Origin of the sequence: Micromonospora sp. NPDC047527 (genome assembly GCF_040643015.1) — a bacterium.
Taxonomy (GTDB): Bacteria; Actinomycetota; Actinomycetes; order Mycobacteriales; family Micromonosporaceae; genus Micromonospora.
Genome location: NZ_JBEYTK010000004.1, coordinates 284967 through 399464, shown reverse-complemented (window position 1 = coordinate 399464; position 114498 = coordinate 284967). Strand labels below are relative to the sequence as shown.

Here is a 114498-nt window from a genome sequence, read left to right as displayed (position 1 = left end):
CGTACGCGGACTGATGTTCAACCTCTCGGCGAGCAGGCCGCCCGGCCAGTCACGCCGTGCCTGAAGGAGAGAGAGCAGCGCCAGCAGTCTCGCCGAGGTGGTGGGCATGAACCAGATTCTTCCCCAAGTAGCGGCCACAACCTGACCGCTACCCCTGCCACTGTCTGTCCCGCGCCGGGGCAACAGCCGCGGATCATCCGTAACACGAGGAGCAGCAATGAGCATCACCACCGTCGCGCACATCAACCTTCGGGGCAACGCGCGGGCCGCTCTCGAGTTCTACCGGTCCGTGTTCGGCGGGGACCTGGTCGCGGTGACCTACGCCGAGGCCCACAACGTGCAGAACCCGGACGAGGCCGACCAGATCATGTGGGGCCAGGTCACCTCCCCCGAGGGCTTCCAGATCATGGCGTACGACGTGCCGGCGGCGCGGCCGTGGAGCCAGGGTGAGAGCCCGTTCTTCGTCTCGGTCCGGGGCAGGGACGCCGACGAGATCACCGGCTACTGGAAGAAGCTCAGCGAGGGCTCGACCGTCGTGGTGGACCTCGCACCGGCCGGCTGGGCACCCCTCTACGGCATGCTCACCGACCCGTTCGGCATCACGTGGGTGCTCGACGTCGCTGTCGAGTACAACCCCGCCTGACGAGATCGAGCAGTCCACCGCCGACCCGGGCGGGTCGGCGGTGGACTGTCGTCGCTCAGTGCACCTCGACGGGCACCAGCTTCGAGGGCACCTCCGGAGCCGAGCCAGCGTCCGGGTCGTCGGCACCCGAGCGACGCTCGCGGCGCTTGAGCCACTGATCGATCAGCAGGTTCAGGACCAGTCCCACGGCACCCCAGATGGCGATGACCAGCAGGTTCTGCCCGACGCCGACACCGTCGAAGTAGCGCAGCGAGCGGGCGATGTCGACCGCCGCCGGCAGCGGCAGCATGTCCTGGAGGGGGCGGAACACTTCGGGGACCATGTAGACCGACAGGCCACCGCCGGAGGCGGGCACGCCGGCCATCATCAGCACCACCATCATCGGGATGATCCCGGCCAGGCCGACGGTGCGGGTGAGCACTCCGGTGGCCAGGGCGACCGAGAAGATGGTCAGGGCGCCGTACGCGATCATCTCCAGGGCGTTGCCACTGATCGCGCCGATGAGGACGTCGAAGAGGAACCACAGCCAGACGGACATGCCGATCGCCCAGCCGCCCAGGAGCGGCAGGAACTGCGGCAGGCGGCGCACGTGCGGGGCACCGCCGCGCAGGACGGCCAGGAACAGGAAGCCGGCCATGATCCAGGACATGCCGACGTACATGCTGTTGCTGCCGCCGGTGTCGTTCTCGCTCAAGGGCTGCACGTCGGTCAGCGTGAGCGGAAGCTCCTGGGCGGCGGCGATCGGCTCGAAGATCGCGCGGATCGTGGACTGCTGGCTCGGGTTGGCCGCGGAGGCCGAGTACAGCGTCGCCGGGGCGTCCGGTGCCGACGGCAGGACGAAGGCGGCGACCACGTCGCGGGCGCGAATCTGCTCGGTGGCCTCCTCAGCGGTGTTCGCGACGGTGACGTCGAGGATGCCGTCGAGCTGGGTGTTGAGGCCGTCGGCGGTCTGCTGGGCCACCTCGGGCAGCGCGGCGACCACGACGACCGGGATGTCGTGCGGCTGCGGCTTGTGCATGGAGAAGCCCATGGCGCCCACGACGGCCACGAGGATGGCCAGCGGGAAGGCGGCCGCGGCGACGTACCGGAACCGCTTGGAGCGCGGCGGGCCGCCGGCGAGGGCGGGAGCCTTGGCGTCGGGGTCGGAGATCGGCGGGACGCCGGGGATGACGTCCCCGGTCGCGCTGCGCTCCTTGAGCAGGCAGAGCGCGAGGGCAGCGATGATCCACACGCCCAGGACGATCAGGTGGCCACCCAGGCCGGTGCCGTCGAAGTAGAGGACCGAGCGCAGCGCCTCGCCGGCCGCCGGGAGCGGGAGCACGCCGTGCAGGAACTGGAAGAACCCGGGCATGTTGTGCACGGACAGCGCCAGGTTCGACGCGGGCATGCCGAACACGACCCAGAGCAGCATGCCGGGGAGCACCGCGAGGGGCCCGACCAGCTTGGAGAACAGCAACTGGGCCATGCCGACGGCTGCGGTGGCGAGCATGCCGACGCCGAGGAAGGTGAGGTAGTGGCCCTCGACGGCCCCCACGATGGGCCCGAGGATGAGCCAGATGATCGAGCTGGTGGCCGCGGACCAGCCGGCCAGCACGGGCAGGAACCGCCGCAGCCGCAGCAGGTGGGGAGTGCCCATCACCATCATGCTCAGCGGCACGTAGCCGGCCAGCATCATGCCCATGGCGGCGAACAGGACCACGATGCCGGCGCGGTCACCGTCGGGTAGCGGTGCCACGTCCTCGGTGGTGGCCTGCCAGTTGTTCTCGACGGTCACGGGCGCGAGCAACTGCTGGACGGTGGCGCCCTGCGAGGCGCCGGCCGCCGAGGCGGTGAGGATGGTCGCGCTGGTGCTGCCCTCGGAGGGCAGGATGAGCGCGCCGGCGGCTTCCTGGTCGTGCAGCAGGTCGACCGCGTCGTCCCGGGTGGCCACGAGCGTGGCCTCGGTGGTGTCACCCGGAGCGGCGTTGAGCCCGTCGACGATCGCCTGCGCCGTCGCGCCGCTGCCGACGACCGCGACCGGCATGTCCCGGGGGTGCGGTGAGTGCATGGTCGCCATGTAGGTCGCGAACATCATCGTGACCATGAGGAACGGCATCACGAACAGGGCAACCATTCGGATGATCTGTTCCTTGCGGTCCGCGCCGGGCGGGCGGCCGTCGATCACGTCGGCAGCCTCGATCACGGCTTCGGTATCCATGCATGCTCCAGACCATGTTTGTACGCCAGGTGACTTACAAACTGTAGGTGGCGGATGCCGAGAGTGGGAATCCAGCTAGGTTGACCTCAGTCACACATCTCGGCGGACACACGAGGGGGCCAGGTCATGAGGCGGTCCGGGGCGGCACGCACCGCGCTGCTGGACGCGGCCGAGCGGCTGTTCGCCGAATCAGGCGTCGCGGAGATCTCCGACCGGAGGGTGGCCGAGGCAGCCGGGAACACCAACCACTCGGCGGTGCGCTACTACTTCGGCGGGCGCGAAGGGCTGCTGAAGGCGCTTCTGGCCCGCCACGTGCACGACGTGACGCAACAACGCGCCGGGATGCCACCACCCGACGACTCCGTCCTCGGCGACATACGCGGTCTCGTGGCGCCCAGCATGCGGGTCCTCGACCAGCTACCGCGCCCGAGCTGGCGGGCCCGGTTCCTCGACCACGTACTCCACAACCCCGCCACTGAGCCGATCATGCGGGAAGCCCAGGACATCACGCCACAGGCACTGCAACTGCGCGCGTCACTCGCCGCGCGGCTGCGGCACCTCGACCCGGACGTGGTCGCCGGCCGGGCGCGACTGATCACCCGCATCGTCAGCACCGCGACCGCAGAGGTCGAGGCACGCGCCGAACGTGACGGCGAAGACCCCCGATGGCCCGAGGTCGGCGACTTCCTCGTCGACGCCATCACCGGCATGCTCACCGCCCCCATCAGCCGACCAGGCCGAGCCGAGACCTGATCTCGCGGGCTCAGCCGCCGACGTACGCCGCGAGGTGCTCGCCGGTGAGCGTCGAGCGGGCGGCGACGAGATCGGCCGGGGTGCCCTCGAAGACGATCCGGCCGCCGTCGTGACCGGCACCCGGACCCAGGTCGATGATCCAGTCGGCGTGCGCCATGACGGCCTGGTGGTGCTCGACGACGATCACCGACTTGCCGGAGTCGACGAGCCGGTCCAACAGGCCGAGCAACTGCTCGACGTCGGCGAGGTGCAGGCCGGTGGTCGGCTCGTCGAGGACGTAGACGCCGCCCTTCTCGGCCATCCGCGTGGCCAGCTTGAGCCGCTGCCGCTCGCCGCCGGACAGGGTGGTGAGCGGCTGGCCGAGGCTCAGGTAACCGAGGCCGACGTCGGCGAGCCGGTCGAGGATGGCGTGCGCGGCCGGCGTACGCGCCTCGCCGTCGGCGAAGAACCGCTCCGCCTCGGTCACCGACATGGCGAGCACCTCGCTGATGTCGCGGCCACCGAACCGGTATTCCAGGACCGAAGCCTGGAAACGCCTGCCCTCGCACTCCTCGCAGGTGGCCGCCACACCGGCCATCATTCCCAGGTCGGTGTAGATGACGCCGGCGCCGTTGCAGCCGGGGCAGGCGCCCTCGGAGTTGGCGCTGAACAGTGCCGGCTTCACACCGTTGGCCTTCGCGAACGCCTTGCGGATCGGCTCCAGCAGCCCGGTGTACGTCGCCGGGTTGCTCCGACGCGACCCGCGGATCGCGCTCTGGTCGACCGACACCACGCCCTCCCGGTCGGACACCGAGCCGTGGATCAACGAGCTCTTACCCGACCCGGCCACCCCGGTCACCACCACCAGCACGCCCAGCGGAATGTCGACGTCGACGTCCCGCAGGTTGTGGGTGCTCGCGCCCCGCACCTCCAGCACGCCCGACGGCGTCCGTACCGATGTCTTCACGCTGGCCCGGTCGTCCAGGTGCCGGCCGGTGAGGGTGTCGCTGGCCCGCAGCCCGTCCACGGTGCCCTCGAACACCACCTCGCCACCGGCGGTGCCGGCCCCGGGGCCGAGATCGACGACGTGGTCGGCGATGGCGATCGCCTCCGGCTTGTGCTCCACGACCAGCACGGTGTTGCCCTTGTCGCGCAGCCGCAGCAGCAGGTTGTTCATCCGCGCGATGTCGTGCGGGTGCAGCCCGATGGTCGGCTCGTCGAAGACGTAGGTGACGTCGGTGAGCGACGAGCCGAGGTGGCGGATCATCTTGGTGCGCTGCGCCTCGCCACCGGAGAGGGTGCCCGACGGCCGGTCGAGGGACAGGTAGCCCAACCCGATCTCCTCGAACGAGTCGAGGAGGTGTTGCAGCCCGGCGAGCAGCGGCGCCACCGAGGGCTCCGCGATGCCTCGGACCCAGTCGGCCAGGTCGCTGATCTGCATCGCGCAGACGTCGGCGATGTTCCTACCGTTGATCATGGAGGACCGGGCCTCCGCGCTGAGCCGGGTGCCGGCACACTCCGGGCAGGTCGTGAACGTCACGGCCCGCTCCACGAAGGCGCGGATGTGCGGTTGCAGCGTGTCGATGTCCTTGGCCAGGAACGACTTCTGGATCTGCGGGATCAGGCCGACGTACGTCAGGTTGATGCCCTCGATCTTGATCTTGGTTGGCTCCTTGTGGAGCAGGTCCTGCAACTCTTTCTTGGTGAATGTGCTGATCGGCTTGTCCGGGTCGAAGAAGCCGCAACCACGGAAGATCCGCCCATACCAGCCCTCCATGCTGTAGCCGGGGATCGTCACGGCACCCTCGTTGAGCGACTTGCTGTCGTCGTAGAGCGCGGACAGGTCGAAGTCCGTGACGGAGCCCATGCCCTCGCAGCGCGGGCACATGCCGCCGAGCCGGTTGAAGGTCGCCTTCTCGGTCTTCGTCTTGCCGGCGCCACGCTCGACCGTGATCGCGCCGGTCGCCCGGACCGACGGGACGTTGAAGGAGAACGCGTTCGGCGAGCCGATGTGCGGTTGCCCGAGCCGGCTGAAGAGGATGCGCAGCATCGCGTTGGCGTCCGTGGCGGTGCCGACGGTGGATCGGGCGTTGGCGCCCATCCGCTCCTGGTCGACGATGATCGCCGTCGTCAGCCCGTCCAGGACGTCGACCTCGGGCCGGGTCAGCGTCGGCATGAAGCCCTGCAGGAAGGCGCTGTACGTTTCGTTGATCATGCGCTGCGACTCGGCGGCGATGGTGCCGAACACGAGCGAGCTCTTGCCCGAACCGGAGACGCCGGTGAACACCGTCAACCGACGCTTCGGCAGCTCGACCGTGACGTCCTTGAGGTTGTTGACGCGAGCGCCCTGCACCCGGATCAGGTCGTGGCGGTCGGCGGCATGCGGCGCGGACGAGTCCGTGGCCTTGCTCATCGTGTCTCCATCTGTCGGGCGGGCGCTGCGCCTCCGGGTGGCGCCGGTCGGGTCGCGCTCGACGGGTCACCCACGCCGCGTCGACCCGTGACGGTCACGTTAGGCGCGGTCGCGTGACCTGCGCTTCTCGATTTCTGATCGGTCTGGTCACCTGTTTGGCCGTGCAGGATGGCATGCCGTCGGTCGCGTCCGCCGCTTCCCGGCGGTAGGTGCTGGGCGGCACGCCGACAAGCTCGGTGAAGCGGGTGCTGAAGGTGCCGAGCGACGAGCAGCCGACCGCGAAACAGACATCGGTGACGCTGAGGTCACCCCGGCGCAGCAGGGCCATCGCGCGTTCGATGCGGCGGGTCATGAGATAGCTGTACGGAGATTCGCCGTAGGCGAGCCGGAACTCCCGACTGAGATGCCCAGCTGACATGTGGACACCCCGGGCGAGCGCCTCGACGTCCAGCGGCTGCGCGTATTCCCGGTCGATCCGGTCGCGGACACGGCGCAGCCGCGCGAGATCGCTCAGGCGCTGGGCTGCGGCGGGTCTGCTGCTCACCCGGAAAATCGTGCCACATGGCACCGACAAACCTGGATCGCCGACCCGCCCGGCACCGCGGATCGCGGCAACGCCCCAGCGGGCAGGCGGGCCGAGCCGAGCGGGTAGGGCAGAGCCGGGCGGGTAGGGCAGAGCCGGGCGGGTACGGGCAGAGCCGGGCGGGTACGGGCAGAGCCGAGCAGGCCGCGCCGCGCTGGGCAGCGCCCCGTCGAGGCGTACCGTCAGGCGGTTTCGCGGCGGGCGCGGGCCCGGCGCTTGCCCTCGTGCATGGCCTGCACGCGGGCCACCGGGATGGTGCGCCCCTCGGCCACCAGGTCGGCGGGCAGCGCCTGCGGCGCCGGCATCAGCGCGGCCCACGGGTCGGCGGCGGCGACCAGCGGCGGCACGGTCCGGATGGTGAAGTCGGCCGGGGCCACCTCGGTCAGGTCGGCCCAGTCGACCGGGAAGGAGACCGGCATCCCCGGACGCAGCCGAGGGCTGTACGCGGCCACGACCGTCGCCCCGCCGGCCCGGGTGGCGTCCACGAAGACCTTGCCGCCCCGGTCCTCCTTGATGTACGCCGTGGTGGCGAGCGCCGGGTCCAGCCGTTCGGCACGGGCGGCGAGCGCGCGGGTGGCGGCGGCCAACTCCTCCGCCGTGGGCTCATCGGCCACCGGGACGAAGACGTGCACACCCTTGGCGCCGCTGGTCTTGACCGCCCCCGTCAGACCGGCGTCGGCGAGCGCCTGGCGGACCAGCAGGGCCGCGCCGACCGCCGCGCGGAACCCGTCGCCCTCGGGTGGGTCCAGGTCGAGCACCAGGTGGGTCGGGCGGCCCAGGTCGGTCGCGGTGGCAAGCGTCGGGTGGTACTCGACCGCCCGCTGGTTGGCGAACCAGAGGAGGGTCCGTCGGTCGTCGCAGAGGGCGTACGAGATCTCCCGCTGCGACGCCTCGGCCCAGACCGGCACCCGGCGGACCCAGTCCGGGGTGTACTTCGGCAGGTTCTTCTGCATGAACGGCGGCTGCCCCGGGCGGACCCGGATCACCGACAGAGGCCGGTCGCGCAGTTGCTTCAGGATCGGCTCCCGGACCGCGTCGAGGTAGTCGACCAGGTCCCGCTTGGTCGCGTCGGCGCGGTCGGACAGCGGCTGGTCCAGGTTGGTCAGGGCCACGCCGTCCCGGGTCTCGTCAGCCTCGGTCACCCGATCACCCTCCCGGCCGGGGAGCTGTCGGTCAACCGGACGCGGCGCTTCGGCGCGGGTCGGTTCCGGCGATCCGCGCGGGGCAGGGTGGCAAGCGCGACCAGCAGCGCGGTGACCACCAGGGCGGCGGCCGCCGCGAACGCGGTCCGGTAGCCGCCGGCCAGCGCGGCCACCTCGTCCCAGCCGGCGGTCCGCAGGCCGTCGGCGCGTGCGGCGGCCAGGGTGCTCAGCGCGGCCAGGCCGACCGCGCCGCCGATCTGCTGGGTGGTGTTGGCCAGCCCGGACGCGAGCCCGGCGTCCGTGTCGGTCGCGCCGGCCATGGCCAGGGTGGTGACCGCCGGCAGGGTCAGGCCGCCGGCCACCCCGAAGACCACCATCGCGGGGAGTACGTCGGTGAGGTAGCCGCCGTCGGCGGGCAGCCGGGCGAGCAGCAGGAAGCCGACGGTCGCCAGGCCGAGCCCGACCAGCAGCACGGTCCGGGCGCCCCAGCGGGCGATCAGCCGACCGGCCAGGCCGAGCGAGATCACGGCGATCACCACCGGGGTGGGCAGGAAGGCCCAGCCCGTGGCTGCCGCGTCCAGCCCGAGGACCAGTTGCAGCTCCACGGCGAGCAGGAACTGGAAACCGAAGTACGCGGCGACCATGAGGAACTGCACGGTGTTCGCCGCGACCAGGCCCGGTATGCGCAGCACCCGGCCCGGCAGCAGCGGGGTCGCCGTCGTGCGCTGGCGGACGGCGAACCCGCCGAGCAGCAGTGCCGCGAGCGCCGCCGCGCCGAGGGTCCGAGGGCTGGTCCAGCCGTGCTCACCGGTGCCCACGATGCCCAGCACAGCGGCCATCAGTCCGGAGGTGGCGAGCAGGGTACCGGGTACGTCGAGGCCCGCCCGCAGGCCGATCCCCCGTTCGGCGGCAAGGGTGCGGACGGTGGCGACCAGGATGAGCACGCCGATCGGAAGGTTGACCAGGAAGATCGACCGCCAGCCGGCCAGTTCGGTGAGCAAACCGCCAGCCACCGTCCCGATCGAGGCGCCGGCCGCGCCAGTGAAGCTGAAGACCGCGATGGCGCGAGCCCGCTCGGCTGGCCCGGGATAGAGCCGGACGATCATGCCGAGGCTGACCGCCATGGCGAGCGCGCCGCCGACGCCCTGACCGAACCGCGCGGCGACGAGCAGGGCTGGTCCGGTCGCCACGGCACAGCCCAGCGAGGCCAGGGTGAACAGCGTGACGCCGGCCAGGAAGACGCGCCGCCGGCCGAGCAGGTCGCCGAGTCGGCCGGCGAGCAGCAGCAGCCCGCCGAACGCGACCAGGTAGGCGTTGACCACCCAGGCCAGGCCGGGGGCGGTGAAGCCCAGGTCGCGCTGGACGGCGGGCAGCGCGACCGCCACCACACTGCCATCCAAGATGATCATCAGGCTGCCGGCGCAGAGCACGAGCAGCGCCGGCCAGCGGGACGGGACGACCCGGTCCATGGAACCCTCCTAGGTGCACGCTTTGTTACCGACGCCATCGTCTGTGACCATGAGTCGGAGCGGAAGGAGGCACTGTGATGTCCCAGAGGAACAGCGATGTGTCCGCGCTGGTCGAGGCGGAGCTGACCTGCGCCGCCGGCGACGTGCCGTTCACCCCGGGGCAGGCCCGGGCGTGCACCGTCCGCGAGGTGCTCGACCGGGTCGGCGGCAAGTGGAGCATCAGCATCCTGGTGGCCGCCTCCAACGGACCGGTGCGCTTCACCGAGTTGGAGCGGCACATCGAGGGGATCAGCCGCCGGATGCTCACGCTGACGCTGCGCAACCTGGAACGCGACGGTCTGCTGCACCGCCGGGTCTATCCGACCGTGCCGCCCAAGGTCGAGTACACGGCGACCCCGATGGCGATGGAGCTGTACGAGTCGCTCGTCGCCCTGACCAACTGGGCCGAGCGGCACCGCCGGGCCATCGCCGAGGCGCGGACCAGGTACGACCGGGAGCACGCCGGGTAAACCCGGTCCGGGTGTGGGGAACGCCACCACAGATCTCTGACCGATCGGTCAGGTCTGACCGATCGGTCAGGCATGCTGGTCTGCGGAGGTGGATCAGTGATGGCGAGAGCAGTGTCCGAGACGCACGGCGAGATCCTCGCCGCGGCGGCGCGACAGTTCGCGGTGACCGGCTACCGGGGCACCTCCCTGCAGGACATCGCCCGCGAGGTCGGCTGCTCCAAGGCCACCGTGCTCTACCACTTCGCCAACAAGGAAGCCCTGCTCGCCGAGCTGATGGCACCGGCCATCTCGGTGCTGCGGGACCTCGACGAGCAGCTCGCCGGCCACACCGGCGCCGACGGCCAGGCAGCCGCGGCAGCCGGCTTCGTCGACCTCGCCGTCCGGTTCCGGCGGGAGATCGCGCTCCTGCGCGGCGAATTCGCGGAGCTGCTCTGCCAACCGGCCTTCGCCCACATCCAGCAGATCTCCGAACGCCTGCGAGACGCCCTGGCCGGGCACTCCGATCTGCCAGCCGCCCGCATCACCGCGTTCGTGCTGCTGGCCGGCATCCCCGAGGCGTGTGCCGAGTTCGTCGACGTACCCGACGACGAACTGCGCGTCGCCCTGCTCACCCTCGTCCGACGCGGAATCACGCCCGTCGATGCAACTCTGCCCCAACCATCCACGACCGAGGACAAGGACTCCTGATGGCCACCCTGCTCTACCGGCTCGGCCGGGGCGCGCTGCGCCGGCGACGGCTCGTCGTCGCGCTCTGGCTCGTCGTACTCGTCGCCGCCGGTCTGGCCGCGGCGACCCTGCGCGGCCCGACGGCGAGCAACTTCACCATGCCCAGCACCGAGAGCCAGCGCGCCCTCGACCTGCTCGCCGAACAGTTCCCGGTAGCCAGCGGCACCACCGGCACCATCGCCGTCAAGGCACCGGCGGACGGCCAACTGGCCAGCGCCGAGGGCCAGACCGTGCTGCGGGAGCTGGTCCGGGAGGCCTCCGCGCTGCCCGGCGTGGTCGGCGCGGTCGACCCGCTCCAGGTCGGCGCGGTCTCGCCCGACGGCCGGTACGCGCTGGTCCAGGTCCAGTTCGCGAACGGCTTCGACGGGGTGACCGACGAGCAGCGCACCGCGTACGAGGAGGTCGGTGCCGCCGCCGAGGCGAAGGGTTGGCAGGTCGCACCGGGCGGCGAGGTGCTGGGTGGTGAGCCGGAAGTCGGCTCCACCGAGGCGCTCGGCGTACTGGTGGCCGCGATCGTTCTGGTCATCACGTTCGGCTCGCTGGTCGCCGCCGGGATGACCCTGCTCAACGCCCTGATCGGCGTGGGCGTCGGCATGGCCGGCCTGTTCGCGCTGAGCGGTGTCATCGAGCTGACCAGCACCGCGCCGATCCTGGCGCTGATGCTCGGTCTCGCGGTCGGCATCGACTACTCGCTGTTCATCACCTCCCGGCACCGACAGAACCTGATCGACGGCCTCTCCCCGGAGGAGGCGGTCGGCCGGGCCGTGGGCACCGCCGGCTCCGCCGTGGTCTTCGCGGGCGCCACCGTGGTGATCGCCCTGGCCGGGCTGGCGGTGGTGAACATCCCGTTCCTCACCGTGATGGGTCTCGCCGCAGCCGGCACCGTCACCGTCGCGGTGCTCGTCGCGATCACCCTCCAGCCCGCGCTGCTCGGCTTCGCCGGCCGCCGGGTGCTCCCCCGCCGGCTGCGCTCGGCTACCGCTGCCGCGCCCGGCCCGGACCTCGACGACCACCAGCCCGCGGCCGCGACCGCGCCGACCGAGGACCGGTCCGCCTTCGGCTTCCGCTGGGCACGCCTGGTGACCCGGTTCCGGGTACCGGTCATCCTGCTCAGCCTGCTCGGCCTGGGGCTGCTCGCGCTGCCCACGCCGGACATGCGGCTGGCCCTGCCGGACCCGTCGACGGCGGCCGTCGGTTCGCCCGAACGGGTGTCCAGCGACCTGACCACCGAGGGCTTCGGGCCGGGCTTCACCGGCCGGCTCGCGGTGGTGGTCGCCGGTGACACGCCGCAGGCCACCTCTGCCGCCGTGCCGCAGGTCACCGCCCTCATCCAGGGCACCGAGAACGTCCTCGCGGTGGCGCCGCCGCAGGTCAGCCCGGACGGCCGGACCGCGCTGCTCGGGGTGGTGCCCAAGACCGGCCCGACCGACGAGGCCACCGAAACCGTGGTGAACGACATCCGCGACGCGGTGCGCGGGATCCCCGACGCCGAGGTGCTGCTCACCGGCGTCACCGCCGTCGGCATCGACGTCTCCGAGAAGCTCTCCGACGCGCTGCCGGTCTACCTGCTGCTGGTGGTCGGGCTCTCGATCCTGCTGCTGATGCTGGTGTTCCGCTCGCTGCTGGTGCCGATCAAGGCCGCGCTGGGCTTCCTGCTCACCGTCGCCGCCACGTTCGGCATCACGGTGGCGGTCTTCCAGCAGGGGCACCTCGCCAGCCTGGTCGGCCTGGACAGTCCCGCCCCGCTGATCAGCTTCCTGCCGATCCTGCTCATCGGCATCCTGTTCGGCCTCGCCATGGACTACGAGGTCTTCCTGGTGTCCCGCATGCGGGAGGACTACGTGCACGGCGAGACCGCCGGGCAGGCCACGATCAGCGGCATGGGGCACGGTGCCCGGGTGGTCACCGCCGCCGCCCTGATCATGATCTCCGTGTTCGGTGGCTTCGTCTTCCTCGAGGACCCGGTGATCAAGTCGATGGGCTTCGCGCTCGCCATCGGTGTGGCCATCGACGCCTTCGTGGTCCGCATGACCATCGTCCCCGCGGTGATGTCGCTGCTCGGCGACCGGGCGTGGTGGCTGCCGCGCTGGCTGAACCGCGCCCTGCCCAACGTCGACATCGAGGGCGAGGGCCTGCGCACCGAACTGCCAGACCACGTCCCAACCCGGGTCTAACCCCGCCCCTGTCGATCATGGAGTTGTGGTGCCTGATGTGCCCCGATCCGGGCCCTTCGTCCCGCACCACAACTCCATGATCGACGCCAGCCTTGATCACACCCCGGCTGGGTAGGTTTCCATCTCTCCTGGGACGGCGGGAACGGCCAGCGGGTGCAGGGCGGTGGTCTCGTCGCACCAGATGAAGGCGTCGTAGCGTTCACCGAGCCGCGTCGGCACGTAGTTGCCCCAGGACTCGAAGGACGGGTCGTAGACCACCCCGATCGCCCGGTGGTCCGCGGTGTCGGTGACCCAGCCCGGCTGGTCACCGCCGAAGACGAGCACCGCCCGCTCCGGCATCAGCTCGTGCAACCGCCGCTCGACCGAGCCCTCCCGCGCCGGCGGCACCACCATCGCCTCCGGCGGCGAGCCCCACCGGGGAGCGGCGATCACCGTGCCCCGGTAGCTGCCGAACCCGATCAACGTCACCGCGTCGTCGCCGTACCGCTCCCGGGCCAACTGACCAATGTTGACCATCCCGTCCGCGGCCATGTCGGTGGCCCGCGCGTCACCGACATGTGTGTTGTGCGCCCAGACGATCCCGCGGGCCTCCGGGCCGTACCGTTGCAGCAGCCGGTCCAGGGTGTCCTGCATGTGGGTGTCGCGGATGTTCCAGGAATCCGGGCCACCGCCCACCATCGCCCGGTAGTAGCGTTCCGCGCCGGCCACCACCTCGGCGTTCTGCCAGGCCGAGAAGCGGTCCGGGCCGTCGGAGAGCGCATGCTCCCGGGTCCGCGCCAGCAGCCGGATCACCTCCTCCTCACACCGGGCGGAGACGAACCGGCTCGCCGCGCCGTAATCCTCGACCCGCTTGCCGTACGGCTCGAAGCACCGGTACGCGTCCTGCGCCGCCTCCAGCGAGGTCGGATCCTCCTCCCCCAGGTAGTCGAAGATCGCCTGCATCGACTCCCAGAGGCTGTACACGTCGAGCCCGTGGAAGCCGGCCCGCTGCTGCTCCGGCCGCTCCAGGTTCCACGCCCGCAACCAACTGCAGAAGCGCGCCACCTCGGCGTTCGCCCACATCCAGGTCGGCCACCGCTCGAACCGTTCCAACGCGTTCTGTGGATCCAGCGCCCCGCCCGGCGCGGCGGTGACCGAGCGGTGCACCCGGTCGCAGTCCGGCCAGTCGCCCTCCACGGCCACGAAGGAGAAGCCACACTCCGCGATCAGCCGGCGGGTGAGCTGCTCGCGCAGCCGGTAGTAGTCGTAACTGCCGTGGGTGGACTCACCGATCATCACCACCCGGGCGTCCCGGACGCGCTCCAGCAACGGGTCGAAGTCGCTCGGCGCGCCGAGCCGCTGAACCAGCATGGCAGCGGCTACCCGGCGACCGCTTCAACAAACCGTCGGCGCGCCGCCCGCCGACACGCCGTCCACCCGGCCGCGCAGACCGGGCCGTCGGTCGCGCCACCCGTGGGCCGCGTGGACCGGGCCGTCGGTCGCGCCGTCCGTGGGCCGCCGCCGGGTGGACGACACCGCCGACCGTCCCGGTGTACGCCCGGAGCGAGCGGGTAGCCGGCCGGCATGACCGTCACCGGGGTGCAGTTGCAGGAGTACCTGGCCGGGCTCGACTACCCGGTCTCCCGCGAGGACCTGGTCCGCTGGGGGCAGGAGAACGGGGCCAGCACCGCCCTGTTGCAGATGTTGCAGGCGTTGCCGGTGGAGCAGTTCGAGTCCCCAGACGAACTGGCCGCCGCGCTGACGACCCTGTCCTGAACCCCCACCGCCCCGCCCTCTGGGCCGCCCACCCCGACCACCCCCGTTGATCATGAAGTTAGTGTCCCGACACGCCGTGCCGGGCGTCGCTAACTTCATGATCAACGGGGTGGGGGTGGGGGCGTTAGGGGAGGGAGATTGTGCGGGAAGTGGTTCGGGCGGCTTCGGCGGCGGAGATGATGTTGACTACCTCGCGGCCGAAGCGGACGTCGCAGCGGTGGTCGCGGGTGCCGGCCTGCACCTGCTCGATGAGCTGGTCGATGGCCACACCGAACGCCGTGGCGGCGTCGTACTCGCCGAGCGGAACGGTCTCGATGCCGTTCTCGCCGTAGAACACGAACTCCCGGGCCATCGCCTCGGTCGGGGCGTCCAGGGAGAGCGAGGCGCTGCTGGTGGCGCCGCCCTCGTGGGTGAGCAACAGGTGCACCATCCCGCTCGGCCCGTCCATGGCGGCGACCTGGGTCACCCGGCCGAGCACCGGCAGGAGGATCGAGAGCGCGTGCGGGGCGATGTCCCAGAGTGCGCCGTGCTCCCGACGCCACAGCGACCCGCCGTACGGGCTGCCCTCCTGAAAGATCGACGCGAACGCGGTGGTCCGACCGTGCTGCCAGCCACCGGCGGCGGCGGTCGCGGCGAGGAACGCGGTGACGTTCGGCTGGAACCGCTGGGTGAAGAAGACGACCGAGGCGACCCCGGACGCGTCGGCGGCGGCGACCACCCGGTCGGCGTCGGCGTCGGTGAGCGCCAGCGGCTTGTCCAGCAGGAGGTGGCGGCCGGCTGTGGCCGCCCGGACCGCGATGTCGGCCTGGATGTCCGGCGGCAGCGCGACGGCGACCGCCTCACACTGCTCGATGAGGGCGTCGATGTCGTTGAACGTCGGCACCCCGTACATCTCGCCCAGGGAGGCGGCCCGCTCCGGGTTACGCCCCCACACCCCGACGAGTTCCGCGTCCGGGTGTGCGTGCAACGCCTTCCCGTGCGTCTCGATCGCCCAGTGACCGGTGCCGAACAAGCCGAACCGCAGCACGTGTACCTCCGCCGTCTTCCCGCACCGCGGCGACGCCACGGGCGTGATCCACGCTAGTCGCCCCACCAGGCACGGCGGCGGCGGGTTGACCAACCGGAGTGTTCACGATGGCGATGCCGGGCAGGCGGAGCCGACGCCGGCCGGGCCGCCCCGGCAGACGACAGCGAGGCAGCATCGAGGGGTACTACGACAGTTAGTAGGCTGTGCCGGTGACCGAGGCAACGACCAGGTGGGGCCGATGACCAGCGCTGCGGCGGCCAACTCGCCGGTGGACGGGCTCCTCGCGACGGTATCTATCGTGCTGTCGCTGCTCGTCGCGGTGTGGGCGCTGGTCATGGCGGTACGTCACCGGCCACCGGACCGGGTGCAGTTCGCCGGCCTGGCTCTCCTGGAACTGGCGCTGCTCGCGTTGGGCGTGCTCGCGCTGGTCGCGATCGGTGGCGGCGACCGCCCCGGTGAGCCGGGCGCGTTCTTCGGCTACCTGGTCACGCTGGTCTGCCTGCCGCCGCTGGCCTGGGTGCTGGCCCGGATGGAGCCGACCCGGTGGGGTTCCGGGATCGTCTGCGCGGTCTGCCTGGTGACCCCGGTGGTGGTGGTCCGGTTGCAGCAGACCTGGGAGGTGCTTGGTGGTTGAGACACAACCGGCGCGTCGTACCACGAACAGCGGGCCGGGTCGCCTGCTGATCGCCGTCTACCTGATCTTCGCTATCGCGGCGACCAGCCGTGCCGGCCTGCAGATCGCCACCAAGTTCGACGAGGCGCCGGTGGCGTACCTGCTCTCCGCGGTGGCCGCGCTCATCTACATCGTGGCCGCGGTGGGGCTGGCCCGCGCCGGGCACGCCGGTCGGCGGGTGGCACTGGCCTGCTGCACGGTGGAGCTGGTCGGGGTCGTCGTGGTCGGCGTCCTGAGCCTGGTCGACAAGGAGCTCTTCCCCGACGAGACGGTGTGGTCGCAGTTCGGCAGCGGGTACGGCTACATCCCGCTGGTGTTGCCGGTGCTCGGCCTGTTCTGGCTCTGGCGGACCCGCCGCGACCCGGCCTGACCAGGCGACGAGGACGCTCCCTGGTGGATGGAGCGCCCCCGTCGGGAGTACGGGTCAGGCCCGCGGGCCACCGGCGACGTAGATGACCTGGCCGGAGACGAAGCCCGCCCCCTCGCTGGTCAGGAACGAGATGGTGTGCGCGACGTCCTCCGGGCGACCCGGACGGCGGACCGGGATCTCGGCGGCGGCGTGCTTCTGGAAGTCCTCGAAGTCGACCTTCATCCGGGCGGCGGTGGCGGCGGTCATGTCGGTGACGATGAAGCCTGGCGCGACCGCGTTGGCGGTCACCCCGAACGGCCCCAGCTCGATGGCGAGCGTCTTGGTGAAGCCCTGCAGGCCGGCCTTGGCGGCGGCGTAGTTGGCCTGGCCCCGGTTGCCCAGCGCGGAGGTGCTGGAGAGGTTGACGATCCGGCCCCACTTCGCCTCGACCATGTGCTTCTGAGCGGCCTGGCTGAACAGGAACGCGCCGCGCAGGTGCACCCCCATGACCGTGTCCCAGTCGGCGTTGGTCATCTTGAACAGCAGGTTGTCGCGGAGTACGCCGGCGTTGTTGACCAGCACGGTGGGCGCGCCCAACTCGGCGGCGATCCGCTCGACGGCCGCTTCGACCTGCGCACGGTCGGACACGTCGGCACCCACGCCGAGGGCGCGGCCGCCCGCGCCTGCGATGGCGTCCACCGTCTCCTTGGTGGCGGCCTCGTCGATGTCGACGACAGCGACGGCCATGCCGTCGGCGGCCAGTCGCCGGGCGGTGGCCGCGCCGATGCCGCGTGCGGCTCCGGTGACGATGGCGACGCGGGACTCCTCCGACATGATTACCTCCCGGTGACGTGGGGTCGATCGAAGGAGCTTAACCTTCCACTGCTAGTTATCAGGATGACCATGGTTTGTTCACGGGCCTGTACGAGATGATCTTCCACACGTAGCCTCGCGATCGCTGTCACCCGTCAGCGAACAGACGACGAGGCAAGGAACGACATCACGTGACGTTCTCGCGTACCCGTGGAGCCTGGCTCGCCGCCGTGATCTCCGCGGCCCTCGCGGCGACCGGTGGCTCACCCGCCCTGGCCGCCGCCCCCGGAGGCCCGGTCGATCCCGGCGCCACCGCCGCCCCCGCGACCAGCCTGCCCACCCCACCCGGCACCCACTCGGTCACCCTGATCACCGGGGACACTGTCACCACCCGCCGGAACGCCAACGGCGGCACCCTCGACGTACGGCGTCCAGACGGCGCCTCGACGCCGGTACGGGTGGTCGAGGCCGGCGACGACCTGTACGTCTACCCACAGTCGGTGCTGCCCTACGTGGCCGCGAACACCCTGGACAAGCGGCTGTTCAACGTCACCCGGTTGATCGCCGACGGCTATGACGACAAGCGGGTGGACCACCTTCCGCTGATCGTGTCGTACGACGCCGGTGCCGCCGGCCTGCGTGCCGGTGCCGTACCCACCGGTGCGACCCGCACCCGTACGTTGAGCAGCATCTCGGGTGTCGCGCTGAGCGAGGATCGCGACAGGGCCGACGAGTTCTGGGCCGCGATCACCGCCACCTCCACCGCGAAGGCGACCGCCGCGACCGGCGGCGAGGGACGCTTCTCCGGCGGGATCGCCAAAATCTGGCTGGACGGGCGGGTACACGCCGACCTTGCCGACACCACAGCGCAGATCGGCGCCCCCGCGGTCTGGGCCGGCGGCAACACCGGCGCGGGCGTACGGGTTGCCGTGCTGGACACCGGCATCGACGAAGCCCACCCGGACCTGACCGACCGGATCAGCGCGTCCGCCGTGTTCGTGCCCGGCGAGGAGATCACCGACCGGGTCGGGCACGGCACCCACGTCGCCTCCACCATCGCCGGCACCGGCGCCGCCTCCGGTGGCCGCGAGAAGGGTGTCGCCCCCGATGCCCGGCTCGCTGTCGGCAAGGTGCTCAGCGACGGCGGCTACGGAATGGACTCCTGGATCCTCGCTGGCATGGAGTGGGCGGCCCGGGAGGCCGATGCCAGCGTCGTCAACATGAGCCTGGGCTCCAGCCAGCCCAGCGACGGAACCGACCCGTTGAGCCAGGCGGTCAACGCGCTCAGTGCGGAGACCGGCGCCCTGTTCGTCATCTCCGCCGGCAACGCGGGCCTGCCGGGCAGTGTGAGTGCCCCGGGCGCGGCGGACGCGGCGTTGACCGTCGGCGCGGTCGACGGTGGCGACCAGCTCGCCTCGTTCTCCAGCCAGGGCCCCCGGCTCAGCGACGAGGCCATCAAGCCCGAACTGACCGCGCCCGGCGTCGGGGTGCTCGCGGCCCGTTCCCAGTACGCGCCCGGCGAGGGCTCGTACCAGACCATGAACGGCACCTCGATGGCCGCGCCGCACGTTGCCGGCGCTGCCGCCCTGCTCGCCGCGAAGCACCCGGACTGGACGGGCCAGCAGCTCAAGGACGCCCTGGTCAGCACGACCAAGGCCACCGCGCAGTACGACGCCTTCCAGGCCGGCAATGGCCGGGTCGACGTCGCCGCCGCGGTCCGCGCCCCGGTCATCGCCACGGGCACCGTCTCCACCAGCGTGGGTTCCGACACCGCGAAGGCGGGCGGCAGCACCCACCCGGTGACGTACACCAACACCACCGGTCAGCCCATCACGCTGGGCCTGTCGGTAGACGCGCCGAACGCGCCGACCGGACTCTTCAGCGTGTCCGCGACGCAGCTGACCGTGCCCGCGAACGGCACCGCCACGGTCACGTTGACCACGAACACCACCCGGGCCAGCGCCGGCAGCCGCTACACCGGTCAGGTCGTCGCCACCGCCGGGCCGGACCGGGCCGTGCTGGCCCGCACCGCCATCGGGGTTGGCACGTTCACCCCGTACCACCACCTTCGCCTGGAGATGACCGACCGGGCCGGCAAGCCCGCCACCGGCGTCATCGAGCTGGGTCAGCCGGGCAGTTACGACATCAACTTCGTCGAGACCGACCCGGACGGCACGGTGCAGCTCTACCTGTCCGAAGGCGTCTACTCAGCGATGAGCTTCCTGAACGTCACCGGCAGTCACGGCCCGAACTCGCTCGGCCTGGCGCTGCTCGGCAACCCCGACATCGACCTGCGCCAGGACACCACGGTTCGGCTGGACGGAAAGGCGGCCCGCCGGGTCGAGTCGACGGTGCCGCAGCAGACCGCCGACACCTTCACCCGGCTGGAGTACTACCGGTCTCAGGGCGAGGGCCGCTGGCGCTCGTTCATCGTCGGCGGCGTGTTCTTCGACAGCTTCTGGGCGCAGCCCACCAGCCGGGACGTGCGACACGGCGACTTCTACCTCGGCGCCCGCTGGCGCAAGGAGCAGCCGGTGCTGGCCGTCGGCACCGCAAAGGTGAACTTCGACGACGTGGTGCGCCAGCAGGGCACCACCCAGTTGCCGAAGGGCAGGTGGACGCTGCCGACGGTCTTCGCCGGCAACGGCGCGGCGAGTGACTACGCCGGGCTGAAGGCCCGTGGCGCGGTGGCCGTGGTCCGGCGCAACTGGGAGGTCAACGACTCCGAGCAGGCTGCCGCGGCGACCGCCGCCGGGGCGAAGATGATGCTGGTGGTCAACGACTTCCCGGGGCGCGAGGTGCGCGACTACTCGATCGACTTCTCTACACCCACCCCGATCGAGGTGGCGATGCTCAGCTCCGACGAGGGCGAGGAGTTGATCCGGCAGATTCAGCGCGGGCCCACGAAGGTCGAGGTGGTCTCGCAGCCGGTCGCCGACTACGTGTACGACCTGGTCCAGGCGTACCACAACCGGATTCCGCGGAGCCTGAGCCGGGCCGAGACTCCGAAGACGCTGGCCCGGATCGACGTCGGCTTCACCGCCCCGACGCCGCAGGCCCGGGGCAGCGAGTTCCGGTACGACTGGCCGTCGTACAACAACTGGGGCATCGGCCAGACCAGCAACCGGCCGCTCGCCGCGGTCCGTACCGACTGGGTGTCCACCGGCGACCTGTACACGTGGGGTCAGGAGGCGTACCTCGACTCCGCGACATACCAGATCGACCCCCGGACCAGCTTCCGCGCCGGCAGCAGGAACAGCGAGCAGTTCTTCGAGCCGATCGAACGCCCGCACCTGAACAACAACTTCAAGCTGCCGACCCGCTCCGGCGACGCTCTCAACCTCGACGTGCCCGGTTGGGGCGGCGCCGACCACGTCGGCATGGCGCTGAACGGCGCCGGGCAGACCAACAAGCTCTACCAAGGCCGGACGTTGCTCGCCGAGAGCACCAGCACGTGGATCAGCGGCACCGCGCCGAGCGCGGCTAATCGGCCGTACCGGTTGATGGTGGGGACCACCCAGGACCCGACCGGCGGCCGGTACTCGACCAGCACCAGCACCGAGTGGACGTTCCAGTCGAAGGCGCCGGCTGCCGGGGTGGAGTCGGCGGTGCTACCGCTGCTCCAGCTCGACTACGGCGTCGACACCGACGCCGCCGGCACCGCGAAGGCCCGCACCAATCTGACCGTTTCCGCCAGCCACCTGCCCGGCGCCACCGGGTGCGGCACCATCCGGCCGGTCACCCTGGAGATCTCGTACGACGACGGCGCGCACTGGCAGAAGCAGTCGCTGGACCGTTCGCAGGACGGTTTGTGGACGACGAAGCTGAGCGCGCCGAAGGGCGCCACGTTCGTGTCGCTGCGGGCCAGCGCCGCGGACAGCTCAGGCAACTCGATCAACCAGACCGTGCTGCGCGCGTTCGGCGTGCGCTGATCGTCCTGCCCTGACCGCGTGACGTCCGGCCGGCACCGACCGGCCGGACGTCACGCGTGATCGGGAAACCGCAGCGCCTCAGAAGCCCCGGTCCCGGCAGAGCCGGATCCACCGGTATCCGTGGCCGGAGACCTTCACCGCGCCGAGCTTGCCCAACTCGCCGTAGCCACGGTCGGAGAGCACGTCGATCGGCATGTCGGCCTCCGGTTCGAGGCTGCTCAGGTCCACCTCGACGTCATCCGTACCGAGGTTGTGGACGAACACCATGGTCCCGGTCGGCCCGTCCGCCCGGTGGGCCAGCACTCCGGCCGGCATCGCGACGTCGATGTGGGTGGTCGAGCCGGAGCCGATCTCCGGCGCCTCGCGCAGCGTCCGGATCATGCGTTCGAACCAGGCGAACAACGACTTCGAGTCGCTGCACTGGGCCGTGACATTGACCTTCTGATAGCCGAACTCACCCTTGTCGATGACCGGGCGGACCAGCTTCTCCGGGTCCGCCGTGGAGAAGCCGGCGTTCGCCGCGTAAGACCACTGCATCGGCGTACGGATCGCCTCCCGGCCGGGCAACGACAGGTCCTCGCCCATCCCGATCTCCTCGCCGTAGCGCAGCACCGGCGTGCCGCGCATCGAGAACTGCAGGGCGTACGCCAGCTCGATGTGCCGCCGATCGTTGTTCAGCATCGGGGCGAGCCGGCGACGGATCCCCCGGTCGTAGATACGCATGTTCTCGTCCGGGCCGAACTGCGCGTACACCTCGTTGCGCTGTTCGGTCGTCAGCCGGGACAGGTCGATCTCGTCGTGGTTGCGCAGGAAGGTGGCCCACTGCCCGCCGACCGGCAGCTTCGGCGTGTCGTGCAACGCGTCGATCAGCGGCTCCGGGTCCTGCCGGGCCAGGGCGAGCACGAGTCGACCGTTCAGCATGAAGTCGAAGAGCATGTGGATCCGGTTGCCGGAGCCGCCGCCGTCGCCGAAGAACGTCGCCAGTTCGTCGGGTTCGACGTTCGCCTCGGCCAGCAGGACGGCGTCGCCGCGTCGCCACTGCACGTGCTGGCGCAGCTCGCTGAGGAACTCGAAGTCCTTTGGCGAGTTCGGGTTGCCCGGCTCGGTCAGCTCGATGATGAACGGCACCGCGTCCATCCGGAAGCCGGCGACACCGAGCTGGAGCCAGAACGACATGATCTTTTTAATTTCCGCGCGGACCTGCGGATTGGCGAGGTTGAGGTCCGGCTGGAACTTGTAGAACCGGTGGTAGAACCACGCCTTTGCGGTCCGGTCGTAACTCCAGGTCTCCTTCTGCTCGCCGGGGAAGACCATGCCCTGGTGCCGGTCGTCCGGCTCGGTGTCGGACCAGACGAACCAGTCGCGGTACGGCGAGTCCGGCGAGGAGCGGGCGGACTGGAACCACGGGTGCTCGTCGGAGGTGTGGTTGACCACCAGGTCGATGATCACGCGGATGCCACGGTTCTGCGCCTGGTGCAGCAGCTCGGCGAAGTCGCCGAGGGTCCCGAAGCGCGGGTCCACGTTGTAGAAGTCGGTGACGTCGTACCCGTCGTCGCGGTTGGGTGACGGGTGGATCGGGTGCAGCCACAGGCAGGTCACGCCCAGCCGGGCCAGGTAGTCCAGCCGGCCGATCAGGCCACGGATGTCTCCGACCCCGTCCCCGTCGGAGTCGGCGTACGTGTCGATGTCGAGGCAGTAAACGACGGCTTCGGAATACCAACGGTCACCCATGCCGTCCAAACATCTCCGGTTGATCATCGCCGCAAACCCGACCGGTATCGTTCCCGTCATGGAGTTCGACCTCGTACCGCCGAGTGAACCGCTGGACTGGGCCCGGGGCGCCTGGCTGCACCCGCCCGTGCGCGTCGAGCACGGCCCGGCCGGGGAACTGGTGGTCGAGCCGGCGGCGGAGAGTGACCTCTGGCGGCGGACCAGCTACGGCTTCGTACACGACGACGCCCCGGCCCTGCTCGCGCCGCTGCCGGTCGGCAGCGCCATGGAGGTGAGCTTCGCCCTCGACCTGCACGAGCAGTTCGACCAGGCCGGCGCGCTGGTGTGGGTGGACGAGCGGACCTGGACCAAGGCCGGCGTCGAGATGAGCGACGGCGACCTGCAACTCGGCGCGGTGGTGACGCGGGAGTTCTCCGACTGGTCGGTGGCACCGGTGCCGCAGTGGGCGGGCCGGGAGGTCACGATCCGGGTCAGTCGGGCCGGCGACGCGCTGACCGTCCGCGCCCGGGTGGACGACGAGCCGTGGCGGCTGGTTCGGCTGACGCCGCTGGACCCGGCGGCGCAGGTCACGGCCGGTCCATTCTGCTGCGCGCCGTCGCGGGCCGGGCTCACCGTGCGGTTCAGCGGCTGGCGGCAGGGGCCGGCCGACACGACGCTGCACCCGGAGGACTAACGGCCGGACGCGGCCGGGTGGTGTGCGTCGCGCGCCGGTGGGTATGAGGATCTGATCCCCGTTGCCGCCACGGAAGGACGACCAATGGCGTACGCCCAGGCTGGCGACCCGTCCCAGTTCACCGGGCTGACCGGCTGGGTGGCCACGGTGATCGAGGGGACGGGTCCGCTCGGCGTGGCCCTGCTGGTGGCCCTGGAGAGCATCATTCCGCCCATCCCCAGCGAGATCGTGCTGGCGATGGCCGGCTTCCTGGCCCACGAGGGCCAGTTCAATGTCTTCCTCGTGGTGCTGGCCGCGACGGTCGGTTCGCTGGTGGGCGCGCTGGTGCTCTACTGGTTGGGCGCGGCACTGGGCGAGGAGCGGCTCAAGCGGTGGCTGGATCACATCCCGCTGGTGGACCGCGACGACCTGGAGAAGGCCGACCGCTGGTTCGAGCGGCACGGCCGGTGGGCGGTGCTGATCGGCCGGGTGGTGCCGGTGGTCCGCAGCCTGGTCTCCGTTCCGGCCGGGGCCAACCGGATGCCGCTGGGCGAGTTCATCCTGCTCACCACGATCGGCAGCGGCGTGTGGAACGGCCTCATCGTCGGCGCCGGCTACCTGCTGGGCAGCCGCTGGCAGGACGTCGAGCGGTACAGCGACTGGTTCAACTACGCCATCGTCGCGGTCTTCGTCGTCATGCTGGCGAGTTGGGTGGTCCGTAAGCTCCGCCGCCGCCGGGAGCGCGACGACCGGCGGTCGGTGACCGCCGGTCGCTGATCCGCGTCCCGTTCAGCCCGGCGGAGCGCCGGGCGGGTTGCGACGACTCAGGGCAGGGTGTCCAGGTGCGGGGCCACCGTGCGGGCGAAGCCGTTGCCGTTGCTGACGTCCCAGTTCACCGACCAGGTCATCGCGCCCCGGATGCCGGGATAGGTGCGCGGCGGCCGGAAGCTGCCGCAGTTGGTGCCCCGGGCCAGGCAGTCCAACGCGGCGTTGACCACGCTGGGCGCGACGATGCCGCCACCGGCCGCACCCGGGCCGGCGGGCAGGCCGAGACCGACCTGGTCGGGGCGCAGCCCGGCCTCCAGTTGGATGCAGGCCAGCGCGACGATGAAGTTCACCGTGCCCTGGGAGTACGCGGCGTTCTGGTCGCAGCCGAGCATCGCCCCAGAGTTGTAGAACTGGGTGTTGACCACGGTGAGGATGTCCTTGATGTCCAGGGCCAGCTTGAAGTAGCCGCCGGCCGGGGACTGCATGTCGATGGTCTGTGGGGCCATCGCGATGATCAGGCTGGCACCGACTTTGGCCCGGAGCGCTCGCAGCGCCTGCGCCATGTACGTCGGGTTGAGCCCGTTCTCCAGGTCGATGTCGATGCCGTCGAAGCCGTAGCGGGCGATCAGCGCGGCGGCGGTGTCAGCGAACACGGTGGCCGACGCCGCGTCGTTGACCGTGACCCGGCCGGCCTCGCCACCGACGGAGAGAATCACGTGCTGACCGCGGCTGCGCAGCGTACGCACGTCGGCGGTGAAGTCCGCATCGGTGTAGCCGCCCAGCGCCGCGGAGAGCCCGGGGTCGACGCCGAAGGTGAGCGCGCCCGGTGTGGCGGTGGCCTCGGCGAAGGCGACCGCGACCAGGTCGTACTGAATCGGGACGTCGCGCAGTCGCAGCTCGACGGCGGGATTGTCGAAGTTGTGCCAGTAGCCGGTGAGCAGGTGCTTCGGCAACCCTCCGGTGGGCGGCGGCGTGGTCGGCGGTGCCGTGGTGGGGGGCGGCGTGGTCGGCGGTGCCGTGGTCGGGGGCGGGGTGGTCGGTGGGGTGCCGCCGCCGCACGGTGCGCCGTTGAGCTGGCAGCCGGTCGGCGAGCCGGAGCCGCTGGCCAGGAAGCCGAAGGAGACCGACGCGCCCGGAGCGATACTGCCGTTCCAGGAACGGTTGGTGAAGGTGTGCCGCTGGCCGGCGGAGGTGAGCAACGCGTCCCAGTAGCTGCCCAGGGTGGTGCCGGACGGCAGGTCGAAGACGAGGCTCCAACCGTTGATGGTCGAGCCGCCGCCGTTGGTGATGGTGTACTTCCCCTCCCAGCCGGCACCCCACTCGGCGGTCTTGACGAAGCTGGCGGTGGCTCCGGCGGCGAACGCGGGCAGCGCGACCCAGGCCGCCCCGAGCGTCGCGGCGAGTGCGGTGACCAGGGACAGAACAAGGGATCTGGCAGGCTTCATGCGGCCCTCCACGCCCGATTGGGCATCCATGGATGTCAACGTAGGCGCTAATTATTAAGACAGTTAACTGTTCCTGTCCAGAGGGCACGGTGTGAGGGCCCCCGCCCGAAGCAGGGGCCCTCACGCTCCTACGCGGCCTGCGGTGCCGTTGCCTGCGGGCGCCGGAGCACCACCTGCTCCAGCGCCGACCAGGCGGTCGTGGTCAACAGGTAGATCACCGCGGCGAGCGGCAGCACCAGCGCCACCAGCACCGTCGCGAACGGCAGCAGGGGCAGCAGCCGGCCGAGCGTGGCGGCGCCCGGCCCCTCGGTGGGCGTACCGGCCACCGTCCCGACCGCCGCCGACGCCCGGCGCGCACGCCGCGACGACCACCAGGCCAGCATCAGCAGCAGGACCAGCAGGACGGCGAAGAGCGGGCCGGCCGCCCCGGTCAACCCGTCGCTGATGTGGTGGCCCAGCGGCACCCCGGCCAGCCGCTCGTCCAGCAGGCCGGTGCCGCCCTCGCTGGTGCTGAAGAGCCGGTACAGGACCAGCAGGAACGGCGCCTGGAGCAGCAGCGGCAGGCAGCCCGCGACCGGGTTGGCGCCGGCCGACCGGTACAGCGCGAACACCTCACCCTGAAGCTTCGCCGGGTCGTTCGCGTACCGCCGCTGAAGGTCGCGGACCTGCGGGGCGAGCGCCGCGCGGCGCCGCTCCCCGCGGACCTGCGCCACGGTCAGCGGTGAGATCAGTAACCGCACGGCGATGGTGAACAGGACGATGGCGGCGGCGGTCGCCATGCCGCCGGCCAGCGGTTCGAGCAGATCGGTTAGCCAGGACAGCGCGGCGCCGGCCGCGCCGACGACGTTGTGCAGTGGTGCGAAGGCGAGCATGGGAAACCCCTCGGTCCGATTCCGGTGGGGTCCTCCCCCGGCGGCGTCCGCCGGGCGAGAGGACCGGTGACGGCGGGATCGGCCGCGTGGCGGTGTGGCGCTACGCGGCCGAGGGGTGCCCGGGTGCGCGAGGGCGGGGTCGCCCGGCGGCGTCCGGGTCGATCTGACGGGGCATCCGGCGGCCACGGGATCGGGCTCGCAGCCCGGCCCAACGGCGTGCGAAGCCCGGCCCACCGGAGGCGCCGGGCACCCGCGCCGCGAGCAGCGCGGTGAGCAGCACCAGTGCGGTCAGCGCGGCGCCCGCCAGCAGGTCGGTCGGGCGTTCCGCGAGCAGGGTGAGCTGGGTGAACGCGGACATCCACGCCACCCAGAGGAACCCCAGCGGTACCGGCACGGGCTCAGCATAGGACCCGGTGTCACACCAGCCGGCCAAACCGCGACGAGCGCTCGCAGGCACGCCGTTTGCCACGTTTCCCGGCGTCGCCACTGCGGGTAACCAACTGACTGACCGACGCGGACCGACCGCGAACGGCTGGAACGGACGGTGGTGTCGCGATGACGGGCCAGGTGACGGAGGCGCCCAGCGGGACGACCGCGGGGACCGAGTTGCTCACCGTGGGTGTCGAGGAGGAGTTCCTGCTCGTCGACCCGCACACCGGGGCCGCGGTACCCGCCGTCGACCTGGTGCTGGAGCAGGTGCCGGCGGAGTTGCGCGGGCAGGTGGAGCGGGAGTTCCAGACCAGCCAGATCGAGATCGGCAGCCCACCCGGCCTGGAGCTGTCCTCGATCCGGCACTCCCTCGGCGTGCTGCGCAACGCGCTCGCCGACGCCGCCGAGCGGGCAGGCGTACGGCTGTTGGCCATCGGCACCGGGCCGGTGGACGGGCCGGTGCCGCCGGTGGTGGACAAGCCGCGCTTCGACCGGATGATCGAACGGTTCCGGCTGCTCGTTCCCGGCCCGGGCAACAACGGCATGCACGTGCACGTGGGCATCCCCGACCCGGAGACCGGTGTGCAGGTGCTCAACCACGTCCGGCCGTGGCTGCCGATGCTGCACGCGATCACCACCAACTCCCCGTTCGCCCGGGGCGAGGACACCGGTTACGCCAGTTGGCGTTCGGTGGAGTGGGAGCGCTGGCCGTCGGTGGCGCCGACGCCCTGGCTGGAGTCGCACGAGCACTACCAGCGGCTGATCCGCCAGTTGATCTCCAGCGGGGTGATGCTCGACGAGGGGATGCTCTACTGGTACGCCCGGCTGTCGGCGAAGTACCCCACCGTGGAGCTGCGGATCGGCGACGTCTGCCCGTCGGTGGACGACGCGGTGCTGGTCGCCGCGCTGGTCCGCGCCCTGGTGGCGACCGCCATGGCCGACGTCGACGCCGGCCGCCCGGCCCTACAGACCGATCATCACCTGCTCGTCGGCGCGCACTGGCGGGCCGCCCACGATGGCCTGGAGGGCCAGGGCGTCGACGTGACCACCGGGGAGCCGCGCCCGGCCTGGGAGCTGCTGGACCGGTTCGTGGAGCGCATGCGGCCGGCGCTGGAGCAGCACGGCGACTGGGACGAGGTGACCGACCTGCTGGGCGGGCTGCGCCGGCACGGCACCGGCGCGGCCCGGCAGCGCGCCGTGTTCGCCCGCACCGGACGGCTCGTCGACGTGGTGCAGGACGTCGCACGGCAGACCCGCGGCTGATCAGCGTGACAGGATGAACCCGTGGCGCAACGTTTGATCGTCATTGGCGGGGACGCCGCCGGCATGTCGGCGGCGTCCCAGGCCCGACGCCGCCGGGACCACACCGACCTGGAGATCGTGGTCTTCGAGCGGGGGCACTTCACGTCCTACTCGGCGTGCGGCATCCCGTACTGGATCAGCGGTCAGGTGCCCGGCCCGGAGCAGCTCATCGCCCGGACCCCGGAGACGTTCCGCTCGAAGTTCGCCATGGACGTGCGGATGCGCCACGAGGTGACCGCCATCGACCTGGAACGCCGCGAGGTGGTCGCACGGGACCTGGAGGGCGGCGGCGAGGTCCGCGAACACTTCGACGAGCTGATGTACGCCGCCGGCGCCGTGCCGGTGAAGCCGCCGTGGGCGCAGACCGACGCGGGTGGCGTGTTCGGCATGCAGACCCTCGACGACGGTGCTGCGCTGCGCGACTGGCTGGACGGTACGCCGCAGCCGCGCCGGGCCGTGGTGGTCGGCGGCGGATACATCGGCGTCGAGATGGCCGAGGCGCTCATCCAGCGCGGCCTCTCCGTCACCCTGGTCGAGGCGTCCGACCAGGCCATGTCGACCGTGGACGGCGACATGGCCGAGCTGGTCGTCGAGGCGATGCGCGGCCTGGGCGTCACGATCCGCACCGGCCTGAAGGTCACCGGCCTGGAGCAGCAGGACGGCCGGGTGTCCGCGGTGGTCACCGCCGAAGGGCCGATTCCGACCGACGTCGTGGTCCTGGGCCTTGGTGTACGCCCGAACGCCGCGCTCGCCGAGGCTGCCGGGCTGCCGATCGGCCCGACCGGCGGGATCCGGGTGGACCGCCGGATGCGGGTGCCGGGGCTGCCCGGAATCTGGGCGGCCGGCGACTGCGTGGAGACACTGCACCGGGTCAGCGGAATGCCCGTGCACGTGCCGCTGGGCACGCACGCCAACAAGCAGGGCCGGGTGGCCGGAATCAACATCGGCGGCGGGTACGCCACCTTCACCGGCGTGATCGGCACGGCGGTGACGAAGGTCTGCGACCTGGAGGTGGGCCGGACCGGCCTGCGTGAACGGGACGCGACCGAGGCCGGCTTCGACTTCATCTCGGTGATCGCCGAGTCGACCAGCCGCGCGGGCTACTATCCCGGCGCCCGACCGATGACCGTCAAGCTGATCGCCGAGCGGCCCAGCGGCCGACTGCTCGGTGCGCAGATCGTCGGCTGGTCCGAGGCGGCCAAACGGATCGACACGCTGGCCGTGGCGCTGTGGAACGGCATGACGGTGGATGACATGACGGCACTGGACCTGGGCTACGCTCCGCCGTACGCGCCGGTCTGGGATCCGGTGTTGATCGCCGCCCGAAAGGCGGTCGACGCGCTCGCCGCCGTCGACCGCTGACCCGCGCCCGCCGTGGAGGACCACCCCGTGACCCAGACCCCGACCCGGCCGACCGCGCGCCGCCGCCCGACGATGGTCGACGTCGCCCGGCACGCCGGGGTCAGCCTGAAGACGGTCTCCCGGGTCGTCAACGACGAGCCGGTGGGTCAGGAGCTGCTCGGGCGGGTGCTGGCCGCCATCACCGAGCTGGGTTTCCGACGCAACGACATCGCCCGCAACCTGCGCTCCCGGCAGCTCAACGCCACCGTCGGGCTGCTCATCGAGGAGATCGCCAACCCGTTCTACGCCACCATCGCCAGCGTCGCCGCCGAGATCGCCGCCGCGCACGGCACCATGTTGATCACCGCCTCGTCCGAGGAGGATCCGGAGCGGGAACGCGCCGTACTCCAGGATTTCACCCAGCGCCGGGTCGACGGGCTGCTGGTGGTGCCCGCCGGCCCCGACCATTCGTTCCTGCGCCGCGAGGTCGAGTTGGGCATGCCGGTGGTCTTCCTGGACCGCCCTCCGCAGGGGCTGCTCGCCGACGCCGTTCTGTTGGACAACCGTGGTGGCGGCCGGGCCGGGGTCGGCGCGCTGCTCGACGAGGGGCACCGGCGGGTGGCTCTCCTGCTCGGCGCGCCCAGCGTGTCCACCATGCGTGAGCGGCTGACCGGCGCACGGGCGGCGCTGGCCGACGCCGGCGTCGAACCGGACGAGTCGCTGATCCGCGACCGGCTGATCGCGCCGGAGGACGCCGCCCGCGCGGTCGCCACGCTGCTCGACCTTCCGGACCCGCCCACCGCGTTCTTCTGCGGCAACAACCGGCTCACCGTCGGCGCGCTTCAGGAACTGCACCGGCGGGGTAACGACGCGGCGCTGGTCGGCTTCGACGACTTCGAGTTGGCCCACCTGATGCCCCGGCCGCTGACCGTCGTCGCCTACGACACCCGCGAGTTGGCCCGGGTCGCCACCGAGCGGCTGTTCCAACGGATCGCCGGCGACGACTCCCCGCCGTCGACGACCGTGCTCCCCACCCGCCTACTGCGCCGCGGCCTGACCCCGCCGACCGCCGCCTGACCGTCCCGCACGGGCCGCCGCACGGGCCGCACGGGCGTTGATCGACTCCAGATCGCCGATGTTGCGGTATCCCCCAAAGGAGACACCGCAACATCACCGACCTCGTGTTGATCAATCGGGAGCACCGCGCCTCACGCCACCACGACGTGCCGCCGCACGGGCCGCACGGGCGTTGATCGACTCCAGATCGCCGATGTTGCGGTCTCCCATCACGGCGATACCGCGATATCGGCGACCTTGTGTTGATCAGGCGGGAGCACCGCGCCTCAGGCCACCGCGACCGCCAACCCGACCGCGCCGACCGCGCCCGAGGACCGGGCCAGCCACAAGACCGGGCCACCCGAGGGCCAGGCCAACCGAAGACCGGGCCGCCCGAAGGCCGGACCGCCGACGGCCAGGCCGACCGAGGACCAGCCGAGGGCCAGGCCGACGCGAGGATCAGGCCGACGCGAAGACCAGGCCGACCCGAAGACCAGGCCGACCCGAAGACCAGGCCGACCCGAAGACCAGGCCGACCCGAAGACCAGGCCGACCCGAAGACCAGGCCACCCGAACACCAGGCCCGCCGAAGACCGGGCCGCCCCGAAGGCCGGGGCGGGCCGGCGCGGGTGGGCTCAGGTCGCGGGGTGGAGCAGTGCCTCGACCTCGGCACGGCGGGGCGGGTCGGCGCCACGGCGGGCGCAGGTCAGCGCGGCCACCGTCGCCGCCTGCCGGAGTACGGCGTTCCATTGCGGCTCGGTCACTGCGGCGAGCCGGTCGGCCGGCCGGTCACCGAGCGCGTCGAGGTCGGCCAGCGCGGCCAGCAGGCCGCCGGTGAACGAGTCGCCGGCACCGACGGTGTCGACCACGACGGTGCGTACCGCTGGTTCCTCGTGCAGTGATCCGTCCGGGGCGAGCAGCCAGGCGCCGTCCCCTCCTCGGGTCACCACCGCGCAGGACACCCCGGCCTCGCGCCATTCGGCCATGACGTCGGCCACCGACCGGTCCGGGTGGAGCCAGGCCAGGTCCTCGTCGCTGGCCTTGACGACGTGGGCGAGGCTCACCTGCCGGCGTACTCTCGCCTGCTCCGCCGCCCGGTCCGTGACGATGCTCGGGCGGAGGTTGAGGTCGATCGAGATGGTGAGCGCGTCCCGCTGGCGTTCGCGGGCAAGCAGATCCTCCAGGACCTGCGCGCCGGGTGCCAGGGCGAGCGCGAGCGACCCGGTGTGCAGGGCGGTCGCCGACGACCCGGTCAGGTCGGGCAGTTCCTGCGGGGTCCACTGCCAGTCGGCCGCTCCGGCCAGCCGGAACTCGTAGCTGGCCTGGCCGGTGGCGTTCAGGGTGGCGACCGCGACGGAGGTGGGCTGCTCGGCGCGGACCGCCCAGCCCAGATCTACCCGGTTGGCGCTCAGGTGCTCGGTGAGCTGCCGGCCGTACTCGTCGGTGCCGATCCTGGCCAGCAGTCGTGCCGGCTGGTCGAGCCGGGCCAGGGTGACCGCGACGTTCGCCGGCGAGCCACCCGGCACCGCCCGCTGCCCGTCGGCGGTGACCACCAGGTCGATGAGGGCTTCGCCCGCCACCACGATCATGCGGTCACCCCGCCCGGGGTGAGCGGGCCGGGGCCGCCGAGCCCGTCGGCGGAACGGGACAACAGCACTGCCTGGTACGCGTGGTAGACGTCCGGCCGGCCGTGCCACACCGTGTCCGAGGGCAGGTTCTGCGTGTCCAGCTCGTGACGCCACCCGGTGCCGTCGATCAGGTTGCGGCGGGCGTACGCCCAGAAGACCTGGTACCAGTCGGCGTAGACGGCGTCCCCGGTGCGCCGGTGCAGGGTGACCGCCGCGCCGATGGCCTCGGCCAGCACCCAGTGCATCCGGGAGCGGACCACCGGCCGGTCGTCCCAGTCGATCGTGTAGACGAAGCCGTCGGCACCGTCGACCGCCCAGCCGCGTCGCACGGAGGCGGCGAACAGGGCACGGGCGTCGGCGAGCAGCCAGCGGGGCGGCTGCGGCAGGACGGCCTCCAGCTCCAGCAGCAGCCGGGCCCACTCCAGCCAGTGCCCGATCGTCGAGCCGTACGGCCGGAACTGGTCGGCGGGCTGGTCCCGGTTGTAGTCGGGTAGCGGCGTCCAGTCGGCGGTGAAGTGTTCGGGCAGCCGCCAGTCGTGTCGGGCGGCCTCGCCGTGCACCAGGTGGGTGGCGATCCGCAGGGCGCGATCGGCCCAGCTCGCGTCGCCGGTGGCGGCGTTCGCGGCGAGGAACGCCTCGACCATGTGCATGCTGCTGTTCGCGCCCCGGTAGTCCTCGGTGACGGTCCAGTCCCGGTTCCACGATTCGCGGACCGCGCCGGCGTCGTCGTCCCAGAACCGGTCCCGCACCACGGCGAGCGCGTCGTTGAGCAGCTCGTCCGCGCCGGGCCGTCCGGCTCGGGCCGCGCCGGACGCGGCGAGCAGCACGAAGGCGTGGTCGTACCCGGCCTTGCGCTCGTTGGTCGGCTCGCCCTGCTGGTCCACGGCAGCGAACCAGCCGCCGTACTCCTCGTCGCGCAGAAGCGTGCGCAGCGCCGCCACGCCGTGGTCGACCAGGGCGGCGGCGTCCGGGTCACCGTTGCGGTGGGCGAGCGCGGCGACGTGGGTCATCCGGCAGGTGATCCACGTGAACAACGGTTCGTCGCGGTCGGGGGTGCGCTCGTCGGTCAGCCACCAGAAACCGCCCTCGGGGCGGAGGGCTCGGCGGGCCGTGTCGAGCAGCGTGCGGGTCTGGTCGGCGAGGAACACGTCGAGGTCGGGCAGGTCTGGTGACCCTGGCGGGGCAGGGGCCGATTCGGCTTCGGATCGGGGCACGTCGGTCATCTCAGCTGCTCACCGCCGGGTAGGGAAGGGGCATACGGCCAGGATCGGCGGACGAACCGGGTTCGCGCCGGAAAACGACCCACGACATCGGGTACGCGAGGGGAGAACATGCATCATTTCCCCCTTTTGTCCGTTGACATCGTTGTCACCGCTCAACCCTGCTCCGGCAGCCGGCGACTGTCAATTCCGGTTACGTCACACCGAACCGCGAGCGACGTCAGCGACGTCCGATCGCACATTTGATTGACACGGAAACTATCTTGATGGATCGTTGCATCGATACGCATCGCTCCGGTCCAGCGCCGAACCGGGCGTCGGTCCCTTCCTCGAACGCCGTCCCGGAAGGACACGCATGCGAACATTCACCCACCGAATCGCCGCAGGTCTCGCCGTCGCCCTGATCACCACGTTGACCGCGACGCTACCGGCAGCGCCCGCAGCCGCTGGCGAGCCCTTCCAGAGCCCCGACAAGGGCCTGGTCTTCTACTCGAGCTACCCGACCGAAGTGGCCGGTAGGCAGGCCGCACCCGACGGCGTCTGCCGTCAGATCCCGGCCGACGCGACCTGGCTGCTCGCCTGGAGCGGCGGCTTCCGCAGCGTCCCCGGCTACCGGACCCCCGACTGCAGCGGCCAGGCATCCGAGCTCAACAACTTCCACAGCTGGCCGAAGGGCCGCTACCTCACCTACAGGGCCAGCTGACCAGGGTTCTCGGTGGTCGTTCGGGGACGACCACCGACGGGCCGGAGCGATAGCCTTCCGTCATGGCGAGCGAACTGGATGAGTTGATCGTCGTCGACGGCGACGCGCTGCGCGCGTGGTTGTCGGTCAACCACGACACGTCGCCCGGTGTCTGGCTCGCCCTGACCAAAAAGGGCGGCACGGTCACGACGCTGACCTGGCAGCACGCGGTCGACGAGGCCCTCTGTTTCGGCTGGATCGACGGGCAGGCCCGTAAGCGGGATCAGGAAACCTCCTGGATCCGGTTGACCCCGCGCACGCGCCGCAGTTCCTGGTCACAACGCAACGTCGCCCACGTGGCCCGGCTGGAGGAGCAGGGGCGAATGCTGCCCCCGGGCCGCGCTGCGGTCGAGGCCGCGAAGGCGGATGGCCGATGGGCGGCCGCCTACGCCCCGCCGTCGGAAGCCGAGGTGCCGCCCGACCTTCTCGCCGCCATCGCCGCCAACCCCGCCGCTCAGGCCATGCTCGACGTCCTCACCAAAACCAACCGGTTCGCCCTCATCCACCGACTCAATGCCGTCAAACGGGCAGAGACCCGCGAGCGGAAGATCGGCGAGTTCGTCGCCATGCTGGCCCGTCACGAGACGATCTACCCGCAGAAGGCCAAGCCTCCGAGCACGCCGTGACGGGTGCGGTGAAGCCCGAGGATGGCCGGATGGATCTGCCCGAGGGGCTTGACTGGGTACGCGGATCATCAGCCGGCCGCGTCTGGCTGGCCACACTCCCGACCTGGCTGGCGGAGTGCGCCGAGCGGTGGTCACTACGGCTCGGACAACCCTTCGAGTACGCGTACGCCTCCCTCGCGGTCCCCGCCGACCTGCCGGACGGCACGGCGGCCGTGCTGAAGCTCCAGTACCCGGACGAGGAGAGCCGCCACGAGGCCGACGCACTGGGTCACTGGGACGGCGACGGCGCGATCCGGCTGCTCGCCCACGACCCGGAACGTCGCGCCCTGCTGGTGGAGCGCTGCCGACCCGGCACCGCCCTGCACGAGCTGCCCATGGATCGGGCGTTGGACGTGACAGTCGACCTCCTGCCTCGATTGTGGCGACCGGCCGGGGAGCCGTTCACCACGCTGGCCGAGGAGGCCGCCGGCTGGATCGACCGGATGCCGGGCAACTGGGAACGGACCGGCCGGCCGTACCAGCGACGGCTGCTCGACGCCGCCCTCGACCTGCTCGGCGGGCTGGTGTCGAGCCAGGGCGAGCAGGTGCTGGTCAACCAGGACCTGCACGCCGGCAACGTACTCGCCGCCGACCGCGAACCCTGGCTGGTGATCGACCCGAAGCCGCTCACCGGCGAGCGGGAGTTCTCGGTGGTGCCGATGGTGCGTGGCCGGGAGTTGGGTCACTCACCGACGGCCGTCCAGCACCGGCTCGACCGGCTCAGCGGCGAGCTGGGGCTGGACCGGGAGCGGGTCCGGGCCTGGACGATCGGCCACACGCTGGCGTGGAGCATCGCCGACGACGCCGTCTTTCCACACCAGATCGAGGTGGTCCACTGGCTGCTCGACGGCACCGGGCGCCCGCAGCACCGCTCGCCGGACGGACCCCGGGCATGATCGCCGCGCGACCCCGGGCATGATCGTGCTCGATCCAGGATTTAGTGGTCTGCCGCGCTCTGGGAGGCCACTACATCCTTGTTCAAGCACGATCAAGCGCGCGGCACGCCGGGGTTCAGCCGGGCTGGCAGGTACGGCACCAGTAGAGGTTGCGACCGGCCAGCTCACCGCGGCTGACCTCGGTGCCGCAGATGTGGCAGGGCGCGCCGGGGCGGCGGTAGACGTACACCTCGCCACCGTGCCGGTCCACCCGGGCCGGCCGGCCCATCGCCTCCGGCAGGTGCGCGTCGCGCACGGTGTCGATCCGGCCGTGCTCGACCGCGAGCCGCATCAGCGCGACCAGGTCGCCCCAGAGCGCGTTCCAGCCGGCGCGGGTCAGTTGCCGGCCCGGCATCGTCGGCGGCAACCCGGCCCGGAACAGCGCCTCGGTCACGAAGATCAACCCAGTGCCGGCCACCACCGACTGGTCCAGCAGCAACGCGGCCAGCGGCGTCGGGCTGCGGGAGATCCGGGCGTACGCCCGCTCGGGGTCGGCATCGGCCCGCAGCGGATCTGGCCCGAGACGGCCTCGCAGCGCGGCGACCTCGGGCGGGGTGAACAGTTCGCAGGCGGTGGGCCCGCGCAGATCCAGCCAGCGCCGGTCGCTGGCCAGTCGCAGCCGCAGCTGGCCGACGGGCTCGGGTGGCTTCCCCGACCCGTCGGTGAACTTCCCGTACAGCCCGAGGTGCACGTGCAGGATCAACTCGCCGGCGTAGTGGTGCAGCAGGTGCTTGCCGTACGCCTCGGTGCCCTCCAGCACGCTGCCGGAGAGCCGGGCGGCGCCCTCAGCGAAGCGGCCCTGCGGGCTGGAAGCGTGCAGCTTGTCCCCGGCGAACAGCTCGGCGTGCCGGGCCGCCAGGCGATGAATCGTGTGTCCCTCTGGCACGAGGGCCAAGGATAGCCAGCCCGCTCGGAGCGGACGCCCGAGCCGCGTCAGCCCCGGCGCTGCACGCCGGTCACGAACGCGGCGCTGTCAGCCCCAGGCGCTGGCCCGCACGCCGGTCACAGACGCCGTGCCATCACCCCCAGGCGCTGGCCCGCACGCCGGTCACGGACGCGGCGTCGTCACCCCCGGACGCCGGCCACGCACGCCGGTCACGAACGCGGCCCAGGCGGCCGGGGCGAAGGCCAGCGCCGGACCGGTCGGGGCCTTGCTGTCCCGTACGCCGACGACGCCGGAAAGGTTGTCGGCCACCTCGACGCAGTTGCCACCGCTCCCGCCGCTGCGGGTGCTCTTGCGCCAGACGGCACCGGCAAGGTCAGTCATGATGCTCCTCGATGATCGAAGTGATCATTTTCTCTGATTCTGCCTCACTCGACGCGAGCGCTTCCAGATCAGACCAGACATGTTCGTAGGCGGCCACCTCCGCGGGCTTGTCCAGGTAGAGCGCCCCGGTGATGTTCTCGACGTAGACGGTGGTCGGCTCGCACGACGCCCTCCCGAACGCCTGAGGGAAGCCCAGCAGGACGAAGGTGCCCGTCTCGCTGGCCAGTGGTGGACCGGCGGCGAGCGGGAGCACCCGCAGGCACACGTTCGGCAGGGCTGCCACGTCGAGCAGGTGCCGCAACTGCCCCGCCATCGCCCGGCGGTCGGGGATCGTGCGCCGGAGCACGGCTTCGCTCAGGACGACCCGCAGGGCGGGTGCGGGGGGCAGCCGACGAACGAGGATGCCCTGCCGTTGCAGCCGGACCTCCACCAACTTCTCCCGGGCCTCACCGCTCATCGTCGGATTCTTCCGGCGGAACAGTTCGGTGGCGTACTCACGGGTTTGCAGAAGTCCAGGAATTAGCTCCGCGTCGTATTGACGCAGCGTGGTGGCGGACGATTCCAGGCCGACGTACAGCGAGAACCACGACGGGACGACATCGCCGTACGAATGCCACCATCCTGTGGCGCGAGTTTCCTTCGCGAGCCCGGCGACGATTTCCTTCATATCTTCCGGTACGCGATAGAGAGAGCACATGGCACGGGCGTCCACCACGCGCACCGGGACCAACCCCTTCTCGATGCGCCACACCTTCTGCCGCGAGCAGTCCAGCGCTTCGGCGGCGGCTTCCAGTGTCACCGAGGCATCCTCGCGAAGCTGCGTGAGCAGCCGCCCGAGCTGCCGCCGAGGGACCGTTGACCCGCTTGTTTCATCCGTCATGCAACATCGCCGTGCCCTTCCTGCAACACCGCATGTTTCGCCCCGCAACCATTTGTCTTCCATTCATCGTGCGTCAATACGGGCTGAGATTAGAACGGCTTGGCGCGTTGCACAAGGTGGCCAGCGTGGAACACGCTGTCACGCGTCGGAGCCTCCCGGGCAGTGGCACCGGAAATAGCGTCGGCAATAGTCCACTGTCGCAGCTGTCCGCGTTAGCGCGGTTGGCCGGGCGACGCCATTCTCCGGAAGGACGACGCGTTGCGGGTGTCGTACAACGAATATCTCTTGGTCACCGCGCTGACCCTCGCGCGTCGGCATCGACCCGTCTGGAGTTGGGCGCGCTGGCGCAGGGTGTGCCGCTGCGGCGCGGAGTTGCCCTGCCGAGCCCGCCACCGCATCCCGATCAGCCGTGGGCACTGGCCGACGTGACCGAGCTGAAGCCCGGCGACCTGCTGCTGATCGGCGAGGGGTGCTCAGTCCAGTTCGCCGGCGACCGGGCGCTACGCCTGCGGTTGGTGAGCGTGGACTCTCGCCCGACGTACCCGGGCTGGGTCTGGTTGACCGGCTACGTGCTCGACGGCAAGGGCCTGGCCGTCGACCGCCGAGAGGTGTACGTGCGGCGGGCCGGAGTGCGGGTGGTCCCCGCCGGGCCGTGATCGACACGGTTTCACAGAACCCGGGCTGTCCCTGCGACCGGGAAACGCCGACTTCCAGGAAACCGAGTCGATCAAGGCCAGCCAGGCCGAGCAGGAGCTGGCCTGGGCCGAGGAAGGCCAGCACAGGCCGGGGAAGAGCCGGACGTACCCGGTATTGGTGTCAGGAAACGCCCAGCGGGGTATTTCACGGCGGTACCGCGTGGGTGCCACCCGTTCCGTCGGCCACCACGCATTAACCAGGAGGTGTGTAGTGGTCAGGATTCCTTCGCTGTCCCGCCGGTCCGAGCCGGCGCAGGACGAGAACCTCGACGGCCGCGTTGACGGCCGCGACACCCCGGCGGTCAACGACCGGGGGAACACGGTGATGACCGGAGGCCGGTCGAATGACGGCGGCGCCGACCGCCCGGTGGTCGCGGACCGGGACGCCGACCAGTCGACGTACCGCAGCGCCGCAGCGCCCACCGAGCAGGAGGGCGAGGCCGAGCGGCGGGCCGCCAAGCGGGCCGCGGTGGCCCGAGCCGCCACCGCCCGCCCGGCAGAGACCGAGCCGCGGCCGGGCACCGATCCGACCACGGCGCGCACCACCGACGGGGACACCGACCTCACCAGCACGACCCGGCGACCCGACACGACGGACCGGGCCGTGACGGACCGGAGCGTGACGGAGCGTCCCGTCGACTCGACCCCCGACCGCACCGAGGCCGAGCCGGCGGTGACGCGCGGCCCCAAGCCTCGGGCCAGCCTGCTCGCCACCCTCGGTCTGATCGTCGCCGTCGCCGGTGCGCTGTTCGTGCTGACCGGCACCCTGGCCGGGTACGGCATCGGGCTCGGCGCGTTCGGCGCGGTGCTCTCGGTGCTCGGCCTGATGGCCACCCGCCGCCGGCACGTCGCCGGCAAGACCGACGCGCTCTTCGGCGTGCTGATCGGGCTCTCCGCCGTGGTGATCGGCGTGCTGGCGATGACCGGTCAGTTCGTCTGGCCGACCACCGACGGCGACTGGGTGCAGCGCTTCCGCGAGTGGCTTGACTCACAGTTTGTCGACCGTTTCTAGCGGGCACTGTTCGGCTCGCCGGCGGTGCGCCGGTGAAAGACCCGGCGGTTCGCCGGCAGCCCGAACATCCGGTGGTTCACCGGCCGGGCGACACTCTTTCAGGGGCGGCGGTTCGCCGCCCCTGAAGTGTGTCCGGGGTCCGGCAGGGTTCGGGCCGGGCGCACGCCTTTGGGGCAGGACGGCCCCCACCAACTCCCCTTTGCTCTGCTTCACCCCACGCAACACCGCGCGTCCGGATAGCGGACGGCGGGTGGTGCGTCAGTTGAAGCAGAGCAAAGGCCGCGCAAAGCCCCCCGCGACCAGCGCCCGACACGCCAATCAGGTGGCCCGAAACACAAACCGGGCTCACCAACCCCCGTGACGCAACGAATCGCAGCCGCAGACCGCTCAAACGCAACGAATGTTCGGTCTGCGCAACTCTCAGTGGTGGATCCTGCCGCTGACGCCGCATAACGTTGAGCAACGGCGCCAGCCCGTGGGCCACGGTGGCCGGGCGCGCCCGACCCCTGGGAGCAGGACAATGACGATGGACGCCACCAGCCAGCACCTGTTGATGTGCCGGCCGACGTACTTCGCCGTCGACTACGCGATCAACCCCTGGATGGACCCGAGCGCTCCGGTCGACGCCGCGCTGGCCGTCCGGCAGTGGGAGCAGCTGCGCCAGATTTACCGCGACCTGGGCCACACCGTCGAGGAGATCACTCCGGTGCCCGGGCTGCCCGACATGGTCTTCGCCGCCAACGGTGGCATCGTGATCGACGGCAAGGCGATGGCCGTGCAGTTCCGCGACCCGCAGCGCGCCGACGAGGCGCCCGCCTACCGGGCCTGGTTCGAGGCCGCCGGCTTCGAGATGCACGACCCGAAGCACGTCAACGAGGGCGAGGGTGACGTCCTGCTGGCCGGCGAGCACCTGCTGGCCGGCACCGGCTTCCGCACCGCCCACGCCGCGCACGCCCAGTTGCAGGAGGTCTTCGGCTACCCGGTCGTCACCATGCAGCTGGTCGACCCGCGCTTCTACCACCTGGACACCGCGCTGACCGTGCTCGACGAGCGGACCGTGGCGTACCTGCCCGAGGCGTTCTCCCCCGGCAGCCAGGCCGTGCTGCGCCGGCTCTTCCCCGACGCGGTGCACGCCGCCATGGCGGACGCCGAGGTGCTGGGGCTCAACGCGGTCAGCGACGGGCGGCACGTGGTGCTGCCCGCGCAGGCCACCGACCTGGCCGCCAAGCTGCGCGACCGGGGCTACGAAACCATCGGTGTCGACCTGTCCGAGCTGCGTAAGGCCGGCGGCGGACCGAAGTGCTGCACGCTGCGACTCCGTCAGGGAAAGGCAAGCAAGTGATCGTGGATGACATCCTGCGGACGCCCGGGGCGGTCCGGGACGCCGAGCGCTGGACAGCGCACAACTACCACCCGCTGCCGGTGGTGATCTCCTCAGCGGAGGGTGCCTGGCTCACCGATGTGGACGGCCGCCGCTACCTGGACTGCCTGGCCGGCTACTCGGCGCTCAACTTCGGCCACCGTCACCCTCGGCTGATCGCCGCCGCGCACGAGCAGCTGGACCGGCTGACGCTGACCAGCCGCGCGTTCATCCACGACCAGTTCGCCGACTTCTGCCGCGAGCTGGCCGAGCTGTGCGGAAAGGACCTCGTGCTGCCAATGAACACCGGCGCCGAGGCGGTGGAGACCGGGATCAAGGTCGCTCGCAAGTGGGGCTACCAGGTCAAGGGCGTGCCCGCCGGGCAGGCCAACATCGTGGTCGCCGAGGGCAACTTCCACGGCCGGACCACCACCATCGTGAGCTTCTCCACCGACGAGGACGCCCGCGCCGACTTCGGGCCGTACACCCCGGGCTTCACCGTCGTGCCCTACGGCGACCTGGCCGCGCTGACCGCCGCGATCGACGAGAACACCGTGGCGGTGCTGCTGGAGCCGATCCAGGGCGAGCAGGGCGTGGTGGTGCCGCCCGAGGGCTACCTGCCGGGCGTACGCCAGGTCTGCACCGAGCGCAACGTGCTCTTCATCGCCGACGAGATCCAGTCGGGCCTGGGGCGTACCGGCGCGACCTTCGCCTGCGACCACGAGGGCGTCGTGCCCGACATGTACCTGCTGGGCAAGGCGCTCGGCGGCGGCATCGTGCCGGTCTCCGCCGTGGCCGCGAACGCCGACGTGCTCGGCGTCCTCAAGCCCGGCCAGCACGGCTCCACCTTCGGCGGCAACCCCCTCGCCTGCGCGGTGGCGATCGAGGTCGTCCGGCTGCTCGCCACCGGCGAGTTCCAGCGCCGCTCGGCCGAGCTGGGCGAGCGCCTGCGCGCCGGCCTGAAAGGGCTGGTCGGCAAGGGCCTGGTCGCGGTCCGCGTGCGCGGCCTGTGGGCCGGTCTGGACATCGACCCGGCGCTGATGAGCGGCCGGGAGGCGTGCGAGCGGCTCGCCGTGCGCGGTGTGCTCGCCAAGGACACCCACGGCTCCACCATCCGGCTCGCCCCGCCGCTGGTGATCACCGAGGAGGAGATCGACCTCGCGGTGGCACAGCTCGCCGCCGTGCTGGCCGGCTGAGTCGGAACGCGACAGGAGGCGGGCGTCGGGGTTCCGGCGCCCGCCTCTGCGCGTCAGGGGCGGGGCGTCAGGGGCGGGGCAGGCGCATCGCCATGGTGGGCGCCTCGGCCATCACCGACGTCGGCGTAAACGGGGCACCGGTGGGCAACTCCTCGGCCCGACCGATCTGCACCCCCGGGTAGAGCTCCACCATGTCGGCCTCACCCAGCACCCTCGACTGCTGCGGGGCCAGGGGGATCCGGTCCGACTCGGCCATCGAGCCGGACGGCCGGATGCCGGAGCCGTTGGTGCTGATGTCGGTGACGATGACCTCGCCGACCCGCAGCTCGAAATGGACGTGACCACGGCTGATCCACCGCCGGGCCTCGTCGTTGAGCCACTGCCCGAGCATGATCCCGCCGTCCTGCTCCGGGGCACGACCGGCCACCACCGGCTGCTCCTCGGTGAGCACGAACCGCCGCCGGACCAGGCCGCCGACGCGCACGGCGAGCACCTCGCTGCGCGGCCGTGGGCCGCCGTCACCGAGGCGTACGCCGTGCCGGGGGCAGGTGGGCACACCGTTGCGCAGCGCGGGCGGTGGCTGCGCCGCCGGGCTGCGGTCCGCCCCTCCGGTCAGGTCGGCGAACGCGCCGCCACCACCGCCACCGCCGAACAGCGCGCAACCCGACTCCGGGCACCGCCACTGCCGGGCCAGCAGCTTCACGCCGGTCGGCGAGCGCTTGCCGGCAACGGGTGTGTGCCCGCCGCCGACGTGCGCGATGAACACCGGCCCACCAGCGCCGGGCACCGGGGCCACCACCCGACCGGGCTGCTCGACCAGCCAGGGGAACCGGCCGCGCAGGCCGTCGAAGCGGACCCGGCTGAGCACGGGCAGCCCGAGCAGGTCGGCGACCTCCAGCATCCGGTCACCGGGGTTGTCGAGCACCTCGACGAGGCCGTCGTCGGCCCAGCGGCGGACAACCATCCGCTCGTTGGAGGTGAGGTCCGCGTCGGAGAGCAGGGCGCGGTGCACCACCGCGTACACCTGGACGCTGTCCTCCTCCAACTCGCGGGAGAGCGCGTCGATGACCATGCCGAGGCGCAGCAGGCTGGCCGGACGGCCGCCGTCGATGTCCTGGTAGCGGATCACCTCGGCCAGGTCGAGCACGGCCCGGGCCAGCGACGGGTCCGTGCAGACCCGACCCTCGATGGCGTCGAGCACCTTGCTGATCTCGAACCTCACGAGGCGCTCCGAATGATCGCGTCCATGCGCCGACCCTACCGGTGCCGGCCGACGGCATCGACCAGCGGTAGCGGGTGTCGATCGGCCCGACACACGAGGTGGGGCGGTGCCACCCGGCACCGCCCCACCTTGTCGACTGCCAGCCCGGACACTCAGCCGCGCAGCGGCCGACCCACCTCGTGCAGGTGACCGAGCGCCTGCCGGTACGACTCGACCAGCCCGGTCTCGGCGTACGAGACGCCCTGCTCGGCGCAGTACGCCCGAACGATCGGCTGCGCCCGGCGCAGGTTGGACCGGGGCATGTTCGGGAACAGGTGGTGCTCGATCTGGTAGTTGAGCCCACCCAACGCGGTGTCCACCAACCGGCTGCCCCGCACGTTGCGGGAGGTCAGCACCTGCTTGCGCAGGAAGTCCAACTCCTCCTCGGCGGTCGGCATCGGCATGCCCTTGTGGTTCGGCGCGAACGCGCAGCCCATGTAGAGGCCCCACAGCCCCTGGTGCACGGCGGCGAAGAGCAGCGCCTTGCCCGGCGACATGACCGCCAGCAGCAACGCCACGTAGCCGGCGGTGTGCGCGACGAGCAGCCCCGCCTCGACCGCGCGGTGCCGCATCGGCGTGGTGTACCGGCCGTCCGAGCCCCGGCCGACGATCGCCCGGATGCTCGCCACGTGCAGGTTCAGCCCCTCCAGGAAGAGCATCGGGAAGAAGAAGTACGCCTGCCGCTGAGCCATCCAACGGCCGAACCCACGGGTCTCCAGCGCCTGCTCGGGCGTCCACACCAGGGCGCCCGCGCCGACGTCCGGGTCCTCGTCCTCGTGGTTCGGGTTGGCGTGGTGCCGGTTGTGCTTGTCGACCCACCAGCCGTAGCTGATCCCCACCGTCATGTTGCCGGCGACCAGCCCCACCAGCTCGCTGGGGCCACGCCGACGGAACATCTGGCGGTGCCCGGCGTCATGACCGAGGAACGCGACCTGGGTCGTGGCCACCGCCATCACCGCCGCGAGCGGCAGCTGCCACCAGGAGTCGCCGACCAGGAACACGGCGACCCAGCCGGCCACGAAGGCACCGAGGGTGAGCACGATCCGGGCGACGTACGAGGAAGGGCGCCGCTCCAGCAGGCCGGCCTGGCTGATCCGTCGGGACAACTGTGCGTAATCACTGCCTCGCCGTCGTACCGGCGGTTCTGCCACCGCTCCGAGCGCCATCGCTGCTCCCCGTTTCCGATCACACCCGTACCGGGGTGGCCCGGGCTCACCTTGAGTCTCCGGCAAATAGTTGCGCTGAGTAACCCTGGCAACCCCCGAGTGGGGGGTAGGGCGAGCCCTACCCCCCACTCCGGCTCGCGCTCAGCCCAGCCGGGCCACCGCGGCGCGCAGCCGGGCCAGGTCGCGACGACGCCGCTCGTAGCTGGCGGCGAGCCCGATCAGCGCCAACCCGCCGGCGCCCAGATAGATCCACCGGGGCAGCAGGTCCCAGCCACGGGCCAGTTCGTGCAGCGCCAGGACCGCCAGCACCACGCCGCCGAGCAGCACCGGGGCCTGCCAGCGGCGGTTGGCTCCGGCCAGCACCGCGCCGAGGGCCACCGCACCGAGCAGCAACCGCCGCCACGGCTGCGGGTCCGACCCGACCACTACCGACACCAGGCTCGGCAGCAGCGCCGCGACCAGCCCCGGGCCGAGCGCCGGCCAACTCGTCAACCCGGGCCGGGTGCGCAACGCCAGCAGGCCCGCGCCGAGGGCGAGCGCCGCCGCCGGCACGGTGTACGCCTCCAGCACGGTCACCCCGCCGGCTGCCAGCAGCACCCACGCCCCGAGCAGCACGCTGCCGGCCGCGACGACGGCGAACAGCCACCGCCGGCCGGCCGACTCGCCCCGGCGCAGCAGCCGCAACGCGACGGCCACACCCCAGAGCACACAGATGGTCGCGAAGTGCCGCGCCGTCTCGACGGCCAGCAGCGCCGCCACCACCGCCACCGCCTGCGCGGCGGCGTCCAACACGGGACTGACCAGGGCACGCGGTGCCGACGGTGGGACAGCGGAAGCCACGGCCACCCCTCCGGGCCGCGGCCGTGCGGTGACCGCAGCGACGGCGAGGACCACTGCGGCCACCGCCAGCAACGGGTACGCCGCCGCCCGCAACGGCAGCCCGCCAGCCAGCGGAGCGGTCACCGCCAGCGCGCACGCCGCCCCGACCGCCGCGAGGCAACCGACGACGCGTACCTCGACCATCCGCGCCCCGACGGCGACGACCACCGCCGCCACGAGAAGCACCCCCTCCGCGGCGAGCGTGCCCGCCCGGTTGGCCAGGAGCCCCACCACCCCGGCCGCGACCAGCACCACCCCCACGGGTACGGCGATCCACGCGAGCGCCGGCCGGGGCGTGGCCAGGGCGGCGAACACCAGCGCGGCCACCCCGGAGAGCAGCATCGCGGCCGGCAGCACCGGCCAGGGCGCGCCCACCGCGACGAGCAGCACCGGCAGCGCGGCTGCGGCGAACGGCAGCGCGGGCAGCCACGTCGGGCGCACCCGTCGACCGACCAGTACGGCGACCATCGTCACCGCGACCAGCGCCAGCCCGGCGGGGAACCGCTCCGGCTCGGCGACGACGGCCGGCACACCGGACCAGCCCCTCCCCCACCTGTCGTACGGCGCGACGAGTGCGGTCACCACCGCCGGCAGCGCGGCCAACACGGCGACCCCCGCCAGCACCACACCCGCCGCCGACAGCACCCCCGAAGGGCCGGCCGCCGACTGCCCCCCGATCGCCGACGGCCCCCCGACCACCGGCCCCGCACCCGACGTCACACCGGCTGCGGCCTGCTCCCCCGAGCCGACCGGGCCCGCACCGGACGTCGACAGGTCCCACCTGGCGACGAGCGCGACGCCCAACGCCGCCAGCGCGGCGTACAGCGTCACGGGCTCGTCCCCCGCCACGACCAGCGGCGCGAGCCCGGACGCGCCCACCGCGATCACGGCGCCGGTCACCGCGTACCCGGTCAGGCTCGTCCGGTGACGACGCACCGCGAGCACCCCGACCAGCGCCACCCCGGCGGCGACCAGCGCGGCGCGGGCCTGCCACCAGGTCGGCGCGCCCGCCGCGAACAACGCCACCACGGCGATGCCGGGCAGCGCGAGCTGCGCGACCAGCAGACCGGCACCCGCCACCCACTGGTACGCACCGACGGCCCGCCGCACCACCAGTGCCACACCGAGCACCGCGATGGCGCCGAGCACCACCAGGAACCCGGCCGGGGCGGCCAGGGCCACCAGCAGCGCGTGCGCGAACAGGACAGCGCCGCCGAGGGCCCAACTGAGCAGGGTGGCCGGGCGGGTGGCCGGGCGGGCCAGCACGGCGAGCAGCAGCACGACCCCGCCCGCCAGGTCCACGGCCACCACCGCCTGCCACGACGCCGTCCAACCGACGGGCACGGCGAGCAGCACCGCGACCGCGCCAGCCGACGCGAGCGGCACCCACACCCCCCGGGGCAGCAGCAGCGCCGCCGCGCCGAACGTCAACGCCACGGCCGGGGCGACCTGCCAGCCCCAGGCCAGGTCCAGCCCCAGCCCGGCCCCGTCCCACGGCGGCAGCGACCGGCCGGCGGCGACGAACGCCAGCGCGACGGTGATCAGCAGCGCCGCCTGCGCCGTAACCGCCGAGACCAGTAGCGACCCGATGCGCGGGCCGGTCCGCCAGCCGGCCGGCAGCAGCCGCACCGCACCGGCCAACCCGAGCGCCACCGCCGCCGCCGCGACCAGCAGCAGCGACGACCGCAGCTCGCCCACCGGACGCAACAGCGCGGCGGCGAGCACCGGCACCAGCAGCCCCGCGGCCACGGCCCGCAGCGCCAGGCCACCGATCAGCTGGGCCGCTCCGAGCGCGGCAAGCGCGACCAGCAGCATCGGCACCCCGGCCAGCAACGACGAGCCGGCCGCCCGCCCGACCAGCAGCGGCACCAGGGCAAAACCGGTGGCACAGACCAGCGCGGCGACGTGACCGATCCCGGCGACGACCTGGCCGACGAGCCGGGCCGACCCCGCCCCGCCGCGCAGCTTGAGCAGCACCGCCAGGTTCAGCGACGCCACCCCGAGCAGGACAAACGTCCAGCCGGCCGCATCGGGACCGGCCCCGGCGGCGAGCAGCGGCAGCACCGGTTGGACGGCCAGCAGGGCCGCGAACCAGGGCCCGGTCAACCCGCTCCACCGGCCGTACCCCACGGCAACCGCCGCGCTGGCCCCCCCGACCAGCGCGGCGTACCGGCTCCCCGGCCAACCGGCCACCCCACCCAGGTTCACCGACCAGGCCGCGTACCCGTCGAGCAGCACGAGCAGCAACCCCACCGCGGCGAACGTCTCCGCCGTGCCACGCAACCCTCGACGGACCGCCACCAGCGGGACGGCCAGGGTGAGCGCGGTGACCGCCGCGAGGATCAGCGCCCGGCCGCCGACCCCCACCGACGCCCAGGCCACCGCCGTGAAGACCACCGCCGCGGTGCCGAGCAGAAGTCCGCCCAGGACGAACAGCAGACCCTGGACCGTCCGGGTCGAGGTCTCGGCCGCACCCGGGGTCGAACCCATCGTGACCACCGGCGCCGGCGCGAAGGGCCGCCCCGGCGCGGGCGCGACCTGCGGCCCTGGCGCGACCTGCGGCGCTTGAGCGACCTGCGGCGCTTGAGCGACCTGCGGCGCTTGAGCGACCTGCGGCCCCGACGCGACCAACCGCGCCGCGCGAACGACCGCCGCCAGCTCGGCCCGCCGCCGCGAGGCGGCCGTCAGCTGTCCGGCCAACTCGGTGTACGTCCGGCGAGCCCGCTCCACCTCCGGCTCCAGCCGGGCGACCTCCCGCCCCAGTCGGACCACCTCGGCCGCGACCGGGTCGGGTGGGCGGCGGCAGCCGGTGCAACCGGCCTTCAGATCAGCCGAGGCACCGCAGGCGGGGCAGGGGTAGCGGGTATCGTCCACGCGGCCATCATCCAGGCAAGATCGAAGGCTGCCCAGAGTGCGCGTACCTAGGGTCTTGTGTGATCGTGCACCCAGGTGGCGTACCCGGGGTCGCCGCTCTCCACCCTGGACACCAGGATCTCCGGCACCTCGTACGGATGGCTGGCCCGGATCTGGTCCACCAGCGCGGTGAGCCGATCCGGTGCGGTCTTGAACTGCACGGACCACTCGGTGCTGGTGTCCACCCCGGAACGCCACCAGTAGGTGCTGTCCACCTGACCACCGACCTGGGCGCAGGCGGCGAGCCGCCCGGCGACGGCCGCGGCCGCCAGCACGTCGGCGACCGAACGCGCATCCACCACCGTCGTCACCACGCAGATCTGGTCCACGACCGAACCCTACGCGGGACCGTCCCGATTGGCCGCGATCCAGGTGTCAATCTGCGCCCACCAGTCATAGAGCCAGTCGATGCGCTGCTGACGGCCGGTCGGCACCTCCTCCGGGGGCACCGACCAGAACCGCATCACGATCCGCTTGTCCATGGGCAGTTCCCGCCACACATCGGCGACGGTGAGCATCCGGTCCAGGCCGGTGTGGGCGACGAAGATGACCCCGGCGTCCGGGGCGGCGTCCAGCGCGGCGAGCATCCCGCCGGGCTGCGGGGCGAGCACGTGGCGCATCCGTTCGGCCCGCAGCGCCATCCGCTCCAGGCCGAGGGAGCGCAGCCGGGCGATGGCGCGCAGCCGCCGCTTGGGAGTGAAATTCCCACCCTCCGGGAAGATCACGAAGGCGTCGTTGTCGTCCAGGCCGGCGGCCAGGTGCCCGACCATGCGGACGGTCTCCTCGCCGCGCTCCGGCGTGGGGGCGATGAACCGGTTGGGCAGGCGGTTGAGCAGCACGTCGATCGCCGGGTCCCACTGGAGGCTGTCCTTGAGCACGATCCGCGGTTCCCGGTCGAACCAGTTGAACAGCCCGTGGATCAGGATGAACGAGTCGCCCGGCCCGGCGTGCCGGCACAGCACCAGCTCGGGCCGGCCGGGCAGCGCGGTGTCCGGATCCGTGCCGACCACGTCGATGCTGAGCCGCAGCGCCCAGCGGGCCTGCCAGAACAGCACCCGCAGGAACCAGCCGGCCAGCACGTAGTGTGCGCGCTGGAAGGCCGGCGAGCGGGTGCGCCAGCCGAACCCGGAGGCGACCCACATGATGAAGAGCGCGAGCAGCGCGGCAGCGTCCCAGACCAGGTAGACGCAGCCGATCCAGAGCAGGCGCAGCGGGCGCAGCCGACCCTTGACCAGCGGAGACGCGGCCGCGGCGAGCAGCGCCCAGACCGGCAGCGTGGTCACCACGGCTATCGCCAGCAGCACCACGGCGGGGGCGATCAACAACCGGCGCAGCCACCTCGGGGGCAGCGGCATCACCGCTCCACGTTGGCGGCGAGGTACCGGCGGGACGCGGTGTACGCGCGGCTGATCCGCCGTCCCACCGCCGCCATGTCCCGGTACGCCCACGGTGTGTCGTCACGGGGATTCAGCCCACCGGTCGGCAGGACGTGCACCTCGACCCCCTCGGGCAGCGCGGCCATCTCCCGGAAGAAGCGGTGCCGGCGGGAAATCTCGAACGCGACCTGCGCGATCTCCCACGGCCGCCGGGGCGGCGTCAACTCCCGCTCGATCCGACCCACCTGCAGGACGAAGATCTGGGTCGCGCCGACGGCCACCGCCTCGCCGATGGGGATGGAGTTGACGATGCCACCATCCACATAGTGCGCCCCGTCGATCTCAGTGGGTGGGAGCAGGCCCGGCACCGAGGCCGACGCCAGCACGGCCCGCACCACCGGGCCGCTGGTGAACCAGTGCTCGGCGGCCCGCTCGATGTGCGCGGCGCAGCAGCGGAACGGCACCCGTAGGTCGGCGAAGGTGGTGTCCACTCCCAACTCGGACTCCAGCAGCCGGCGCAGTGGCCGGGGCGAGTGCAGGTGGGTACGGGCGGCGAAGCGGCGCAGTTGCCGGGCGACCGAGTCGCCGTACACCTCGCTGGCCTCCGGTGACGCCCAGAGCCGGACCAGCCGGTCGGTCACCGCCTCGGTCGGGTCGGCGGCGACCAGCGCGCCGTTCACCGCGCCGATCGAGGTGCCGAGCACGATGTCGGGTTGGATGCCGGCGCGGAACAGGGCGCGCAGCATGCCCACCTCGACCGCGCCGAGCACTCCGCCGCCGCCGAGTACGAACGCCACCGGTCCCCCCGCCATGCCTCTCATCCTGGCACGGGCCCGCCGCCGGCCGGTGGGCCACCGTCGCAGGAAGGATCGGCGCACAGCGGGCACCACGCGCCGACGACTCGTGTGGTCGCCGTTGACAGGCAGGACACATTCGCGCAACCTGATACCGCTCCCACCCCAGAGGGCAGGTGCGATCCGTGAACGCAGCACTGCATCCGGGCCGATTGCTGGCCCGTAGGTACCGGCTCGTCGACCAGATCGGGGCCGGCGGCATGTCAGTCATCTGGCGTGCCCGCGACGAGGTGCTCGATCGGGTCGTGGCGCTCAAGGTGCTCGCGCCGTCGCTGGCCGCGGACGCGCGTTTCCGGGGCATGGTGCGGGAGGAAGCCCGAGCCGCCGCCCAACTGGTGCACCCGCACGTGACGTCGGTCCACGACTACGGCGAGACGGTCGACCCGGACGGGTCCATCACCTCGTTCGTGGTCATGGAGCTGCTCAGCGGCGAGGAGCTGGAGCTGCGGCTGACCGAGGGGCCACTGCCGTGGCCCGAGGCGGTCGCGCTCGGCGCCCAGGTCGCGGACGCGCTGGCCGCCGCGCACCGGCTCGGCATCGTGCACCGGGACATCACCCCGGCCAACGTCATGATGACCGGGGCGGGCGTCAAGGTGCTCGACTTCGGCATCGCCACCCGCATCGGCGCGCCGGACGAGGACGAGGACGGGGAGACCTTCGGCACCCCGGCGTACGTGGCCCCGGAGCGGCTCGACGGCGCACCCGCCCAGCCGGCCACCGACGTCTACTCGCTCGGCGTCCTGCTGCACGAGGCGCTCACCGGCCGGGTGCCGTACCCGGCGGACACCTGGGAGCAGCTCAGCGACGCGCTGGCCAATGGGCTGCCTCCGACACTGGCCGAGCTGCCCGAGCTGCCGCCACCGGTGGCCCGGATCTGCCTGCGCAGTCTCTCCCGGGACCCAGCCGACCGACCGACGGCCCGACAGGTGGCCACTGTGCTGCGCAGCCACCTGTCACCGGCCGATCCGCCGACCGCAGCCGTCCGGGTACCCACCCTGACCATGCCGCCACCACCGACCCTGCCGACCACCGACCCGAGGGCCGGGCAGACGACCGGGCCGACGGCAGTAACCGTCACCGGGCCGACGGCTGGGCAGGTGACCGGGCCGACGGCAGCGACCGCGACCGGCGCGACGGCAGGTTCGGGTGGCGACGAGCCCGGCCCGTCGCGCCGACGCCTGGCGCTGCTGCTGATCCCGGCGGCCCTGGCGGTCGCTCTGACGCTGGTCGGTGTGGCCCTGCTGCCCGATCGGCAACCGGATCACCGGACGCAGCCCTCGACCGGCCCGGTGACGCCCGCGCCGACCGACGCGCCGTCCGATCCGCCGGCCAGCGAGCCGTCCCGGGGGTCACCGTCGGCGCTGCCGGCCACCGGTGGCCCCACCTCGGCACCGGGCACTCTCGTGGAGGCCGCCAACCGGGTCGATGGCCTGATCGAGGCCGGTCTGAGCGCCGGCGAGATCCGCTCCGACATCGCCCTCGACCTGCGCAACGAGCTGCGCAACCTGACCGCCGCGGTCAGCTCCGGCCGGGACGGGCTGGCCCCGCCGGTGGCCCGGCTGCGCGAGAAGGTCACGGTCCGGCTCGGCGAGGGCGGAATCAGCCCGGCGTACGCGCAGCGGCTCGACGCCGCCATCGCCGAGCTGGGCGCGGCCCGGGTCTGATCCCGGCCCGCCGCCACCGGGGTGGGTCAGCGGGCCGCGACCTGGGCCGTCTCGCGGACCTCGGGCCGACCGAGGGCGACGCGCCGGAAAATGTCCTCGTAGCCGTACGCCATCTGCTCCACCGAGAATTTCTCCGCGACGTGCGCCACGCAGTCGGCGGGGTTCAGCTCGATCGACGCCCGCAGCGCGGCGGGCAGCTCGTCGGGCCGCTGGCAGACCAGCCCGGTCAGACCGGGCCGCACCAGTTCGGGCACCGCGCCGCGATCGAGCGCCACCACCGGCGTACCGGTCGCCATGGCCTCCAGCATCACCATGCCGAACGGCTCGTCCCACTGGATCGGCATGATCAGGCAGCGGGCGTCGACAAGCATCCGCAGTGTCTCGGCACGGTCGGCGTTGAGCACGACCGTCACGTCATCGTCGACCAGTGGCGCGACGACCTGATCGTAGTAGCGGCGCTCGGCCGGCTCGTTGCACTTGCCGGCCAGCAGCAGCGGCAGCCCAGCCTCCCGGCAGGCGCGGATGGCGACCTCCGGGCCCTTGTCCGGGCTGAACCGGGCCAGCCACAGCACCGGCCCGGGGCCGGGCTCGGTCTTGCGCGGAAAACCGCGCAGGTCCAGTGCGTTGTGCACGGTGCCGGCCCAGGGCAGGGCCGAGTTCAGCCGGCGTTGGGCGTGCGAGATGGCCACCAGTGCCACGCCCTCGTCGACGTCGCCGAGCACATCGCCGTACTCCCCCACCGGGTTGCCGTGCACGGTCGCGACAGTCGGTACGGCCCGGCGGCCGGCCACCAACGGGCCGATCGTCGTGTGGTCGTGGATCACGTCGAAGTCGGACGCGCTGATCATGCGGTTGACCCGGGCCAGGTGGGCCAGCTCCGGCAGCGACTCGCCGAGCCGCTCGTACTGGACCTCGGCAACGGTGGAGACGAAGCCGTCGGCGTCGGTGCCGTGCTGGTCACCGGCACCGAAGAGAGTCACCGCGTGCCCGTGCGCGGTCAACGCGTCCACCAGGGCGGCGACCACCTGCTCCAGGCCGCCGTAGCCGGGTGGTGGCACGGACAGCCACGGCGGGACCACCATCGCGATGCGCAACGACCGCTGCGGCGGGCGGTCGGCAGGCGGGTGGTTCACGGCCACGAGTCCTCCCCGTTGATCCCCGGTCAGGTGTCGCCGCCGGTCGGCGCGTCCGCGGCGGTTTCCCCATGGCGTCGTCGGTAAACCGGACAAGACGGACGCTCACCCGCCCACCAGGAGCTGAGAGTGGACGACCCGGACCCCCGGTGCGGACCAGGCCACCCGCTCGACCTGATCCCGCTCCCACCAGGAGCGCACCACCCCGGCGAGGACCAGCGTGTCGCCATCCACGTCCACCGTCACCCGATCGGCGCCGAGCGTCCGCGCCAGCGCCCGCTGGACGTCCTGCCGCAGCTCCTCGCCGGCCGGCGACGCCGACGGTCGTACCTCGACGAGGTTCGTGATGCCGCGTACGCCGTCCAGGCGGCGCAGCTCTCCCTCGGCGGCGCGGCGCTGCCACCCGAACTCGACCTCGCCGCGCAGCATCAGCCAGCCGTTGGCCACGGTCACGTCCAGCGCTTCGGCGGGCACGAAGCTGTCCCACTCCAGTGCCCGGGATGCGGCGAGTGCGAGATCGGCGTCGGTACGCCCCGGTGTCCCCGGCAGGCGTACCTCGATGGTGTCGGCCACCGCGCGGACCCCACGGACCCGCTGTGCGCAGCGGATCGCGGCCCAACCACGCGCGGCGCCGTCCACGAACCCGGTCAGGGTCACCACGCCCCGGTCGACGGCCACGCCGATCTCGTTCGGTTGCAGCTGTGGATCCCAGGCCAGCTCGGCCAGGACATCGTGCTGGATCCGCTGGTCGTCGCGAACACCCACCGCCACCGTGCTCATGGCCCCCACCCCCGTACGTCGCCAGCTCGCCTGCCGAACGTGCCGGGCCAACGGGTGACGGCGGTTCACCCGATCCGGGTGAACCGCCGTCCAGGGCGAAAAAAGCGGCGGGTGACGGAGCCAACCCCCTTGGCTCCGCCACCCGCCGCCGGAGGGAGGCAGGTTGGTGTGTCGGTTAGGACGTCTCGGCGAGCGTCACGGTTGCCGACTTCTCGGTGCCGTTGCGCTTGAACTGCACCTCGACCCGGTCGCCGACCTTGCCGGCCTGGACCGCGCCGACCAGGTCGTCGGAGTCGTTGACCGCCTTGTCGCCGAAGCGGGTGACCACGTCGCCGCGCTGGAGGCCGGCCTTGTCGGCGGGGCTGCCAGGGGTGACCGAGGCGACCAACGCACCGCCGCCCTCGGCCTGGTTGACGCCGACGCCGAGCGACGGGTGGCTGACCTTCTCGCCGCGCTGGAGCTTGCCGGCGACGTCCTTGGCCTTGTTGCTCGGGATGGCGAAGCCGACGCCGATGTTGCCGGTGCTCTGACCGGAGGTGGCGATGGCGGTGTTGACGCCGATCACCTCGCCCCGGGTGTTGACCAGCGCGCCACCGGAGTTGCCAGGGTTGATCGGGGCGTCGGTCTGCAGCAGGCCGGAGATGGAGCTGACCGCCTGGCCCTGCTGGCTCGGGTCCTGGGGCTGCTGGTTGTCACCGGCCCGGATGGTGCGGTCCCGGGCGCTGACGATGCCTGCGGTCACCGAGCCCTGCAGGCCGAGCGGGCTGCCCAGCGCGAGCACCTGGTCGCCGACCTGCATGGCGTCGCTGTCGCCGAAGGTGGCCGGCTTGAGGTCGCTCACGCCGTTGGCCTTCACCACTGCCAGGTCGGTCTTCGGGTCGGTGCCGACGATCTTCGCCTGGGCGTTCTTACCGTCGGCGAAGACCACCTGGACCATGTCCCCGGCGGCGGAGGCCACCACGTGGTTGTTGGTGAGCACGTATCCGTCGGCGCTGAGCACCACGCCGGAGCCCTCACCGCTGTTGGTGGCGATGGAGACGACGCTGTCCTGAACGGCGGCGGCGATCTTCGGCAGGTCGGCGCTGTTGAGCACCGGGGCCGCCGTGTAGGTGCGGGTGACGCCGTTGTCGCCGTCGAGGGCGAGCGCGAGCGCCCCACCGGCCACGCCGGAGCCGAGCATGAGGGCGAACACCGCGACACCCGCGCCGACGAACTTGGCGATCCGGCCCGGCCGTGGCCCGGTGCCGGGCGGCGTGACCTGCGGACCCCACGGCGGCACCGGCTGCCCCGGGTGCTGCTGGTGCTGCTGGTGCTGGGCGTGCTGCTGGTAGGCCATGCCCGGCTGGCCCCCGCTGGCCCAGCCGGACTGCTGACCCGCGTACCAGGCTGCGGCGGGGTACTGGCCGGCGGGCTGCTGCGGATAGCCGAGCTGGCCGTGCGCCGGGTGGCCGGAGACCGGGTACGGCGTAGCGGAGGGGGTGGCCGTCGGAGGTTCGTAACCGGTCGGTTGGCCGGCGTACCCGGGGGTGGGGGCCGGCGCGTCGGCAGGGGCGGGGGTCGCGGTGGTGTTCTCCGCGTCGCCGCTGGTCGGGACGGGGGTGGTCGGAGAGTCGGACTGCGCGCGCACGTCGCGTGGCAGCTCGGCGGTGGGGTGCGACGGCTCGGCGTCGGTAGGTGCCGGCCGGCGCTGCGGGTCGGACTCGAACTCGGTCATGGAACTACCTTCTCCCCGGGCACTGCGACCAACCTGGAATCGTCCTGGAAGTTGGCTGAAAGTCACTCCGCCCCGTCGTCGACCTGTGGCACCTGCGGCAGCCGGACCCGGAAGGTGGCCCCGCCGCCCGGCGTCTCGACAACCTCGACCGAGCCGTGGTGAGCGGCTACCAGCGCCGCGACGATGGCCAGGCCAAGGCCGGTGCTGGTGATCCCGTCGGCTCGCCGGGTCCGCGCCGCGTCGGCCCGATAGAACCGCTCGAAGACCCGCTCCGCCTGTTCCGCGGAGAGACCGGGGCCGGTGTCGGCCACCTCCACCACGGCGAGGTTCCCCGGTTCGGCGCGCAGCCGCACGCTCACCTGGGCGTCGGGCGGGGTGTGGGTCAACGCGTTGGTCACCAGATTGCCGATGACCTGACGCAACCGCGCGTCGTCGGCGAAGACGACCAACGGCCCCGAACCGGGCTCGATCTCCAGCTCGATCCGCCGGTCCGGGGCGATCACCCGGGCCGCCTGCACCGCGTCGGAGGCGAGCACCGGCAGCTCCACCGGGGCCAGCGAGAGCGGCCGCTCCTGGTCCAGCCGGGCGAGCAGCAGCAGGTCCTCCACCAGCAACCCCATCCGGGCCGCCTCGTCCTCGATCCGGCGCAGCAGGCCGGCGGTCTGCTCCGGTGCCCGCGCCGCGCCCTGCCGGTACAGCTCGGCGAAGCCACGGATGGTGGTCAACGGCGTACGCAGTTCGTGTGAGGCGTCCGCGACGAACCGCCGCATCCGCTCCTCGGAGCGTCGCGCCCGCGCCTCGGACGCCTGGGCGGCGGCAGCCGCGTCCCGGGCGCTGCTCTCCGCCGAGCGGGCGGCGCTCTCCGACGCGGCTCGGGCGGTGAACGCGGCCTCGATCTGGGTGAGCATCGCGTTCAGCGCACGGGACAACCGTCCCAGTTCGGAGGTGGGACACTCCTGCCCCTCCTCCGGGTCGGGCACCCGGCGGGTCAGATCACCGCCCGCGATGGCGGCGGCGGTCCGTTCGATCTCCACCAGCGGTTTGAGGCTGGTCCGGATGATCGCCGCGCCCACCGAGGCGAGCAGGATCAGCACCGCGCCGCCCACCAGCAGGTCTATCCAGACCAGGCGCTTCACCGCCAGATCGACGTCGGTCAGGTGCTGGCCGATGGCCGCGAGCTGACCGTTGGGCAACTCGGTGTAGAGCATCCGCCAGCGCACGTTGCTGTCCCGAGCCCGGACGGTGAAGGGCTCGCCCTCCAGCTTCTCGAAGCCGGCGGCGTCCGCCGGCCACGGAGGCAGGTCGCCCAGCGTGAAACGCCTGTCGTCGAACTGGTAGCCGAGGACTCCGTCGCCGCTCGGGCTGGTCACCACCACCACGTAGTCGGTCGGGATGCCCAACCGCCCCTGCTGCGCCGCCACCACCGCGCTCTCGATGCTGCGCGCCGAGCCGGTCAGCTCGTTGTCGACCTGGCCCACCAGATAGCTGCGCAGGAAGAACGTGGTCAGCGAGCTGATCACCAGCAGCGCGCAGGCGACGAGCGTCAGCACCGCGGTCACCAGCTTCACCCGCAGCGGTACGCCCCGCAGTCGTCCCTTCGCCTGCTGGACCGCGTTCACGCCGCCGGCTTGCGCAGCACGTACCCCACGCCGCGGAGGGTGTGGATCAACCGGGGCTGAGTTGTGTCGATCTTGCGCCGCAGGTAGGAGATGTAGGACTCGACGATGTTGTCGTCACCACGGAAGTCGTAGTTCCAGACGTGATCGAGGATCTGCGCCTTGGACAGCACCCGGTTGGCGTTGAGCATCAGGTAGCGCAACAGCTTGAACTCGGTCGGCGAGAGCTGCACCCGCTGCCCGGCCCGGTGCACCTCGTGGGTCTCCTCGTCCAGCTCCAGATCGGCGAAGGTGAGCCGCGACGGGGCCTGCTCCCCCGTCGTGGTGCGGCGCAGCACGGCGCGGATCCGGGCGGTCAACTCCTCCAGGCTGAACGGCTTGGTGACGTAGTCGTCGCCGCCCAGGGTGAGGCCACGGATCTTGTCGTCGGTGGCGTCCCGCGCGGTCAGGAAGACCACCGGGGTACGCGTACCGCCCTCACGGAGCATCCGGATGACCTCGAAACCGTCCAGATCCGGCAACATCACGTCGAGCACCACCAGGTCGGGCCGGTGGTCCTTGGCGGCGTTCAGCGCCGCGCTCCCACTTGTCGCGGTGGCCACGTCGAAGCCCGCGAAGCGCAGGCTCGCGGAGAGCAGCTCGAGGATGTTGGGGTCGTCCTCGACAACGAGCAGTCGCGCCTCGGTTTGGGTAGCCGGCATGGGCCCATCATCGGCGACCTCACTGCGCCACCGCTGGACGCTTCCTGAAAAATGCCTGTGAGTAACCGGTCGGCCCACACGCCGGCGGCGGCGCCGCCGTCAGCGCAGCAACCGGCGGAGCCCGTCCAGGGCGCCGTCGAGGAGCCGGGTCGCGGTGCGCAGCTGGGTGTCGCTGAACTGCCGGGCGCGCACCAGCTGGCGCACCTCGCCGGTGAACGCGGCCAGCCGCTTGTCGAACTCGTCGACCAGCGCGTCATGCGGCCCGGCGGTCGAGGCCGGCCCGGGCAGCGGCGCTGACACCTCCCACCGGGTACGCCGAGTCTGTCCGGTGGCCTCACTCAGCTCCCGATCGAGGTCGCGGACCGGGCCGCGTACCTTGCTGCTGATCTCGCCGGCCCGGGTGGAGAGGTCCGCCACCGAGGCCGCGATGTCCGCCTCCAGCACGGTCAGTTCGTCGGCCCGCTGGCGCAGCTCCGCACGACCGGCGTCGGTGATCTCGTACGTCTTCCGGCCACCGGCGGCGGTGTGGCTGACCAGGCCCTCGACCTCCAGCCGTCGGAGGCGGGGGTAGATGGTGCCGGCGCTGGGGGCGTAGAGCCCGAGGAACCGGTCCTCCAGCAGGCGGATCAGCTCGTAGCCGTGCTTCGGGCCGTCGTCGAGGAGCTTGAGCAGGTAGAGCCGGAGCCGTCCGTGGCTGAACACGGCGGTCACGGCAGCTCCTTCTCGTCGGCCTCCACGGTGTGAGCGAGGAGCGCGATGCTCCCGGACGTCGCGAAGGCCCAGAGTTTACCCATCCCGGTGTTTCACGCCGCCAGATCCAGCTCGCTTCCCATGACGGGCGGTTCGACGACCAGCGTCAGGTGGGGTGCCGCGTGTCCTCGGCGGCCCACCGCGCCGTGCGTCGCCGGCAGCAGGTGTACGGCCGACTCTGCGGCCCGGGCCAGCAACCGCCGGTCGGCGTCACGGGCCGGGTGCAGCGCGGCGGCGATCGTCACCGAGACCACCAGTTCCCGCGCCGCGACCACCCGCCCCACCGACCGCAGCAGGGTGTCCGCGCCGAGGAAGGCGGCTGCCGTGGTGGTGGACCCGTTGGCCTCGCACCGGTAGGCGATCCGCAGCGGCACCACCGGGCTGCCCGAGTCGATGGCTGCCTGGAACATCGCCGGCCGGAACCCGCCGCCGGGGCGACATTGCGCCGCACGGTCGCCGGCACACCAGGTCGTACCCTCCGGGAAGACCGCGACCGACCGGCCGGCGCGCAGCGTGTCCGCGAGCCGGCGCACCGTGGTTGGCAGCGCCCGCGGCCGGGACCGGTCCACGAAGACCGTGCCTCCCGCCGCCGCGAGCAGGCCGAGCACCGGCCAGGAGCGAATCTCCCGCTTCGCCACCAGGCGGGTCGGCGCGACCGCCAGCACGGCCAGGATGTCCAGCCACGAGACGTGGTTGGCGACCAGCAGCGCACGCCGCCGGGGCAGCCGACCCTTGATCACCAACCGGACGCCGAACGCCCGCACGGTGGCCCGCGCCCAGCCGCACAGCAACGCCTGCCGTTCACGCGCCGGAAGCACCGGCAGCGCCACCGCCACACCCACCCCGGCCAGCAGCATGCCGGTCGCGGCGACCAGCCGGAGCACCCGGCGGGCGACCGGCACGGTCGGTACCTCACCGGCCGCCGGCAGGCACTGCTCGCCGCAGCCGGACGACGGCCGCCACAGATCGAGCGGTACGGCTGTCACTGCTCCGCCCCGCCCAGGAAGTGCCGCAGGTAGCGCGGGTTCATCCGGTCCAGGGAGAAGAGCACGTAGAAATCCGCGCACCCGAAGTCCGGGTCGTACGACGGCTCGCCACAGATCCACGCGCCGAGCCGCAGGTAACCCCGCAGCAGCGGCGGAACCGCGACGCGACCGGCCGGTCCGGCAGCGGCCGACGGGTCGAGCGCGGCCGGCTCGGCGAACCAGGGCCGCAGCGGCCGGACCCGCAGCGGCGGCGGCGACAGGTGCCGCGCCTGTGCCTGTGCCCACACCTCGGCGACCGTCCGACCGCCGTCGGCTACCGGGACGGAGGCGCAGCCGCCGAGCCAGCGGGAGCCACGCAGGTGCAGGTACCGGGTGATGCCCGCCCACATAAGGTTGATCACCGCGCCCGAGCGGTGGTCCGGGTGCACGCAGGACCGGCCCGCCTCGACGAGGTCGTCACGGAGCGGGTCGAGCGCGGTGAGGTCGAACTCGTCCTCCGCGTACCGCCGGTTGGTGCGCCCGGGCGGCAGCAACCGGTACGTACCGACCACCTCGCCGGTGCTCTCGTGGCGGACGATCAGGTGATCGCAGTGTGCGTCGAAGGGGTCCACGTCCAACCCGGCCCCGCCGGGGCGGAGGGTGGCGCCGAGTTCGGTGGCGAACACCTCGTGGCGCAGGCGTTGCGCGGCCGCGACCTGGGTGTGGTCGTCGGCGATCAGCAGGGTGTATCCGCTGGTCGTCAAAGGTGCGCCAGCGACATGCAGAACGGCCATGGGATCTGTGTAGGTGCCCCGGGTTGCCAACCTCGGTGACCACCGGTGTCGATCGGGTGAACGCCGGCCGGCAGGTGAGCCCCACCACGATCGTGCGAGGCTGCGGGACGGACCGGCGACGCCGCCGGCCATCGCCCCACGGAGGTCGACCATGCGTATCGAGTCCCGCTACAACGGGCCCACCGGCTCCGGCAACGGCGGCTGGAGCGCCGGTGTCTTCGCCGCCGCCGCGGGTGCCGCCGGGCCGGTGGAGGTGACGCTCCGTCGGCCACCACCGCTGGAGACCACGCTGAGCCTGGTCGACGGCGAGGTCCGTGACCCGGCCGGCGAACTGGTCGCCGAGGTCCGCCCGGCCGGCGACGTGGACGCCGTCGTACCCCCGGTCGACCGGGAGACCGCGCTGGCCGCGGCGACCCGCTACCCCGGCCTGGTCGAGCATCCGTTTCCCGGCTGCTACGTCTGCGGCCCGCAGCGGGCGGACGGCCTGCGGATCTTTCCCGGCCGGCTGGCGGACGGTCGGACCGCCGCCCCGTTTCGCGTACCCGAGCAGGTCAGCGGCGCTACAGTCTGGGCGGCGTTGGACTGCCCCGGCGGCTGGACCGTGCTCGCACCCGGCCGCCCGTATCTGCTGGGCCGGATAGCGGCGGTGATCACCGCCCTGCCGGCGCCGGGCGACGACTGCGTGGTGACCGGCGCGTTGATCGCCGTCGACGGCCGCAAGGCACTGGTGCACACCAGCCTGTACGGCCCGGACGGCACTCTGCTCGGCGCGGCCCGAGCCACCTGGATCGGCCGCTGACCTGTGCCGTCGTCCAAAGGTAGGACGCGCCTCCACCGCGAGGCGGACCACGCCGTACGGACCGCGCCTGATTGACCTTGTTGCAATGGGCGGTCACGCTGTGCCACGGCGTACCTCGACGCCACACACGGGAGGAGAACGATGACTGACGGGCAGCGAAGCCCCACCAGCGACGGTCAGATCGTGGTGTCCGGTCTGACGAAGCAGTACAAGAACGTCCGGGCGGTGAACAACCTGTCCTTCACCGTGGCACCGGGGCGGGTGACCGGCTTCCTCGGCCCGAACGGCGCCGGCAAGACCACCACGCTGCGCATGCTGCTGAACCTGGTCACGCCCACCGCTGGCACCGCCACCATCAGCGGTCACCGGTACGCCGACCTCACCGACCCGCTGCGGCACGTCGGCGCGGTGCTGGAGGCTTCCAGCGCGCACAAGGGCCGTACCGGCATCAACCACCTGCGGGTCATCTGCGCGGCAGCCGGGCTGCCTAAGCAGCGGGCCGACGAGGCGCTGGCCCTCGTCGGGTTGACGCCTGCGGCGAAGCGCAAGTTCAAGGGCTACTCGCTGGGCATGAAGCAGCGTCTCGGCATCGCCGCGGCGATGCTCGGCGACCCGCGGGTGCTGGTCCTGGACGAGCCGGCCAACGGGCTCGACCCGGAGGGCATCCGGTGGATGCGCGGGTTCCTCAAGAACCTCGCCCACGAGGGCCGCACGGTGCTGGTCTCCAGCCACCTGCTGTCCGAGATGCAGTTGCTCGCCGACGACGTAGTGATCATCGCCGCTGGGCAACTGGTCCGGCAGGGTCCTGTCGACCAGGTTCTCGGGTCGATGGCGCAGAGCGCTCAGGTCCGGGTCCGCACCCCGCAGGCCGAGGCGCTGACCGCCGCGCTCAAGGCCCAGGCGGCCACCGTCACCACCGACGAGCACGGCACCCTGCTGGTCGCCGGGGTGGACGCCCCGACCATCGGCCGGGCCGCCCTCGCCGCCGGCGTGGAGTTGCACGAACTGACCACCGAACGGCCCGACCTGGAACGGGTCTTCCTGGAGCTGACGGCCGGAAAGGCGGGCATCCGATGAACCTCGTCCGATCCGAGCTGCTCAAGATCCGTACGACGAACACGTGGTGGGTCTTCGCGCTCATCAGCCTGCCGCTCTGGGCGCTCACCCTGCTCATCAACTGGTTGCAGACCGACGTCCTGGCCAGCGAGGAGTTCGGCGAGGTGCCGGCCGACCAGGTCGACACGCTGACGGCCGCGGCAAGCCCGGACGCGCTCTCGTCGAACCTCTTCACCACCGGGCAGTTCTTCGGCCTGCTGATCGTGATGCTGCTGGGCATCATCGTGGTGACCAGCGAGTTCTTCCACCAGACGGTCACCACCACGTTCCTGACCAACCCGCACCGCACCGCGGTGATGGGCGCCAAGCTCGTCGCGGCGGGCGTGCTGGCGCTGCTGTTCTGGCTGGTCACCACCGCTTTCAACCTGGTCGCCGGTTCGGCGATCCTGAACTCGGTCGGGTTGGGCTCGCAACTGGGCAACGACGCGGCTTGGCGGGCGATCGGGTTGAACCTGCTCGCGTACCTGCTCTGGGCCGTGTTCGGCGTCGGCATCGGGGTGCTGATCCGCAGCCAGATCGGCGCCACGGTCACCGGCATCCTGCTCTACCTGGGCGGCTCGATCGGGGCCATCTTCGTGATCGCCGTGTTGGCCGACCGCTGGGGTGACTGGATCAACAACCTGCAACTGCTGGTGCCGTCGCTGGCCTCGTCGCTGATGGTCACCGGGGCGGACATCCCCGGCAACCCGCCGCGCTGGGCGGGCGCCGCCGTGCTCATCGGGTACGCGGTGGTCACCGGCGTGGTCGGCACGCTGCTGATGCGTCGGCGCGACATCTCCTGACCGGACGGCCCCGGGGTGGCGGCACGGCCGCCGCCCCGGGACGCTCCGGCCGTCGGTCTTGCTCCACACATCCGCACCGGTACTCAGTTGCTTACCAGTCGGTGACCGCTCACGCAGCGGTTACTGAACTTCTGGCATCTTCTGTGAATCCGACCACGCTACCGAGGCGGAAATGCCTTGTGGATTCGTACAGCGTAGCCTGGGAGTCGTCCTGTCCGTGCTTCCCCACTGGGCTCGGCGGACGCCCGCGTGACATCAACCCGCGTGAAAGAGGCGATTACCGGCCGTGTCGACCCAGCAGACTTCGCAGGAGAACCCACTGGCGGGTTTCGGCCCGAACGAGTGGATCGTCGAGGAGATGTACCAGCGGTATCTCGCCGACCCCACGAGTGTCGATTCGGCCTGGCACGACTTCTTCGCCGACTATCGACCGGCGCCGGGTGCCGGCACACCACGCGGGGCTGAGGCGTCGGGCAAGCCCGCCGCCACGCCGGAGCCGGACGGGCAGCCGGAGGCGACCGCCACGGTCAGCCAGCCGAGCGCCAGCAAGCCGGCCGCCGCGAAGCCGGCACCGGCCAAGGCCGCACCGGCCGCCGCTGCCAAGACAGCCCCGGCCAAGGCAGCCACACCGGCCAAGCCGGCCGCGAAGGCCGCCGCGCCGAGCGCGGACGGCCCGCAGACGACGCCGCTGCGTGGCGTCGCCGCGAAGATCGTCCAGAACATGGACGCCTCGCTGAGCGTGCCCACCGCGACAAGCGTGCGCGCGGTCCCGGCCAAGCTGCTTGTCGACAACCGCATCGTGATCAACAACCACCTCGCCCGTGGGCGCGGTGGCAAGGTCAGCTTCACCCACCTGGTGGGCTACGCGATGGTGCGGGCGCTCGTCCAGCACCCGGAGATGAACAACTCCTTCGCCGAGGCCAACGGCAAGCCGGCCGTGGTCCGCCCGGCGCACGTCAACCTGGGCATCGCGATCGACCTGGCCAAGCCCGACGGCAGCCGCAACCTGGTGGTCCCCTCCATCAAGGGCTGCGAGCAGATGGACTTCCGGCAGTTCTGGCAGGCGTACGAGGACGTGGTCCGGCGGGCGCGGCGCAACGAGCTGACCATGGAGGACTACTCCGGCACCACGATCTCGCTGACCAACCCGGGCGGCATCGGCACCGTGCACTCGATGCCACGGCTGATGCAGGGTCAGAGCGCGATCATCGGCGTCGGCGCGATGGAGTACCCGGCCCCCTACCAGGGCATGTCCGAGACCACTCTCGCCGAGCTGGCGGTCAGCAAGATCATCACGCTGACCAGCACGTACGACCACCGGATCATCCAGGGCGCGCAGTCCGGCGAGTTCCTCAAGGTGATGCACGAGCTGATCCTGGGTGAGCACGGCTTCTACGACGAGATCTTCACCTCGCTGCGCATCCCGTACGAGCCGGTGCGGTGGATGCGCGACGTGGCGGTCAACTCCGAGGGTCAGATCAACAAGACCGCCCGGGTGCACGAGCTGATCCACGCGTACCGGGTGCGCGGTCACCTGATGGCCGACACCGACCCGCTGGAATTCACCATCCGCAAGCACCCCGACCTGGACGTCCTCCAGCACGGGCTGACCCTGTGGGACCTCGACCGCGAGTTCCCGGTCAACGGCTTCGCCGGCCGCAAGCGGATGAAGCTGCGCGAGATCCTGGGCGTGCTGCGCGACTCGTACTGCCGCCGGGTCGGCATCGAGTACATGCACATCCAGGACCCGGAGGAGCGGCGCTGGGTCCAGGAACGGATCGAGCGCAAGTACGAGAAGCCGTCCCCCGACGAGCAGAAGCACGTCCTCAACCGGCTCAACGCCGCCGAGGCGTTCGAGACCTTCCTCCAGACCAAGTACGTCGGCCAGAAGCGCTTCTCGCTGGAGGGCGGCGAGTCGCTGATCCCGCTGCTCGGTGAGGTGCTGGAGTCCTCCGCCGAGGGTGGGCTGGACGAGGTCGTCATCGGCATGGCCCACCGGGGTCGGCTCAACGTGCTGGCCAACATCGTCGGCAAGCCGTACGAGAAGATCTTCTCGGAGTTCGAGGGTCACCTGGACCCGCGCTCGACGCAGGGCTCCGGCGACGTGAAGTACCACCTGGGCCAGAACGGCAAGTTCACCACGCCCGGCGGCGACCACTCGGTCAAGGTGTCGGTGGTGGCCAACCCGTCGCACCTGGAGGCTGTCGACCCGGTGCTGGAGGGCATCGTCCGGGCCAAGCAGGACCGGATAGACCTCAAGCTGGAGGGCTACACCGTGCTGCCGCTGGCGGTGCACGGTGACGCCGCGTTCGCCGGGCAGGGTGTGGTCGCCGAGACGCTCAACCTGTCGCAGTTGCGCGGCTACCGCACCGGCGGCACCGTGCACGTGGTGGTCAACAACCAGGTCGGCTTCACCACCGCCCCGGAGTACAGCCGGTCCAGCCTCTACAGCACCGACGTGGCCCGGATGATCCAGGCGCCGATCTTCCACGTCAACGGCGACGACCCGGAGGCCGTGGTCCGGGTGGCCCGGCTGGCCTTCGAATACCGGCAGACGTTCAACAAGGACGTCGTGATCGACATGGTCTGCTACCGGCGGCGCGGGCACAACGAGGGCGACGACCCGTCGATGTCCAACCCCCAGATGTACAAGATCATTGACTCGAAGCGCTCGGTCCGGAAGCTCTACACCGAGGAGCTGATCGGTCGCGGCGACATCACCGTGGAGGACGCGGAGGAGCTGCTGCGCGACTACCAGGCGCAGCTGGAGAAGGTCTTCAAGGCCACCCGCGACGCCGCGGCGGCGCCGCGTCAGCTCAACCGGCCGCGCCGCGAGGAGGAGCCGGAGCCGCAGGTCGACACCGCGACCGACGTCTCCGTGGTGAAGGCGATCGGCGAGGCGCACGTCAACCTGCCGGAGGGCTTCACCCCGCACAAGCGGATCCAGCAACTGCTCGATCGGCGGGCCAAGATGTCCGCCGATGGCAACATCGACTGGGGCTACGGCGAGATCATCGCGTTCGGGTCACTGCTGCACGACGGGGTCACCGTCCGGCTCGCCGGTCAGGACTCGCGGCGGGGCACGTTCGTCCAGCGGCACGCCTCGGTGGTCGACGCCCGCACCGGCGACGACTACCTGCCACTGAAGTCGCTCACCGGCGACGGCGAGCGCTCCCGGTTCTTCGTGCACGACTCGCTGCTCAGCGAGTACGCGGCGATGGGCTTCGAGTACGGCTACTCGGTGGAGAACATCAACGCGCTGGTCGCCTGGGAGGCCCAGTTCGGTGACTTCGTCAACGGCGCCCAGTCGGTGATCGACGAGTTCCTCTCCTCCGGTGAGGTCAAGTGGGGCCAGCGTTCCGCGCTGACCCTGCTGCTGCCGCACGGCCACGAGGGTCAGGGCCCGGACCACACCTCCGGTCGCCCGGAACGCTTCCTGCAGATGTGCGCCGAGGACAACATGCGGGTGTCCATCCCGACGACCCCGGCGAACTACTTCCACCTGCTGCGCCGCCAGGCCCTGTCGCCGAAGCGCAAGCCGCTCGTGGTGTTCACGCCGAAGTCGCTGCTGCGGCACAAGCTCTGCGTCTCGTCGGTGGAGGACTTCACCACCGGCACCTTCCAGCCGGTGCTGCGCGACACGGCCGCCCCGGCACCGGAGGCGGTGAAGCGGGTGCTGCTCTGCTCGGGCAAGGTCTACTACGACCTGTTCCAGGCCCGGCAGGAGCGCGGCGTCACCGACACCGCGATCATCCGGATCGAGCAGCTGTACCCGCTGCCGGTGGAGGAGATCCGGGCCGCCCTGGCGCAGTTCCCGAACGCGGAGGACTTCGCCTGGGTGCAGGAGGAGCCGGCCAACCAGGGCGCCTGGTCGTTCGTCGCGCTCAACCTGCTGGAGCACCTCAGCGACGTCCGGCTGCGGCGGATCTCCCGCCCGGCCGCGGCCGCCCCGGCGGTCGGCTCGGCCAAGACCCACGAGGTCGAGCAGAACGCGCTCATCGAGGCGGCACTCCCCCGCCCGTGACCTGACCGCACCGCGAGAGCCGGGGCAGGGCCGTCACCACGGCCCTGCCCCGGCTCTCATTGGACCCACCGACCACCGCCCGGCCGCGCCGGGCCGAGCATGAGGACGTACGCGATGTACTTCACCGACCGTGGCATCGAGGAACTGGTCGAGCGCCGGGGCGACGAGCAGGTGACCCTGGAGTGGCTGGGCGAGCGCCTGCGCGACTTCGTCGACCTCAACCCCGAGTTCGAGACCCCGATCGAGCGTTTCGCCACCTGGCTGGCTCGCCTCGACGACATCGACGAGGACTGAACGGTCCCGGAGTCGACGGACGGCTGACCGGCGCCGGCCGGTCAGCGGGTGCGGGAGGCGATCGGTTCCAGGCCGGTACGTCGCAGTTTCTGCCAGCCCAGCCGACCGCCGGTCAGTGCGGTGACCACCGACTGGATCATCACCAGGTACATCAACTGCCGGTAGACGAACTGCTGGAGCGGTAGCACCCACAGCACACCGAGCTTCTCCCGGTCCAGCCGGAACGCCACCACCGCGGTGAGCATCTGCACGCCGAGCATGGCCAGCCAGGCCACCGCCGTGGCCTTCCGGTCGAGGAAGAACAGGCCGTACAGGGCCAGCAGGTCGATCACCGGCGCGAGCAGCGGCAGCAGCACCCCGAAGAGGCTGAGGAAGAACAGGCAACGCCGGGTGAACCGCCCCGACGCGCCCCGGTCGAACACCGAGCGGCGGTGCTTCCACATCGCCTGCATGGTGCCGTAGCTCCACCGGTAGCGCTGTTTCCAGAGCTGGCCGATGCTCGACGGCGCCTCGGTCCAGGCGCGGGCCGTCTCCTCGTAGACGATCTTCCAGCCGGCCCGGCCCAGGGCGATGGTGACGTCGGTGTCCTCGGCCAGGGTGTCCTCGGTCATCCCGCCGGCGTAGCGCAGCGCCTCCCGCCGGAAGGCGCCGATCGCCCCGGGCACCGTCGGCATGCAGCGCAGCGTCTCGTAGAGACGCCGGTCCAGGTTGAAGCCGATGACGTACTCGATGTGCTGCCACTTGGCGATCAGGCTGCGCCGGTTGCCGACCTTGACGTTGCCGGCCACCGCGCCCACCCGCGGGTCGGCGAAGGGCTGCACCAGCCGGCGGACGGAGTCGCGCTCGAAGACGGTGTCGCCGTCGACCATCACGATCAGGTCGTGCCGGGCCAGCGCGACGCCGGTGTTCAGCGCGCTGGGTTTGCCGCCGTTGGGCTTGCGGACCACCCGGACGTTGGGCAGGCGCAGCGCCTCGACGATGTCCGCGGTCCCGTCGGTGGAGCCGTCGTCGACGACGACAACCTCGATCCCGCCCGGATGGTCGCCGCTGGCGAGCGAGCAGACCGCTGCGGCGATCCCCTCCTTCTCGTTGTAGGCGGGGACGATCACCGAGACCGGAGCGGTGACCGGTGGCCCCCACGTCCAACCCTTGGCCCGGCGGCGGCGGGCGTGCCGGCCGGCGAGCACGAACAACGCGGCGGTACGCCCCACCGTGAGCACACCGACGAGCACGAAGAGGATCCCGAACACGCTCAGCGTGTGGTCGGCGCCCCGCACCGCCCAGACCAGCATCCGGCCGCGCCAGCGTTCCCCGACGGAGGCGGCCACACCGGCGTCCATCCGTTGCTCGGCACCGGCGGCGGCCAGGGCGAGGTTCAGTCCCTCGGTCACGGTGACGAAGCGGTATCCCCGTTCCTTCATCGTCGGGATGAACCGGTCGAGGGCGGCGACGGTCTGCGCACGGTCACCACCGGAGTCGTGCCAGAGGGTGATGGCGCCGGACGTGCCGTCCGGGGTCGCGTTCATGACGATCTTGTCCACACCGGGCAGCGCCCAGTCCTGGCTGTCGGTGTCGTTGAGCACCGTCAGGTAGCCGAGGTCTCCGGCGGCCTTCACCAACGGCCAGTCGTGGTTGTCGATGGCGTCGGCGTGCGAGGAGTACGGAAACCGCACCAGTGAGGTGCGTACGTCGGTGACGGCTGCCAGGGCGAGCTGCGTCTGGGCGTACTCCAGCTCTCGCCGCCATCCGGGCAGCTCGCTGAGCTGGGGGTGGGTGAAGGTGTGCACACCGAGTTCGTGGCCGCCGTCGACGAGCTTCCGGGCCGTGTCGGGGTGCCGGGACACCTGCGAGCCCAGCACGAAGAAGGTGCCCTTGACCTGGTGGGCTTCCAGGACGCGCAGCACCTCGGGGGTCCAGACGGGGTCGGGACCGTCGTCGAAGGTGAGCGCGATAGTCCGGTCCGGCAGCCGGTACGAGCGGACCTGCTCGCTGTTGGCGCTGATGATCGGTCCGCCGGTCACCACGGAGGTGGGGACCTCCCGTTGCCCTCTGCTGCTCTGCTGGTGATCCGGGGTGAAGGAAGCGTTGGTGTACGCGTTGACGAAGAGCACGCTGCCCAGGACGGCCAGCAGCATGCCGAGCAGGATCCAGCGTGGCTGCGGTACGGCCCGGCGGCGGGTCGACGGGGTGGTCGGCTCAACCATCGACGCGGAGGCCGCCGGCCTGGTCTGGCAGCGTCACGGGGGGCGACGGCGGGTCCTGGGTCGGGACCGGAGCCGGGACCGTCGGGGCCACCGAACCCGTCGGCCTGGGACCGGGCGAGGCCGGCGGGCCGGCGGGGTTGACGCTCGGCGGTCGGGTGGCGTTGGGCGGTCGGGTGGCGCTCGGCGGCCGGGTGGATGCGACCGAGCGGGGAGTCGGGACGACGGTGGGGGCCACCGTCGACGCCGGCCTGTGTGGGACGGCCGTCGACGGGTCAGGGTCGGCGACGGTCGCCTTGGGGGGCGGCGCGGGCCGCTCGGGCTGCTTGACCTCGTCGACGAAGGGCAGCACCGTGTGCGGTTCCACCACGCCCGCGAAGCTGATGCCCACCAGCCCGGTGTAGGTCAGGCCCAGCAGCCCCGCGGCGTACGCGAGCCAACGCAGGCGGGAGCGGCGTCGACCGCTGGGATCGACGAAGACCGGCGGCGGCTGGCGTACGGCGGCGATCAGCGCGGTGGGGCTGTCGGACCGGCCGATGATCATGGTCGGCCCGTCGAGTGGGCCGGTACGATTCGAGTCGGCGGCCGATCCGCGGCCATTCATGCCTGCGGGCATCGATCTCGCGATCGACGCATCGTCGCTGCTCACACGGTGGGCAGTCATGGGACGTGAGTCTAGGTGTGAGTCTTCCTCAGCTTTTCTGACATCCCGCAGGTGAGACGCCGAGCGCATCGCCGCATCCCCGCGAAGACTGCCGTCATCTGACGAACACGAGCAGTGATCGACGGATCATCCGGTTGAGCGTCGGGCGTGAAACGACAGTCACGGCCGACCGACCGAAGCGGGGCCACGTCCCGGCGACCAGCCGACCCACCTGCTCGACCGGGCCACCCCGACCGCCCTGCCCGGCAGCCGGGCGAGCCGAACCGCCGCACGTTCCCGTCGCCTCGGATGGTTCGCACCCGATTTCCGGACTGTCCATTCGGCAGTTCAGGGTCGCCGGACCCGCGCGGGTCCGGCGGTGATCTTCTAGGGTGGGTGCGTGGCCCGCAGCGTTTATCTGACCAGCGTGGGGTCCGGAGGGGGCAAGTCGACCATCGCCCTCGGCCTCGCGGAACTCCTCTCCCGGCAGGTCGAGCGGATCGGCGCGTTCCGACCGCTGGTCTCCGGCACCCGCCCCGACCCGATCCTCGCCCTGCTGCACGACCGCTACCGGGTCGACCTGCCCGAGGCCGAACTGACCGGCATGACGTACGCCGAGGCGGCGGCCCTGGTCGCCGACGGCCGCCGGGAGGAGCTGATCTTCCGGATCGTCGAGCGGTACCGGGCGATCGAGCGGCGCTGCCCGGCGGTCGTCGTGGTGGGCAGCGACTTCGCCGACGGTGGCGATGGCGCCGGTCCCCGCGAGTTGGCCTTCAACGCCCGGCTCGCCACCGAGTTCGGCAGCGTGGTGGTGCCCGTGGTCGACGGCTTCGGGCAGGAACCGGAGACGATCGCGGCGGCGGCGCGTGGGGCGTACCACGATCTGGTGGACCTGGGCGCGACGGTGCTGGCGGTGATCGCCAACCGGGTGTCCGGGCCGATGACGCTGCCGGAGCTGCCGGTCCCCGCGTACGCCATCCCGGAGGTGCCGACCGTGTCGGCGCCGACGGTGGCCGAGGTCGCGGCGGCGCTCGACGCCACCCTGCTGGCCGGCGACGAGGCCGCACTCGGCCGGGACGTCCTCGATTACGTGGTCGGCGCCGCGCACGTGCCGATCCTGCTCGACCACCTGACCGAGGGGGCGCTGGTCATCACCCCCGGCGACCGCGCCGACCTGCTGGTCGCGGCGAGCACCGCGCACATCGCCGGGCAGGTCTCGCTGGCCGGCGTGGTGCTCACCCTTGGCGAACAACCCGACCCCCGGGCAATGCGCCTGGTCGAGCGGCTCAACACCGGCTTCGCAGTGCTCTCGGTGCCCAGCGACAGCTACGACACCGTCGCGGCGTCCAGCCGGATCGAGGCACGGCCCAGCCCCGCCAACCCCCGCAAGGTGGAGGCCGCGCTGGGCGCGTTCGAGGACAACGTCGACACCGCCGACCTGGCCCGCCGGCTGCGGGTCACCCGCTCCGAACGCGTCACCCCGATGATGTTCGAGTACGACCTGATCGACCGCGCCCGGACCAACCGCCGCCGGCTGGTGCTGCCGGAGGGCACCGACGAGCGGATCCTGCGCGCCACCGAGATCCTGCTCCGCCGGGGTGTCGCCGACCTCACCCTGCTCGGCCGCTCGGACGACGTCGCCCGCCGCACCCGGGAACTGGGCATCGACCTGACCGGCGCGGACGTGGTCGACCCGGCCGGCAGCCCCTGGCGGGACGAGTTCGCCGCCGAGTACGCGAAGCTGCGCGCCCACCGGGGTGTCACGGTCGAGCTGGCGTACGACATCGTGGCGCAGCCCAACTACTTCGGCACCATGATGGTGGCCACCGGGCACGCCGACGGGATGGTCTCCGGAGCCACCCACACCACCGCCGCCACCATCCGGCCGGCGTTCGAGATCATCCGTACCGTGCCGGACGTCTCGGTGGCCTCCAGCGTCTTCTTCATGCTGCTCGCCGACCGGGTGCTCGTCTACGGCGACTGCGCGGTCAACCGCGACCCGGACGCCGCACAGCTCGCCGACATCGCGATCTCGTCGGCCGACACCGCCGCCCGGTTCGGCATCGAGCCCCGGGTGGCCATGCTGTCGTACTCGACCGGCAGCTCCGGCGCGGGCGCGGACGTGGAGAAGGTCGCCACGGCCACCGCGCTGGTCCGGGAACGCCGACCCGACCTGCTGGTCGAGGGGCCGATCCAGTACGACGCGGCGATCGACCCCGCGGTGGCGGCGACCAAGCTGCCCGGGAGCCCGGTGGCCGGCCAGGCCACGGTCTTCATATTTCCGGACCTGAACACGGGCAACAACACGTACAAGGCGGTGCAGCGGTCCGCCGGGGCGGTCGCCGTCGGCCCGGTGATGCAGGGCCTGCGCCGGCCGGTGAACGACCTGTCCCGCGGTGCCACCGTGCCGGACATCGTCAACACGGTGGCGATCACCGCCATCCAGGCGGCCACCGAGGAGGCCTCGTGAGTCGGGTACTGGTGCTCAACTGCGGGTCGTCGTCGGTGAAGTGGCGGCACTACGACGGTGACCGGACCCTCGGCCAGGGCACCGTGGAGCGGGTCGGCGAGCCCGGCGGCGGCGCGGCGGACCACACCAGCGCCGTCCGGCAGATCCTGGCCGACCTGGACCTGACCGGGCTGACCGCGGTCGGGCACCGGGTGGTGCACGGTGGCCGGAAGTTCAGCACGCCGGTCCTGATCGACGACGCCGTGCTCGCCGCGATCAAGGACCTGGTGCCGCTCGCCCCGCTGCACAACCCGGCCAACCTGGCCGGCATCGAGGTGGCCCGGGCGGCCCTGCCGGACGTCCCGCAGGTCGCCGTCTTCGACACCGCGTTCCACCACACCCTGCCGGAGGCCGCCGCGACGTACGCGATCGACCGGGACACCGCGCAGCGGTACGGCATCCGCCGGTACGGCTTCCACGGCACCTCACACGCGTACGTCTCCCGACGCACCGCCGAACTGCTGGGCCGCCCGTACGAGCAGCTCAACACGATCACCCTGCACCTGGGCAACGGGGCGAGCGCCTGCGCGGTGGCCGACGGCCGCAGCGTGGCCACCTCGATGGGGATGTCGCCGCTGGAAGGGCTGGTGATGGGCACCCGCAGCGGTGACCTGGACCCGACCGTGATCTTCCACCTGCGCCGCGAGGCCGGGATGTCGGTCGACGACATCGACGACCTGCTCAACCACCGCAGCGGCCTGCTCGGGCTGACCGGCGTCAACGACATGCGCGAGGTGCTCCAGCGCCGGGCGGCCGGGGATCGGGCCGCCGCGCTGGCCTTCGACGTGTACTGCCGGCGGATCACCGGGTATGTCGGCGCGTACTACGCGCTGCTCGGCCGGGTCGACGCGATCACCTTCACCGCCGGCGTGGGCGAGCACGCCGCGCCCGTGCGGGCCGCCGCGCTGGCCGGGCTGGCCCGGCTCGGCATCACCGTGGACGAGACCCGCAACAACGGCGACGGCGATCGGATCATCTCGCCGGACGACGCCGAGGTGAGCGTCTGCGTCATCCGCACCGACGAGGAACGGGAGATCGCCCGCCAGACCCGGCACGTGGTCGACGGCGGCAGCCCACAGCGCTAGGCGACGAGCCAGACGACGAGGGCCACCAGGAGCACGACGACCGCCGCCGCACCGATGATCAGGGGGAGACGGGACGGCGACTCCGTCGCCCCGCCGGTCTCCGGCGTCTGGGTGAACGCGCGGAACGCCTCGGTGTTGCCGCTGGGGTCGGTGTAGTTCTCAGCCATGCGGGTGACCCTAGCGAAGACCGCGTCGGCGTACCGTCCCCGACCACACCGCCCGCCCGTGTCAACCCGGCCGGCGGAGTCGACCCAGCCGGGTGGCGGGCGCAGCCGGGCCGGAAGACGGGGTCGCGGCGCACCCCGGGCACCTACGGTAAAGCGATGGGGGCGGGGCGGCTGATCGCCGTACTGGTGACAGCGCTGCTGGCTGGCTGCGCGCCGGCCACCGCCGCGCCGGGCGGGTCCAGCGGCCCGCAGGCAGCGCGTCGGGCGCCCGAGGGGTCGTACGCCGTCGGCGTGCGTACGCTCACCCTCGATCCGCGCTCGGCGCGCCCCCTGCCGGTGACCATCTGGTACCCGGCGTCGACCGGCGAGGTGGCCGCCGGCCGGTTCCCGGTGGTGGTCTACAGCCACGGATTGCACAGCCGGCCCGAGCTGCACGCCGAGCTGACCACCCGCTGGGCGGCGGCCGGTTTCGTCGTGGCGGCCCCCGCGTACCCGCACACCCGGCAGGGTGCCGCCCGGTTCACCCGGGCCGACGTCCGCAACCAGCCCGCCGACGGTTGGCGGCTGATCCGGCACCTGAGCCGCCTCGACAGCGACCCCACCGATCCGCTCGCCGGCCACCTGGACCTCACGTCGATCGCCGCCGCCGGGCACTCGGCGGGCGGCTTCACCACCAGCGGCATGTTCACCGAAGGCCACCCGGCACGGCTGCGCTCCGGCATCGTGATCGCCGGCGGTGGGCTGCCCGGCAGCTTCGCCGGGCCGATCGCGCCGCTGCTCTTCGTGCACGGCACGGCCGACGCTGTGGTGCCGGTGACGGTCGGCCGGGCCGCGTACGGGCGCGTACCGGGGCCGGCCGCGTTCCTCAGCCTGCTCGGTCAGGGCCACGGCGAGTACCTGACACCGGGCAACCCGGGCTTCGCGCCGGTCCTCACCACCACCACCGACTTCCTCCGGTGGACCCTCTACGGCGACCGGGCGGCGGGCACACGCCTGCCCACCGGCGCCCGCACGCCCCTGACCCGCTACGAGTCCCGTCCCGCCCACTGACACCCGCCGGGCAGTCGGTGCCGACTCAGGGCCGGGCGGATGTACCCGCTGCGGATGCCGGGACGTCCCCGCCGCCCGAAGGACGCCGCTGATCCGGCTCAGCTTCGCGTCGGTCCTGGTCGAGCAGGTCCTCGTACAACCCGACCTTGAACGTGATCAGGTCAAGGCACTGGGCGAGCCGGCCCATCTGACCGGTGACGCGCTCGTGGTGCTCGCGCAGGAGCGCGAGCCGCTCCCCCTCGTTGCCGGCACCGTCGCGGACGAGATCGGCGTAGCGCCGGAGCGCCGGCAGCGGCATGCCCGAGGCACGCAGGATGATGCACACGGTCAGCCAGTCCACGTCGTCCTGGCTGTAGACGCGACGCCCACCAGGCCCGCGGCGTACGGGGCTGACGAAGACGCCCTCCTGCTCGTAGAAGCGCAGCGCGTGCACGCTCAGGCCGGTGCGCTCGGCCACCTGTCCGATGCTCAGAATCGCTGTGACGTCAGCCATGTCGTGCAGGGTAACGAGGGTTGACCTAGAGCCGGCTCTAGCTCCTACCGTGCCGTGTGATCGTCACCGAATCACAGAGGAGCATCGCCATGCACTACCGCGCTCTCGGCGGCACCGGCATCGAGGTGAGCACCCACTGCCTCGGGACCATGATGTTCGGTGCCGTCGGCAACCCCGACCACGACGACTGCGTCCGCATCGTCCACACCGCCCTGGACCAGGGCATCAACTTCGTGGACACCGCCGACATGTACGGCCAGGGCGAGTCCGAGCAGATCGTCGGGAAGGCACTGCGGGGGCGGCGGGACGACGTCGTACTCGCCACCAAGGTGCACTTTCCGATGGGTGAGGGGCGCAACCGCGGTGGGAACTCCCGGCGGTGGATCCTCACGGCTGTCGAGGAGAGCCTCCGGCGTCTGGACACCGACTGGATCGACCTCTACCAGATCCACCGCCCCGACCCCCGCACCGACATCGAGGAGACCCTCTCGGTGCTCACCGACCTCGTACGCCAGGGCAAGATCCGCGCCTTCGGCTGCTCGACGTTCCCGGCCGAGGAGATCGTCGAGGCGCACCACGTCTCCGAGCGTCGGGGCCTCGGCCGGCTGCGTACCGAGCAACCGCCGTACTCGATCCTGGCCCGGGGAATCGAGGCCGCGCTCCTGCCGGTCTGCCAGCGCTACGGCATGGGGGTGCTGGTCTGGAGCCCACTCGCCTTCGGGTTCCTCACCGGCAGATACCGCAAGGGTGAGCCCGTCGACCTGTCGACAGGGCGGGCCGTCCTGCGCCCGGCGCAGTTCGACCCCACGATCGCCGAGAACACCGCCAAGCTCGACGTCGTCGAACAGCTCGTCGACCTCGCCGCGCAGGTCAGCTGCACGCTGCCGCAGCTCGCCATCGCCTTCACTGTGGCCCATCCCGCGGTCACGTCGGCGATCATCGGGCCACGGACCAGCGGGCAACTGGAGGATCTGCTCAAGGGCGCGGCGCTCACCCTCGACGACGCCGTCCTCGACCGGATCGACGAGATCGTGCCGCCCGGAACCAACATGTACAACCCCAACGCCGCCTTCCCGCCGCGCACACTCACCGACACCACGCGCCGACGGCGACCGCGCTCCGAACGCGCCGCAGCGTGAGGTGGGTGGGTGACGGTGTCGGCACAGCACGCCCAACCCGGTGACCCCGGCAGGGCACAATGAGCCTCATGTCTCGTCGCGTCACCCCCACGCTGCTGGCCACCACTCTGCTCATGGCTAGTCTGGTCGGCTGCTCCTCGGACGCCCCGAAGAACGAGAGCGCACCGGCGCCGGCCACGTCACCGCCCGCCGCCACCGCCACACCGACACCGCAGGTCCCCGCCGGGACCGCGCCGGAGACCACCTTCGCTGTCGGCGTACGCCAGCTGAAGCTGAACCGGGACGGCCGTGCGCTGCCGGTCACGCTCTGGTACCCGGCGGCCGGGAAGGCCGGCGGCGTGGCGAAGCGGTCCGCGACGGCCGCCGAGGGCCGCTTCCCGGTGGTGATGTTCAGCCACGGCTTCACCGCCCACCCGGACGACTACGCCCCGTTGCTGACCCGATGGGCGACCGCGGGATTCGTCGTGGCTGCGCCGATCTTCCCGCACACCTCGCGGGGCAGCGACGGCAAGCTCGTCGACGTGCTCAACCAGCCGGCCGACGTGTCGTACGCGCTGACCCAGGTGCTGGCGCTCGACGGCAAGGCCGGCGACGGGCTGCGCGGCCGGCTGGCCACCGACCGGGTGGCCGCGGCCGGGCACTCGGCCGGCGCGGTGACCACCATCGGCCTCTTCACGGGCGGCCGGGACGAGCGGCTGGTCGCCGGGGTGGTGTTCGCCGGTACGGCCGTCGGCGTGGGGACCGCGTTCGCGGGGGTGTCCGCGCCGCAGTTGTTCGTGCACGGCGAGTTGGACGAGGTGGTCGAGTACGCGGCGGGCAAGGCCGCGTACGAGAAGGTGCCGTGGCCGAAGGCGCTGCTGAGCCTGCCCAAGGGTGACCACGGGCGGGCGCTGCTCAGCGACGCCAAGACGCTGCGGGTCGTCTCGGACACGTCCATCGAGTTCCTCCGCTGGTCGCTGTACGGCGACGCCGCAGCCAAGGAGCGCATCTCGACCGGGGCCACGCGCGGCGGCCTGGCAACCTTCGACAACCACCTCTGACGCGCGCCGACCTATTCAAGATCCGTGCAACATCCAGGAAATAGTGGCCTCAGCGTCGCCGGAGACCACTATTTCCCTGATGTTGTGCGGATCTTGAGCGCGGCGGCCAGCGCGTCAGGCCGTGTGGTCGATGACGATCTTGCCGAAGGCGTCGCCGGAGTGCAGGCGGGCGAAGGCGTCCTCGACCCGGCTGAAGGGGACCACGCTGTCCACCACCGGGCGCACCTCGTTCTCGGCGCAGAACGCCAGCAGCTCGTACAGCTCCCCAGGGGTGCCCATCGAGGTGCCCAGGATCTCCAACTGCATGGCGAAGATCCGGCGGAGGTTGATCGACGGCTGGTGCCCGGCGGTCGCGCCGGAGACCACGATCCGGGCCATCGGCGCGGCCGACTTCAGCGAGTGGTCGAAGGTGGCCGCGCCGACCGTCTCGATCACCACGTCGACCCGCTCCGGCAGCCGGGCACCCGGTTCCACGGCGGTGGCGCCGAGCGCGGTGATCCGCTCCCGCTTGGTGGCGTCGCGGCTGGTCGCGTACACCCGCTTGCCCATCGCGACGGCGAGCGCGACGGCCGCGGTGGCGACGCCGCCGCCGGCACCCTGCACGAGCACGGTGTCCGCGTCCGCGACGCGACCCTTGGTCGTCAGCATCCGCCACGCGGTCAGCCAGGCCGTGGGCAGGCACGCCGCGTCGGTCGCCGCCAGCCCGTCGGGCAGCGGGATCAGGTTCGATCGGGGTACGGCGACCCGCTCGGCGAGCGTCCCTGCGAAGTGCTCGGAGAGGATGGACACCCCGCGCGGGTCACCCGGCGTGACGACCACCGGGTACACGACCACCTCGTTGCCCTCGGGGTCCACGGCGACCGCGTCGCAGCCGAGGATCATCGGCAACTGCGCCTCGGTGAGCCCCACCCCGCGCAGTGACCAGAGGTCGTGGTGGTTGAGCGAGGTTGCCCGGACCTGCACGGTCACCCAGTCGTCTTCCGGGTGGGTCGGCTCGGGCCGTTCACCGACCGTGAGCGCGGCGAGGGGATCGGAGTCGTCGAGGCGGGAGGCGAAGGCGGCACGCATGATCGGCACGGTAACAAGCTGAGCGCCCGTTAAGAAGGGTCCTCCCACGCCCGGGGCGTGAGAAAGACCCTTCTCCTCCAGCGTGGGTCAGCAGCTCATCGGCGGGCGACGCCGTCACGACGGGCCGCTTCGGCGACGGCCTCGGCGACGGCCGGCGCGACGCGCGGGTCCAGCGGCGACGGGACGATCGCGTCGGCGGTCAGCGACTCGGCCACCACACCCGCGATGGCGTCGGCGGCGGCGACCTTCATCCCCTCGGTGATCCGGGTGGCCCGCGCGTCCAACGCGCCCCGGAACACCCCGGGGAAGGCCAGCACGTTGTTGATCTGATTGGGGTAGTCGCTACGCCCGGTCGCGACCACCGCGACGTGCCGGGCGGCCACGTCGGGGTGCACCTCCGGGGTCGGGTTGGCCAGCGCGAACACGATCCCGCCCGGCGCCATCCCGGCGACCGCGGCCTCGGGGATCTGACCACCGGAGACGCCGATCAACACGTCCGCGTCACGCAGCGCCTCGGTGATGTCGCCCTGGCGGCCGGCGGCGTTGGTGCTCGCCGCCAACTCGGCCTTGGTGCCGGTCAGCTCGGTGCGGTGCCGGCCGATGATCCCCTTGGAGTCGCAGACGACCACCTGGTCGGGGTTGACGCCGCCGGCGATCAGCATCTTCGTCACGGCCACGCCTGCCGCACCCGCGCCGCTCACCGCCACCCGGAGGTCGCCGAGCTTGCGGTTGAGCAGGGTCGCGGCGTTACGCAGCGCGGCGAGCACCACGATCGCGGTGCCGTGCTGGTCGTCGTGGAAGACCGGGATGTCCAGCGCCTCGTCGAGCCGACGCTCCACCTCGAAGCAGCGCGGGGCGCTGATGTCCTCCAGGTTGATCCCGCCGAACGAGGGGGCCAGCGCCCGCACCACCGCGACGATCTCGTCCACGTCCTGGGTGTCCAGACAGACCGGCACCGCGTCCACCCCGGCGAACTGCTTGAACAGCACCGCCTTGCCCTCCATCACCGGCAGCGCGGCACGCGGGCCGATGTTGCCGAGCCCGAGCACCGCGGAGCCGTCGGTGACCACGGCGACGGCGTGCGACGCCCAGGTGTAGTCGTCGGCCAGGTCGGGGTTCGCCGCGATCGCCTCACACACCCGGGCAACCCCTGGGGTGTACGCGAGGGAGAGGTCTTCCCGGCTGGTGAGTGGCACCGTCGAGGCGACGGCCATCTTGCCGCCGACGTGCAGCTGGAAGACGGGATCAGCGGGGTCCACGGTGGACGAAGACATGGTGGTGACTCCAGGATCTGTCGAGCAGATGGGGCGGCCGGGCCCCGCCGCGAGGTGTGCGGCGAGCGGTGGCACGCGGTGCGGGGGTCACCCGGGCACTTTTCGAGCATAGTGTGGACGCCGCCACTCGGATGTGAGCAGGGTCATAACGGACGGCGGGGCACCCGTCCGGGGCGCGGCCAGTAGCGGGCCACCACCCTCCCCCGCACGTCGGCCACCCCGTACGCCCGGGAGTCGTCGGTGACCAGGTCGTTGTCGCCGCGCAGCCACCAGCCGCCGTCCTGTGGCCGAACCGCCCGCTTCACGACCAGCAGTTCGGGGCGTGTGCGGAACACCGCGACCACCACGTCACCGGGACGAATCGGGCGGCCTCCCGGCCTGACCAGCACCGCGTCGCCGTGCCGTAACGCCGGCGCCATGGAGGGACCGGTGACCAGGACGGCGGTCAGCGGCCCCCGCAGCCGGGGTGCCTCTGCCGGTTGATCGGCGCGCACGGGTTTCACCTCCAGCCGCTCGGGGAGCATTCCCAGGAGTAATGTCGCCTTTGATCATCGCAAACCTGCCATGGAGGATCCCGATGCGACTTTCCCGCATCCTTGCGCCCCGCGTCACCGCGAGCGCTCACTGCGACCTGCCGTGCGGCGTCTACGACCCGGCCCAGGCCCGGATCGAGGCCGAGTCGGTCAAAATGATCTGCGAGAAGTACCAGGCGAACACCGACCCGGAGTTCCGCACCCGGGCGGTCATCATCAAGGAGCAGCGCGCCGAGTTGGTCAAGCACCACCTGTGGGTGCTGTGGACCGACTACTTCAAGGCGCCCCACTTCGAGAAGTACCCGAACCTGCACACCCTGTTCAACGAGGCCACCAAGCTCGCCGGCGCCGGTGGCGTCAAGGGCAGCCTGGACCCGGCCACCGCCGACAAGCTGCTCTCGAAGATCGACGAGATCGCGAAGATCTTCTGGGAAACCAAGCAGGCGTGACCTCTCCGGTCATCCCGACGATCCGGCCGGCACGTCCCGAGGACGTGCCGGCCGTCGTCGCCATGGTGCACGACCTGGCGGAGTACGAACGCGCTCCCGACCAGTGCCACCTCACCACCGAGCAGTTGACCTCGGCTCTGTTCACGACCACTCCGGCGCTCTTCGGGCACGTCGCGGTCGACGAGCGTGACGAGCCGATCGGCTTCGCCCTGTGGTTTCTCAACTTCTCCACCTGGGCCGGAGTGCACGGCATCTACCTGGAGGACCTCTACGTCCGACCGGCCGCCCGGGGCACCGGCGCGGGCCGCCTGCTGCTCGCCACCCTGGCCGAGATCTGCGTCCAGCGGGGCTACCAGCGGCTGGAATGGTGGATGATCAACTGGAATCCGGCGGCCGGCTTCTACGCCTCGATCGGCGCCGAACAGATGAGCGAGTGGGTCCCCTACCGGCTCAGCGGCGACGCACTGCACGGCCTAGCCGCCCAGGGACAGGGCCGCCATCACGCGCCCGAACCATCGACCGGGTAGAGTCCCCGACCGGAGGGATGAGGCGTGACTCAACTGACCGGCCAGCCAGCGACCGACGACGACGTGGTGCACCTCACGGTGCCCGCCGACGGCGGTTACCTCGGCGTGCTCCGCACCGCCACCGCCGGTCTCGCGGCCCGGTTGCAGTTCGCGCTCGACGAGATCGAGGATCTGCGGATCGCGGTCGACGAGGCGTGCGCCATGCTGCTCGCCATCGCCACCCGGGACGCCGAGTTGGAGTGTCGCTTCTCGGTGACCGACGACGCCCTGACCGTCGAGGTGACCGTGCCGACCGTGCGGGATGCCACGCTGCCCGCCGAGTCGTCCTTCGCCTGGAAGGTGCTCACGGCCCTCACCACCTCGGCGTCCGCCACGGCCGCCGAGGGCCGGGCAACGATCTCGCTGCTCACCCGCCGCTCCAACGGCTAGCGACCAACCACCGCACCGCAACGGGTCAGCACCGGATCGCCGGGGCCACCCGTCGGGGTGGGGTCACTCGAAGCCGAGGGCCCGCGTCGTCGGTGGGCTGACCAGCAACCAGCCGACGCCCAGGCCGAGCGCCATCAGCGGCACGCCCAGCCAGCCCAGGCCGGCCTGGATCATGAACCACCCGATCGGCAGCAGCATCAACTGGAGCACGATCGCGGGGGCCCGCGCGCCGGCCCGCCTGCGCACCAGCGCGCGACCCAACGCCCAGAGCGCGACGGCCGCCCCGATGGCGAACCCGGTGACCAGCAACGCCGACGCGAGGTCGGTGGTGGTGGCGGTGAGGTCGGCCCAGAGCAGCCAGGCGGCGATCAGCCCGACGACGACCGCCTCCGCCCACAGCAGCCGAACCGCCCAGCGGAGTGTGACGGGAATCGGAGCCGAGTCGATGGTCACGCGCGCCACGATACCTGGGCTACCGGAAGGTACAGTGCCGCCCATGCGGGCCGTCCTGGTGGTCAATCCGAAGGCCACCACTACCAGCGAACGCAGCCGGGACGTGCTTGTCCGGGCGCTGCGCAGTGAAGTCGACCTCAGCGTGCGCTACACCCGCCGCCGCGGGCACGCCATGGCGCTGGCCCGCGAGGCCGCCGCGGAGGGCGTCGGCCTCGTCGTCACCCTGGGTGGTGACGGCACGGTGAACGAGGTGGTGAACGGCCTGATGGCGGCCGAGCCGCCAGCGGGTGCCGAGGGCGCCTCGATGGCCGACCGGCTGCCCGCGCTGGCCACTGTTCCGGGTGGTTCGACAAATGTGTTCGCCCGCGCGCTGGGCCTGCCCCGGGAGTGGCCGGATGCGACCAGCATGATCCTCGAAGGGCTGCGCCTGGGCCGGCAGCGGACGGTCGGGCTGGGCCGCGCCGACGACCGCTACTTCACCTTCTGCGCCGGGTTCGGGCTGGACGCCGCCGTGATCCACCGGGTGGAGCAGGCCCGGCGGCGGGGCCGCGTCTCCACTCCGGCGCTCTACCTGCGCTCGATCATGAACCAGTACTTTCTCGCCTCGGACCGGCGGCACCCGGCGATCAGCCTGGAGCGCCCCGGCGAGCCGGTGGAGGGCGAGCTGGCCACCGTCATCATCCAGAACACCGCCCCGTGGACGTACCTGGGCGACCGGGAGGTCAACCCGAACCCGGACGCGTCGTTCGACCTCGGGCTGGACGTGCTGGCACTGCGTCAGCTCCGAGTGGCTAGCACAACACGGACTGTGACTCAGTTCCTGTTCCGGAAGCCGGATCGCAGCGGGCGGCAGGTGTTACGACTCCATGACACAGCGGAGTTCACCCTGCTCTCCAGCCGTCCACAGGCGTTCCAGCTGGACGGCGACTATCTTGGCGAGCGGGAGAAAGTCAGATTCACATCCATTCCCGCCGCACTCAGAGTAATCTACTAGGTCTCGGGTACTGCCCTAGGTCGACGCGGCACCGCAACCGCAACGACGGTCGCCGCCACACCGAGGGGCAGGTGCCGGAAATGTCAGCAATGTCTCGCGGACTGTACTATATTGATCCTCGACTGTGGCACGGCGGGTAACCGGGAAGGCACTGGAACCCGGACAAATGGGCTGTGGGCTTGCTCACCGCACAGAGTTTTTCCGAGCGTCACCCTTGACATCACGAGCGATCGTGAAAGTATTCACAAGCGAACTTGAGTTACCGGGACATTGCCTGGATATGCTCGTCAGGTTGAGCTGTTCCAGCAGGTCCCCGGGACTAACTGCCTGCTCACGCACCGCCGAATGGACAGACGCGAACGGTCACCATCGGCACGCGGACGCATATAGGAAAAGCACGACCAAGCAATTGTTGCCACCCATCCAGAATGAGGAGTGTTGCCGCCATGGACTGGCGTCACCATAGTGTCTGCCGCGACGAGGACCCGGAACTGTTCTTTCCGATCGGGACGTCCGGACCGGCTCTCCTGCAGGTCGAGCAGGCAAAGGCCGTCTGCAGGCGCTGCTCCGTGACCGACCAGTGCCTGCAGTGGGCACTCGAGTCGGGTCAGGACGCCGGCGTCTGGGGCGGGATGAGCGAAGAGGAGCGGCGCGCTGTCAAGCGGCGCGGCGGTCTCCGGGTGCTGCGCGCTCACTCCGCCTGATCTCCCACGACACAGCAGTACGCCCCGGCGGGTCCGCCCGCCGGGGCGTTCAGCTTTCCCGGCAGCGTCAGACCGCCGCCGTTTCCGCTGGCCCCGGCTCTCGTCAGGCCGCTGACAGCATGGCGCCCTGGTCCTCGACCCGCCGCAGCACCAACCCGGCCAACTCCGGTGCGTCGGTCAACGGAGCTGCCACCGCCACCGCGCCGGCAGTCCGGGCCGCCACGGCCACCGCGTCGTGGAACAGGCCCGGTGCCAGGAAGTACGCGGCCACCGCCACCCGCCGCGCGCCGGCCGCCCGCAACCGGGACACCGCCACACCGGTCGCCGGTGGGGCCGCCGAGGCGTACGACACCCGGCAGGGCACTCCGAAATCCGCGCTGAGCGCGGCCGCCACCTGCCCCACCGAGCCACGTGCCCGCGCGTCCCGGGTGCCCGCCGCGGCCAGCACCAGCGCGTCGAAGCGGCCCGGATCCGCCTGACCGAGCCGACGGCGCAGCCCGGCCAGCAGCAGCGGGTCCACCGTCCCGTCCGCCGGGCCGAGCACGTCGGTCACACGTACCGCCAGCGTGGGCTCGACCCGCGTCGCGGCGGCGACGGCCGCGGGGATGTCCACCCGGCGGTGGTACGCGGCAGTCAGCAGCAGCGGCACCACCACCGCGCGTCGGTGGCCGGCCACGGCCAGCGCACGCAGCACCTCGGTCGGCCCCGGCTCGGTGTGGTCCAGCCAACTCGACCACACCTGAAGGCCCGGCCGGGCCGTCGACACCGCCCGAGCCAGCGCCCGGGTGGCCTCGGCGGCTCGCGGATCACGGCTGCCGTGGGCGACCAGCACCACCGGAGCCACCCCGCCGGCCGAGACTGCGCCGGTCGGGGTAGCCGAAGGGGAGGTCAGACGTGCAGCCCGCACTCGGTCTTCTCGAACATGGCCCAGCGGCCGGCCCGCGCGTCCTCACCGGCCTTGGTACGACGGGTGCACGGCCAGCAGCCGATCGAGCCGTACCCCTGCTTGAACAGCTCGTTGACCGGCACGTTGAAGCGGGCGATGTAGGAGTCCACATCCCCCTGCGACCAGGCCGCGATCGGGTTGACCTTGACCTTGCCGCGTCGCGCGTCGAAGGTCACGACCGGCGTGTTGGCACGCGTCGGCGACTCGTCCCGGCGCAGGCCGGCGGCCCAGGCGTCGTACCCGGACAGCGCCCGCTCCAACGGCTCCACCTTGCGCAGCTGGCAGCAGTCGTCCGGTGACTTGTTGAACAGCCGGGGGCCGTACTGACCGTCCTGCTGCCCGACGGTGAGCCGCGGCCGGATCGACCGGACGTTCACCGGGAGCGTCCGGGCCACCTCGTCGCGCACCCGGAGTGTCTCGGGGAAGTGCAGGCCGGTGTCGAGGAAGACCACGTCCACGCCCGGGGCGACCCGGGACACCAGGTGGGCCAGCACGGCGTCGGCCATCGAGCTGGTGACGCAGAAACGGTCGCCAAAGGTCTGCGCCGCCCACCGGGCGATCTCCAGTGCCGGGGCGCCCTCCAGCTCCTGAGCTGCCTGCTCGGCGAGCGCCCGCAGCTCGTCGGGGCCGCGCCGGGTCGGGTCGGCCGGCTGCGGCCCGCCCGGGCCGACCAGGCCCAGGCCGGCGGCGGAGACGAGACTCATCCGAGCTGACTCTTCGTTCCCGCCTGCGGGGCTCGCAAGCTCACTCCTCGCGCTCACCGGTTCACCGACCGGGAGAGCAACCCGGTGAACTTCACCGAGAAGACCCGGGTGCAGGCGTGGCACTCCCAGGCGCCGTGCCCCGCCTCGTGCGGCCGCAGGTCCTCCTCGCCGCAGTACGGGCAGTACAGAGGTGCCGCTCGGTTCTCGCTGCTCACCGCAGTTCCTCCTCGTCGACTCTGATCACCCAGTTGGCGAACGTCTCGCCCGCGCTCCGACCGGCCAGGTAACGGCGGGCCAGCCTTTCCACGTACTCCGGAAGCTCGTCGGCGGTGGTCTTCAGGCCGCGCAGCTTGCGGCCGAAACCGGCGGTCTGCCCCTGCGCCATGCCCAGGCCGCCGCCCAGGTGCACCTGGAAGCCCTCCACCTGCTGGCCGTCGGGGCCGACCACCAGCTGCCCCTTGAGCCCGATGTCGGCCACCTGGGTACGCGCGCAGGCGTTCGGGCAGCCGTTGATGTGGATCGAGATGTCCGCGTCGAAGTCACGCAGCCGCTGCTCCAGCCGGGCCACCAACTCCTCGCCGCGGGCCTTGGTCTCGACGATGGCCAACTTGCAGTACTCGATGCCGGTGCACGCCATGGTGCCGCGTCGCCAGGCCGACGGCCGGGCCTCCAGGCCGATCCCGCGCAGCGCGTCGACAAGCGACTCCGTCCGCTCCGACGGCACGTCGAGCACCAGCAGCTTCTGGTACGGGGTGAGCCGCACCCGGTCGCTGCCGTGCGCCTCGACCACGTCGGCCAGTTGGCTCAGCTGCGCGCCGGAGACCCGCCCGACCACCGGGGCCGCGCCCACGTAGTGCCGCCCGTCGGCCTGCTCGTGCACGCCCACGTGGTCGACCGGCTTCGCCGGCAGCTCCGGTGCCGGGCCGTCGAGCAGCGTCCGACCCAGGTACTCCTTCTCCAGGACCTCGCGGAAGCGCTCGACACCCCAGTCGGCCACCAGGAACTTCAACCGGGCCCGGTGCCGCAGCCGGCGGTAACCGTAGTCACGGAAGATCCCCACCACCCCGGCCCACACGTCCGGCACCTCGGCCAGCGGCACCCACACGCCGAGCCGCTGGGCGAGCATCGGGTTGGTGGAGAGGCCGCCGCCGACCCAGACGTCGAAGCCGGGACCGTGCTCGGGGTGGTCGACGCCGAGGAAGGCGATGTCGTTCGACTCGTACGGGGTGTCGACCAGCCAGGAGATGGACGTCTTGAACTTGCGGGGCAGGTTGGAGAACTGCTTGTCCCCGACGTACCGGGCGACGATCTCGTCGACCGCCGGGGTCGGGTCGAGCAGTTCGTCGCGGGCCACCCCGGCGACCGGGCTGCCCAGCACGATCCGTGGGCAGTCGCCGCACGCCTCGGTGGTCTGGAGGCCGACGGACTCCAGTCGACGCCAGATTTCCGGCATGTCCTCGACCCGGATCCAGTGGTACTGGATGTTCTGCCGGTCGGTGATGTCGGCGGTGTCCCGGGCGAACTCCCGGGAGATGTCCGCGATCACCCGCAGCTGCGCCAGGCTGAGCTGACCGCCGTCGATGCGGACCCGGAGCATGAAGAACTCGTCCTCCAGCTCGTGCGGCTCCAGCACGGCGGTGCGCCCGCCGTCGATGCCGGCCTTGCGCTGGGTGTAGAGGCCCCACCAGCGGAACCGGCCGCGAAGGTCCTGCGGGTCGATGGAGGCGAAGCCGCGGTGCGCGTAGATGGTCTCGATGCGGGCCCGGACGTTGAGCGGGTCGTCGTCCTTCTTGATGCGCTCGTTGGGGTTGAGCGGCTCGCGGTGGCCGAGCGCCCACTGACCCTCACCCCGGGGCTTGCGCGGCGCCCGGGCCGGGCGGGCCGTCGAGTCTCCGGAACGGGCCGGGATGCTGCTGACCGCCATCGCGGCGTCCTCCGTTGTCTGCTGTGCCTCGGGGCGAACGCGGGGCGCGGCGGCCGGCCCGCGAGAGCGGGCGGGACAACGGTGTCTGAGACAGCCGGCGCGGAGCGCGCCCGAGACGGATTAGTCGGGCGTCGTCAGTGGGCCGGACAGATCGCGCTGCGCACGCGGCCGTAATCGACGTGGCGACGAGCCACGAAGCGGCGGACGACAGCGGCGGTCATGGGGCCCATGCTGCCACACCGGATGGGGGCCAGCCAATGTACGCGTGCGGGATCCCACATCACGGGCCGGGTCGGCTCCCCTCCCCCGCGATCTTGCACATCCTGCCGCGATATAAGAGGCATTCCACTCATATCGGCGACCGAAACTGCAAGATCGACGCGGTTGGTGAGGGCACGGTCGGCGTGGCACTGTTGCGGGCTGAGCTCGCGGGCGGTTGCGGCGTGGCAGGCTCGGGGCTGTGGGCGGATTGTCCGACAAGTCGACCAGGGGCCTGCCGATCCGGCTGGCCGGCCCTGTCTGGCTGCTGCCGGCGGTGCTGACCCTCGCGGTCACCGCCACCGGGCTGGGATCGGCCCAGCTGTGGCGCGACGAGTTGGCGACCTGGAGCGCCGCCACCCGGTCCCCCGGCGACCTGGCCCGGCTGGCGGGCACGATCGACGCCGCCACCGGCCCGTACTACCTGCTGATGCACGGCTGGATCGCGGTCGCCGGTGACTCCACGGTCGCCCTGCGCCTGCCGGCTGCGCTGGCCATGACCGTCGCCGCCGGGCTGCTCGCCGTGCTCGGGGAGCGGCTGGTCGACCGACGTACCGGCCTCCTCGCCGGGCTGTTGTTCGCGGTGCTCCCCAGCACCTCCCGCTACGGGCAGGAAGCCCGCCCGTACGCCCTGGCCACCGCGCTCGCGGTGCTCGCGACCCTGCTGCTGGTGACCGCGCTGCGGCGGCCGGGGTGGGCCCGGTGGGCCGGGTACGCCGTCGCCGTGGCCGCGCTCGGGCTCACCCACCTGATCGCGCTCACCCTGCTCGCCGCGCACGCGCTGGTGGTGCTGCTCACCTGGTGGCGCGGGACCGTCGCGGCCGGCATCAGCCCGGTGCGCGAAACCACGTACGACACCCCGGCTGGCGGCGTCACGCGCCGGGACCGGCGGGTGTGGCGGTGGGTGCTGGCGCTGGTGCCGGCCGCGCTGGTGGTGACCCCCCTGCTGCTGCGCGCCCGGACGCAGCGCTCCCGACAGCTGAGCTGGGTGGCTCCGGCCCGGTTGGACGACCTGAGCGCGCTGCCCGGCGGAGTGGCGCAGAGCAGTGTGGTGGGCGGCCTGGTGGTCGGGATCGCCGCACTCGGCGCGGCCCGGCTCGGGCGGCGCGCCCTGCTGCCGGTGAGCGCGGTGCTCCTGCCTGTCGTGCTGCTCTTCGCCGCCGGGTCGGTCGTACCGCTGTGGGTGCCTCGGTACCTGGTCTTCGTGGTCCCCTTCGCCTGCCTGCTGGCGGGCGCGGCGCTGGCCGGGGTGGCCGTCCCGGCCGCGCTGGTCGTGGTGGTCCTGGCCGGGCTGCTCGGCCTGCCCGATCAGGCCGCGCTGCGGCGCACCCACGAGTGGCCACGCAGCGCCCCGGTGGACTACGCGGGTGCCGCACGGGTGATCGCCGACGGCCAGCAGCCCGGCGACGCGGTGGTCTACTCACCCCGGGACAGCTGGCTGTTCCTCGATCTGGGCGTCGATTACCACCTCGACGACCCGCCACGGGACGTGCTCGTCACCGAGGACGAGGTTCGCCGGGGTGACCTCTGGGCCACCGAGTGCTCGCGGCCGGCGCAGTGCCTCGCCGGCACCTCACGGGTGTGGCTGGTCGTCGCCGGGCGGCACGCCGAGCCGCTGGCCGTCGTGCAGGGGCCCAAGGGCGACGCGTTGCGCGCGGACTTCACTGTCGCGCAGGTCTGGCAACGCCCCGGCCTGACCGTCGCCCTGCTGACCAGCCGCTGACCCGACCGCGCCGTCGAGGCGGCGGGCCGCGTCAGATCTGTGAGCGGCCATCGGGGGCGGTGCGGGCCAGTGGGACGACCAGCAACGCCTCGGTGCCACCGTTGGCGCCGGCCCGCAGCTCGATGGTGCCGCGCAACTCCCCGGTGACCAGGGCACGGACGATCTGGAGGCCGAGTCGGCTGCCGCGTTCGGCATCGAATTCCGGCGGCAGCCCGCGCCCGTTGTCGGTCACCGAGACGTGCAGCATCTTGCGGAACCGATGCGCCGAGACCACCACCTCCGGCCGTCCGGACCCCTCGGTGTCCGCGAGGACGGCCGGCACCAACTCCGGGCCGGCGGCCGGCACACCGCCGCCGGACACGGGTGCGCCCTCCGGTTCGTCGGCGGGCGGGAAGCCGTGCTCGACGGCGTTGAGCAGCAGTTCGTTGAGGACCATCACCAGCGAGGTGGCGATCTCCGCCGGCAGCACACCGAAGCTGCCCTGACGGCGCATGCCGACGCTCACCTCGGTGGCCGCGACCTCGGTGGCCGCGCTGGCCACGCGGTCCACGATGCCGTCGAACTCGACCGCCTCGTCGCTGGACATGGAGAGCGTCTCGTGGACCAGCGCGATCGAGGCGACCCGGCGAACCGACTCCTCCAGGGCGACCCGCGCCTCCGGCATGGACACCCGGCGGGCCTGCAAGCGCAACAGCGCGGCGACAGTCTGGAGGTTGTTCTTCACCCGGTGGTGGATCTCCCGGATGGTGGCGTCCTTGGTGATCAGCGCCCGGTCCCGACGACGAACCTCGGTGATGTCGCGAACCAGCACCAGCGCGCCGATCGGCACCCCGGCCGGCATCAGCGGCAGCGCCCGGGTCAGCATCGTGGCGCCGCGCGCGTCGATTTCCCGCCGGGGCGGCGCCTCACCGCGCAACGCGGCCAGGATGCCGTTCGAGGCTTCGGTGCCGTCCAGCGGGTCGCCAGCCAGCCGACGATGCAGCACGGCCAGGTCCTCCCCCACCAGGTGGGACGCATAACCCAACCGCCGGTACGCGGACTGCGCGTTCGGGCTGGCGTAGGTGACCTTGCCGCCGGCGTCCAGCCGGACGAGGCCATCACCGACGCGGGGCGCGGAGGTGGTCTCTCCCGGGTGCCGGGGCGGCGGGAAGGTGCCGTCCGCGATCATCTGGGCCAGGTCGTCGGCCGTGGTCAGGTAGTTGAGTTCCAGTTGGCTGGGGGTGCGCGCGGTGGAGAGGTTGGTGTCCCGACCGACCACGGCGATCACCTCGCCGGCCTCGCCATCGGCGGTGCGCAGCCGGACCGGGATCGCCTCGTGCCGGGCCGGCACGTCGCCGTACCAGACCGGGTCGCCCTCCCGCCAGATCCGACCCTGGGAGTACGCGACCCCCAGGTGCGCCACCTCAGGCCCGCCGATGATCCGCCCCACCTGGTCGTCCTGGTACGCGGTGGGGGCGGTCGTCGGGCGGACCTGGGCGACGCAGAGGAACGTGCCGTCGTCGTCGACCGGCACCCAGAGCAGCAGATCGGCGAAGGACAGATCGGAGAGCAACTGCCAGTCACCGGCGATCCGGTGCAGGTGGTCGATGTCGGCCGGTCGGAGATGGGTGTGCTCCTCGGCGAGGTCGCGCAGCGTGGACACGGTGACCAGGGTGCCACGCCGCGCCTCACATCGTCGCGGTGACCTTCTTCAACCCGCGCGGCGCGTCCGGATCCTCGCCGCGGCTCAGCGCCAACGCCAACGCCAGTCGCTGCAACGGCAGGATGTCCAGCAGCGGCGCGTACCGCTCGTCGACCTCGGGAACGGCGAGCCGGGTGGCGCCCGGCACATCGGCGGAGCCGACCACCACGACGTCGGCGCGGCGCTCACCGAGGCGGGGCAGCACCTCGCCCATCGACCGGCCACCCGGGCCGGAGCCGACCACGGCGAGCACCGGGACCTCCGGGTCGGTCATCGCGAGCGGGCCGTGCAGCAGGTCGGCGCCGGAGAAGGCGAGCGCCGGCAGGTACGACGTCTCCATCAGCTTGAGCGCGGCCTCCCGGGCGGTCGGGTACGCGTACCCGCGCCCGGTGGTGACCAGTTGGCGGGCGAAGCGGTAACGCGGCGCGAGCTGGGCCGGGGTGTCGTCGGCGAGGGTCCTGGCGGCCAGCTCGGGCAGCGCGGCGAGCGCCTCCCGCTCGGCCGCCGGGAGCACGCCGTCGCCGGCCCGGATGCCCTCCACCAGCATCAGCAGGGCGAGCATCTCAGCGGTGTACGTCTTGGTGGCGGCCACCGCCCGCTCGTGCCCGGCGGCGATGTCGATGCTCAGCTCGGCCGCCTCGGCCAACGGGGACCCGGGGGCGTTTGTCACCGCGAGGGTGAGCGCACCGGAGGCACGCGCGGCGCGCAACACCTCGCCCAGGTCGGGTGAGCCGCCGCTCTGGCTGACGCCGACGACGAGCGCGTCGGACAGGTCGGGGCGGGCGCCGAACAGGGTGACCGCGCTCGGCGACGCGAGCCCGGCGGGCAGGCCGAGCCGGATCTCGGTCAGGTACGCCCCGTAGAGGGCCGCGTGGTCGGAGGTGCCCCGGGCGGTGAAGACCACGTGTCGCGGCCGGCGCTCGGCGACGGCCGCCGCAACCCGGGCGATCGACCCGGCGTTGGCGGTGGAGAGCAGGCGGGCGTAGCCGTCCGGCTGCTCGTCGATGTCGGCGGCCATCCCGGCCCCTGCACGTGTCACGAACACTCCCCTCATGCGCGGTTGCCGCGCGTTTCCTGCTCAGCCTTGCACGTTTGCTTCGATCACAGCAACCGATCGAGCAGTAATGCGCAGTTGATCACCCAACTACCCCAATATCAACTACGCTGGGCCGGCTATGCAGCTGCGACGAGAGGACGACGTGCCCGAGGGAAGGGAAGACCCCGCGCTCTCCGCGACGGAGGAGCTGGCCCTCGCCCGGCTGGCACTGGACGAGGGCGACCTGCGCCACGCCGCCGACCACCTCGCCAGCGCCCTGGCACGGGCACCCACGCTGCCGGAGGTGCACGAGACCTTGGCCCGCCTGGCCGCGGCTGACGGCGGCGGGCTCGACCTCTTCCCGATCACCCACCACACCTTCGTCGGCGCGGTCGTGGCCCGCGCCCACCTGCTGGCCGCCTCCGGCCGCCCCGCGGAAGGGTTGGAGCTGCTCGCCGCGGCGACCGGCCACGCACCCGGGACGCAGTGGGCCGGCGTGCCGTGGGTGACCGCGTCCGAACTGGTCGAGCGGCTGGAGCCGGAGCACATCGCCCGGGTCCTCATGCAGGTCTGCGCCGTGCTGCCCGACCCGGTGCCCCGGGCCGGACGGGCCGCGCTCACGCCGTACCTCACGCTGGCGCGCAACGCGGCCACCGTCCACCCCGAACACGGCCTGCTGCTGGGCGCGGCGTCCGCGCTGGCCCGGCGGCTCGGCGAGGTCCCGCTGGCGATCCGCTGGGCCAGCCGAGGGGTACGGACCCAGCCGTCGAAGATGGGTGAGGTCTGGCTCGGGTACGCGTACCGCAGCGCGGGCCGGACCCGCGACGCCCTCGCGGCCCTCTACCGGGCCGTCGACCTGGACCCCGACGACCTGGCCATCTACGCCGACATCGCGGGCACCCTGGCCGAGACCGGGCGACTCGACGACGCGCTGGAGTGGACCGAGCGGGCGCTGGCCCGGGACCCGTCCTTTGACTGCGCGGTGCACACGGCCCACCGCCTGCGACACCTGCGCGACGGCGACCTGGCCCACCTGGTCGCGCTCGCCGACTTCATCCGTGACCACCCGGACGACAGTCACGAGCACGGCGATCTGGCCCAGTGCTGCCGGGGCCGGCCCTGGCTGGGGCAGTTGACGCCGGCCGGCGGTCCGCTGGTCGACGCGCTGCGCCAGGCGGTCGCCGACGACGACAACGGTCTCGGCAGCGCCGTACGCCTCGCGGCGGCGGCCCCACCGAGCGCCCTGCGGACGGCCACCTCGGTGGCGCCGGGGCTGCGGATCGAGGTGGCCGGCACGCCGGAGCCGGACCCGCGCGAGCCCCGGCGGGCGTCCGCCCAGCGACTGTGGCACTTCGCGGAGAACGTGCCGACGCCCGCCCTGCCGGCCCCGTCGGCGGCGGCGGTCGAGCGCATCGGGCAACTGGCCCATCCGGCGTGGCCGCACCCGCCGGCCGCCTACGACGCGGCGGTAGGCCTGGCCGGGCTCGACCTGGGTGACCTGCTCGGGCTGCTGGTGCACCCGCCGGCGGCACCGGCCAACGCACTCGGCCGGCTGCTGGCCGCCCAGGACCCGTCGATCTGGGTACGCGGTGTGCAGGTGTGGGCCTGCCTGGGGCTGCTGCACCACCGCACGGACGAGCCGTGGGAGGAGTCGACCCGACGCCGGGTGCTGCTCGACCTGGTCTGGGGCGTAGAGGACTGGGTCACCGAGGCCGCGATGTTCGCCCTGGTCACGGCCGCCTGGGTGGATCCCTCCGTACGGCCGGACGTGGCGCGGGCAGTGGCGGAGCGACTCGCCGACGCGGCCGCCGTGGCGCGGGCCCGACCGGTCCCGATCGCCGTCTCGCTGGCGTACCTGGCGCTGGCCGCCCCGGAGCTGGACGCCACAACCGCGTCGCTGGCCACCAGCCTGATCGGTGACCTGTCCCCCCAACTCCCGCGCCCCCGCAACCCCCTACGCCGCCTCTGGCAACGCCTCATCGCCCCCCGCCGCCGCTAACCCCCCTGGTCCCCCCGCCCTCGCCCCCCGGCTCCCGGCTCCCGGCTCCCCGCTCCCCGCTCCCCGCTCCCCGCTCCCGCGATCTTGCACTTGCGGTCGCCGGTTTGTCGGGTATGGAAATTTATGTCGGGGCAGAGAGTGCAAGATCGCGGGGAGGGCGGCCCGGCACCGGCGCGGAGGGGCGGAGCAAGGGCGCGCCGCGCCGGCCCGGAAGGGTGGCGCGGCGCGATGGGTCCGGGGTTGGGTTAGGCGACCGGGGCCTTGCCGAGGGCGATCTCGGCCTCTTCCTCGGGAGTGGCCTGCGGCGGCGCCTCGTTGGCGGTACGCAGCGGGATCTCCTTGATGAACCAGGCGAGCACCGGGATCACGATGGTGAACAGCACCGCCCAGAGGAACACGTGCGAGATCGCGCCGGCGAGACCGTCGAGCACCAGCTCGCGCGCCTGGGCGGGCAGTTCCTTGAGCTTCGCCAGGTCCATGCTGCCGCCGCCCTCACCGCCGAAGGCCGCGCCCCCGGCGGAGTCGGCGAGCCGATTGGCGAAGATCGCTCCGAACAGCGAGATGCCGAACGAGCCGCCGATCGACCGGAAGAAGGTCGCCGCGCCGCTGGCCGCGCCGAGGTCCTTCTGCTCCACGCTGTTCTGCGCGATGAGCATGGACGTCTGCATGAGGAAGCCCATGCCGGCACCCAGCACGATCATGTACAGCGAGGACTGCAGTTTGCTGGTGTTGGTGTCGAGCATGGCGAGCAGCCCCATGCCCGCGGTCATCACCACACCACCGATGATCGGGTACGCCCGGTACCTGCCGGTCTTCGTGATCGCCCGCCCGATGACCAGCGAGACGACCAGCATGCCGAACATCAGCGGCAGCAACAGCAGGCCGCTGTTGGTCGCCGAGGCCCCCTGCACCGTCTGCTGGTAGAGCGGCAGGAAGTTCATCGCGCCGAACATCGCGAACCCCAGCAGGAAGCCGATCAGCGAGATCAGCGCGAAGTTGCGGTTGGCGAAGAGCGCCAACGGGAGGATCGGCTCCGACACCCGGCGCTCGACCAGGCCGAACGCCACCAGCGCCACCAGACCCAGCACGGCCAGGCCGAGGATCTGCGGTGAGGTCCAGTCGTACTGGTTGCCACCCCAGGTGGTGATCAGCACGATCGCGGTGATGCCGACCGAGAGCAGCCCGGCGCCGAGCCAGTCGATCCGGTGCTCGGTGCGGTACTTCGGCAGGTGCATCGTGGTGATCAGCAGGAGCAGCGCGACGCCGCCCAGCGGCAGGTTCACGTAGAACGCCCAGCGCCAGGAGAGGTGATCGGTGATGAAGCCACCGACCAGCGGGCCGGCGACCATGGCGATGGCCATGATGCCGGCGATCATGCCCTGGTAGCGCCCACGCTCGCGAGGCGGGACCAGGTCGCCGATGATCGCCATCACGCCGACCATGAGACCGCCGGCGCCGAGGCCCTGTACGGCCCGGAACGCGATGAGCTGCACCATGCCGTCCTGCGGGCCGCCCAGCATCGCGGAGCCGGCCATGCCGCAGAGGGCGGAACCGAGCAGGAAGATGCCGACCGAGGTCAGGAAGACCGACTTGCGGCCGTACAGGTCACCGAGCTTGCCCCAGATCGGGGTGGAGACGGTGGTGCCCAGGACGTACGCGGTGACGACCCAGGTGAAGTGGTTGAGGCCGCCGAACTCGCCGACGATCCTCGGTAGCGCGGTGCTGACGATCATGTTGTCGAGCATCGCGAGCATCATTGCGATCATCAGCCCAAAGAGGACGACCCGTACGTTGGGTCGCGCGCTGGCCTGGGTCACCTGCGTCATGGGTAAGCTCCCCCGAAGTGCTTGCACTACTTACTTGCCGACCGGCTAGTCACCTTACTAGCCGGACGGTAAGTTGGGCACGAACTGCCGGTCAAGTGAATTGGGAGACGTGGTGAGGGAGAGCACAGGCGGCACCCGGGAGCGGATCAAGGCCGTCGCGCTGGAGCTCTTCACCGAGCAGGGGTACGAGAAGACGTCGCTGCGCGAGATCGCCGAGCGACTCGGGGTCACCAAGGCGGCGCTCTACTACCACTTCAAGAGCAAGGACGACATCGTCGCCAGCTTCGTCGAGGAGCGACTGGAGCGGATGGACACGCTCATCGCCTGGGCCGACGACCAGCCTGCGAACCTCGACACCCGGCGCACGCTGATCTCCCGGTACGCGGACTCGATGTTCGGTGGCGAGCAGCCATCGGTGATGCGCTTCTTCGAGCAGAACCAGACCGTGCTCAAGAGCCTCGTCGCCGGCCAGCAGATGCGCAGCCGGATGATGCAACTGGCCTACGCGCTCTGCCGGGGCGACGACTCCCCCGCCGCCCAACTGCGTGCCACGTTGTCACTCTTCGCGGTGCACAGCAGTTGGTTCGCGGTACGAACGCCGGGCATCACCGACGACGAACGCCGCCGGATCGCGCTCCAGGTGGCCGACGAACTGCTCGCCAGCATCGGCGAGCAGGACGCGACCGCGACCCCGACGGACGGCCCCCAGCACTGACCCGGGCGACCAACCCGGGCCTCGATCCCCGCCCGCCAGGCGTTGCCGCCCGGCGGCCACGCGCGTCGGCACCGGGTCAGGCGGCAGCCGCGACGGCGGCGGGTCAGGTGTTGCGCAGGTCGAGGCGCAGGCCGAGCAGGTCGACTCCGGGAGCCGGCGACCAGTCCTTCTCGGGCACCCGGACGAAGCCCAGCCGCTCGTAGAGCCGGTGCGCCGCGACGGCGAGCCCGGCTCGCACGCAGATCACGACCGCCGTGCAGCCCAACTCGGCCGCGCGGTCGACGCACGCCCGAGCCAGCACCGCGCCGACGCCCCGACCCTGGGCGGCGGGGTCGACCGCGAGCATGCGGAATTCCGCCTCACCCGGCCCGGACAGTTCGGCGAAGCGGGTCCCCGGCAACACGAACGTCACCGAACCGAGCGCCGCACCGGTCACCTCGTCCACGGCGATCAGCACCTCACCGCTGTCCGCCCGGGTCGACACGTCGGCCAGCACCGCCGCGTACCCGTGTTCGCCCTTGAGCTGGCCGTCCGCCTCGTACGCGGCCACGGTCAGCCGGGCCACCGCCGAGAAGTCGGACGCGTCGGCGGGCCGGACCCGCAGGCCGCTCAACCGATCACCGCGATGAGGTCGCCGTCCTGCACGACGTCACCCTCGTTGACGGCGAGCTGCTGGACCACACCGTCGGACTCGGCGATGACCGGGATCTCCATCTTCATCGACTCGAGGATCACCAGGGTGTCGCCCTCGGACACCGTGTCGCCCGTCGACGCGACGACCTTCCAGACGTTCGCCACCATCTCGGCGCGGATCTCCTCGGCCATGTCCACGGCCCTCCCTTTTCGCGATATGCCTGCCGACGTATCCAATCACGCGAGGGTCGGGCGTGGGTGTCGAGCGGCGCGGCCGGCATGACGGGACAGCCCCGGGGGAAGGCACTAGAGGTCGACCGCACTACCATCAACGGGTCGGACCCGACGCCGGGCGGCCGGTGGATGCACCGGCTCGTAGGCCGCGCGCAGCACGGATCCGACCCATCACGAGGAGGTCAGCATGGCGAAGAAGTCCCGCAAGAAGAAGGCCCGCAAGAAGAACGCCGCGAACCACGGCAAGCGTCCCAACTCCTGAACGTGCCGACGGGTCGACGGCCCGTCAACGGTCAGCCCGCACCGGCGGAAGCCGGATGCACCGGTGGCCCGGGTCGACATCGACCCGGGCCACCGGTTTACGTCCGTTCGGTTGCTCAGTCGGCCAGTTCACGGGAGTCGGTGGTCTCGAAGACCACCAGCTCGGTGAGCTTCACGCGCAGCCGCTCACGCAGTTGATCCGGTGCGGTCTCGTTGCCGCAGCACCGAGCGACAAGCGCCCGTACCTCCTGCTCGAGCCCGTACTCGCGCAGGCACGGCCCGCACTCGTCGAGGTGGTGCCGGATCAGCAGGCGCCGCTCGTCGGCGCACTCCAGATCCAGGTAGAGGTAGACCTCCGCGAGCACCTCGCGGCAGTCCGTCTCGTGTGGTTTTCCACAGCTCACGTCACACCTCCCGGCCGGCAGCGGCGGCGGTCGAGCCCTTCGCGGACCGGGCCGGGCTGAAGCCCCGCTCCGCGGCGTACTGCTCGAGCAGCTTGCGCAGATTACGACGGCCCCGGTGCAGGCGCGACATCACGGTGCCGATCGGCGTGCCCATGATGTCGGCGACCTCCTTGTACGAGAAGCCCTCGACATCGGTCAGGTAGACAGCCAGGCGGAACTCCTCCGGCAACTGCTGGAGGGCCTCCTTGACGTCACTGTCGGGCAGCCGGTCCAGTGCCTCGGTCTCGGCTGAACGCAGACCGCTGGAGGTGTGCGACTCGGCCTCGGCGAGCTGCCAGTCGGTGATCTCCTCGGTGGGCGCCTGGATCGGTTGGCGCTGCCGCTTGCGGTAGGAGTTGATGTAGGTGTTGGTCAGGATCCGGTAGAGCCAGGCCTTCAGGTTCGTGCCCTGCTCGAACTGGTGGAAGGCCGCGTACGCCTTCAGGTAGGTCTCCTGGACCAGGTCCTCGGCATCCGCCGGGTTGCGCGTCATGCGCAGCCCGGCAGCGTAGAGCTGATCGACGAATGGCATCGCGTCCCGTTCGAACCGGGCCCTGCGCTCGTCCGTCTTCTCGGTGGTCAACCGCACATCCCCTCGCGTCGGATGCTTTCCCGCCGAGGATACGCGCACGGACCTGCCCGCAGATTCACTTCCGGCTGGTGTGCCCGTGCTCACCGCACCCACACCGCCCGGTCCCGCTGCTGCGGGCCAGGCCGGAGCATCCAGCAGCCGTTTCAGCTGCTTGGCGTCCCGCTCGTCCCGTTCCAGGCTTCGTGTCTCGGTCGGCACCGGTCACCCCCTCGCAAAAGTCGTCCCGGGGGTAGTAACGCGAGATGACGGGTGAGGCATTCCAGCCCGCTCTCCCGTTCCTGGTCCCGGCCCCGGCGACGGCCGGCGCTGGGACCAGGAAGGGCCTGGGAGGACTGGCGTCGCCCGCCCGAACCGGGCCGGCGGCACCATCGGATGCAACGAATCGCGCCCGGCACCGGACACGGCCGGCCCAGTCGGCTGGCTCAGTCGGCCGTCCAGCCCTGCGCGCGCAGCCAGTCCCGCACCACGGCAGCGGTGCCGCCCGGATCCCGCCGCAGGTCGTGCGTCTCACCCGGCCGGGTCACCACCTGCACGACCGGCCCCGGCTCCGGCACCCCGAACGGGTCCCGGTCGCCGTTGACCACCAGCGTCGGCAGCCCGGTGTCCAGTTCGGCCGCCCGGGAGCGTTCCGGTCGGCCGGGCGGGTGCAGCGGGAAGGCCAGCGCGAGAACGCCGGCCGCGCCCACCGCCTGAGCCGTTCGGCAGGCCACCCGAGCGCCACTGGACCGACCGCCGACCAGCAGCGTCGGCACGTCGGCATGCCGATCGCGTAGCGCGGCGAGCACCGCCGTCCACGCCTCGTCGAGGTGCCCGGCGGGGGCCGGCGCACGCCGACCGGCGACCCGGTAGGGCTGGGTCACCCGAACCACCGCCAGGCCGGCCGCGACCGCCGCGTCCCGAACCGCGAGCAGATCGGGCGCGTCCACGCTGCCGCCCGCGCCGTGCCCGAGCACCAGCAGGGCAGCAGCCGGCCAGGCCGGTAGGTCGGTGTCGATCCGCGCCGGACCGCGCGGGGTGTTGATCTCTTCGCTGGGCAGCACCGACCCATTCTGCGCCGCCCCGGCCGGTCACCGGGATCGGTTCGTTCCGATGGTCAGCTCAGCGGCACCAGGGTGAGCAGACGGTCCCGCACCGGCGGACCGGCGTCGTCGAGGGCGGCCGGATCCGGCTCGACCTCGCCCCGCCAGGCGACCAGCATCGCCCGCCGTTCGCGGGGCGTGGTGGCACCCCAGACCCCGTGGCAGTCACCCACCTCCAGTGCCCACGCCAGGCAGGACCCCTGCACATCGCAGCTGCGACAGAGTGCGATGGCGGCGTCCGCCGGCTCGTTCGGCGCCGGAAAGAACGTCTCCGGATCCACACTCTGACATGTCCCTCTGGTGCGCCACGCGTCGTCCTGTCGTCGCTCCCGCAAGGCCCGCAGCAGTCGCGGATCCTGCCGCGCCGCGGCCACCTCGTGCGGGCGTGGCATACGCGCCCGTGTCATTCCACCCACCTCCCCCGTGGGACCGGCAAGATCGGTGGATGTCGTCCGCCCCGTGCGAATCGACAGCCACTACCGGCGCTGTGTTGTATCGCACTTTGGGACACCGGGACAAGTAGCTGCCGGGAACCTGACTGAACAAACAGGTAACGAATCGATCGGAAACCTGTGAAATCGTCACCCGACGATATGCGCCGGCCTCAGAACAGCGTCAGCTCCTGCGGCGCGATCATCGATGCGACGGGCACCCGGGCCGTCAACCCGGGCCCGTCGTTGCGGACGTCACCCACCGCCGGCCCGACCGGACGGATCTCCAGCCCGGCAAGCCGGTCGGCCGACGGCGGAGCGAGCAGCCGCTCCGGCTCGTCGCTCGACGCCAGCCACGACGACCAGCGCTCGGGCGGCACCAGCACCGGCATCCGGTCGTGCACCTCGGCCAACTCGCCGAGCGCCGCGGTGGTCAACACGCTGAAGGTGAGCCGGGAATCGGCCCCGGACTCCCACACCGACCAGATGCCGGCCAGGGCGAGCACCGAGCCGTCGGCGGGGGTCATGTAATACGCCTGCCGCCCGCCCTCGGGCAGCCGGACCCACTCGTACCAACCATCGGCCGGGACCAGGCAGCGGCGGCGGACGAACGCCCGCGCGTACGCCCGGCTGCTGGCCACCGTCTCGGCCCGCGCGTTGATCATGCGGGCCGCGCCGGCCGCGGACCGCGACCAGTGCGGGAGAAAGCCCCAGCGGCCCACGCAGAGGCTGCGGTGCCCTTCGGGGGTCATCCGGACCAGCGGGACCGGATCGGTGGGCGCGACGTTGTGATCGGGCCGGACCCGGTCGTCGGTGTCGTCGGACGACTCGAACAACGCGCTCAACTCGCCGGCGCCACGGGTCGTCGCGTACCTGCCGCACATACGCCAACGCTAACCTGTCGAGAGCCCCCCGGCTGTCCCGCCAACCGGGAGTACGACCGCCGGTCGGTGCCGCCGACCGGCCGACACGGCAGAATGTAACCGTGGGGAACCTGACAGCGACCCGGCCGCCGCAGCCGTGGAGCGCACCAACCGCGTCCGACCCGGTGGCGGCCACGCTGCGCCTACCTGGCTCCAAGTCGCTGACCGCGCGTGCCCTGGTGCTCAGCGCGCTGGCCGCCGGCCCGTCGACGTTGGCCGGGCCGCTGCGCGCCCGGGACACCGAGTTGATGGCCGCCGGCCTGCGCGCCATGGGCACGTACGTGTCGATCAGCGACGACGAGCGCTGGCTGGTCCGGCCGCACCCGCTGACCGGGCCGGCGCACGTGGACGTGGGGCTGGCCGGCACGGTGATGCGGTTTGTGCCGCCGGTGGCGGGGCTGGCCGACGGGCAGGTCACCTTCGACGGTGATCCGCATGCCCGCACCCGGCCGCTCGGTCCGCTGATCGAGGCGCTGCGCTCGCTGGGTGTCCGGATCGACGTCACCGGCACGGGCAGCCTGCCGCTGACCGTGCAGGGCGCCGGTGGGGTCACCGGCGGCGAGGTGGTGATCGACGCCTCCGCGTCCAGCCAGTTGGTCTCCGGCCTGCTGCTGGCCGCCCCCCGCTTCGACCGGGGTCTCGTGGTGCGCCACGTCGGCCCGCCGGTGCCCTCCGCTCCGCACCTGCGGATGACGGTGCAGATGCTGCGGGCCGCCGGCGCGGCCGTCGACGACACCACCCCCGACGTGTGGACCGTCGAGCCCGGCCCGCTCACCGGGCGGGGCTGGGAGATCGAGCCAGACCTCTCCGGCGCGGTGCCGTTCTTCGCCGCGGCACTGGTCACCGGCGGTGAGGTCACCCTCCAGGGTTGGCCGCACAACAGCGCACAGCCGGTCGAGCAGCTCCGCTCACTGCTGCACCGGATGGGCGGCGAGGTCACCCTCACCACCAACGGGCTGACCGTCCGGGGCACCGGCGTGGTGCACGGCCTGACCGCCGACCTGTCCGACGTCAGCGAGCTGACCCCGGTGCTGACCGCGCTGGCCATGCTGGCCGACTCGCCGTCGGTCTTCACCGGTGTCGGGCACATCCGCGGCCACGAGACCGACCGCCTCGCCGCGCTGGCGCGGGAGTTCGCCGCGCTCGGGGCGGACATCACCGAGGCGCCGGACGGGCTGGAGATCCGGCCCCGGCCGCTGCGCGGCGGCGTGTTCCACACCTACCACGACCACCGGATGGCGCACGCCGCCGCGGTGGCCGGTCTCGCCGTGCCGGGCATCGAGGTGGACGACGTCGGCTGTACCTCCAAGACCATGCCGGAGTTCCCGGCACTATGGTCAGCGATGGTGACCGGCAAGAACTGAGGCGAGAAGAGGGCACGTCCTGGCGACCAGACGGCGGGAGTACGACGAGGACGACGTACGGGTCCGGCCCGGGAAGTCGTCGCGTCCGCGTACCCGCACCCGACCACAGCACGCCGACGCCGTGGACGGCTTCGTCATCGCCGTCGACCGGGGTCGCTACACCTGCGTGCTGGCCGGCGCCGAGCGCGGCGTGGCCGGGGCCGAGCTGCCCACGGTCACCGCGATGCGGGCCCGTGAGCTGGGTCGCAAGTCGGTGGTGGTGGGCGACCGGGTCAGCCTGGTCGGCGACACCTCCGGCACCGAGGGCGCCCTCGCCCGGATCGTCCGGATCGCCGAGCGCCGATCGGTGCTGCGTCGCACCGCCGACGACGACGAGACCACCGCCGAGGGCCGGCTGGAACGGGTCGTGGTCGCCAACGCCGACCAACTGGTGATCGTCAGCGCGTTGGCCGATCCGCCGCCGCGTACCGGGTTCATCGACCGCTGCCTGGTGGCCGCCTACGACGCCGACGTCGAGCCGCTGCTCTGCCTCACCAAGGCCGACCTGGCCGGGCCGGAGGAGGTGCTGGGCTACTACGCCGAGTTGGAGCTGCCGTACGTGCTGAACCGCCCCAACGCCGACCTGGCCGCGCTGCGCGCGCTGCTCAGCGGTCGGGTGTCGGTGCTGGTCGGGCACTCCGGGGTGGGCAAGTCGACGCTTGTCAACCGCCTCGTCCCGGACGCCGCCCGCGCCGTAGGTGTGGTCAGCGCGATCGGTCGCGGCCGGCACACCTCCACGAGCGCGGTGGCGCTGCGGCTGCCACCGGTGCCGGGCGTCGACACCGACCCGGGCTGGATCATCGACACCCCCGGCATCCGCAGCTTCGGGTTGGCGCACGTCTCCGCCGACAGCCTGCTGCACGGCTTCCCCGACCTGGTCGAGGGCACGGTCGACTGCCCGCCGAACTGCCCCCACACGGCCGACGAGGCCGAATGCGGGCTGGACGCCTGGGTGGCCGCCGGCAAGGCCGACGCGCGGCGGCTGGCGTCGTACCGCCGGTTGCTCGCCTCCCGGGCCGGCGAGGGCGACTCGCGCGGCGACGCCGACCAGCGCGGGCCCGGCGAGGGCGACCGGCGCGGGCCGGACGAGTGAGCCGCCGGGCATCGGCTAGGTTGCCGGCATGACCGGGTACGCCGACGACCTCGACCTCGCCCACCTGCTCGCCGACCGGGCCGACGCCATCGCCACGGCCCGGTTCCGCGCGCTCGACCTCCGGGTGGAGGCCAAGCCGGACCTCACGCCGGTGTCCGACGCGGACACCGCCGTGGAGCGGGAGATCCGCGCGCTGCTGACCGAGCACCGGCCAGCCGACGGGGTGCTCGGCGAGGAGTACGGCGCGACGCAGAGCGCCGATGCGGACGGTCGCCGGTGGATCGTCGACCCGATCGACGGCACCAAGAACTTCGTCCGTGGCGTGCCGGTGTGGGCCACCCTGATCGCGCTCTACGACGGCGACCGGCCGGTGGTCGGCGTGGTGTCCGCCCCGGCGCTGGGACGGCGGTGGTGGGCGAGCGCGGGCGCGGGCGCGTACGCCGGACCGGGCCCCGCCGCGGGCGAGCGGATCAGCGTCTCGGCGGTCCGGCGGATCGTCGACGCCAGCTTCTGCTACTCCTCGCTGACCGGGTGGGAGCGCGCCGGGCGGCTCGACGCGATGCTCGACGTGATGCGGGCCAGTTGGCGCAGCCGGGCGTACGGCGACTTCTACGGCTACATGCTGCTGGCCGAGGGCGCGCTGGACGTGATGGTGGAGCCGGAACTGTCCTTGTGGGACGTGGCGGCGCTGGTGCCGATCATCACCGAGGCGGGTGGCACGGTCACGGATCTGGCGGGTCGACCGGCCCCGGCCGGCGCGCCCGGCACCGAGAGCAGCGTGGTAGCCACCAACGGTGTGCTGCACGCCGACATCCTCGCCCGGCTGGATCGACCAGCCGAGCGCTGACACTCGGCAACCTCTATCCTCGCCAGGTGGTCTCCTCCGGCTGGTGCTTTCTCGCGGCGATGATCGTCGCGTACGGCTTCGCCAACCTTCTCCAGTCGGTGGCCGCGGCCCGCACAACGGTCCACCACACCTTCGATCCGGGCCTGCTGCTGCGGCTCGCCGGGCACCGGACGTACCTGGTCGGCCTGGTCTGCCAGATCGGCGGTTTCGTGCTCGCCTTCCTGGCCCGACGGGACCTGCCGTTGTTCCTGGTGCAGGCGAGCGTGGCCGCCGGGCTCGGGGTGACCGCCATCCTCGGGGTGCTGGTGCTGAAGTGGCGGTTGCCCGTGGCGGAGGTGGTGCTGCTGGCGCTGCTCTTCGCGGGGATCACCGCGCTGGTGCTGTCGGCCCGGCCGGCACCGTCGCGGCAGCTCGGCACCGCTGGCTCGATCGCCCTGTTGGCGGCGCTCGGCGTCATCGCGGTGCTCGGCTTCTTCGCCGTCCGGCTGCACGGCGCACCTGGCTCGGTGGCCCTCGGCTCACTGGCCGGGCTGGCGTTCAGCTCGGCCGCCGTCGCCGCTCGGCCACTGGCGTCCGCGCCGTCCGCCGAGGCGTTCCTCGCCGACCCGCTGCTCTACCTGTTGATCGCACACTCGATCGTCGGCCAACTGCTGCTCGGCCTGGCCATGCAGCGCGGCTCGACGACGGCCGCGGTCGCCGCGATGGACGCCGCCGGTGCGGTGCCAGCGGCGATCGTCGGCCTGCTGCTGCTCAACGACAAGATCTGGCCGGGACGGGAGTGGCTGGCGGCCGTCGGATTCCTGGTCACCCTGGCCTCCGTGATCGGCCTGACCAGGTACGCCGAGCCGCAGCAGCACCGCCCGGTGGGCGCGCCGCAGCGACTCGGCAATGACGGGCGTCAGCCGGCCCGGCTAACGACCGGGGCCGCGGCACAGCCCGCTCAGGCCTCGACGGGCTTGCGGCGGCTCACCACCCGCTCGTAGAGGCGCTCCAACGCGCTGGCGGTGCGCTCCCATGTGTAGCTGCTGCGGACCCGGTCCACGGCGGCGTGGCCGTACGCGAACCGGCCGGCGTTGTCGGTGAGCAGCCGGCGCAGGGAGACACCGAGCGTACGCACGTCGCCGGGAGGCACCAGGCGACCGGTGACCTCGTCGACCACGGCGTCCGCCAGACCGCCCATCGCGTAACCGACCACCGGCACGCCGCAGGCCATCGCCTCCAGCGAGACCCGCCCGGCCGACGAGTAGTGCGGCGTGCAGGCCACCACGTCCGCCGACCGGTACCAGGTGGCCATCTGGTCGTGCGGCACCGCACCCACCAGGCGCACCTGGTCGGCCAGCCCGGCCCGCTCGGCCAGCTCGCGCAGCCGACGCGCCTCCGCGTGGTTGGCCAGTTGACTGGCCGGCGGCCCACCGGCGATCACCAGCTCGGCGTCGCCGACCAGGCGCATCGCCCGGATCAGGTCGTCCTGGCCGTGGCCCGGGGAGAGCCCACCGACGGAGAGGATCCGCGCCCGCTGCTCGCGCGGCGCCGCCTCACCGTCCGGGTGGAACTGCTCGGTGTCCACTCCAGCCGGCACCATCGCCACCGAGCTGCGTTGCAGGCCCATCCGGGTCAGCTCGTCCACCTCGTCGTTGCTCTGGGCGACCGCGATGTCCACCGCCCGGGTCAGCGCCCGTTCCAGCGGGATCCGTTGCCCCGGCCCGTCGTAGTGGCCGCCCAGGTGACGCAGTTGCTCGACTCCGAGTGAGTGGAACGTCTGCACGACCGGGATGTCGGTCTCCCGGACCGCGTGCGCGGCGGCCAGGCCGCCGATCCAGTAGTGCCCGTGCACCACCTCGGGCCGCCAGGCGCCGCCCCACTCGTCGGCCAGCCAACGCCCGAACTCCGTCACGTGCGGAATCAACTCGGCGGTGGCCAGCGGCGTGGGCGGGCCGGAAGGCACCCGGTGCACCCGGTAGCCATCGACGTCCGCCGTCACCGGCAGCCCTGGGTCGTCCCGGCGTTCGTAGATCCGGACATCGTGGCCGCGACCGGTCAACTCGGCGGCGACCCTCGCGATGTGCTGTTGGGTGCCGACCGGCGGGCCGTCGGCGTGCCGGTACGAACTGCTGTGCGCGCAGACGAGGCCGACGCGCATGGGTCACCTCCCTGCGTTCTTCTCCTCGGCGGTCCGGTCAGAGCGTCCCATTAACCTGGAGGCCGGGAGCCGAAACCTGGCAGATCGGGAAACACCGCCCCCGGGTACGCCGACACCTGCGCCCCGGCAACCACACGAGCCCGCCCGGCCGCACCAGAAGACGCCTCCGCGATGATCGTCCATCGGCCGGTGGTATGACCCGGCCCGGCCCGGGGTACCGCTCAGAAATGCCGCTGACCCGCAGCCTCGACGACTCGACCGTGGTGATCACCGGTGCCTCCAGCGGGATCGGCACCGCCACCGCGTACGCGCTGGCCCGCCGGAAGGCCGCCGTCGTGCTGGCCGCCCGCAGTGAGCCGGCCCTGCGACAGGTGGCGCAGCGCTGTCGGGAGTTGGGCGGTCGGGCGTTGGCGGTGCCGACCGACGTCACCGATCTGGAGTCTGTGCAACTGCTGGCCGACCGGGCGGTGGCCGAGTTCGGGCGCATCGACGCCTGGGTGAACAACGCCGCGGTGAGCGCGGTGGGTCTGTTCGACGAGATCCCGGTCGCCGAGTTCCGCCAGGTGCTGGAGGTCAACCTGCTCGGTACGGTGCACGGCCTCAAAGCCGCGCTGCCGTACCTCGGCGCGGCCGGCGGTGGCGTGGTGGTCAACAACGCCTCCGTGCTGGCCGAGGTGGCCATGCCGTACCAGTCGGCGTACAACGCCTCCAAGCACGGCATCCGAGGGCTGGCCGACACCGTCCGGCAGGAACTGCGGGTCACCGGTCGGGGTCAGATCTCCGTCTGCACCGTTCTGCCGGCCACCATCGACACCCCGTTCTTCCGGCACACGGCCAACCACAGCGGTCGTGAGTTGCTACCACCCCCACCGGTCTACCCGCCGGAGGTCGTCGCCGAGACCATCGTGCGGCTGCTGCGCCGCCCGCGCCGCGAGGCGTACGCCGGTGGTGCCGCCCGGTTGTTCGGCCTGCAGTGGCGGTTGGCGCCGGCGCTGGTGGAGCGCACCCTCGGCTGGTACGCCCAGCGCACCCAGTTCGGCCCGGGCGCCCGGTTGGACAGCAGCGGCAACGTGTTCCACGCCGACGCGCAGGCCAGCCGCGAGGGTGGCTGGCACGGCCGGCGGCGGCACCTGGTGCGGATGACGGCGGCGTTCGGCCTCGCCGCGGCCGGCACCGCCGTCGGCACGATAGCGGCGAAGAACCGCCGATCCCGGTTGGATCGCTGATGACCGGCATCGACCGGCCGGACACGCCGCACCTCGACGTCCCGCGCACCGACGCGGTGCCGCCCACCGACGGGCGCTGCCGGGTGGAGGTCGACGAGTCGTCGGCGGTGGTCCGGTTGACCGGCGTGCTCGACCCCGCCGCGGCGGAGACGATCCGCGACGCGTTGCTCGCGCGGCTCTGCGACCGGCCCGGCCCGGTGGTCGCCGACGTGACCGGGCTGCGGGTCGACGAACCTCCCGGGCGGGGTGTCTTCGCCCAGATCCGCCGGGAGGTCGCCGACTGGCCCGCCGCGGACCTGCTGCTCTGCGACCCCGCGGTCTCCGGGCCGGGTCGCGCCGACACCGCGTTGGCCGGCGTCCCTGCCTGGCCCACCCTGGACGGCGCGCTGGCGGCGCTCGCCGCGACGCCGCTGGCGGCGGTGCTGACCGTCGAGCTGACCCCCACCGTGGAGGCCGCCCGGCAGGCCCGCGAGTTGGTCGCCACCGGCTGCCGCCGCTGGGGCATGCCGACGCTGACCGAGCCGGCGCAGATCGCGGTCACCGAGATGGTCAACAACGTGGTGGCGCACGCCCGGACGCTGATGAGCGTCCGGTTGGCACCGCAGGACAGCACCCTGCAGTTGGCGGTCCGTGACCACTCCGCGCACCGGCCGGCGTTCGCTGGGCTGTCCCCGCCGACCCGCGCCGGCGGTCGGGGCCTGCTGTTGATCGACACGGTGGCCCGCCGCTGGGGCACCAGCATGGTGCCGGACGGCAAGGTCGTCTGGTGCGTGCTGCACCCGGACGACGAGGCTGACGCGCTCGGCTGAGGGTCTTTCCGCCCCCGATGGCCGGTTCACTCCCACATGACCGGCGGTGCTCCGGTTACGGCGGGAGGGCAGCGGGTAGTGATCAGACATGCGCGACAACGAGTACCCGACCCCCGTGTCCGACACCGAGGCGGAGGGGCTGCCCGACACCGCCGACGACGACTCGACCGCCAACGACGATGTCCTCACCGGACGCGAGGCGGACGGCCCGGAGCCAGCCCAGATTCCCGGCGACCGGACCCCGGTGGCGGTGGACCGCTTCGGGACCACCGCCGAGGAGCAGCTCGCCGGTGAGTCGCTGGACTACAAGCTCCAGCGGGAGAGCTTCGAGCGACCGGTGGACGACCCGCTGGCCGGCCCGGTCGACCCGAAGATCGCCTTCGAGGCGGACAACGAGGCGGCCGCCGCGGAGGCCCAACTGGACGCCGACGTCATGGACCCGGGGCCCACGTCCGACCCGAACTCGCCGGTCTCCCTCTACGACCACGGCCAGCTCGGCACGGTTGCCGACGCCACCGTGGGCCGTCTGGTGCAACCGGACGAGGGGGCACACACCAACCAGGAGACCGACTCCGTGGCGTACGACGCCGGATCGGCGGGCGGCGGGGCGACCGCCGAGGAGCTGGCCATCCACGAAACGGAGCCGCCGCGTTCGGTCTGAGGGGGCTCAGCCGCCCAGGCCCCGCTCGATGGCGTAGCGGGTCAGCTCCACCCGGTTGTGCAGTTGCAGCTTGCCCAGCGTGTTCTGCACGTGGTTCTGCACCGTGCGGTGGGACAGGCCGAGCCGCTGCGCGATCTGCTTGTACGACATCCCCTTGGCCACCAGGCGCAGCACCTCCGTCTCCCGGTCGGTGAGCCGGGGCGTGCCGGGCTCCGCGCCGCCGGCCGGCCCGGGACCCTGCCCCGGCGCGGCCAGCCGGCGGTACTCCCCCAGGACCAGCCCGGCCAGACCGGGTGTGAAGACCGGGTCTCCGGCGGCGGTGCGGCGCACCGCGTCGAGGAACTCGGCGGGTGCCGTCGACTTCACCAGGTAGCCGGTGGCCCCCGCCTTGACGGCGTCGAGCACGCTCTGCTCCTCGCCGCTGGCGCTGAGCATCAGCACCCGCACCTCGGGGAGCGCGGCGCGTAGCCCGAGGACCACCTCGACACCGGAGATGTCCGGTAGTTGCAGGTCGAGGACGACCACGTCGGGCCGGGCGGCGGCCGCGACCCGGATCGCCTGCCGCCCCTCGCCGCTGGTGGCGACCACCAGGAAACCGGCCTCGGTGAGATCCCGGGCGACCCCTTCGCGCCACATCGGATGGTCGTCGACGACCATCACCCGGAGGGCGCTCACCCTCGGGCCCTCGGCACAACCAACTCGATCTCGGTGCCCGCCTCGGGTGCCGACATGATCCGCACCGTCCCGCCGAGGTCGGCCACCCGACCCTGGATCGACAGGGTCACCCCGAGCCGTCCCTGCGCGGCGGCCTCGGCCAGTCGGCCGTCCGGGATGCCCGGCCCCTCGTCACGGATCGACACGGTCACGCTGTCCCCCTCGTCCTCGATCAGCACCCAGGCCCGCCCGCCGGCGTGACGTCCCACGTTGTCCAGGGCCGCGCTGGTCGCGGCGGCCAACTCCCCGGCCACCTGCCGGGGCAGCGGCACCGGGCTGGCGGGCGCGGAGAGCGACACCGCCGTCGAGGCGTACCGGCTGAGCAGGGCACGCAGGTCCACCGCGTCGCCGTCGTCCAGCCGGCCGGCACCGACCGGGGTGGTGCCGGAGATCAGCGCGCGCAGCGCGGCCTCCTGCTCGCCGGCCAGCCGGGCCAGGTCGCCGGCCTCGCCGGGCAGGTCCGCGCCTCGCCGCTGCACCAGTGCCAGCACCTGGAGCACCGAGTCGTGGATGCCCCGGGCCAGCCGTTCCCGCTCCCGGGTAGCCGCCTCCAACTCCACCGCGCGTTGCAGCCGCTCCTCGGCGGCCACGGCGAGGCGGGCCACGTGCCCGACCACCACACCGGCGAGCAGCATCAGGATCACCCCGGTGAACGAGGACTGGCCGATCCGCTCGCGGGTGGCCAGGTCCGCGCCGGCGACGAGCAGCGCGGCCACCGTGCCCCGCCGCCGGCCGCCGGAGACGGCCCACGCCAGCACCGGGCCGGCCATCCAGGCCACCCCCAGGGTGGGTACGCCGTTGCCGAGCGCCTCCCGCCCGACGACCCAGGGGGTGGACAGCACGATGGCGATGACCACCCCGAGGTCGGCCAGCAGCAGTGGCCAGCGGCGCCAGGCCGGTCGGGCGTACGCCACGATTGTCGCCCCGGTCCACGCGATCATCAGCAGGAGCAGGGCACCGACCGCGAACGGGTGGGCGTACCGGTCGGCGTCGCGGACCGCGAGCACGCAGACGTACGCCAGGGACGCCAGCCGGAACACGGTGAGCGCCCGCCAGAGCGGCACCTCGAAACCACGCGGCGGCGACGGCATGGCGGTCAGGATGTCACAGCCGAGCCAGCGGCGTGCGAGGCACGGAGTGCGATCCGAGAAACCCTGACGTACGGTGGAAAAGCCGCGAAACACTCCGGGATCCGCCGTCGGGACGGGGCCATGATGAACGCAGATCCGCACGCACCGCGTACGGTTGTGCCCATCGACCCTGCCCTCCTGATCGCCGAGGCCTTCGACCAGGCCCAGGTGACCGAGATTCGACACTCGGTCACCTCCTGCGCGCACGCCTCCGGCCTCGCCGGCCAGCGACTGGACGACTTCGTGCTCGCAATCAACGAATTGATCACCAACGCGGTGCGGCACGGTGGCGGGCGCGGTTGGTTGCGACTCTGGAGCGAGTCAGGCTCACTGGTCTGCGAGGTCACCGACCGCGGGCGCGGGATCAGCCCGCAGAGACTGGGCGACCGCAGCCGCCCGGCCCCCGACACCGCTGGCGGCTGGGGCCTCTGGCTGGCCCGCGAGTTGACCGACGCCATGGAGGTCGTGACCAGCGCCGCCGGCACCACGGTCCGCGTCACAACCGCCGTCACCACCCCCAACCACACCCCCCGCTAGCCCTCTCGATCCCCGCACCCCGCACCCCGCACCCCGCACCCCGCACCCCGCACCCCGCACCCCGCACCCCGCACCCCGCACCCCGCACCCCGCACCCCGCACCCGCGATCTTGCACTTGCTGCCCCGGCGAAGCGCCCAAACCACCTCATTCCGGCGACCGAAACTGCAAGATCGCGGAGTCGGGGGGCGGGGCTGCGGGGCTGGGGGGCGAGGGCTGGGCGGGGTTAGGCGAAGAGGGCGGAGACGGACTCGCCGTTGTGGATCCGGCGCATCGCCTCGGCCAGGGCGGGGGCCACCGAGAGGACCTGAAGTTTGGGGACCCGCTTGGCGGCCGGGATGGGGACCGTGTTGGTGCAGACGATCTCCAGTACGCCGTCCTGGTCGCTGAGCCGCCGCAACGCGTCACCGGAGAAGAGGCCGTGCGTGCAGGCGAGCCGGATCGAGCGCACCTTCAGGCCGCGCAGGTGTTCCATCAGTTCGACGACCGTGCTGCCCTTGGCGATCTCGTCGTCCAGCACGATGACGTCCTTGTCGGCCACGTCGCCGATCACTGCGCTGATCTTCACGAGGTCGTCGCTGAACCGCTGCTTCGCCCCGGCCGCGACCGGCGTGCCGAGCAGGCGGGCGAAGGCGGCGGCCTCCTTGGCGTTGCCCAGGTCGGGCGAGACCACCACAGTGTTGCTGAGGTCGTACCGCCGGAAGTGCTTGGCCAACTCACGCAGCGCGTGCAAGTGGTCTACGGGAACGCTGAAGAAACCGTGCACCTGCGGCGAGTGCAGGGTCATCGCGAGCACCCGGTCCGCTCCGGCCGAGGTGAGCAGGTCGGCGACGAGTCGGGCGCCAATGGAGATGCGCGGCGCGTCCTTCTTGTCCGAGCGGGCGTACGCGTAGTGCGGCAGCACCACCGTGATCCGGCCGGCGGAGGCACCCCGCGCCGCGTCGATCATCAGCAGCAGTTCGACCAGGTTCTCCTGCACCGGTGGCACCAGAGGCTGGATCAGGAAGACGTCCCGCTCCCGGCAGTTGGCCTGCAACTGCACTTCCAGGCAGTCGTTGGCGAACCGGGAGACCCGCACCGGATGCAGCGGCACCCCCAGGTGGGCGCAGATCTCGGCGGCGAGTTCGGGATGGGCGGTTCCACTGAAAACTGCGATGTCACGCACGTTCGCACATCGTAGGCGACGCGACCGGACCCTATCGGCGGCAGGCCGCAACCGGGGGTGACGACTGTCGCACCACGCGGCCGGTCCGGGTACGGTGCTGCCGTGACCCCCCAGTACGTCGCCGCCATCGACCAGGGCACCACCTCCTCGCGGTGCATCGTCTTCGACCAGGCCGGGGAGATCGTCGCCGTGGCCCAGCGCGAGCACCGGCAGATCTTCCCCCGGCCCGGCTGGGTGGAGCACGACGCCGAGGAGATCTGGGACAACGTCGAGCAGGTGGTCGCCGAGGCGCTGCGGGCCGCCGGCACCGACGCGGCCGGGCTGGCCGCCGTCGGCATCACCAACCAGCGGGAGACCACCGTCGTCTGGGACCGGGCCACCGGTCGCCCGGTGGCCAACGCCATCGTCTGGCAGGACACCCGCACCGGGCCGCTGCTGCGCGAGCTCGCTTCGGCGTACGGCGAGGAGCGGTTCCGGGTTCGCACGGGCCTGCCGCTGGCCACCTACTTCGCCGGCCCGAAGCTGCGCTGGTTGCTCGACGAGGTCGACGGCCTGCGCGAGCGAGCCGAGCGCGGCGAGGTGCTCTTCGGCACCATGGACAGCTGGTTGATCTGGAAGCTGACCGGCGAGCACGTCACCGACGTGACAAACGCCAGCCGGACCATGCTGATGGACCTCACGACGCTCGACTGGG

At 72.0% G+C, this 114498-nt stretch carries 107 protein-coding genes (2 of these 107 running past the window's edge); 49 read left to right on the top strand and 58 right to left on the bottom strand.

Annotation, left to right across the window (positions count from 1 at the left end; all coding sequences use genetic code 11):
* Positions 1-108, bottom strand: the 5' end (the start) of a protein-coding gene (locus ABZ808_RS18575; RefSeq protein WP_357007677.1) for a WYL domain-containing protein. Its footprint begins 861 nt before the window's first position; only the first 108 of its 969 coding nucleotides appear in the window; its start codon is at positions 106-108; the stop codon falls past the left edge of the window.
* A 109-nt stretch (positions 109-217) separates the two neighbouring features.
* On the opposite strand from ABZ808_RS18575, the gene ABZ808_RS18570 reads away from it, so the two are divergent.
* On the top strand, positions 218-643 hold the full coding sequence (locus tag ABZ808_RS18570) for a VOC family protein (RefSeq protein WP_357007675.1): 426 nt from the start codon (positions 218-220) through the stop codon (positions 641-643).
* Between the two features lie 55 nt (positions 644-698).
* Here the strand turns inward: ABZ808_RS18570 and ABZ808_RS18565 are convergent, their stop codons facing one another.
* Positions 699-2840 carry an ABC transporter permease gene (locus tag ABZ808_RS18565; RefSeq protein WP_357007673.1) on the bottom strand — a complete coding sequence of 714 codons (2142 nt, stop codon included), beginning with the start codon at positions 2838-2840 and terminating at the stop codon, positions 699-701.
* Between the two features lie 126 nt (positions 2841-2966).
* On the opposite strand from ABZ808_RS18565, the gene ABZ808_RS18560 reads away from it, so the two are divergent.
* The gene (locus tag ABZ808_RS18560; RefSeq protein WP_357007671.1) at positions 2967-3593 is read left to right on the top strand and encodes a helix-turn-helix domain-containing protein; all 627 of its coding nucleotides are present in this window, start codon (positions 2967-2969) and stop codon (positions 3591-3593) included.
* A 10-nt stretch (positions 3594-3603) separates the two neighbouring features.
* On the opposite strand, the gene ABZ808_RS18555 is transcribed toward ABZ808_RS18560, so the two are convergent.
* The 4 genes from ABZ808_RS18555 to ABZ808_RS18540 form a co-directional block, all read right to left on the bottom strand.
* Complete coding sequence (locus ABZ808_RS18555) at positions 3604-5985, bottom strand: excinuclease ABC subunit UvrA (RefSeq protein ID WP_357007669.1); 2382 nt, start codon at positions 5983-5985, stop codon at positions 3604-3606.
* 94 nt (positions 5986-6079) lie between these two features.
* On the bottom strand, positions 6080-6529 hold the full coding sequence (locus ABZ808_RS18550) for a helix-turn-helix transcriptional regulator (protein WP_357007667.1): 450 nt from the start codon (positions 6527-6529) through the stop codon (positions 6080-6082).
* A 221-nt stretch (positions 6530-6750) separates the two neighbouring features.
* A complete protein-coding gene (locus ABZ808_RS18545) occupies positions 6751-7710 on the bottom strand; it encodes an ATP-dependent DNA ligase (RefSeq protein WP_357007665.1) in 960 nt (319 codons plus the stop codon).
* Positions 7707-9179 (bottom strand): MFS transporter, encoded by a 1473-nt coding sequence (locus ABZ808_RS18540; RefSeq protein WP_357007662.1) that lies wholly within the window; start codon positions 9177-9179, stop codon positions 7707-7709. The genes ABZ808_RS18545 and ABZ808_RS18540 overlap by 4 nt, the downstream gene beginning before the upstream one ends.
* A 74-nt stretch (positions 9180-9253) precedes the next feature.
* On the opposite strand from ABZ808_RS18540, the gene ABZ808_RS18535 reads away from it, so the two are divergent.
* From ABZ808_RS18535 to ABZ808_RS18525, 3 genes are all read left to right on the top strand, one after another.
* On the top strand, positions 9254-9688 hold the full coding sequence (locus ABZ808_RS18535; RefSeq protein WP_357007659.1) for a helix-turn-helix domain-containing protein: 435 nt from the start codon (positions 9254-9256) through the stop codon (positions 9686-9688).
* A gap of 99 nt (positions 9689-9787) precedes the next feature.
* Positions 9788-10375 carry a helix-turn-helix domain-containing protein gene (locus tag ABZ808_RS18530; protein WP_357007656.1) on the top strand — a complete coding sequence of 196 codons (588 nt, stop codon included), beginning with the start codon at positions 9788-9790 and terminating at the stop codon, positions 10373-10375.
* Positions 10375-12588: an MMPL family transporter gene (locus ABZ808_RS18525; protein WP_357007654.1), complete on the top strand. Its 2214-nt coding sequence runs from the start codon at positions 10375-10377 to the stop codon at positions 12586-12588. Before ABZ808_RS18530 ends, ABZ808_RS18525 begins: the two co-directional genes overlap by 1 nt.
* 96 nt (positions 12589-12684) lie before the next feature.
* On the opposite strand, the gene ABZ808_RS18520 is transcribed toward ABZ808_RS18525, so the two are convergent.
* On the bottom strand, positions 12685-13938 hold the full coding sequence (locus tag ABZ808_RS18520) for an erythromycin esterase family protein (RefSeq protein ID WP_357007651.1): 1254 nt from the start codon (positions 13936-13938) through the stop codon (positions 12685-12687).
* 213 nt (positions 13939-14151) lie between these two features.
* Between ABZ808_RS18520 and ABZ808_RS18515 the strand changes: the two genes are divergently transcribed.
* On the top strand, positions 14152-14343 hold the full coding sequence (locus ABZ808_RS18515; protein ID WP_357007648.1) for a DUF2795 domain-containing protein: 192 nt from the start codon (positions 14152-14154) through the stop codon (positions 14341-14343).
* A 124-nt stretch (positions 14344-14467) separates the two neighbouring features.
* Here the strand turns inward: ABZ808_RS18515 and ABZ808_RS18510 are convergent, their stop codons facing one another.
* Positions 14468-15367 carry a Gfo/Idh/MocA family oxidoreductase gene (locus tag ABZ808_RS18510; RefSeq protein WP_357008218.1) on the bottom strand — a complete coding sequence of 300 codons (900 nt, stop codon included), beginning with the start codon at positions 15365-15367 and terminating at the stop codon, positions 14468-14470.
* A gap of 241 nt (positions 15368-15608) precedes the next feature.
* Here ABZ808_RS18510 and ABZ808_RS18505 point away from each other — a divergent pair, with 241 nt between their 5' ends.
* Both ABZ808_RS18505 and ABZ808_RS18500 read left to right on the top strand, forming a co-directional pair.
* Positions 15609-16004: a hypothetical protein gene (locus ABZ808_RS18505; RefSeq protein WP_357007645.1), complete on the top strand. Its 396-nt coding sequence runs from the start codon at positions 15609-15611 to the stop codon at positions 16002-16004.
* A complete protein-coding gene (locus tag ABZ808_RS18500; protein ID WP_357007642.1) occupies positions 15997-16413 on the top strand; it encodes a hypothetical protein in 417 nt (138 codons plus the stop codon). The genes ABZ808_RS18505 and ABZ808_RS18500 overlap by 8 nt, the downstream gene beginning before the upstream one ends.
* 54 nt (positions 16414-16467) lie before the next feature.
* Here the strand turns inward: ABZ808_RS18500 and fabG are convergent, their stop codons facing one another.
* Positions 16468-17226 carry a 3-oxoacyl-ACP reductase FabG gene (fabG, locus tag ABZ808_RS18495; RefSeq protein WP_357007640.1) on the bottom strand — a complete coding sequence of 253 codons (759 nt, stop codon included), beginning with the start codon at positions 17224-17226 and terminating at the stop codon, positions 16468-16470.
* A 170-nt stretch (positions 17227-17396) separates the two neighbouring features.
* Between fabG and ABZ808_RS18490 the strand changes: the two genes are divergently transcribed.
* Complete coding sequence (locus ABZ808_RS18490; protein ID WP_357007637.1) at positions 17397-21137, top strand: S8 family serine peptidase; 3741 nt, start codon at positions 17397-17399, stop codon at positions 21135-21137.
* A 78-nt stretch (positions 21138-21215) separates the two neighbouring features.
* Here ABZ808_RS18490 and ABZ808_RS18485 read toward each other — a convergent pair whose 3' ends face one another.
* Positions 21216-22868, bottom strand: a complete 1653-nt coding sequence (locus ABZ808_RS18485; protein WP_357007634.1) for an alpha-amylase family protein — start codon at positions 22866-22868, stop codon at positions 21216-21218.
* Between the two features lie 58 nt (positions 22869-22926).
* Between ABZ808_RS18485 and ABZ808_RS18480 the strand changes: the two genes are divergently transcribed.
* Together ABZ808_RS18480 and ABZ808_RS18475 are read left to right on the top strand one after the other, a co-directional pair.
* Positions 22927-23541 carry a DUF1349 domain-containing protein gene (locus tag ABZ808_RS18480; RefSeq protein ID WP_357007632.1) on the top strand — a complete coding sequence of 205 codons (615 nt, stop codon included), beginning with the start codon at positions 22927-22929 and terminating at the stop codon, positions 23539-23541.
* A gap of 84 nt (positions 23542-23625) precedes the next feature.
* A complete protein-coding gene (locus tag ABZ808_RS18475) occupies positions 23626-24297 on the top strand; it encodes a DedA family protein (protein WP_357007630.1) in 672 nt (223 codons plus the stop codon).
* 47 nt (positions 24298-24344) lie between these two features.
* Here the strand turns inward: ABZ808_RS18475 and ABZ808_RS18470 are convergent, their stop codons facing one another.
* From ABZ808_RS18470 to ABZ808_RS18460, 3 genes are all read right to left on the bottom strand, one after another.
* Positions 24345-25733 (bottom strand): cellulose binding domain-containing protein, encoded by a 1389-nt coding sequence (locus ABZ808_RS18470; RefSeq protein WP_357007628.1) that lies wholly within the window; start codon positions 25731-25733, stop codon positions 24345-24347.
* Between the two features lie 128 nt (positions 25734-25861).
* Positions 25862-26605 (bottom strand): membrane protein insertase YidC, encoded by a 744-nt coding sequence (locus ABZ808_RS18465; RefSeq protein ID WP_357007625.1) that lies wholly within the window; start codon positions 26603-26605, stop codon positions 25862-25864.
* Positions 26606-26705: 100 nt separating this feature from the next.
* The gene (locus ABZ808_RS18460; protein WP_357007623.1) at positions 26706-26999 is read right to left on the bottom strand and encodes a DUF6412 domain-containing protein; all 294 of its coding nucleotides are present in this window, start codon (positions 26997-26999) and stop codon (positions 26706-26708) included.
* Positions 27000-27160: 161 nt separating this feature from the next.
* Here ABZ808_RS18460 and ABZ808_RS18455 point away from each other — a divergent pair, with 161 nt between their 5' ends.
* The 3 genes from ABZ808_RS18455 (at position 27161) to ABZ808_RS18445 (ending at position 30754) form a co-directional block, all read left to right on the top strand.
* On the top strand, positions 27161-28297 hold the full coding sequence (locus ABZ808_RS18455) for a glutamate--cysteine ligase (RefSeq protein WP_357007621.1): 1137 nt from the start codon (positions 27161-27163) through the stop codon (positions 28295-28297).
* Between the two features lie 21 nt (positions 28298-28318).
* On the top strand, positions 28319-29698 hold the full coding sequence (locus ABZ808_RS18450; RefSeq protein ID WP_357007618.1) for an FAD-dependent oxidoreductase: 1380 nt from the start codon (positions 28319-28321) through the stop codon (positions 29696-29698).
* Between the two features lie 72 nt (positions 29699-29770).
* Positions 29771-30754 (top strand): LacI family DNA-binding transcriptional regulator, encoded by a 984-nt coding sequence (locus tag ABZ808_RS18445; RefSeq protein ID WP_357008215.1) that lies wholly within the window; start codon positions 29771-29773, stop codon positions 30752-30754.
* 614 nt (positions 30755-31368) lie between these two features.
* Here ABZ808_RS18445 and ABZ808_RS18440 read toward each other — a convergent pair.
* A complete protein-coding gene (locus ABZ808_RS18440; RefSeq protein ID WP_357007616.1) occupies positions 31369-32322 on the bottom strand; it encodes a carbohydrate kinase in 954 nt (317 codons plus the stop codon).
* Entirely contained in the window at positions 32319-33584 is a 1266-nt protein-coding gene (locus ABZ808_RS18435; RefSeq protein WP_357007613.1) for an AGE family epimerase/isomerase, read from the bottom strand. The genes ABZ808_RS18440 and ABZ808_RS18435 overlap by 4 nt, the downstream gene beginning before the upstream one ends.
* Before the next feature lie 352 nt (positions 33585-33936).
* Here ABZ808_RS18435 and ABZ808_RS18430 point away from each other — a divergent pair, with 352 nt between their 5' ends.
* The 3 genes from ABZ808_RS18430 to ABZ808_RS18420 all read left to right on the top strand — a co-directional run bounded on the left by ABZ808_RS18430 (position 33937) and on the right by ABZ808_RS18420 (position 35884).
* Complete coding sequence (locus tag ABZ808_RS18430; RefSeq protein ID WP_357007611.1) at positions 33937-34284, top strand: hypothetical protein; 348 nt, start codon at positions 33937-33939, stop codon at positions 34282-34284.
* A gap of 62 nt (positions 34285-34346) precedes the next feature.
* A complete protein-coding gene (locus tag ABZ808_RS18425) occupies positions 34347-34949 on the top strand; it encodes a YdeI/OmpD-associated family protein (protein ID WP_357007609.1) in 603 nt (200 codons plus the stop codon).
* Positions 34950-34978: 29 nt separating this feature from the next.
* Positions 34979-35884 carry an aminoglycoside phosphotransferase family protein gene (locus ABZ808_RS18420; RefSeq protein WP_357007607.1) on the top strand — a complete coding sequence of 302 codons (906 nt, stop codon included), beginning with the start codon at positions 34979-34981 and terminating at the stop codon, positions 35882-35884.
* A 115-nt stretch (positions 35885-35999) separates the two neighbouring features.
* Here ABZ808_RS18420 and ABZ808_RS18415 read toward each other — a convergent pair whose 3' ends face one another.
* From ABZ808_RS18415 to ABZ808_RS18405, 3 genes are all read right to left on the bottom strand, one after another.
* The gene (locus ABZ808_RS18415) at positions 36000-36809 is read right to left on the bottom strand and encodes a DNA-formamidopyrimidine glycosylase family protein (RefSeq protein ID WP_357007605.1); all 810 of its coding nucleotides are present in this window, start codon (positions 36807-36809) and stop codon (positions 36000-36002) included.
* A gap of 162 nt (positions 36810-36971) precedes the next feature.
* Entirely contained in the window at positions 36972-37190 is a 219-nt protein-coding gene (locus ABZ808_RS18410; protein WP_357007603.1) for a DUF397 domain-containing protein, read from the bottom strand.
* Positions 37183-38070 carry a helix-turn-helix transcriptional regulator gene (locus ABZ808_RS18405; RefSeq protein WP_357007601.1) on the bottom strand — a complete coding sequence of 296 codons (888 nt, stop codon included), beginning with the start codon at positions 38068-38070 and terminating at the stop codon, positions 37183-37185. The genes ABZ808_RS18410 and ABZ808_RS18405 overlap by 8 nt, the downstream gene beginning before the upstream one ends.
* A gap of 425 nt (positions 38071-38495) precedes the next feature.
* Here ABZ808_RS18405 and ABZ808_RS18400 point away from each other — a divergent pair, with 425 nt between their 5' ends.
* From ABZ808_RS18400 to rocD, 4 genes are all read left to right on the top strand, one after another.
* Entirely contained in the window at positions 38496-38726 is a 231-nt protein-coding gene (locus ABZ808_RS18400) for a hypothetical protein (protein WP_357007598.1), read from the top strand.
* Positions 38727-38976: 250 nt separating this feature from the next.
* Complete coding sequence (locus ABZ808_RS18395; RefSeq protein ID WP_357007596.1) at positions 38977-39777, top strand: DMT family transporter; 801 nt, start codon at positions 38977-38979, stop codon at positions 39775-39777.
* A gap of 526 nt (positions 39778-40303) precedes the next feature.
* Positions 40304-41119, top strand: coding sequence for a dimethylargininase (ddaH, locus tag ABZ808_RS18390; RefSeq protein ID WP_357008213.1), 816 nt, complete (start codon positions 40304-40306; stop codon positions 41117-41119).
* Complete coding sequence (gene rocD / locus ABZ808_RS18385) at positions 41119-42333, top strand: ornithine--oxo-acid transaminase (protein ID WP_357008210.1); 1215 nt, start codon at positions 41119-41121, stop codon at positions 42331-42333. The genes ddaH and rocD overlap by 1 nt, the downstream gene beginning before the upstream one ends.
* 67 nt (positions 42334-42400) lie before the next feature.
* On the opposite strand, the gene ABZ808_RS18380 is transcribed toward rocD, so the two are convergent.
* The 6 genes from ABZ808_RS18380 to ABZ808_RS18355 form a co-directional block, all read right to left on the bottom strand.
* Positions 42401-43555 carry an FHA domain-containing protein gene (locus tag ABZ808_RS18380; protein WP_357007594.1) on the bottom strand — a complete coding sequence of 385 codons (1155 nt, stop codon included), beginning with the start codon at positions 43553-43555 and terminating at the stop codon, positions 42401-42403.
* A 152-nt stretch (positions 43556-43707) separates the two neighbouring features.
* Positions 43708-44760, bottom strand: coding sequence for an acyl-CoA desaturase (locus ABZ808_RS18375; protein WP_357007591.1), 1053 nt, complete (start codon positions 44758-44760; stop codon positions 43708-43710).
* Between the two features lie 141 nt (positions 44761-44901).
* A complete protein-coding gene (locus ABZ808_RS18370; protein WP_357007588.1) occupies positions 44902-48513 on the bottom strand; it encodes a hypothetical protein in 3612 nt (1203 codons plus the stop codon).
* A gap of 47 nt (positions 48514-48560) precedes the next feature.
* Positions 48561-48881, bottom strand: coding sequence for a divalent-cation tolerance protein CutA (gene cutA / locus ABZ808_RS18365; RefSeq protein ID WP_357007586.1), 321 nt, complete (start codon positions 48879-48881; stop codon positions 48561-48563).
* A gap of 9 nt (positions 48882-48890) precedes the next feature.
* Positions 48891-49907: a 1-acyl-sn-glycerol-3-phosphate acyltransferase gene (locus tag ABZ808_RS18360; RefSeq protein WP_357007584.1), complete on the bottom strand. Its 1017-nt coding sequence runs from the start codon at positions 49905-49907 to the stop codon at positions 48891-48893.
* The gene (locus tag ABZ808_RS18355; RefSeq protein ID WP_357007581.1) at positions 49907-50740 is read right to left on the bottom strand and encodes a patatin-like phospholipase family protein; all 834 of its coding nucleotides are present in this window, start codon (positions 50738-50740) and stop codon (positions 49907-49909) included. The genes ABZ808_RS18360 and ABZ808_RS18355 overlap by 1 nt, the downstream gene beginning before the upstream one ends.
* A 167-nt stretch (positions 50741-50907) precedes the next feature.
* Here ABZ808_RS18355 and ABZ808_RS18350 point away from each other — a divergent pair, with 167 nt between their 5' ends.
* The gene (locus ABZ808_RS18350) at positions 50908-52446 is read left to right on the top strand and encodes a serine/threonine-protein kinase (protein ID WP_357007578.1); all 1539 of its coding nucleotides are present in this window, start codon (positions 50908-50910) and stop codon (positions 52444-52446) included.
* 26 nt (positions 52447-52472) lie between these two features.
* Here ABZ808_RS18350 and ABZ808_RS18345 read toward each other — a convergent pair whose 3' ends face one another.
* From ABZ808_RS18345 to ABZ808_RS18310, 8 genes are all read right to left on the bottom strand, one after another.
* Entirely contained in the window at positions 52473-53528 is a 1056-nt protein-coding gene (locus ABZ808_RS18345) for a glycosyltransferase family 4 protein (protein ID WP_357008207.1), read from the bottom strand.
* A gap of 156 nt (positions 53529-53684) precedes the next feature.
* Positions 53685-54359, bottom strand: coding sequence for a BON domain-containing protein (locus ABZ808_RS18340; protein WP_357007575.1), 675 nt, complete (start codon positions 54357-54359; stop codon positions 53685-53687).
* A 175-nt stretch (positions 54360-54534) separates the two neighbouring features.
* On the bottom strand, positions 54535-56073 hold the full coding sequence (locus ABZ808_RS18335) for a trypsin-like peptidase domain-containing protein (RefSeq protein WP_357007572.1): 1539 nt from the start codon (positions 56071-56073) through the stop codon (positions 54535-54537).
* 62 nt (positions 56074-56135) lie between these two features.
* On the bottom strand, positions 56136-57692 hold the full coding sequence (locus ABZ808_RS18330; RefSeq protein WP_357007570.1) for a HAMP domain-containing sensor histidine kinase: 1557 nt from the start codon (positions 57690-57692) through the stop codon (positions 56136-56138).
* Positions 57689-58390, bottom strand: a complete 702-nt coding sequence (locus ABZ808_RS18325) for a response regulator transcription factor (RefSeq protein ID WP_357007568.1) — start codon at positions 58388-58390, stop codon at positions 57689-57691. The genes ABZ808_RS18330 and ABZ808_RS18325 overlap by 4 nt, the downstream gene beginning before the upstream one ends.
* A 99-nt stretch (positions 58391-58489) precedes the next feature.
* Entirely contained in the window at positions 58490-59101 is a 612-nt protein-coding gene (locus tag ABZ808_RS18320; protein ID WP_357007566.1) for a PadR family transcriptional regulator, read from the bottom strand.
* A gap of 92 nt (positions 59102-59193) precedes the next feature.
* Positions 59194-60126 (bottom strand): lysophospholipid acyltransferase family protein, encoded by a 933-nt coding sequence (locus ABZ808_RS18315; RefSeq protein ID WP_357007565.1) that lies wholly within the window; start codon positions 60124-60126, stop codon positions 59194-59196.
* Positions 60123-60899 (bottom strand): GNAT family N-acyltransferase, encoded by a 777-nt coding sequence (locus ABZ808_RS18310; RefSeq protein ID WP_357007563.1) that lies wholly within the window; start codon positions 60897-60899, stop codon positions 60123-60125. Before ABZ808_RS18310 ends, ABZ808_RS18315 begins: the two co-directional genes overlap by 4 nt.
* A 151-nt stretch (positions 60900-61050) precedes the next feature.
* On the opposite strand from ABZ808_RS18310, the gene ABZ808_RS18305 reads away from it, so the two are divergent.
* The 5 genes from ABZ808_RS18305 to ABZ808_RS18285 all read left to right on the top strand — a co-directional run bounded on the left by ABZ808_RS18305 (position 61051) and on the right by ABZ808_RS18285 (position 67914).
* Entirely contained in the window at positions 61051-61698 is a 648-nt protein-coding gene (locus ABZ808_RS18305) for a hypothetical protein (protein ID WP_357007561.1), read from the top strand.
* Positions 61699-61839: 141 nt separating this feature from the next.
* Positions 61840-62775, top strand: a complete 936-nt coding sequence (locus ABZ808_RS18300; RefSeq protein WP_357007559.1) for an ATP-binding cassette domain-containing protein — start codon at positions 61840-61842, stop codon at positions 62773-62775.
* Positions 62772-63596 (top strand): ABC transporter permease, encoded by an 825-nt coding sequence (locus ABZ808_RS18295; protein WP_357007557.1) that lies wholly within the window; start codon positions 62772-62774, stop codon positions 63594-63596. Before ABZ808_RS18300 ends, ABZ808_RS18295 begins: the two co-directional genes overlap by 4 nt.
* Before the next feature lie 286 nt (positions 63597-63882).
* Entirely contained in the window at positions 63883-67620 is a 3738-nt protein-coding gene (locus ABZ808_RS18290) for a multifunctional oxoglutarate decarboxylase/oxoglutarate dehydrogenase thiamine pyrophosphate-binding subunit/dihydrolipoyllysine-residue succinyltransferase subunit (RefSeq protein ID WP_357007555.1), read from the top strand.
* Between the two features lie 114 nt (positions 67621-67734).
* Positions 67735-67914 (top strand): DUF6104 family protein, encoded by a 180-nt coding sequence (locus ABZ808_RS18285; RefSeq protein WP_053660250.1) that lies wholly within the window; start codon positions 67735-67737, stop codon positions 67912-67914.
* Positions 67915-67955: 41 nt separating this feature from the next.
* On the opposite strand, the gene ABZ808_RS18280 is transcribed toward ABZ808_RS18285, so the two are convergent.
* Together ABZ808_RS18280 and ABZ808_RS18275 are read right to left on the bottom strand one after the other, a co-directional pair.
* Positions 67956-70118 carry a glycosyltransferase gene (locus ABZ808_RS18280; protein ID WP_357007553.1) on the bottom strand — a complete coding sequence of 721 codons (2163 nt, stop codon included), beginning with the start codon at positions 70116-70118 and terminating at the stop codon, positions 67956-67958.
* On the bottom strand, positions 70111-70719 hold the full coding sequence (locus ABZ808_RS18275; RefSeq protein ID WP_357007551.1) for a hypothetical protein: 609 nt from the start codon (positions 70717-70719) through the stop codon (positions 70111-70113). The genes ABZ808_RS18280 and ABZ808_RS18275 overlap by 8 nt, the downstream gene beginning before the upstream one ends.
* A gap of 439 nt (positions 70720-71158) precedes the next feature.
* Between ABZ808_RS18275 and pta the strand changes: the two genes are divergently transcribed.
* Together pta and ABZ808_RS18265 are read left to right on the top strand one after the other, a co-directional pair.
* Positions 71159-73228 carry a phosphate acetyltransferase gene (pta, locus tag ABZ808_RS18270; protein WP_357007549.1) on the top strand — a complete coding sequence of 690 codons (2070 nt, stop codon included), beginning with the start codon at positions 71159-71161 and terminating at the stop codon, positions 73226-73228.
* On the top strand, positions 73225-74352 hold the full coding sequence (locus ABZ808_RS18265) for an acetate kinase (RefSeq protein ID WP_357007547.1): 1128 nt from the start codon (positions 73225-73227) through the stop codon (positions 74350-74352). The genes pta and ABZ808_RS18265 overlap by 4 nt, the downstream gene beginning before the upstream one ends.
* Here the strand turns inward: ABZ808_RS18265 and ABZ808_RS18260 are convergent.
* On the bottom strand, positions 74349-74519 hold the full coding sequence (locus ABZ808_RS18260) for a hypothetical protein (protein ID WP_357007545.1): 171 nt from the start codon (positions 74517-74519) through the stop codon (positions 74349-74351). The genes ABZ808_RS18265 and ABZ808_RS18260 overlap by 4 nt on opposite strands.
* Before the next feature lie 156 nt (positions 74520-74675).
* Here ABZ808_RS18260 and ABZ808_RS18255 point away from each other — a divergent pair, with 156 nt between their 5' ends.
* Positions 74676-75569 (top strand): alpha/beta hydrolase, encoded by an 894-nt coding sequence (locus ABZ808_RS18255; protein ID WP_357007543.1) that lies wholly within the window; start codon positions 74676-74678, stop codon positions 75567-75569.
* 25 nt (positions 75570-75594) lie between these two features.
* Here ABZ808_RS18255 and ABZ808_RS18250 read toward each other — a convergent pair whose 3' ends face one another.
* Positions 75595-76062, bottom strand: a complete 468-nt coding sequence (locus ABZ808_RS18250) for a MerR family transcriptional regulator (protein ID WP_357007540.1) — start codon at positions 76060-76062, stop codon at positions 75595-75597.
* 89 nt (positions 76063-76151) lie between these two features.
* On the opposite strand from ABZ808_RS18250, the gene ABZ808_RS18245 reads away from it, so the two are divergent.
* Positions 76152-77201 carry an aldo/keto reductase gene (locus ABZ808_RS18245; RefSeq protein ID WP_357007537.1) on the top strand — a complete coding sequence of 350 codons (1050 nt, stop codon included), beginning with the start codon at positions 76152-76154 and terminating at the stop codon, positions 77199-77201.
* 68 nt (positions 77202-77269) lie between these two features.
* Positions 77270-78241 (top strand): chlorophyllase, encoded by a 972-nt coding sequence (locus ABZ808_RS18240; protein WP_357007535.1) that lies wholly within the window; start codon positions 77270-77272, stop codon positions 78239-78241.
* 114 nt (positions 78242-78355) lie between these two features.
* Here ABZ808_RS18240 and ABZ808_RS18235 read toward each other — a convergent pair whose 3' ends face one another.
* The 3 genes from ABZ808_RS18235 to ABZ808_RS18225 all read right to left on the bottom strand — a co-directional run bounded on the left by ABZ808_RS18235 (position 78356) and on the right by ABZ808_RS18225 (position 81077).
* Positions 78356-79318 carry a zinc-binding dehydrogenase gene (locus ABZ808_RS18235; RefSeq protein WP_357007532.1) on the bottom strand — a complete coding sequence of 321 codons (963 nt, stop codon included), beginning with the start codon at positions 79316-79318 and terminating at the stop codon, positions 78356-78358.
* Positions 79319-79404: 86 nt separating this feature from the next.
* Positions 79405-80583, bottom strand: a complete 1179-nt coding sequence (locus tag ABZ808_RS18230) for an NADP-dependent malic enzyme (protein ID WP_357007530.1) — start codon at positions 80581-80583, stop codon at positions 79405-79407.
* Between the two features lie 143 nt (positions 80584-80726).
* A complete protein-coding gene (locus tag ABZ808_RS18225) occupies positions 80727-81077 on the bottom strand; it encodes a S24/S26 family peptidase (RefSeq protein ID WP_357007528.1) in 351 nt (116 codons plus the stop codon).
* A gap of 83 nt (positions 81078-81160) precedes the next feature.
* On the opposite strand from ABZ808_RS18225, the gene sodN reads away from it, so the two are divergent.
* Genes sodN through ABZ808_RS18210 form a run of 3 tightly spaced genes read left to right on the top strand, consistent with a single transcriptional unit; the run spans position 81161 to position 82521 of the window.
* A complete protein-coding gene (gene sodN / locus ABZ808_RS18220) occupies positions 81161-81565 on the top strand; it encodes a superoxide dismutase, Ni (protein WP_357007525.1) in 405 nt (134 codons plus the stop codon).
* Entirely contained in the window at positions 81562-82092 is a 531-nt protein-coding gene (locus ABZ808_RS18215) for a GNAT family N-acetyltransferase (protein ID WP_357007523.1), read from the top strand. The genes sodN and ABZ808_RS18215 overlap by 4 nt, the downstream gene beginning before the upstream one ends.
* 24 nt (positions 82093-82116) lie before the next feature.
* Positions 82117-82521 carry an ATP-binding protein gene (locus ABZ808_RS18210; protein ID WP_357007521.1) on the top strand — a complete coding sequence of 135 codons (405 nt, stop codon included), beginning with the start codon at positions 82117-82119 and terminating at the stop codon, positions 82519-82521.
* Positions 82522-82584: 63 nt separating this feature from the next.
* Here ABZ808_RS18210 and ABZ808_RS18205 read toward each other — a convergent pair whose 3' ends face one another.
* Complete coding sequence (locus tag ABZ808_RS18205) at positions 82585-82974, bottom strand: hypothetical protein (RefSeq protein WP_357007519.1); 390 nt, start codon at positions 82972-82974, stop codon at positions 82585-82587.
* 43 nt (positions 82975-83017) lie between these two features.
* Here ABZ808_RS18205 and ABZ808_RS18200 point away from each other — a divergent pair, with 43 nt between their 5' ends.
* Together ABZ808_RS18200 and ABZ808_RS18195 are read left to right on the top strand one after the other, a co-directional pair.
* Positions 83018-83968, top strand: a complete 951-nt coding sequence (locus ABZ808_RS18200) for a diacylglycerol kinase family protein (RefSeq protein WP_357007517.1) — start codon at positions 83018-83020, stop codon at positions 83966-83968.
* 446 nt (positions 83969-84414) lie between these two features.
* Positions 84415-84672, top strand: a complete 258-nt coding sequence (locus tag ABZ808_RS18195; protein WP_088950012.1) for a WhiB family transcriptional regulator — start codon at positions 84415-84417, stop codon at positions 84670-84672.
* 103 nt (positions 84673-84775) lie between these two features.
* Here the strand turns inward: ABZ808_RS18195 and ABZ808_RS18190 are convergent, their stop codons facing one another.
* The 4 genes from ABZ808_RS18190 to ABZ808_RS18175 are packed head-to-tail and all read right to left on the bottom strand — an operon-like array spanning position 84776 to position 88246.
* Entirely contained in the window at positions 84776-85507 is a 732-nt protein-coding gene (locus ABZ808_RS18190) for a CbiX/SirB N-terminal domain-containing protein (protein ID WP_357008204.1), read from the bottom strand.
* A gap of 53 nt (positions 85508-85560) precedes the next feature.
* The gene (locus tag ABZ808_RS18185) at positions 85561-86322 is read right to left on the bottom strand and encodes a phosphoadenylyl-sulfate reductase (protein ID WP_357007514.1); all 762 of its coding nucleotides are present in this window, start codon (positions 86320-86322) and stop codon (positions 85561-85563) included.
* A 53-nt stretch (positions 86323-86375) separates the two neighbouring features.
* Complete coding sequence (locus tag ABZ808_RS18180; RefSeq protein ID WP_357007511.1) at positions 86376-86537, bottom strand: hypothetical protein; 162 nt, start codon at positions 86535-86537, stop codon at positions 86376-86378.
* Positions 86534-88246 carry a nitrite/sulfite reductase gene (locus ABZ808_RS18175; RefSeq protein WP_357007508.1) on the bottom strand — a complete coding sequence of 571 codons (1713 nt, stop codon included), beginning with the start codon at positions 88244-88246 and terminating at the stop codon, positions 86534-86536. The genes ABZ808_RS18180 and ABZ808_RS18175 overlap by 4 nt, the downstream gene beginning before the upstream one ends.
* A gap of 460 nt (positions 88247-88706) precedes the next feature.
* On the opposite strand from ABZ808_RS18175, the gene ABZ808_RS18170 reads away from it, so the two are divergent.
* Positions 88707-90227, top strand: coding sequence for a glycosyltransferase family 39 protein (locus tag ABZ808_RS18170; RefSeq protein ID WP_357007505.1), 1521 nt, complete (start codon positions 88707-88709; stop codon positions 90225-90227).
* 31 nt (positions 90228-90258) lie between these two features.
* Here ABZ808_RS18170 and ABZ808_RS18165 read toward each other — a convergent pair whose 3' ends face one another.
* Together ABZ808_RS18165 and ABZ808_RS18160 are read right to left on the bottom strand one after the other, a co-directional pair.
* Positions 90259-91869, bottom strand: a complete 1611-nt coding sequence (locus ABZ808_RS18165) for a histidine kinase N-terminal domain-containing protein (protein WP_357007502.1) — start codon at positions 91867-91869, stop codon at positions 90259-90261.
* A gap of 25 nt (positions 91870-91894) precedes the next feature.
* The gene (locus ABZ808_RS18160; protein ID WP_357008202.1) at positions 91895-92926 is read right to left on the bottom strand and encodes an SIS domain-containing protein; all 1032 of its coding nucleotides are present in this window, start codon (positions 92924-92926) and stop codon (positions 91895-91897) included.
* A gap of 157 nt (positions 92927-93083) precedes the next feature.
* Between ABZ808_RS18160 and ABZ808_RS18155 the strand changes: the two genes are divergently transcribed.
* Positions 93084-94943: a tetratricopeptide repeat protein gene (locus tag ABZ808_RS18155; protein ID WP_357007499.1), complete on the top strand. Its 1860-nt coding sequence runs from the start codon at positions 93084-93086 to the stop codon at positions 94941-94943.
* 245 nt (positions 94944-95188) lie between these two features.
* Here the strand turns inward: ABZ808_RS18155 and ABZ808_RS18150 are convergent, their stop codons facing one another.
* Positions 95189-96769, bottom strand: a complete 1581-nt coding sequence (locus tag ABZ808_RS18150; protein WP_357007496.1) for an MDR family MFS transporter — start codon at positions 96767-96769, stop codon at positions 95189-95191.
* A gap of 112 nt (positions 96770-96881) precedes the next feature.
* On the opposite strand from ABZ808_RS18150, the gene ABZ808_RS18145 reads away from it, so the two are divergent.
* A complete protein-coding gene (locus ABZ808_RS18145; RefSeq protein WP_357007493.1) occupies positions 96882-97484 on the top strand; it encodes a helix-turn-helix domain-containing protein in 603 nt (200 codons plus the stop codon).
* Positions 97485-97587: 103 nt separating this feature from the next.
* Here the strand turns inward: ABZ808_RS18145 and ABZ808_RS18140 are convergent, their stop codons facing one another.
* The 7 genes from ABZ808_RS18140 to ABZ808_RS18110 all read right to left on the bottom strand — a co-directional run bounded on the left by ABZ808_RS18140 (position 97588) and on the right by ABZ808_RS18110 (position 102041).
* Positions 97588-98097: a GNAT family N-acetyltransferase gene (locus tag ABZ808_RS18140; RefSeq protein WP_357007490.1), complete on the bottom strand. Its 510-nt coding sequence runs from the start codon at positions 98095-98097 to the stop codon at positions 97588-97590.
* Positions 98094-98315 carry a biotin/lipoyl-binding carrier protein gene (locus ABZ808_RS18135; protein ID WP_203178709.1) on the bottom strand — a complete coding sequence of 74 codons (222 nt, stop codon included), beginning with the start codon at positions 98313-98315 and terminating at the stop codon, positions 98094-98096. Before ABZ808_RS18135 ends, ABZ808_RS18140 begins: the two co-directional genes overlap by 4 nt.
* A gap of 413 nt (positions 98316-98728) precedes the next feature.
* Positions 98729-99016, bottom strand: a complete 288-nt coding sequence (gene rsrA, locus ABZ808_RS18130) for a mycothiol system anti-sigma-R factor (protein ID WP_053660297.1) — start codon at positions 99014-99016, stop codon at positions 98729-98731.
* Position 99017: 1 nt separating this feature from the next.
* Positions 99018-99845, bottom strand: coding sequence for a sigma-70 family RNA polymerase sigma factor (locus tag ABZ808_RS18125; protein ID WP_357007487.1), 828 nt, complete (start codon positions 99843-99845; stop codon positions 99018-99020).
* Between the two features lie 224 nt (positions 99846-100069).
* On the bottom strand, positions 100070-100687 hold the full coding sequence (locus ABZ808_RS18120; RefSeq protein ID WP_357007484.1) for an alpha/beta family hydrolase: 618 nt from the start codon (positions 100685-100687) through the stop codon (positions 100070-100072).
* A 53-nt stretch (positions 100688-100740) separates the two neighbouring features.
* A complete protein-coding gene (locus ABZ808_RS18115) occupies positions 100741-101133 on the bottom strand; it encodes a WhiB family transcriptional regulator (protein ID WP_357007481.1) in 393 nt (130 codons plus the stop codon).
* Between the two features lie 197 nt (positions 101134-101330).
* Positions 101331-102041 carry an SOS response-associated peptidase gene (locus ABZ808_RS18110; RefSeq protein ID WP_357007478.1) on the bottom strand — a complete coding sequence of 237 codons (711 nt, stop codon included), beginning with the start codon at positions 102039-102041 and terminating at the stop codon, positions 101331-101333.
* A gap of 101 nt (positions 102042-102142) precedes the next feature.
* Here ABZ808_RS18110 and aroA point away from each other — a divergent pair, with 101 nt between their 5' ends.
* The 4 genes from aroA (at position 102143) to ABZ808_RS18090 (ending at position 106406) form a co-directional block, all read left to right on the top strand.
* Entirely contained in the window at positions 102143-103444 is a 1302-nt protein-coding gene (gene aroA / locus ABZ808_RS18105) for a 3-phosphoshikimate 1-carboxyvinyltransferase (RefSeq protein ID WP_357007476.1), read from the top strand.
* A 121-nt stretch (positions 103445-103565) separates the two neighbouring features.
* Entirely contained in the window at positions 103566-104576 is a 1011-nt protein-coding gene (gene rsgA, locus ABZ808_RS18100) for a ribosome small subunit-dependent GTPase A (protein ID WP_357007474.1), read from the top strand.
* Between the two features lie 28 nt (positions 104577-104604).
* Positions 104605-105423, top strand: coding sequence for a histidinol-phosphatase (hisN, locus tag ABZ808_RS18095; RefSeq protein WP_357007472.1), 819 nt, complete (start codon positions 104605-104607; stop codon positions 105421-105423).
* Between the two features lie 59 nt (positions 105424-105482).
* Positions 105483-106406 (top strand): hypothetical protein, encoded by a 924-nt coding sequence (locus tag ABZ808_RS18090; protein ID WP_357008200.1) that lies wholly within the window; start codon positions 105483-105485, stop codon positions 106404-106406.
* Here ABZ808_RS18090 and ABZ808_RS18085 read toward each other — a convergent pair.
* On the bottom strand, positions 106364-107563 hold the full coding sequence (locus ABZ808_RS18085; RefSeq protein ID WP_357007470.1) for a glycosyltransferase: 1200 nt from the start codon (positions 107561-107563) through the stop codon (positions 106364-106366). The two genes, ABZ808_RS18090 and ABZ808_RS18085, sit on opposite strands and share 43 nt — an antisense overlap.
* 227 nt (positions 107564-107790) lie before the next feature.
* On the opposite strand from ABZ808_RS18085, the gene ABZ808_RS18080 reads away from it, so the two are divergent.
* From ABZ808_RS18080 to ABZ808_RS18070, 3 genes are all read left to right on the top strand, one after another.
* Positions 107791-108789 carry an SDR family oxidoreductase gene (locus ABZ808_RS18080; RefSeq protein ID WP_357007467.1) on the top strand — a complete coding sequence of 333 codons (999 nt, stop codon included), beginning with the start codon at positions 107791-107793 and terminating at the stop codon, positions 108787-108789.
* A complete protein-coding gene (locus ABZ808_RS18075) occupies positions 108789-109598 on the top strand; it encodes an ATP-binding protein (RefSeq protein ID WP_357007464.1) in 810 nt (269 codons plus the stop codon). Before ABZ808_RS18080 ends, ABZ808_RS18075 begins: the two co-directional genes overlap by 1 nt.
* Positions 109599-109686: 88 nt before the next feature.
* Positions 109687-110259 carry a DUF5709 domain-containing protein gene (locus ABZ808_RS18070; protein WP_357007462.1) on the top strand — a complete coding sequence of 191 codons (573 nt, stop codon included), beginning with the start codon at positions 109687-109689 and terminating at the stop codon, positions 110257-110259.
* A 6-nt stretch (positions 110260-110265) separates the two neighbouring features.
* On the opposite strand, the gene ABZ808_RS18065 is transcribed toward ABZ808_RS18070, so the two are convergent.
* Together ABZ808_RS18065 and ABZ808_RS18060 are read right to left on the bottom strand one after the other, a co-directional pair.
* Positions 110266-110916 (bottom strand): response regulator transcription factor, encoded by a 651-nt coding sequence (locus tag ABZ808_RS18065; RefSeq protein WP_357008197.1) that lies wholly within the window; start codon positions 110914-110916, stop codon positions 110266-110268.
* 14 nt (positions 110917-110930) lie between these two features.
* The gene (locus ABZ808_RS18060) at positions 110931-112064 is read right to left on the bottom strand and encodes a DUF5931 domain-containing protein (protein ID WP_357007460.1); all 1134 of its coding nucleotides are present in this window, start codon (positions 112062-112064) and stop codon (positions 110931-110933) included.
* A gap of 120 nt (positions 112065-112184) precedes the next feature.
* Between ABZ808_RS18060 and ABZ808_RS18055 the strand changes: the two genes are divergently transcribed.
* The gene (locus ABZ808_RS18055) at positions 112185-112640 is read left to right on the top strand and encodes an ATP-binding protein (protein WP_357007457.1); all 456 of its coding nucleotides are present in this window, start codon (positions 112185-112187) and stop codon (positions 112638-112640) included.
* 225 nt (positions 112641-112865) lie between these two features.
* Here the strand turns inward: ABZ808_RS18055 and ABZ808_RS18050 are convergent, their stop codons facing one another.
* The gene (locus ABZ808_RS18050; RefSeq protein ID WP_357007454.1) at positions 112866-113804 is read right to left on the bottom strand and encodes a ribose-phosphate pyrophosphokinase; all 939 of its coding nucleotides are present in this window, start codon (positions 113802-113804) and stop codon (positions 112866-112868) included.
* 102 nt (positions 113805-113906) lie between these two features.
* On the opposite strand from ABZ808_RS18050, the gene glpK reads away from it, so the two are divergent.
* Positions 113907-114498: the 5' end (the start) of a glycerol kinase GlpK gene (gene glpK / locus ABZ808_RS18045; protein ID WP_357007451.1), read on the top strand. 893 nt of this gene lie beyond the right edge of the window; only the first 592 of its 1485 coding nucleotides appear in the window; the start codon lies at positions 113907-113909; the stop codon falls past the right edge of the window.

Coding starts and splice junctions, on each gene's coding strand:
- ABZ808_RS18525 (WP_357007654.1), top strand. CDS start 10,375: ATGGCCACCCTGCTCTACCGGCTCGGCCGGGGCGCGCTGCGCCGGCGA.
- ABZ808_RS18420 (WP_357007607.1), top strand. CDS start 34,979: ATGGATCTGCCCGAGGGGCTTGACTGGGTACGCGGATCATCAGCCGGC.
- ABZ808_RS18075 (WP_357007464.1), top strand. CDS start 108,789: ATGACCGGCATCGACCGGCCGGACACGCCGCACCTCGACGTCCCGCGC.
- ABZ808_RS18435 (WP_357007613.1), bottom strand. CDS start 33,584: ATGACCGACGTGCCCCGATCCGAAGCCGAATCGGCCCCTGCCCCGCCA.
- ABZ808_RS18275 (WP_357007551.1), bottom strand. CDS start 70,719: ATGAATGGCCGCGGATCGGCCGCCGACTCGAATCGTACCGGCCCACTC.
- ABZ808_RS18325 (WP_357007568.1), bottom strand. CDS start 58,390: ATGCCGGCTACCCAAACCGAGGCGCGACTGCTCGTTGTCGAGGACGAC.
- ABZ808_RS18345 (WP_357008207.1), bottom strand. CDS start 53,528: ATGGTGGTCCCGCCGTGGCTGTCCGTGCCACCACCCGGCTACGGCGGC.
- ABZ808_RS18570 (WP_357007675.1), top strand. CDS start 218: ATGAGCATCACCACCGTCGCGCACATCAACCTTCGGGGCAACGCGCGG.
- ABZ808_RS18305 (WP_357007561.1), top strand. CDS start 61,051: ATGCGTATCGAGTCCCGCTACAACGGGCCCACCGGCTCCGGCAACGGC.
- ABZ808_RS18150 (WP_357007496.1), bottom strand. CDS start 96,769: ATGACGCAGGTGACCCAGGCCAGCGCGCGACCCAACGTACGGGTCGTC.
- ABZ808_RS18485 (WP_357007634.1), bottom strand. CDS start 22,868: ATGGGTGACCGTTGGTATTCCGAAGCCGTCGTTTACTGCCTCGACATC.
- ABZ808_RS18505 (WP_357007645.1), top strand. CDS start 15,609: ATGACCAGCGCTGCGGCGGCCAACTCGCCGGTGGACGGGCTCCTCGCG.
- ABZ808_RS18240 (WP_357007535.1), top strand. CDS start 77,270: ATGTCTCGTCGCGTCACCCCCACGCTGCTGGCCACCACTCTGCTCATG.
- ABZ808_RS18110 (WP_357007478.1), bottom strand. CDS start 102,041: ATGTGCGGCAGGTACGCGACGACCCGTGGCGCCGGCGAGTTGAGCGCG.
- ABZ808_RS18160 (WP_357008202.1), bottom strand. CDS start 92,926: ATGGCCGCCGACATCGACGAGCAGCCGGACGGCTACGCCCGCCTGCTC.
- ABZ808_RS18355 (WP_357007581.1), bottom strand. CDS start 50,740: ATGGCGGGGGGACCGGTGGCGTTCGTACTCGGCGGCGGCGGAGTGCTC.
- ABZ808_RS18480 (WP_357007632.1), top strand. CDS start 22,927: ATGGAGTTCGACCTCGTACCGCCGAGTGAACCGCTGGACTGGGCCCGG.
- ABZ808_RS18070 (WP_357007462.1), top strand. CDS start 109,687: ATGCGCGACAACGAGTACCCGACCCCCGTGTCCGACACCGAGGCGGAG.
- ABZ808_RS18560 (WP_357007671.1), top strand. CDS start 2,967: ATGAGGCGGTCCGGGGCGGCACGCACCGCGCTGCTGGACGCGGCCGAG.
- ABZ808_RS18455 (WP_357007621.1), top strand. CDS start 27,161: ATGACGGGCCAGGTGACGGAGGCGCCCAGCGGGACGACCGCGGGGACC.
- ABZ808_RS18465 (WP_357007625.1), bottom strand. CDS start 26,605: ATGCTCGCCTTCGCACCACTGCACAACGTCGTCGGCGCGGCCGGCGCC.
- ABZ808_RS18530 (WP_357007656.1), top strand. CDS start 9,788: ATGGCGAGAGCAGTGTCCGAGACGCACGGCGAGATCCTCGCCGCGGCG.
- ABZ808_RS18060 (WP_357007460.1), bottom strand. CDS start 112,064: ATGCCGTCGCCGCCGCGTGGTTTCGAGGTGCCGCTCTGGCGGGCGCTC.
- ABZ808_RS18440 (WP_357007616.1), bottom strand. CDS start 32,322: ATGATCGTGGTGGCGGGCGAAGCCCTCATCGACCTGGTGGTCACCGCC.
- ddaH (WP_357008213.1), top strand. CDS start 40,304: ATGGACGCCACCAGCCAGCACCTGTTGATGTGCCGGCCGACGTACTTC.
- ABZ808_RS18430 (WP_357007611.1), top strand. CDS start 33,937: ATGCGAACATTCACCCACCGAATCGCCGCAGGTCTCGCCGTCGCCCTG.
- ABZ808_RS18375 (WP_357007591.1), bottom strand. CDS start 44,760: ATGGCGCTCGGAGCGGTGGCAGAACCGCCGGTACGACGGCGAGGCAGT.
- ABZ808_RS18085 (WP_357007470.1), bottom strand. CDS start 107,563: ATGCGCGTCGGCCTCGTCTGCGCGCACAGCAGTTCGTACCGGCACGCC.
- ABZ808_RS18555 (WP_357007669.1), bottom strand. CDS start 5,985: ATGAGCAAGGCCACGGACTCGTCCGCGCCGCATGCCGCCGACCGCCAC.
- ABZ808_RS18250 (WP_357007540.1), bottom strand. CDS start 76,062: ATGGCTGACGTCACAGCGATTCTGAGCATCGGACAGGTGGCCGAGCGC.
- ABZ808_RS18425 (WP_357007609.1), top strand. CDS start 34,347: ATGGCGAGCGAACTGGATGAGTTGATCGTCGTCGACGGCGACGCGCTG.
- ABZ808_RS18470 (WP_357007628.1), bottom strand. CDS start 25,733: ATGAAGCCTGCCAGATCCCTTGTTCTGTCCCTGGTCACCGCACTCGCC.
- ABZ808_RS18280 (WP_357007553.1), bottom strand. CDS start 70,118: ATGGTTGAGCCGACCACCCCGTCGACCCGCCGCCGGGCCGTACCGCAG.
- ABZ808_RS18360 (WP_357007584.1), bottom strand. CDS start 49,907: ATGCCGCTGCCCCCGAGGTGGCTGCGCCGGTTGTTGATCGCCCCCGCC.
- ABZ808_RS18245 (WP_357007537.1), top strand. CDS start 76,152: ATGCACTACCGCGCTCTCGGCGGCACCGGCATCGAGGTGAGCACCCAC.
- ABZ808_RS18285 (WP_053660250.1), top strand. CDS start 67,735: ATGTACTTCACCGACCGTGGCATCGAGGAACTGGTCGAGCGCCGGGGC.
- ABZ808_RS18515 (WP_357007648.1), top strand. CDS start 14,152: ATGACCGTCACCGGGGTGCAGTTGCAGGAGTACCTGGCCGGGCTCGAC.
- ABZ808_RS18200 (WP_357007517.1), top strand. CDS start 83,018: ATGCGGGCCGTCCTGGTGGTCAATCCGAAGGCCACCACTACCAGCGAA.
- ABZ808_RS18195 (WP_088950012.1), top strand. CDS start 84,415: ATGGACTGGCGTCACCATAGTGTCTGCCGCGACGAGGACCCGGAACTG.
- ABZ808_RS18080 (WP_357007467.1), top strand. CDS start 107,791: ATGCCGCTGACCCGCAGCCTCGACGACTCGACCGTGGTGATCACCGGT.
- ABZ808_RS18565 (WP_357007673.1), bottom strand. CDS start 2,840: ATGGATACCGAAGCCGTGATCGAGGCTGCCGACGTGATCGACGGCCGC.
- ABZ808_RS18300 (WP_357007559.1), top strand. CDS start 61,840: ATGACTGACGGGCAGCGAAGCCCCACCAGCGACGGTCAGATCGTGGTG.
- ABZ808_RS18520 (WP_357007651.1), bottom strand. CDS start 13,938: ATGCTGGTTCAGCGGCTCGGCGCGCCGAGCGACTTCGACCCGTTGCTG.
- sodN (WP_357007525.1), top strand. CDS start 81,161: ATGCGACTTTCCCGCATCCTTGCGCCCCGCGTCACCGCGAGCGCTCAC.
- ABZ808_RS18255 (WP_357007543.1), top strand. CDS start 74,676: ATGGGGGCGGGGCGGCTGATCGCCGTACTGGTGACAGCGCTGCTGGCT.
- ABZ808_RS18540 (WP_357007662.1), bottom strand. CDS start 9,179: ATGGACCGGGTCGTCCCGTCCCGCTGGCCGGCGCTGCTCGTGCTCTGC.
- ABZ808_RS18310 (WP_357007563.1), bottom strand. CDS start 60,899: ATGGCCGTTCTGCATGTCGCTGGCGCACCTTTGACGACCAGCGGATAC.
- ABZ808_RS18155 (WP_357007499.1), top strand. CDS start 93,084: ATGCAGCTGCGACGAGAGGACGACGTGCCCGAGGGAAGGGAAGACCCC.
- ABZ808_RS18055 (WP_357007457.1), top strand. CDS start 112,185: ATGATGAACGCAGATCCGCACGCACCGCGTACGGTTGTGCCCATCGAC.
- hisN (WP_357007472.1), top strand. CDS start 104,605: ATGACCGGGTACGCCGACGACCTCGACCTCGCCCACCTGCTCGCCGAC.
- ABZ808_RS18230 (WP_357007530.1), bottom strand. CDS start 80,583: ATGTCTTCGTCCACCGTGGACCCCGCTGATCCCGTCTTCCAGCTGCAC.
- ABZ808_RS18405 (WP_357007601.1), bottom strand. CDS start 38,070: ATGACGGATGAAACAAGCGGGTCAACGGTCCCTCGGCGGCAGCTCGGG.
- ABZ808_RS18260 (WP_357007545.1), bottom strand. CDS start 74,519: ATGGCTGAGAACTACACCGACCCCAGCGGCAACACCGAGGCGTTCCGC.
- ABZ808_RS18065 (WP_357008197.1), bottom strand. CDS start 110,916: ATGGTCGTCGACGACCATCCGATGTGGCGCGAAGGGGTCGCCCGGGAT.
- ABZ808_RS18445 (WP_357008215.1), top strand. CDS start 29,771: ATGGTCGACGTCGCCCGGCACGCCGGGGTCAGCCTGAAGACGGTCTCC.
- ABZ808_RS18185 (WP_357007514.1), bottom strand. CDS start 86,322: ATGAGTCTCGTCTCCGCCGCCGGCCTGGGCCTGGTCGGCCCGGGCGGG.
- ABZ808_RS18115 (WP_357007481.1), bottom strand. CDS start 101,133: ATGACACGGGCGCGTATGCCACGCCCGCACGAGGTGGCCGCGGCGCGG.
- ABZ808_RS18410 (WP_357007603.1), bottom strand. CDS start 37,190: ATGACTGACCTTGCCGGTGCCGTCTGGCGCAAGAGCACCCGCAGCGGC.
- ABZ808_RS18090 (WP_357008200.1), top strand. CDS start 105,483: ATGATCGTCGCGTACGGCTTCGCCAACCTTCTCCAGTCGGTGGCCGCG.
- ABZ808_RS18475 (WP_357007630.1), top strand. CDS start 23,626: ATGGCGTACGCCCAGGCTGGCGACCCGTCCCAGTTCACCGGGCTGACC.
- ABZ808_RS18295 (WP_357007557.1), top strand. CDS start 62,772: ATGAACCTCGTCCGATCCGAGCTGCTCAAGATCCGTACGACGAACACG.
- ABZ808_RS18335 (WP_357007572.1), bottom strand. CDS start 56,073: ATGACCGAGTTCGAGTCCGACCCGCAGCGCCGGCCGGCACCTACCGAC.
- ABZ808_RS18340 (WP_357007575.1), bottom strand. CDS start 54,359: ATGAGCACGGTGGCGGTGGGTGTTCGCGACGACCAGCGGATCCAGCAC.
- ABZ808_RS18175 (WP_357007508.1), bottom strand. CDS start 88,246: ATGGCGGTCAGCAGCATCCCGGCCCGTTCCGGAGACTCGACGGCCCGC.
- fabG (WP_357007640.1), bottom strand. CDS start 17,226: ATGTCGGAGGAGTCCCGCGTCGCCATCGTCACCGGAGCCGCACGCGGC.